This is a genomic window from Phyllobacterium lublinensis (assembly GCF_020164435.1).
Classification (GTDB): Bacteria; Pseudomonadota; Alphaproteobacteria; order Rhizobiales; family Rhizobiaceae; genus Phyllobacterium; species Phyllobacterium lublinensis.
Map to the genome: position 1 here is coordinate 503,646 of NZ_JAIUDQ010000001.1, position 94,738 is coordinate 598,383.

80 protein-coding genes, 1 tRNA gene and 1 pseudogene (1 of these 82 running past the window's edge) are annotated in these 94,738 nt (G+C 56.9%); 29 read left to right on the forward strand and 53 right to left on the reverse strand.

Translation table 11 applies throughout. The features are described 5' to 3' along the window. Together K9U38_RS02590 and K9U38_RS02595 are read right to left on the reverse strand one after the other, a co-directional pair. On the reverse strand, positions 1 to 149 hold the beginning of the coding sequence (locus tag K9U38_RS02590; protein WP_224492869.1) for a DUF3833 family protein. The gene continues 340 nt to the left of window position 1, outside the view; only the first 149 of its 489 coding nucleotides appear in the window; the start codon lies at positions 147 to 149; the stop codon falls past the left edge of the window. Positions 150 to 235: 86 nt separating this feature from the next. Continuing rightward, a pseudogene (locus K9U38_RS02595) lies at positions 236 to 647 on the reverse strand (fasciclin domain-containing protein). Positions 648 to 1,802: 1,155 nt separating this feature from the next. On the opposite strand from K9U38_RS02595, the gene K9U38_RS02600 reads away from it, so the two are divergent. After that, positions 1,803 to 2,354, forward strand: coding sequence for a VOC family protein (locus K9U38_RS02600; RefSeq protein ID WP_224492758.1), 552 nt, complete (start codon positions 1,803 to 1,805; stop codon positions 2,352 to 2,354). Between the two features lie 476 nt (positions 2,355 to 2,830). On the opposite strand, the gene K9U38_RS02605 is transcribed toward K9U38_RS02600, so the two are convergent. The 7 genes from K9U38_RS02605 to K9U38_RS02635 form a co-directional block, all read right to left on the reverse strand. Next, complete coding sequence (locus tag K9U38_RS02605) at positions 2,831 to 3,661, reverse strand: response regulator transcription factor (RefSeq protein WP_224492759.1); 831 nt, start codon at positions 3,659 to 3,661, stop codon at positions 2,831 to 2,833. A gap of 211 nt (positions 3,662 to 3,872) precedes the next feature. Continuing rightward, positions 3,873 to 5,162 carry an epoxide hydrolase family protein gene (locus K9U38_RS02610; RefSeq protein ID WP_224492760.1) on the reverse strand — a complete coding sequence of 430 codons (1,290 nt, stop codon included), beginning with the start codon at positions 5,160 to 5,162 and terminating at the stop codon, positions 3,873 to 3,875. A 548-nt stretch (positions 5,163 to 5,710) separates the two neighbouring features. After that, on the reverse strand, positions 5,711 to 6,331 hold the full coding sequence (locus tag K9U38_RS02615; RefSeq protein WP_224492761.1) for a cysteine hydrolase family protein: 621 nt from the start codon (positions 6,329 to 6,331) through the stop codon (positions 5,711 to 5,713). 40 nt (positions 6,332 to 6,371) lie between these two features. After that, on the reverse strand, positions 6,372 to 6,896 hold the full coding sequence (locus K9U38_RS02620; RefSeq protein WP_224492762.1) for a hypothetical protein: 525 nt from the start codon (positions 6,894 to 6,896) through the stop codon (positions 6,372 to 6,374). A gap of 174 nt (positions 6,897 to 7,070) precedes the next feature. Further along, positions 7,071 to 8,075, reverse strand: a complete 1,005-nt coding sequence (locus K9U38_RS02625) for an enoyl-CoA hydratase/isomerase family protein (protein WP_224492763.1) — start codon at positions 8,073 to 8,075, stop codon at positions 7,071 to 7,073. 49 nt (positions 8,076 to 8,124) lie between these two features. Then, entirely contained in the window at positions 8,125 to 8,595 is a 471-nt protein-coding gene (locus tag K9U38_RS02630; protein ID WP_224492764.1) for a RidA family protein, read from the reverse strand. Next, entirely contained in the window at positions 8,589 to 9,314 is a 726-nt protein-coding gene (locus tag K9U38_RS02635; protein ID WP_224492765.1) for an SDR family NAD(P)-dependent oxidoreductase, read from the reverse strand. The genes K9U38_RS02630 and K9U38_RS02635 overlap by 7 nt, the downstream gene beginning before the upstream one ends. Before the next feature lie 568 nt (positions 9,315 to 9,882). On the opposite strand from K9U38_RS02635, the gene K9U38_RS02640 reads away from it, so the two are divergent. From K9U38_RS02640 to K9U38_RS02650, 3 genes are all read left to right on the forward strand, one after another. Beyond that, a complete protein-coding gene (locus K9U38_RS02640; protein ID WP_224492766.1) occupies positions 9,883 to 11,121 on the forward strand; it encodes a YbfB/YjiJ family MFS transporter in 1,239 nt (412 codons plus the stop codon). A gap of 159 nt (positions 11,122 to 11,280) precedes the next feature. Further along, positions 11,281 to 11,955, forward strand: a complete 675-nt coding sequence (locus K9U38_RS02645; RefSeq protein ID WP_224492767.1) for a type 1 glutamine amidotransferase domain-containing protein — start codon at positions 11,281 to 11,283, stop codon at positions 11,953 to 11,955. Between the two features lie 72 nt (positions 11,956 to 12,027). Next, complete coding sequence (locus K9U38_RS02650; protein ID WP_224492768.1) at positions 12,028 to 12,498, forward strand: YybH family protein; 471 nt, start codon at positions 12,028 to 12,030, stop codon at positions 12,496 to 12,498. Between the two features lie 154 nt (positions 12,499 to 12,652). Here K9U38_RS02650 and K9U38_RS02655 read toward each other — a convergent pair whose 3' ends face one another. Then, entirely contained in the window at positions 12,653 to 13,681 is a 1,029-nt protein-coding gene (locus K9U38_RS02655) for an alpha/beta fold hydrolase (protein ID WP_224492769.1), read from the reverse strand. 427 nt (positions 13,682 to 14,108) lie between these two features. On the opposite strand from K9U38_RS02655, the gene K9U38_RS02660 reads away from it, so the two are divergent. Beyond that, the gene (locus K9U38_RS02660; protein WP_224492770.1) at positions 14,109 to 16,952 is read left to right on the forward strand and encodes an ATP-binding protein; all 2,844 of its coding nucleotides are present in this window, start codon (positions 14,109 to 14,111) and stop codon (positions 16,950 to 16,952) included. 392 nt (positions 16,953 to 17,344) lie between these two features. Here K9U38_RS02660 and K9U38_RS02665 read toward each other — a convergent pair whose 3' ends face one another. The 4 genes from K9U38_RS02665 to K9U38_RS02680 all read right to left on the reverse strand — a co-directional run bounded on the left by K9U38_RS02665 (position 17,345) and on the right by K9U38_RS02680 (position 21,155). Beyond that, on the reverse strand, positions 17,345 to 17,644 hold the full coding sequence (locus K9U38_RS02665; RefSeq protein WP_224492771.1) for a putative quinol monooxygenase: 300 nt from the start codon (positions 17,642 to 17,644) through the stop codon (positions 17,345 to 17,347). Positions 17,645 to 17,752: 108 nt separating this feature from the next. Further along, positions 17,753 to 18,553: a type 1 glutamine amidotransferase domain-containing protein gene (locus K9U38_RS02670; protein WP_224492772.1), complete on the reverse strand. Its 801-nt coding sequence runs from the start codon at positions 18,551 to 18,553 to the stop codon at positions 17,753 to 17,755. Between the two features lie 174 nt (positions 18,554 to 18,727). Then, on the reverse strand, positions 18,728 to 19,525 hold the full coding sequence (locus K9U38_RS02675) for an alpha/beta fold hydrolase (protein ID WP_224492773.1): 798 nt from the start codon (positions 19,523 to 19,525) through the stop codon (positions 18,728 to 18,730). Positions 19,526 to 19,610: 85 nt separating this feature from the next. Further along, positions 19,611 to 21,155: an ATP-binding protein gene (locus K9U38_RS02680; protein ID WP_224492774.1), complete on the reverse strand. Its 1,545-nt coding sequence runs from the start codon at positions 21,153 to 21,155 to the stop codon at positions 19,611 to 19,613. A 322-nt stretch (positions 21,156 to 21,477) separates the two neighbouring features. Between K9U38_RS02680 and K9U38_RS02685 the strand changes: the two genes are divergently transcribed. Together K9U38_RS02685 and K9U38_RS02690 are read left to right on the forward strand one after the other, a co-directional pair. Further along, positions 21,478 to 22,584 (forward strand): NADH:flavin oxidoreductase/NADH oxidase, encoded by a 1,107-nt coding sequence (locus tag K9U38_RS02685; RefSeq protein WP_224492775.1) that lies wholly within the window; start codon positions 21,478 to 21,480, stop codon positions 22,582 to 22,584. A 142-nt stretch (positions 22,585 to 22,726) separates the two neighbouring features. Continuing rightward, positions 22,727 to 25,570 carry an ATP-binding protein gene (locus K9U38_RS02690; RefSeq protein WP_224492776.1) on the forward strand — a complete coding sequence of 948 codons (2,844 nt, stop codon included), beginning with the start codon at positions 22,727 to 22,729 and terminating at the stop codon, positions 25,568 to 25,570. A gap of 31 nt (positions 25,571 to 25,601) precedes the next feature. Here the strand turns inward: K9U38_RS02690 and K9U38_RS02695 are convergent, their stop codons facing one another. Further along, complete coding sequence (locus tag K9U38_RS02695; RefSeq protein WP_224492777.1) at positions 25,602 to 27,302, reverse strand: FAD-dependent oxidoreductase; 1,701 nt, start codon at positions 27,300 to 27,302, stop codon at positions 25,602 to 25,604. A 369-nt stretch (positions 27,303 to 27,671) separates the two neighbouring features. Here K9U38_RS02695 and K9U38_RS02700 point away from each other — a divergent pair, with 369 nt between their 5' ends. From K9U38_RS02700 to K9U38_RS02715, 4 genes are all read left to right on the forward strand, one after another. After that, the gene (locus K9U38_RS02700; protein WP_224492778.1) at positions 27,672 to 28,121 is read left to right on the forward strand and encodes a GlcG/HbpS family heme-binding protein; all 450 of its coding nucleotides are present in this window, start codon (positions 27,672 to 27,674) and stop codon (positions 28,119 to 28,121) included. Between the two features lie 16 nt (positions 28,122 to 28,137). Next, on the forward strand, positions 28,138 to 28,878 hold the full coding sequence (locus tag K9U38_RS02705; RefSeq protein ID WP_224492779.1) for an SDR family oxidoreductase: 741 nt from the start codon (positions 28,138 to 28,140) through the stop codon (positions 28,876 to 28,878). A 129-nt stretch (positions 28,879 to 29,007) separates the two neighbouring features. Beyond that, positions 29,008 to 30,378 carry an NAD-dependent succinate-semialdehyde dehydrogenase gene (locus tag K9U38_RS02710; protein WP_224492780.1) on the forward strand — a complete coding sequence of 457 codons (1,371 nt, stop codon included), beginning with the start codon at positions 29,008 to 29,010 and terminating at the stop codon, positions 30,376 to 30,378. Between the two features lie 306 nt (positions 30,379 to 30,684). Further along, positions 30,685 to 31,569: an alpha/beta fold hydrolase gene (locus tag K9U38_RS02715; protein ID WP_224492781.1), complete on the forward strand. Its 885-nt coding sequence runs from the start codon at positions 30,685 to 30,687 to the stop codon at positions 31,567 to 31,569. A 132-nt stretch (positions 31,570 to 31,701) separates the two neighbouring features. Here the strand turns inward: K9U38_RS02715 and nhaA are convergent, their stop codons facing one another. Next, the gene (gene nhaA / locus K9U38_RS02720; RefSeq protein ID WP_224492782.1) at positions 31,702 to 33,567 is read right to left on the reverse strand and encodes a Na+/H+ antiporter NhaA; all 1,866 of its coding nucleotides are present in this window, start codon (positions 33,565 to 33,567) and stop codon (positions 31,702 to 31,704) included. A 665-nt stretch (positions 33,568 to 34,232) separates the two neighbouring features. Here nhaA and K9U38_RS02725 point away from each other — a divergent pair. After that, positions 34,233 to 36,083 (forward strand): heavy metal translocating P-type ATPase, encoded by a 1,851-nt coding sequence (locus K9U38_RS02725; RefSeq protein WP_224492783.1) that lies wholly within the window; start codon positions 34,233 to 34,235, stop codon positions 36,081 to 36,083. Between the two features lie 1,034 nt (positions 36,084 to 37,117). Here K9U38_RS02725 and K9U38_RS02730 read toward each other — a convergent pair. From K9U38_RS02730 to K9U38_RS02745, 4 genes are all read right to left on the reverse strand, one after another. Then, positions 37,118 to 38,158 (reverse strand): histidine kinase dimerization/phosphoacceptor domain -containing protein, encoded by a 1,041-nt coding sequence (locus K9U38_RS02730; protein ID WP_224492784.1) that lies wholly within the window; start codon positions 38,156 to 38,158, stop codon positions 37,118 to 37,120. Next, on the reverse strand, positions 38,155 to 38,592 hold the full coding sequence (locus K9U38_RS02735) for a response regulator (protein WP_370631807.1): 438 nt from the start codon (positions 38,590 to 38,592) through the stop codon (positions 38,155 to 38,157). Before K9U38_RS02735 ends, K9U38_RS02730 begins: the two co-directional genes overlap by 4 nt. Continuing rightward, a complete protein-coding gene (locus K9U38_RS02740; RefSeq protein WP_224492786.1) occupies positions 38,589 to 40,046 on the reverse strand; it encodes a sensor histidine kinase in 1,458 nt (485 codons plus the stop codon). The genes K9U38_RS02735 and K9U38_RS02740 overlap by 4 nt, the downstream gene beginning before the upstream one ends. 630 nt (positions 40,047 to 40,676) lie before the next feature. After that, positions 40,677 to 41,603, reverse strand: coding sequence for an adenylate/guanylate cyclase domain-containing protein (locus K9U38_RS02745; protein ID WP_224492787.1), 927 nt, complete (start codon positions 41,601 to 41,603; stop codon positions 40,677 to 40,679). Positions 41,604 to 41,869: 266 nt separating this feature from the next. Between K9U38_RS02745 and K9U38_RS02750 the strand changes: the two genes are divergently transcribed. Then, a complete protein-coding gene (locus K9U38_RS02750) occupies positions 41,870 to 42,313 on the forward strand; it encodes an SRPBCC family protein (RefSeq protein WP_224492788.1) in 444 nt (147 codons plus the stop codon). A gap of 110 nt (positions 42,314 to 42,423) precedes the next feature. Here the strand turns inward: K9U38_RS02750 and K9U38_RS02755 are convergent, their stop codons facing one another. The 4 genes from K9U38_RS02755 to K9U38_RS02770 all read right to left on the reverse strand — a co-directional run bounded on the left by K9U38_RS02755 (position 42,424) and on the right by K9U38_RS02770 (position 45,097). Next, on the reverse strand, positions 42,424 to 42,918 hold the full coding sequence (locus tag K9U38_RS02755) for a YciE/YciF ferroxidase family protein (protein WP_224492789.1): 495 nt from the start codon (positions 42,916 to 42,918) through the stop codon (positions 42,424 to 42,426). Positions 42,919 to 43,039: 121 nt separating this feature from the next. Further along, the gene (locus K9U38_RS02760) at positions 43,040 to 43,636 is read right to left on the reverse strand and encodes a general stress protein (RefSeq protein WP_224492790.1); all 597 of its coding nucleotides are present in this window, start codon (positions 43,634 to 43,636) and stop codon (positions 43,040 to 43,042) included. A 27-nt stretch (positions 43,637 to 43,663) separates the two neighbouring features. Then, positions 43,664 to 43,984, reverse strand: a complete 321-nt coding sequence (locus K9U38_RS02765; protein ID WP_224492791.1) for a PepSY domain-containing protein — start codon at positions 43,982 to 43,984, stop codon at positions 43,664 to 43,666. Positions 43,985 to 44,377: 393 nt separating this feature from the next. Then, positions 44,378 to 45,097 (reverse strand): Crp/Fnr family transcriptional regulator, encoded by a 720-nt coding sequence (locus K9U38_RS02770; protein WP_224492792.1) that lies wholly within the window; start codon positions 45,095 to 45,097, stop codon positions 44,378 to 44,380. A gap of 73 nt (positions 45,098 to 45,170) precedes the next feature. Here K9U38_RS02770 and K9U38_RS02775 point away from each other — a divergent pair, with 73 nt between their 5' ends. Beyond that, positions 45,171 to 45,452 (forward strand): DUF6894 family protein, encoded by a 282-nt coding sequence (locus tag K9U38_RS02775; RefSeq protein ID WP_224492793.1) that lies wholly within the window; start codon positions 45,171 to 45,173, stop codon positions 45,450 to 45,452. Between the two features lie 63 nt (positions 45,453 to 45,515). On the opposite strand, the gene K9U38_RS02780 is transcribed toward K9U38_RS02775, so the two are convergent. The 5 genes from K9U38_RS02780 to K9U38_RS02800 form a co-directional block, all read right to left on the reverse strand. Further along, positions 45,516 to 45,698: a hypothetical protein gene (locus K9U38_RS02780; protein ID WP_224492794.1), complete on the reverse strand. Its 183-nt coding sequence runs from the start codon at positions 45,696 to 45,698 to the stop codon at positions 45,516 to 45,518. A 320-nt stretch (positions 45,699 to 46,018) separates the two neighbouring features. Further along, the gene (locus tag K9U38_RS22105) at positions 46,019 to 46,270 is read right to left on the reverse strand and encodes a TackOD1 domain-containing metal-binding protein (RefSeq protein ID WP_224492795.1); all 252 of its coding nucleotides are present in this window, start codon (positions 46,268 to 46,270) and stop codon (positions 46,019 to 46,021) included. Between the two features lie 13 nt (positions 46,271 to 46,283). Further along, entirely contained in the window at positions 46,284 to 47,339 is a 1,056-nt protein-coding gene (locus K9U38_RS02790; protein ID WP_224492796.1) for an HlyD family secretion protein, read from the reverse strand. Then, entirely contained in the window at positions 47,336 to 48,592 is a 1,257-nt protein-coding gene (locus K9U38_RS02795; RefSeq protein ID WP_224492797.1) for a glycosyltransferase family 2 protein, read from the reverse strand. The genes K9U38_RS02790 and K9U38_RS02795 overlap by 4 nt, the downstream gene beginning before the upstream one ends. A 1,056-nt stretch (positions 48,593 to 49,648) precedes the next feature. Further along, positions 49,649 to 49,828 (reverse strand): hypothetical protein, encoded by a 180-nt coding sequence (locus K9U38_RS02800; protein ID WP_224492798.1) that lies wholly within the window; start codon positions 49,826 to 49,828, stop codon positions 49,649 to 49,651. Between the two features lie 175 nt (positions 49,829 to 50,003). On the opposite strand from K9U38_RS02800, the gene K9U38_RS02805 reads away from it, so the two are divergent. After that, positions 50,004 to 50,216 (forward strand): hypothetical protein, encoded by a 213-nt coding sequence (locus K9U38_RS02805; RefSeq protein ID WP_224492799.1) that lies wholly within the window; start codon positions 50,004 to 50,006, stop codon positions 50,214 to 50,216. A 503-nt stretch (positions 50,217 to 50,719) separates the two neighbouring features. Here the strand turns inward: K9U38_RS02805 and K9U38_RS02810 are convergent. The 9 genes from K9U38_RS02810 to K9U38_RS02850 form a co-directional block, all read right to left on the reverse strand. Then, positions 50,720 to 51,658 (reverse strand): precorrin-2 dehydrogenase/sirohydrochlorin ferrochelatase family protein, encoded by a 939-nt coding sequence (locus K9U38_RS02810; protein WP_224492800.1) that lies wholly within the window; start codon positions 51,656 to 51,658, stop codon positions 50,720 to 50,722. Further along, positions 51,630 to 54,401: a nitrate reductase gene (locus K9U38_RS02815; RefSeq protein WP_224492801.1), complete on the reverse strand. Its 2,772-nt coding sequence runs from the start codon at positions 54,399 to 54,401 to the stop codon at positions 51,630 to 51,632. Before K9U38_RS02815 ends, K9U38_RS02810 begins: the two co-directional genes overlap by 29 nt. 1 nt (position 54,402) lies before the next feature. Continuing rightward, entirely contained in the window at positions 54,403 to 54,735 is a 333-nt protein-coding gene (nirD, locus tag K9U38_RS02820; RefSeq protein WP_224492802.1) for a nitrite reductase small subunit NirD, read from the reverse strand. A 6-nt stretch (positions 54,736 to 54,741) separates the two neighbouring features. Beyond that, on the reverse strand, positions 54,742 to 57,195 hold the full coding sequence (gene nirB, locus K9U38_RS02825) for a nitrite reductase large subunit NirB (RefSeq protein ID WP_224492803.1): 2,454 nt from the start codon (positions 57,193 to 57,195) through the stop codon (positions 54,742 to 54,744). 23 nt (positions 57,196 to 57,218) lie between these two features. After that, positions 57,219 to 58,466, reverse strand: coding sequence for an MFS transporter (locus tag K9U38_RS02830; RefSeq protein WP_224492804.1), 1,248 nt, complete (start codon positions 58,464 to 58,466; stop codon positions 57,219 to 57,221). A gap of 353 nt (positions 58,467 to 58,819) precedes the next feature. Then, positions 58,820 to 60,109 carry a CmpA/NrtA family ABC transporter substrate-binding protein gene (locus K9U38_RS02835; RefSeq protein WP_224492805.1) on the reverse strand — a complete coding sequence of 430 codons (1,290 nt, stop codon included), beginning with the start codon at positions 60,107 to 60,109 and terminating at the stop codon, positions 58,820 to 58,822. Between the two features lie 12 nt (positions 60,110 to 60,121). Further along, positions 60,122 to 60,709, reverse strand: coding sequence for an ANTAR domain-containing response regulator (locus tag K9U38_RS02840; protein ID WP_224492806.1), 588 nt, complete (start codon positions 60,707 to 60,709; stop codon positions 60,122 to 60,124). 96 nt (positions 60,710 to 60,805) lie between these two features. Further along, positions 60,806 to 61,189, reverse strand: coding sequence for a YciI family protein (locus tag K9U38_RS02845; RefSeq protein ID WP_224492807.1), 384 nt, complete (start codon positions 61,187 to 61,189; stop codon positions 60,806 to 60,808). Between the two features lie 91 nt (positions 61,190 to 61,280). Further along, positions 61,281 to 61,718 carry an SRPBCC family protein gene (locus K9U38_RS02850; RefSeq protein WP_224492808.1) on the reverse strand — a complete coding sequence of 146 codons (438 nt, stop codon included), beginning with the start codon at positions 61,716 to 61,718 and terminating at the stop codon, positions 61,281 to 61,283. 171 nt (positions 61,719 to 61,889) lie between these two features. Here K9U38_RS02850 and K9U38_RS02855 point away from each other — a divergent pair, with 171 nt between their 5' ends. Then, a complete protein-coding gene (locus K9U38_RS02855) occupies positions 61,890 to 62,966 on the forward strand; it encodes an adenylate/guanylate cyclase domain-containing protein (protein WP_224492809.1) in 1,077 nt (358 codons plus the stop codon). 30 nt (positions 62,967 to 62,996) lie between these two features. On the opposite strand, the gene K9U38_RS02860 is transcribed toward K9U38_RS02855, so the two are convergent. Beyond that, positions 62,997 to 63,977, reverse strand: coding sequence for an NADPH:quinone reductase (locus K9U38_RS02860; protein WP_224492810.1), 981 nt, complete (start codon positions 63,975 to 63,977; stop codon positions 62,997 to 62,999). 456 nt (positions 63,978 to 64,433) lie between these two features. Between K9U38_RS02860 and K9U38_RS02865 the strand changes: the two genes are divergently transcribed. Next, positions 64,434 to 65,096: a TerC family protein gene (locus K9U38_RS02865; protein WP_224492811.1), complete on the forward strand. Its 663-nt coding sequence runs from the start codon at positions 64,434 to 64,436 to the stop codon at positions 65,094 to 65,096. Between the two features lie 79 nt (positions 65,097 to 65,175). Here K9U38_RS02865 and K9U38_RS02870 read toward each other — a convergent pair whose 3' ends face one another. The 3 genes from K9U38_RS02870 to K9U38_RS02880 all read right to left on the reverse strand — a co-directional run bounded on the left by K9U38_RS02870 (position 65,176) and on the right by K9U38_RS02880 (position 70,321). Then, positions 65,176 to 65,823, reverse strand: a complete 648-nt coding sequence (locus K9U38_RS02870; protein WP_224492812.1) for a TIGR02594 family protein — start codon at positions 65,821 to 65,823, stop codon at positions 65,176 to 65,178. Positions 65,824 to 65,987: 164 nt separating this feature from the next. Then, the gene (locus tag K9U38_RS02875) at positions 65,988 to 69,158 is read right to left on the reverse strand and encodes an efflux RND transporter permease subunit (RefSeq protein WP_224492813.1); all 3,171 of its coding nucleotides are present in this window, start codon (positions 69,156 to 69,158) and stop codon (positions 65,988 to 65,990) included. Next, on the reverse strand, positions 69,155 to 70,321 hold the full coding sequence (locus tag K9U38_RS02880; protein WP_224492814.1) for an efflux RND transporter periplasmic adaptor subunit: 1,167 nt from the start codon (positions 70,319 to 70,321) through the stop codon (positions 69,155 to 69,157). Before K9U38_RS02880 ends, K9U38_RS02875 begins: the two co-directional genes overlap by 4 nt. A 603-nt stretch (positions 70,322 to 70,924) precedes the next feature. On the opposite strand from K9U38_RS02880, the gene tig reads away from it, so the two are divergent. Continuing rightward, positions 70,925 to 72,346, forward strand: coding sequence for a trigger factor (tig, locus tag K9U38_RS02885; RefSeq protein WP_224492815.1), 1,422 nt, complete (start codon positions 70,925 to 70,927; stop codon positions 72,344 to 72,346). An 84-nt stretch (positions 72,347 to 72,430) separates the two neighbouring features. Here tig and K9U38_RS02890 read toward each other — a convergent pair whose 3' ends face one another. The 5 genes from K9U38_RS02890 to sfsA form a co-directional block, all read right to left on the reverse strand. Beyond that, positions 72,431 to 73,150 carry a 3-keto-5-aminohexanoate cleavage protein gene (locus K9U38_RS02890; RefSeq protein ID WP_224492816.1) on the reverse strand — a complete coding sequence of 240 codons (720 nt, stop codon included), beginning with the start codon at positions 73,148 to 73,150 and terminating at the stop codon, positions 72,431 to 72,433. 115 nt (positions 73,151 to 73,265) lie between these two features. Continuing rightward, the gene (locus K9U38_RS02895) at positions 73,266 to 74,099 is read right to left on the reverse strand and encodes an AraC family transcriptional regulator (protein ID WP_224492817.1); all 834 of its coding nucleotides are present in this window, start codon (positions 74,097 to 74,099) and stop codon (positions 73,266 to 73,268) included. 74 nt (positions 74,100 to 74,173) lie between these two features. Beyond that, on the reverse strand, positions 74,174 to 74,977 hold the full coding sequence (radC, locus tag K9U38_RS02900) for a RadC family protein (RefSeq protein ID WP_224492818.1): 804 nt from the start codon (positions 74,975 to 74,977) through the stop codon (positions 74,174 to 74,176). Between the two features lie 13 nt (positions 74,978 to 74,990). Beyond that, positions 74,991 to 75,821: a type I methionyl aminopeptidase gene (gene map, locus K9U38_RS02905; RefSeq protein WP_224492819.1), complete on the reverse strand. Its 831-nt coding sequence runs from the start codon at positions 75,819 to 75,821 to the stop codon at positions 74,991 to 74,993. A gap of 18 nt (positions 75,822 to 75,839) precedes the next feature. Then, the gene (sfsA, locus tag K9U38_RS02910) at positions 75,840 to 76,541 is read right to left on the reverse strand and encodes a DNA/RNA nuclease SfsA (RefSeq protein ID WP_224492820.1); all 702 of its coding nucleotides are present in this window, start codon (positions 76,539 to 76,541) and stop codon (positions 75,840 to 75,842) included. 309 nt (positions 76,542 to 76,850) lie between these two features. On the opposite strand from sfsA, the gene K9U38_RS02915 reads away from it, so the two are divergent. Continuing rightward, a complete protein-coding gene (locus tag K9U38_RS02915) occupies positions 76,851 to 77,030 on the forward strand; it encodes a hypothetical protein (RefSeq protein ID WP_224492821.1) in 180 nt (59 codons plus the stop codon). A gap of 119 nt (positions 77,031 to 77,149) precedes the next feature. Here the strand turns inward: K9U38_RS02915 and K9U38_RS02920 are convergent. The 3 genes from K9U38_RS02920 to K9U38_RS02930 all read right to left on the reverse strand — a co-directional run bounded on the left by K9U38_RS02920 (position 77,150) and on the right by K9U38_RS02930 (position 80,746). After that, a tRNA-Glu gene (locus K9U38_RS02920) sits at positions 77,150 to 77,224 on the reverse strand. Between the two features lie 145 nt (positions 77,225 to 77,369). Beyond that, positions 77,370 to 78,674 (reverse strand): YcbK family protein, encoded by a 1,305-nt coding sequence (locus K9U38_RS02925; RefSeq protein ID WP_224492822.1) that lies wholly within the window; start codon positions 78,672 to 78,674, stop codon positions 77,370 to 77,372. A 251-nt stretch (positions 78,675 to 78,925) separates the two neighbouring features. Beyond that, positions 78,926 to 80,746: a PHA/PHB synthase family protein gene (locus K9U38_RS02930; protein WP_224492823.1), complete on the reverse strand. Its 1,821-nt coding sequence runs from the start codon at positions 80,744 to 80,746 to the stop codon at positions 78,926 to 78,928. A 115-nt stretch (positions 80,747 to 80,861) separates the two neighbouring features. Between K9U38_RS02930 and K9U38_RS02935 the strand changes: the two genes are divergently transcribed. The 3 genes from K9U38_RS02935 to K9U38_RS02945 all read left to right on the forward strand — a co-directional run bounded on the left by K9U38_RS02935 (position 80,862) and on the right by K9U38_RS02945 (position 84,327). Further along, on the forward strand, positions 80,862 to 81,206 hold the full coding sequence (locus tag K9U38_RS02935) for a hypothetical protein (RefSeq protein ID WP_224492824.1): 345 nt from the start codon (positions 80,862 to 80,864) through the stop codon (positions 81,204 to 81,206). A 189-nt stretch (positions 81,207 to 81,395) separates the two neighbouring features. Continuing rightward, positions 81,396 to 83,384, forward strand: a complete 1,989-nt coding sequence (thrS, locus tag K9U38_RS02940) for a threonine--tRNA ligase (protein ID WP_224492825.1) — start codon at positions 81,396 to 81,398, stop codon at positions 83,382 to 83,384. 91 nt (positions 83,385 to 83,475) lie between these two features. Next, complete coding sequence (locus K9U38_RS02945) at positions 83,476 to 84,327, forward strand: lysophospholipid acyltransferase family protein (RefSeq protein WP_224492826.1); 852 nt, start codon at positions 83,476 to 83,478, stop codon at positions 84,325 to 84,327. Positions 84,328 to 84,345: 18 nt separating this feature from the next. Here the strand turns inward: K9U38_RS02945 and K9U38_RS02950 are convergent, their stop codons facing one another. Beyond that, positions 84,346 to 85,344, reverse strand: a complete 999-nt coding sequence (locus tag K9U38_RS02950) for an RgsD C-terminal domain-containing protein (protein ID WP_224492870.1) — start codon at positions 85,342 to 85,344, stop codon at positions 84,346 to 84,348. Between the two features lie 165 nt (positions 85,345 to 85,509). On the opposite strand from K9U38_RS02950, the gene K9U38_RS02955 reads away from it, so the two are divergent. Together K9U38_RS02955 and K9U38_RS02960 are read left to right on the forward strand one after the other, a co-directional pair. Beyond that, the gene (locus K9U38_RS02955) at positions 85,510 to 86,103 is read left to right on the forward strand and encodes a nitroreductase family protein (protein ID WP_224492827.1); all 594 of its coding nucleotides are present in this window, start codon (positions 85,510 to 85,512) and stop codon (positions 86,101 to 86,103) included. A 4-nt stretch (positions 86,104 to 86,107) separates the two neighbouring features. After that, positions 86,108 to 86,728, forward strand: a complete 621-nt coding sequence (locus K9U38_RS02960; RefSeq protein ID WP_224492828.1) for a flavin reductase family protein — start codon at positions 86,108 to 86,110, stop codon at positions 86,726 to 86,728. Here the strand turns inward: K9U38_RS02960 and K9U38_RS02965 are convergent, their stop codons facing one another. Next, positions 86,729 to 87,601, reverse strand: a complete 873-nt coding sequence (locus tag K9U38_RS02965) for an HpcH/HpaI aldolase/citrate lyase family protein (protein WP_224492829.1) — start codon at positions 87,599 to 87,601, stop codon at positions 86,729 to 86,731. Continuing rightward, positions 87,601 to 88,056: a MaoC family dehydratase gene (locus tag K9U38_RS02970; RefSeq protein ID WP_224492830.1), complete on the reverse strand. Its 456-nt coding sequence runs from the start codon at positions 88,054 to 88,056 to the stop codon at positions 87,601 to 87,603. Before K9U38_RS02970 ends, K9U38_RS02965 begins: the two co-directional genes overlap by 1 nt. Before the next feature lie 165 nt (positions 88,057 to 88,221). On the opposite strand from K9U38_RS02970, the gene K9U38_RS02975 reads away from it, so the two are divergent. From K9U38_RS02975 to lpdA, 5 genes are all read left to right on the forward strand, one after another. Next, a complete protein-coding gene (locus K9U38_RS02975) occupies positions 88,222 to 89,370 on the forward strand; it encodes a DUF2336 domain-containing protein (protein ID WP_224492831.1) in 1,149 nt (382 codons plus the stop codon). A gap of 294 nt (positions 89,371 to 89,664) precedes the next feature. Next, positions 89,665 to 90,912, forward strand: a complete 1,248-nt coding sequence (locus tag K9U38_RS02980) for a 3-methyl-2-oxobutanoate dehydrogenase (2-methylpropanoyl-transferring) subunit alpha (RefSeq protein ID WP_224492832.1) — start codon at positions 89,665 to 89,667, stop codon at positions 90,910 to 90,912. 2 nt (positions 90,913 to 90,914) lie between these two features. Further along, positions 90,915 to 91,928: an alpha-ketoacid dehydrogenase subunit beta gene (locus tag K9U38_RS02985; protein WP_224492833.1), complete on the forward strand. Its 1,014-nt coding sequence runs from the start codon at positions 90,915 to 90,917 to the stop codon at positions 91,926 to 91,928. A 16-nt stretch (positions 91,929 to 91,944) separates the two neighbouring features. After that, entirely contained in the window at positions 91,945 to 93,246 is a 1,302-nt protein-coding gene (locus K9U38_RS02990) for a dihydrolipoamide acetyltransferase family protein (RefSeq protein WP_224492834.1), read from the forward strand. A 20-nt stretch (positions 93,247 to 93,266) separates the two neighbouring features. Then, positions 93,267 to 94,664 carry a dihydrolipoyl dehydrogenase gene (lpdA, locus tag K9U38_RS02995; RefSeq protein WP_224492835.1) on the forward strand — a complete coding sequence of 466 codons (1,398 nt, stop codon included), beginning with the start codon at positions 93,267 to 93,269 and terminating at the stop codon, positions 94,662 to 94,664. Positions 94,665 to 94,738: the final 74 nt, after the last annotated feature.

The following is a 94,738-nucleotide window of genomic DNA, read 5'->3' on the forward strand; positions in this document are numbered from 1 at the left end:
ACCGTAAAGCTTTTTCGAACGCCGTTTATTGCGCTGAACTTTCCTTGCGCACGGGTAGTTCCCACGAAATATTTCTCTAAGACAAGGTCTTTCGCCGAGCTTGTCGCTGGAACGGCAAAACCTGCAATCAACACGGCTATAGCTATCATCAGGCGCAATGGCTTATCTTCCGTCCTTGTTGTCGAGGGCCACGATAGTCCAATGCCATGACGCGCGCCCCCGGGAATCCTTGAGTTTACAATTTCGGCAAAAGCACTTTATTGATGACGTGAATAACTCCGTTTGATTGATTGACGTCCGCAATTGTCTGCGTCTGCAGCAACGACGTGACAGGTCAATATTTGGGCCGGCTTCTCCTTGTTTTCGGGCTTAAGCAATACTTCCACGGTGCCATCGGGCAACGCCTTAAAGGCATCGTTCGTTGGTGCGAAGACTGTAAATGGGCCTTTCCCTTGTAGTGTGTCTACCAAACCGGCTGCCTTGGCCGCGGCCACAAGGGTTGTGTGGTCTTTCGAATTAACGGCGTTTTCGGCGATGGTTTTGTCCTCAAACATTGCAGAGCCACCAACTTTAGGGTTGTCCGCAAGTGCGGACCCCGAAATGAGGAATGTGGCGACGGCGAGAAGTCGGAACAGCTTTATAGACATCGGTTTCTCGCTACGGTTCCATTCAATTCATTCCGATTTTCCGGAACAATATCGGTACGTGAGAAATTGATGTCTGGATTTGCTTCACAACGAACTTTCAAATCTGTTGATCCTGTCCGAGCGCGCCTCCTGCTGCTTCAAGCAGACAGCCAGAAGAATCCATAATCACGTTCTCTCGTATCAGGATACAACTAACGGTTGGGTACCGTTCCGCTAGAGCAGCCACAATTGAACATCAGATCACATGATTTCTTACAGTGAGACATTAATCTGTTGATCCGATCCAATTCTAACGTCGTAGAACGACGAGAGTATTCTGACAAACAGTGCCCGCGCTGCTGCATCAGTACCGAGTGGGTTCGGCGTCGAACATTCGACAACCGCTGTTCAGATCAACTAACTTGATCAATTTGATTGAAAGTCTCGGCAGCAGAATGCTAACACGACGGTCAGTTATCTCGAGAAGGGAGAACTGAAATGAGGCAAATCAGTTTATTTGGGTTGAATATTTGACGTGCCGAGAATGCGAGAAGACGAGGTTCTTCGTTGCGAGTGATCTTGCCACCGTGAACGGCCATGGTCGTACGTTCAGAAGCCTGAAATTCCGCTGCCGGGAATGTGATGTCGTCGACTGTGAAGTGGTACCGTTTGAAGACGACCGTGACCGGGTTCACAAGAAGCGGACCGTCTGGCGACCGATACAGATGTAGCCATAGTGATGTCTCTCGATACCCTCGGCGCATTGATCGTTACTGATCATATTCTGCGCGCCTGCTGTCTTTTGCGCCCACATCGCGGTCACTGCGCTGACGACGTCCGCATCCTGCAAGCGGCCATCGTTAGTTCCCTCGCTTGAAGGCCACGCTACTGCTTATTTCCATCGCGAGGCGGTGTCCTTGATAAACGTCCATGCTTGGCGGTGGCGTGGGTGATCCAACGATCGAGCTTGGGCGAGAGTGCTCTTTCGAGCGAGTGCGCCACATGTCCTTGGCCAGCATCTACCTAAATCATGCCAGAAATCAAGTCGGTCAGAATTGACGCTCATCGTACCGGTCCTTAGCGATAGCGCCGTCATGCCATAGACACCTAAGTGCACTATCAAGATCGACGCTCTTGAATGAGTATTGTCTCTCAACAACGATGAGGAGACTTTTTATGGCCCACGCAGAACAAGTACGCGGCGACGTTGAACTTCCGACTGCTGCGAGAATAGATATGAAGCTCGAAGTAGTAGTCATTCCGGTTTCTGACCCTGATAGGGCCAAGCTATTCTATAGCAGCCTAGGTTGGCGCCTCGACATCGATTTCAAAGGCGACAACTATCGCGTTATCCAATTCACACCACCTGGCTCCGAATGTTCGGTCATAATCGGTAGAAACATAAGTGCGGCGAATCCCGGTTCAGCGCAAGGGCTCCACCTGGTCGTCTCGGACATCGTGGCTGCGCGCAGCGACCTGATAAGCCGCGGCATTGAGGTCAGCGAACCATTCCACGATATCGGGGGCATATTTCATCATTCTGACGGAACGGGAATAAAAGACGGACCTAACCCCGACAGAAAGAGTTACGCGTCATACGTTTCATTCAGTGATCCGGACGGAAACGGCTGGGTACTGCAAGAAATCACGGCGCGCCTTCCCGGGCTACCTGATGATACCGGGTTTACCGCGCAGCTGCACGAAGCGGTATGGGGTGGAAATACCTAACCGCTTCAGCCCTAACGCGTCACAAGCGGGCGTTCAGAAGAATGCGGACAATTTCCTTCGGAAACTGCTTTCCACGGCACCCGACGACTCTTTGGGCGTCATTTGGGTGTGCATGTAGCCGGCAGTTTGAACAAAATCCTGGTTCATCGTGGAGATTGGCGTCTGACATGAATGCGCTCCATGAACCGACCAAAAACCCGGGACGTGGGGCGCCCCTATGCTCGACCCGAGCAACTGCGTGGCCGAGCTTTCCTTGATCCCGCCTGCTGGATTTATCGAAATTCCGGCAAGCCTGTCGAGAGTTGCGGCAAACTGTCCTCAAGAGTCAAGAATATCACTCGTCCTCAAGATATCGTCTTCCGGGATCTGCGCGCGGTGTTCGCACACGCAGTCTTGAAGCCGTAAGGGAGGGGGAGCAAGAGGTTCTTCCGAGGATATCCGCGTCGGTTCCGCCGATCGGTTGCTGCAGCGATGATTTAAAAGGCAAGGAGTCCTCCCCCCAAGTGTTGTTGGCCTTGTTGCAGCACTCGCACCATGCTCTTGGTTTCGAAGAAGGGAAGTTTGCTTGAGACGCGAGGCGTTGGCAGTAGTGGCGGACGCTCATGGCTTTCCGTCTTCACCCCGATGTTGGGTTGTTCTACGATTTGGGCAACTTGATCCGTGATGCGGGTCAACTCAGGCAAGGATGTTGCCTCCATCTTTTGTAACATTCTGGCACGATGAGCCTTCACGGTGATCTCACTTATTCCTAAATCCCAACCAATTTGCTTGTTCAAGCGGCCTGCGGCAACCATCCACATCACTTGGCGCTCGCGCCCTGTGAGGGTGTTATACCGCGCCTTAAGTGCTGACAGCCGCCGGTTCTCATCATTCCACTTACGGTCGCAGGCCAGCGCGGTCTCTACGGATTGATGGAGTTCCTCGTCGGAGCAAGGCCTGCCAAGGAAGTCGATTGCACCATTTTTCATTGCCGCCACCGACATCGATATATTTCCGAACTCGGCCACAAAAATGATGGGAATGAACACATTTGCCGCCGAAAGACGCCGCTGGAAATCGAGGCAATCGCGACCGGGACCTGTGCCCAGGATCAGGCAGAGAATCCCGATCGGCCTGCCGTGAAGGAGATGCTCCGGCATCTCCCCTGTGACGGTCATCCCGATGCCAGATGCTTCGAGGAGCTTTCCCAGGGGCGCCCAGTCAGCGGACACGTCGTCCACAACGATGACCGAAGCACGGTCTGTTCGGGCGGGTGCGGTTCTATTTGAGTGTCCGGTAATTATTTGGCGAATGTGAGCACTTTCCATGTCGTCCTCCTGTTCGGCAGAAAGAGATGCGCACACTGCGCTGTAGTCGTTGCTATTGTCTCCTTCGGCAATGACAGTGTCGCTATGTGGTAATGAAAAGTCCTTGGGTTAATTCTGAAGATTCCTGAATCAGGTTTCCTTAACAAGCAGTGCGGCGGTCTGAAAACTTCCAGACCGCCGCACACACCCAGACGCGTTATAGCGAAACCAATTACCCTGTTCGTACTGATCGGAATGCCGTTCGTAATTCTTCACAGAATACGGTTGTTTGCTCCCACGCGGCAAAGTGCCCGCCCTTCGTGAGTTTGTTGTAGTGGATTAGGTTTGGATATGCCCGCTTTGTCCACGTCAGGGGAGCCGCATAGATCTCGTCGGGAAAGACACTGACCGCGACAGGAATTTTGACGTTTTTTACTGCAAAAAATGACAACTTGTTCTCCCAGTACAGCCGGGCAGACGATACTGCCGTATTCGTGAGCCAGTAGAGGGTTACGTTGTCAAGAATGTCGTCGCGTGTGAGGCCTTCCGCCGTGCCGTCAAAGACGCGTGCGATTAGATCGTAGCTGCGAATGTCATGGTCAATCATCCAGGCCGCGAGACCGACAGGCGAATCCGCTATACCAATGAGCGTTTGCGGTCGGTTCGCCATCTCGATCGCGTAACCGAGGCCGTGCTTGTAGAACTCGGCGAGCTGGTCATAAGCGTGTTCCTCCTCTTCCGAAAGGCCTGCAGGTTTTGTGCCGCCTGGCTGAAGCGCGTCCGCAATTTCATCTGGAACGGTTGCGGGCATGTTGACGTGGATGCCCAGAAGTTCCGGAGGGGCGATCAAGGCCATCTGTTCTGACACGGCGTCTCCCCAATCACCGCCTTGGGCGACATACTTCGTGTACCCAATGCGCTTCATCAGCTCTATCCAGGCAAGCGCGATACGAACCGGATCCCAACCTTTCTCTGTAGGTTTTCCGGAGAAGCCATGACCAGGCATTGAGGGTATTACGACGTCAAAGGCGTCTGATGCCGAACCGCCATGAGCGGTTGGATTCGTCAGCGGTTCGATGATTTTCATCTGTTCGATGATTGACCCCGGCCAACCGTGCGTCACGATGATCGGCAAGGCCCCACTATGCTTCGACCGGACGTGAATGAAGTGGATGTCGACGCCATCAATTTCAGTCGTGAACTGGGGTAGGGCGTTAAGTTTGGCTTCGACCGTTCTCCAATTGTATTCCTTCAGCCAATATGTTGCGAGTTTTTGGATGGTCGCGGACTGAACGCCCTGAGTGTTATCATCAACAAGTTCCGGCTCCGGAAAGCGCGTCAGCTTGATCCGTTGACGAAGGTGATGGAGCTCTGCATCGGTGGCCTTGAATTTAAACGGGCGAATGTCTGTGGCCGCGGGCTTCGCGTTGGCAAGCTGGATCGGCATCATGCTAAGCGCGCATGCGGCGGTGGCTGACGTCAGTAGGGTGCGGCGGGTGAGGGTCTCGGATACTTTTGACATTGCGCTCTCCTTCGTGTGGAAATGATGTACTGAACCATGCCACCAATGAGAGCCGCCCCACTATTGGACCAAGGTGTCGCCAATACCATTGGATCGGTCGTCGATATTGCCAAACGCCGATTCCACTGAGCGGAAATTCGAACGGGGAGGCGAGCCTGAATCATCGTGCATGCAGACATACGATAGCCTCTGCCGCTCGACGCCAAAGGCCGGCAAACGGGGCTGCGAACTGGATGCGTAATCTGATCATCTTTGATCCCTGGTCAGGTCAGAGCCGACCACGTAATAGGATACGACGAAAGCCAACCATGAAATGGCAGGACGTAAGAGCAATGGGTTTTGGAAGGTGAGGTTTCCGAAGCGGAAGCCGATCTTTGACCAGCAAATCCGGCAGGAACATCCATATACCTCAAACAGATATTGAGATTATCGCACGCCGTAAGCTGGATCGTTGTTAGTCAACTTCAATAGTTTCGCGTTTCGACCTACTTTTCGGGCGACCTTCGAGAAATTCACCGAAGGTCGCTGTTGTGGCCCCACGCATCGCGCTACGAGAGCGCCTCGACAATGTCCTTCGTTGTCACGATCGCGCTGGCGTAATTTGGCATGTTGATCTCGAGCGCCGCGTGCATCATCTCTTCAGAATAGTCCGCAACAGCGTCCTTGACGACCGTGACGTCATAGCCCAGCTCCGCTGCGAAACGGACTGTTGCTTCGATGCACGTGTGGGCGACCAATCCGATAACAATGAGCTTGTGAACACCGTGCTTTTTCAACTCCATATCTAGATCGGTGTTCGCAAATCCACTGGAGCACCAATGCTCGGCAGCGACGATTTCTCCGGGCGCTGGCACAAACTCGGCACGGAACTCGCCGCCCCAGGTCCCATATTCAAAACTTCTCCGGTTCCATGCCGCGCGCTGAATGGGCGCAACGTACTTCCAGCTTTCATAATCACCCGGACGGTACCTGTGATGCATCGCAAAGAATATCCGAAGCTTTGCTTCCCGCGCAGCATTCAACACCCGTTGCATGTTGGGAACGCAATAATTTGCTTCTGCCACTGCCTTGATGCGGGGCCAGATTTTCCCACCCTCGGAAATGAAATCGTTGTAGGGATCGACCACTACCAGCCCTGTAATATCCGGTTCATAAGACGAACGTGTCATAGAAATTCTCCTTTACGTTAGGCAGTCGCCGCTTTGAGTTTCAATTCCGGTTCGCGGCGCGCTCGATGCTGGCTGCGAAAAGAGGCGTCTCGCCCTGGTTGTGCGCAATGGATGCCGGTTGGCGCTGCGAACGGAAAAGATCAAATGGGATGCCCTGCTGGGCGAGGAACGCCATCATCTCCTCTGTAGCGTAGGACCTTACCCGGTTGGTGAATTCGCAACGATCCTTGTCGATCTGCTTGACGCTCAGTTCCCAAGTCACATGAATTGTAGTCCGGCCTGTCGGAGTGAATACGTCAGAATCTGAATCGAGAACCAAGTGATGCCTGTCGCCGAGGGTCTCGATGTAGTGCTGGACCATCAAGCTCCCGCCAATAGTTTCAACGTTGATCGACATGCGTTTGCCATCGGGCGATGTCGTGAACCCAGCGGCAATATGTGCGGGCGAGCACCCCTGATACTCTTTTTCAGGGAGAGAAAAACACCATTCCGGAATATCGATATTCTCGATCCGCGCGTTGATTATCGTGGAAAAGCTTGAGTCTACGATCTGGTTCTCATGCATGTCGTTTCTCCTCTGTATTGCTGGATGACGTGGGCAGCAGTCGTTAGCGAGCTGCTAATGATTTCAAATAAAACCAGGAACCGATGAGAACTGGGTCATCGACCTCCTTTGCAAGATGGGTGTTCAGGACGTTGCCGAGCCGCAGCCCATGATTTTGGGCTGAGGGCTGTCTGCCTATTCTTCCGCTAGCGTTCCGGTGAAATGACCCAACCTGCCTTCTATGTCGGGGTTGGTCTGCAAGCCCATTTCGATGAGCTTTCCGATATTCGCTTGGGCAACTGGGCGCTGCACGGACGTGATGAAGGCGTTCCATCCAGCGCCGATCTCGGTGTCAGACGGCAGACTTGCGAAATCGACGAGCCGCTTCGTGTCGGCGATCGCTTGGCGATCGAATCCGGAAATCCTTTTTGCGAGAGCGTCGACGAAGGTATCGAGCTCGTCGTCTGGGAAAGCGCGATTGACGTAGCCGTACCGTTCGGCCAATTCGCCGTCCACATCGTCCGATCCAAGCAGTACTTCAAGCGCCCGGCCACGGCCCATCAGTCGGGGAAGCCGTGCCATCGGGCCGCCGCCAGGAACGAATCCCGCCCCGACTTCCCACTGCGACAGGATCGCCTTTTCCCGGCTCGCGAACCTCATGTCGCTTGCCAGCGCCAATTCGCTTCCTACGCCGGTGGCGCGGCCACGGATCAAGGAAATCGACACGACTGGCGCTTTGCTCAGACGGACAAGCATGTCCGGCAGCGGATGGAGACCGGTCTGCCCAGATGGGAGGCTGGTAGAATCAGACAGTGGCGGCGTGAAGTTGTAGTGGGTCAGAAAGAAGCCCGGTACCGCGCTGTCGAATACCACGATCCTCAGATCAGGATCGGCCTCGATGGCCGATATGACCTTTTCCATCTGGGGAATCGTTTCTGGTCCAAAAATGTTAAAAGGAGGATTGTCAAATGTGACGCGCCAATAAGCAGGCGTCCGCTTGTCCACCCTGATTTCTGTCCGCTCCTCCGTTTGGGCGCTGGAATGCGCTGGCTTGTCGGCGGCGATCGGCGCTGTGCCCTGACCAGCAAGAGCGATTGCAGGAATCATCAAAATTACTGCAGTGCTGAGGAACGTTGAAGCGCCGGCCGGAAGGCCAAGGTGCAAGCAGGAACGGGATTTGTTATCTGGCTTCGTTTTCATAACTGTCTCCAATCTAGGTTGAACGCTAAAGTTGAAAGCGAACGGGTTGCTAGGGCTCGATCTCGAATATGAGTTCGATTTCAACGGGCAACCCCAATGGTATGCTGGCAACGCCCAGGACTATGCGCGGGGGAACTTTCCCTGCTCCGAACACATCAAGAAGGAGTTCAGAGGCTCCATCGGCGACTTTGGGGTGTTCGCGAAAGCCGGCGGGCGTGGCAATGTAGACCCCGAGCTTTGCGATGCTGCGTATCTGATTTAAGGACCCCAGAAACTCCTGTGCCGCGGCCAGCCCGCCGAGGCTGGCGGAACGTGCTGCGTCGTACCCGTCCTGGATTGAAAGTTCCTCGCCCAGTCGCCCGCTGTACTTTGGATCGTCGCGGTCAACGGGAAGCATACCACTCAGGAACAGCAGCGAGCCACAGCGTGTCGCCTCAACGTATGCGCCGAGCGGAATCGGTGGAGAAGGGAGTACTACGCCGAGTTCCTTCAGCCTGCGATCCGCATCGCTCCCTACCATTTGCCTAGATGTGCGCCATTGTCGACATGCAGCACCTCCCCGGTAACGCTTGCGGACTCCGTCAGATAAACCACACCATCAACAATCTCCTTTATGCTGGAAATCGCGCCCATGGGTGACAAGGATTTGAGGTAGTCTTTTGGATCTTCGGCATGCATGGGAGTGTCGACTATCCCGGGTGCTACCGCGTTTACCCGAATGTTGTCCTTGGCAAACTCCATTGCCAAGCTCCTCGTGATAGCGTCCAAGCCACCCTTTGTTATCATTGCCAACGAGGCGTTCACGCCGGCGATAGGGTGATCAGTTAATGAAGTCGTTATGCTTACGACGCTTCCGCCTGTTTTCTGTCGGAGCATCTGTCGGATCGCACTCTTTGTGAAATGGATGAATCCCTCGATATTGGTCGAGGATAGCTGACGAAAATCGTCGATCGTGAAATCGAGGAACGGCTTGGTTTGAAACAGACCAGCGTTGTTTACGAGAGCGTCGATCGATCCGAATTGCTTGATTGCAACGCCCGCCGCCCGCTCCGCCGTCGCGGGATCGCCAACGTCTCCCTCGACCAGTTCCAGCCGCGCTGAACGATCGAGCTCGGTGGTGTTGGATATACGGCGCGACGTTGCAACGACGTTGTAATTCCTCTGCAGAAATGCGTTAACGAGTCCGGCGCCAATCCCTTGAGATGCGCCCGTGATCAATATGGTTTTAGTGTTGTTCATCGTCTGCATCCTTTTCGTCGAACGGACGCAATCATTCGCTGCCAGCCGACAAAAGGTCGTGGCCAACGGAAATCGTGCCATCGAGTTCGAATTTGCGTTAGGTCTCGACGGTGACGCAGTGCATGTCGCCGTCTCGGAGCGTGCCGACCTTCTCTCGAAACTCAGACGTTGGCTATTGTACCAAGGTGTTGTCCGGTACCATCGGATTGGTTGCGGCTAGGTCGACGGGCTGAATACTAAAGTGCAATAGTCTTGCTCAGGGGAAGTTCGTAAGCTGTCCGGGTTCTCAGAACTGTTTCGGTAGCATGATCCCATAATTCAGTCCTCGCTGCCGTCTCGGCAGCGACGAAAATCCTCAATGCCTCATCGCGCGCCGCCATAAGCGGTCTCTGATCATCTTGCCGCGTGGCGATAGACAGTGTGCCGGCATTCGGTCGTTCACAGGGTCAATGCAAACCCTTATCTGGCCAGACAGTGCAGGACGGCGCGCTCCTTGTCCTCGGCGATCAGCCAACGGACCGGTCAGCAAACTCCGTATCCCCCACCCAAGAAACTTGAGGTACCAGCCATGTCAGAACATACTCGAAACTATGTTGCCGTAACATTCGCCGGTTCGGTCTCGCTCGCGATTGCGATGGGTGTTGGTAGATTTGCCTTCACCCCCATTCTGCCAATTATGCTTCACGACGGAGTTTTGGATTTGCATCTGGCGAGCGAATTGGCGACGGCAAACTATGTTGGCTATCTGGTCGGTGCCCTCGCTGCCATGATTATCCCCAAGAAGTGGGATCACGCGGCGATTATCCACGCAACGCTGATCTCGACCGTACTGCTCACAGCCGCGATGGCGGTGCCAATTCAGTCAGCATGGGTCTCCCTACGATTCCTGGCTGGTGTGGTCTCTGCAATCGGTTTTGTCTTCACTTCGGGATGGTGCCTTGCCGAGCTCTCGCATAGTCCCTCTTCGATTGGTAGCGCGATTTACACGGGCCCCGGCGCCGGAATCGCGCTGACCGGACTGGCGGCGGGCATCATGACGACCATGGGTTTTTCAGCCAATGCTGCCTGGCTCATCTTCGCAGTCATGTCGGCAATGTTGAGCATCTTGGTGTGGAGCATTTTTCAGAAACAGAAAAGTTCTCCCGATGTCTTCGCGGTGGGAACGAGCGCCAGTAAGATCGGAAAGGTGTCCAGATCCGAAGTCCCGCTTTTCGCGCTGGCTTATGGCCTTGCAGGGTTTGGATACATCATCACTGCCACTTATCTGCCCGTCATTGCCAAGAACACCTTCCCCAATTCGGCGTTGCAGACCATATTCTGGCCAGCGTTCGGCTTTGCTGCCGTTGCGGGATCTCTGCTTGCCGCACGCGTTGGGAAAGCCGTGGATGTCCGATTATATCTGATTGGCGCATACGTCGTGCAGGCAGTTGGAGTCGCCCTTTCTGTAGTGTGGCATTCTGCAGTAGGCCTGACGATCAGCAGTGTCCTTGTCGGTCTGCCATTTACTGCGATCAGCTACTTCGCCATGAATGAGGTTCGGAGAATTCGGTCGCATCATCACGCTCGTTACATGGGGCTTCTGACAGCGGTCTTTGCCGTCGGTCAGATTCTTGGTCCTCCCTCGGTCGGCTTGATTTTGAGGCATGTTGATAGCGTGGAAGCCGGGTTCGAACTGGCGCTTGGTATCGCGAGCATGACGCTTGTCATCGGGGCTGCAATTTACGTCTTCATGATCCTGAGTTGGCCGCTCACCAAAAAGGCGGATCCCAGAATACACGGTCTGAACCGTGCGCGAACGCAAGCTTAACTCCAATGGTATCGGCGATACCATGGAACAATAGAATCTTGGCGTAGGACGGGTCATTCTAACTGGATCAATGCAAAATTGGCGGCGTGGCGGAGTGTCAAGCTTCGCGAAGCACAAACTTCCGCTCTGCCGGTCAATCAAACTTAGAAGGAAAGAACAATGACGAAGATCCTGATGGTGCTGACCTCTCATGATCAGCTCGGAGATACCGGCAAGAAAACAGGCTTTTGGTTGGAGGAGTTCGCCGCTCCTTATTACGTCTTCAAGGATGCGGGAGCGCAGGTAACAGTAGCATCCCCACTCGGCGGACAGGCGCCGATTGATCCCAAGAGCGACGAACCAAGCAACCAGACCCCGCCCATGACGCGGTTCAAGTCCGATAAAGACGCTCAGTCGGTCTTGGCGAACACAATCACGCTCTCCACCGTCAACGCCTCGGACTTCGATACCGTCTTCTATTCCGGAGGACATGGTCCAATGTGGGATCTCGTCGAAGACAGGAAGTCGATCTCGCTGATTGAGGACTTTTACACCTCCGGCAAGCCCGTCGCTGCCGTATGCCATGCCCCCGGAGTCTTTCGCCATGTGAAATATCAAGGCGAGCCTCTCGTGAAGGGCAAGCGCGTTACGGGCTTTGCCAATACGGAGGAGGAGGCAGTCCATCTAACCTCGGTGGTTCCCTTCCTCGTCGAGGATGAACTTAAGCGCCTCGGCGGAAGATACGAGAAGGTAGCCGATTGGGGGAGCTTCTCGATTACCGACGGGCGACTTATTACCGGTCAGAATCCCGCATCATCGACGGCCGCCGCCCAAGCCCTGCTCGAACTTATCTGAACGGAAAATCCGCCGTCGGGCGATCCGGTGGCCCAGGCTGCCGGATCAAAACACTTCTAGAAGGGGTCTTCGATGCTGGAAAATAGGAATGAAATCAATGGTTCAGAAACCAAAGCCGGCGACGGCAGCGCGCAAGACGCGCTGATCGAGTTCTATCACGCTTTTAATGCTGGCGACCTGGCTGCCCTTCAACTGAATTGGATGCCAGGCGACGCCCCAAGCATGGACAATCCGATCGGTGGCATCCGCCGGGGCTGGACTTCCATAAGCGAGGGCTACCTCAAGCTATTCGGCGGACGGGCGACGGTGCAGGTGAGCTTTCACGATTTTAGCAGTCAGGGCGCGGCTGACTGGCATCTCTTTGTAGGGCGCGAGCGCGGCATCTGTGCGACTCCCACCGAACGATTGGATTTGGCTTTCCGTACGACGAGATGGTTCATCCGGACAGATGGGATATGGCACCAACTCCACCATCATGGATCCATAGAGGACCCCAAACTCCTCACCGACTACCAGCGGCTTATCTTCGGCGATCACCGGTAGGGTTGAGAGTTCTTCAAATTCTTTCCGCGCAGCAGCCTCCTGCCGCCAACTTGCTGCAGCACAAATTACGCGGCGATTTGGACCTGCGCGACTTGGAGGCCGCAGGACATATCAAGACCAGCCGTTTGCCACGGCTAGGCCGATTCAGTTCCCGCTATACCCAGGAGTCGGCATCGATGACCGCCTGCGCAAACGCCGCCGGAGCCTCTTGCGGAAGGTTGTGGCCAATACCGCCAGATATCAGGCGGTGTTGATACTTGGCCTTGAATTTTTGGGCATATGTCTTGGGATCCGGGTGAGGAGCGCCGTTAGCGTCGCCCTCCAACGTAATCGCGGGAACTTGGATGTCCGGTGCCATCGCGAGTTTCGCCTCGTGCTCGTCGAATCGTGGCTCACCCGTCGCAAGTCCAAGTCGCCACCGATAATTGTGAACGACGATCTCCACGTGATCCGGATTGGAGAATGCTGCTGCGGTTCGTTCGAAGGTCGCGTCATCGAATTCCCAGCGTGGAGAAGCCAGCTTCCAAATGAGTCTCGCAAATTCGCTGGTATATTTCTCATATCCGTCCCGGCCCCGGTCAGTCGCGAAGTAGTATTGATACCACCACTGAAGCTCGGCCGACGGCGGCAATGGCACCTTTCCTGCGCTCTGGCTGCCGACGAGGTAACCGCTTACAGATACAAGCGATCTACACCTTTCAGGCCAGAGGGCGGCCACAATGCCAGCGGTTCGAGCACCCCAGTCAAAGCCTGCAAGCGTGGCCGTCTTGATCTTGAGCGCATTCATCAGTTCGATGGTGTCGTTTGCGAGCGCCGCCTGCTGTCCGTTGCGCTTGGTCTTGCTGGACAGGAAGGTCGTACCTCCGTAGCCCCGAAGGTAGGGCACGATGACTCTAAGACCCTTTTCGGCAAGGATTGGCGCGACGTCGGCGAAACTGTTTATGTCGTACGGCCAACCATGGAGCAGCAGCACTGGCGATCCGTCGGCGGGTCCCATCTCGACATAGGTAACACTGAGGTCGCCAGCATCTATGTGTTTGATGTCGCCGAGGTGGGCGGTTGTGGGCATTGCCGCCGCGCGAACTCTGGTCGATTGCCCGACCAAAGTGGTAGCTGCTGTTAGACCGAGGGCGATGCTGCCAAAGGAGCGGCGGGTCAAGTTTGCGAAATCTATTTCGGACATTGCAAAGTTCTCCAACTGATTGCTTGAACCGGCCCGTCAGCAAATACTGACGTATGTACGAGCTCCATCAATCACCAGAAAAGTTCAGGGTGTCTATTATGCTGAGGTGTCGATTTGCGCTTGATTCTGCACAATTTTTCAAGCGCCGGTCTGTACCTGTCGGCATGAACTGGCCGGCGTGTCTCACAGACGGGTCTGGGGCACATCATTGCCTCGACGAGGGTGAGTAGAAGTCGCTCCCGCGAGGGATCCTATAATGCTTGGCGCTGGCAACGCGCGAAGATCGTTTGACAACCCGGACGCAAGCCGAGTGGTATTTGTTTCCAGGTCGCTTGGGACAAATGGCAGATCATTTCCGCGTGCGCCCTTGCCACGTGGGGCTTCTTAATTAATAATACTATTCTCGAAGGTGAAACTCCTATTTGCGATGCAGCAGAATGAACCACTTGTGTTTGAGACAGGCGGATGGGAGATCGATCTCGCGCAGCGGGAATTGCGTGCGCACGGGTTAGCGGTACCGATCGGGGGACGCGCCTTCGAAATCATAGAGATTCTGGTGCAGTCGGCGGGGAACCTGGTAACCAAGGATGACCTCATGAGGCGCGTTTGGCCGGGGCTAAGCGTCGAGGACAATACGGTTCAGGTTCACATCTCTGCAATTCGTAAGGCGCTTGGCCCCGACCGTGATATGCTCAAGACAGATTCCGGTCGCGGCTATCGGCTGCTCGGCGACTGGGAAATACGACAGGCAAGCAATCGGCCGAGCGTAAACCTGCGCACTGGCGTAGCAAACAATCCATTCCTCACCAATGTTCCTGTCGCGGCGTCGGCTCTCATTGGTCGCGAGGGGGCCGTGCAACACCTGCGCGACTTGTTATCTGCCTACCGAGTGGTGACGTTGACCGGGCCGGGCGGGATCGGAAAAACCGTACTTGCATCCGAGGTTGCCCGCAGAATTTTCCCGATATTTGGTGGCGATGTACTTTTCATAGAGCTTGTCTCTTTGTCGGACCCCGACCTGGTACCTCCCACCATCGCATCTGTGTTCAACTTTCAGCTGCGCGGTGACGTGTTCTCGGCAGAGTGGGTAGCTCGATCGATAGGAAACAAGAAAACACTCCTCGTACTTGACAATTGCGAACACGTGATCGATGCGGCAGCCAGGATGGCGGATACCCTGGTACGCCTGTGTCCAAATACGACGCTGCTTGCCACCAGTCGGGAGCTGTTGAGCATCGAGGGGGAATGCGTCTATCGTGTTCCGGCGCTTGCCGTACCAGCGCACCAAGTGGAGGAGACGAATGATCTCCTTGATCACAGCGCCATACAGCTGTTCATCACCCGAACGCGGTCGCTTCGTGCGGATTTCATATCAGAGGACGAGAAGCTGCCCGTCATCGCCGCGATTTGTCGGCGGCTAGACGGCATTCCGCTTGCAATTGAGTTAGCTGCTGCCAGAGCGGCAAGTCTCGGTGTGCAACAGGTCGCCGAACGCTTGGACGATCTGTTTTCGTTTCTTACCGGCGGAAGACGTACGGCTCTGCCGCGGCACCAAACGTTGCGTGCAACACTGGACTGGAGCTACGAGCTGTTGCCGCCCGCGGAACAGGACCTGCTGTGCCAGCTAGCGGTCTTCCCAGCCGGGTTCACGCTCGAGGCCGCCGCCGCTGTTGTAGGCGACACCGACTCCAGCATCGCACTCGGTATTTCTAGTTTGGTATCGAAGTCTCTTGTAACGCTCGATGGATCAGAGAACGCTCGGCGATGGCGGTTGCTTGAGACGGTGCGGGTATATTCGCTCGAAAAATTGACCCAAAGTGGCAAGCATGATCAGGTAATGCGCCGCCTAGCGGAGTTCTCCCTCACGCAGTTTGCCCCATTCTTGATCGAGAGCGAACATCGCGCCGCGATTGACAATCTGAACTATTACCGCCGCGAAGTTGACAATCTTCGTGCTGCCCTGAACTGGGCCTTCTCTGCGGATGGTGACGCTGCTCTCGGGGTCAGGCTTGCCGCCACCACAAGTGATTTTTGGGTAGCTGCCTCATTGGTCGTGGAGGCACGGTATTGGGCCGGCAAAGCTCTGGAACAGATCGGTGACGCGACAGATACCCGGTTCGAAATGGTGTTGCGATGTAGCCTTGGTTTTGCGCTTATCTATGCTGAGGGAATGAGTTCTCACACACGCGAGATTCTGATACGAGCGCTTGATCTTGCGCGAAGGCTTGGGGATTTCGACTATCAGCAGCGTGCAACATGCGGTCTCTGGCTCTTTTCTGCCCGCTCCATGGCACTAAGTGATGCGCTGGCTTTTGCCCGCGAATATGAGGAGGTCGCTCGTTTTCGGGACCTCCAATCCCAGGCGACGGCCGCCTGGCTCGTTGGAGTACCACAAACCTATTTGGCGGCTCACGCCCAGGCCGATGAACGACTTCGTTGGGCTATCGACAACTACCCCACCGACCGTCGGAATCAAGACATGGTGCGGGTTGGGGGCGACCTGCGTACATCGGCCATGGGACATAACACGGTGAACCTGATATCGCAGGGCCACTTGGATGTCGCATTGCGAGTTTCAAGAGAGGCGATTGAGGAGGCGCGTCTTACGGACCAACCTACGGTGCTCTGTGTAGCCCTCGCGTGGGCATCTTGCTTCGTTGCGCTTAGTCTCGATGAGTTGGAAATGGGGAATGACTATGGCGAGGAGCTTGTTGATCTTGCCTCCAAACACGCGTTGCGACCATTTCGTGCGGCCGGCCTTTGTGTGAGAGGCAGTCTCGCAACAAGGCGAGGTGAGGCCGATATAGGTTTCCCGCTGCTTCGTTCTGGCCTCGCCGATATGCAGGGAGCAATGTACTTGCTGTTCTATCCGTTTTTCCGGGTAGAGCTTGCGGCGGCATTGTGCTCGATTGGCCGTCATGATGACGCACTCAGTGAAATTGACGATACGCTGCGGTTCGCAGTCGGGAGTGAATATCGCTGGTTCGTGCCGGAAATCTTGAGGATCAAGGGCGAATTGCTCTGTCGCAGCGATTTCGGCGAACCAGCCTTGATTGAAGACTTGTTTCGTCAGTCCATGCGACAGGCGCGGGCACAAAAAGCAGTTTATTGGGAACTATCCGCTGCAACGAGCTTGGCAAAGTGTTTACAAGACCAACAGAAAGATACTGAGGCCTATGAGGTACTTTCGCCCGTGTATCGACGATTTGCCGAAGGCTTGTCTGCATCAAGGGTAAGACAGGCCAAAACTATATTGGATCAAGTGAGTTAGCTAGAACGTTGGAGTCGGGACTGGATACTTCAATTGGGGACCGAGTTCTGACATAAGCCAGAGCTTGGTGCAACAAACAGGACACGTGGTATGAACCACTGTAGATCTGGTTGCCAAAAATCGCATCATTTCGCATGTGGAACTGCCGGAATCGTATTTAGTGGTATTTGGTTCGGTTCCACTCAAGACCTTTGATAGCTTGTCCGTGTCGGGCCCATTGCGGAAATTTGCAAGAAATGCGTTCAACGACGGCTTCGCGCCCTGATTTTGGCCGTAGAGCTGAGCTTGGCCGTTGCCCGAAAGCAGACGTCGCCAGCGACAGGGCCGGACGGCTTTATTGCGATTTCTGCGTGTCTGCCTGGCCGTTTGTATGGCCTTCAGGCCGGATCGCGCTATACGACTTCTACGGCCTCCAGGATCCACGCTGTTCGCTCGGCGAGTTCGGGAATCTTGGCCAGATAGGACTGATAGTGGGGCGTCATGCGGTGTGCCTCGACTGCGGCGGCGTCGACATAGAGTTCGTCGAGCACGTATCGCTCGCCATGTGCTAGGTCCCGCCAAACATCCCAGCGCAGATTGCCGGGTTCGGCTCTGCAAAGCGGTGCCATGCCAACAAGCAATGCTCGTAGCTCGGCAGCCTTGCTTAGGTGGGCTGTGAGGATCGCAGTGATCTTCGTCGGCGACTGCGTCATTCTAGGGCTCCTGATGGAATACACGACGGGTATACGTGGACGAGAGTGGCGAAGTGCAAGGTCGGTATCGAAGTCGCATCAGCATCTTCAACACCACATTTCATCAGATCACGTAGAGGCCATCACACCGTTAAGGGCCTCGATCAGCTTTGCTCCAAGGGGGTGATCTGATCGCGGGTTCTGGCCTGTGATAAGTTCGCGGTCCACGATCACATGGGGGGAGAAGTCGATCGGGTTAGTCCTGACGTCGCCCCCCGCCACGGTTAGTGCGTCGGGCATATTGAAATATAGCTTTCCGTGAAGGATCTGCTCTTCGATTGGTTTCTCCTCGCTCGCGGAGAATACTGTCATCTCGTAACCTGCATATTGCCAATCCTTGGCAAATTCAGATGCTTTGGACAAGTTGCCGGCAATCAAGGCAGCCCGATATTCTCTTGCGCGCGGCAGTGCTGCCAGCGAGGCGATCGGACCATGGCAAAGGAAGGCCGTCGGCTTTCCGCGCGAATGAAAGTGGTGCAGGATCTCCCCGAGATCGCCGTCCTGCATAAGATCGACCACCGGGGCCTGACCACCCGGTACAAAGACGCCAGCATAGCAATCGAGACCATCGTCGATTACCGATCTCAATGTCCTTACGTCGTTCATAGCCCGATCGTTGTCGAAAAAGGCGCGGCCGCGTCTATGAGCCGCTTCGTCGCCGTCGAAATGCTGCGCCACATCAGACACGGGGTCGATGTGCGGCTTGGTGCCATTGGGTGTGGCCAATACGATCTCGTATCCCGCGTCGACAAGAGCCAAAATTGGCACCACAGTTTCGTTGAGATACTGGCCTGTCGGACCGGTTGTTCCGCCCTGAATCTCAATCCGGGTGGCATTTGACCCGACGACAAGAACTTTACCCTTGCTCATAGCATCCTCCTCATTCGATTGGTTACAGATCGGTGGGGCCCGGCGAGCGATGATGTTGGTGGCAGGCCAACGGTGGAGTTGACCAAGGTCCGAAAGTTCATGGGGCCCTGTTGACGGTTGATCCGGGACTATTGGTCATTTCAGGCCGACAGGGACGTGCTCGCCCTTCCCAGTCTATTGGGCGGCCTTCACAATGAGTTCCGCAACCTCTTTGGGGTGGGAAAGCATGGCGACGTGACCGGATGACACTTCAACCATCTCTGCGTTTGTGGTTTTCACCTGATCCCTTTGCAGCTGCGGTGCGATGATCTGATCCTCCGTCGCTACAACCATGAAGGACGGTTTGTCACGCCAGGCGGGGTGGCCAACGGGTGTGGTAGTACCACGCACATGAAACCGCCCTTGGACTACCGCAACGAGCCGTTGTTCGTCCGGCGATAGTCCGGCTGCGAAGTACCTTGAAATACCGTCATGGCTTATCTTTAGATACCCATCTTCGTCCTTGACGTAAGTCGTCCGGCTTTCCTGATCGGGATACTTGGAGGCGACGTCCACCAGAGATTGGCCGGCATCCGGAGCGTAGGCGGCCACGTAAACCAGAGATTTGACCTTTGGATCGCCACCAGCCTCCGTGATGACGACGCCACCCCACGAATGACCGACGAGCACCACGGGTCCTTCGGCATCGCGGATTGCGCGCGTGGTGAAAGCCACGTCGCTTTCCAGGGACTCCAATGGATTCTGGACGGCGATCACTTTCAGTCCGGCATCGTGCAGTAGGGGGATGACTTTTTGCCAAGACGATCCGTCGGCAAAAGCACCGTGAACAAGGACGACGGTCTTTGCCTGGTGATCCGATGCGATTGCCGAAGAGGATGTGCTTGCGAACGCCATCAGGACACAGAATATAAGGCCAAGGTTTCGGTACATGCGATCTTCCTCCGATGAAACTGCCATATCAGGAATACTCATTCGACCACGCCTCAGACGCACGTTAATTATGGTTAAATCCCGCGATTGTGGTGTGGCACCTGTTGGGCAGCCGCATGGTCCACGCTCAAGACGCCTGGATCTGCATCGCCTGTTTGATCTCCGAAGCGAAAACTGTGTTCGTCCCGCACCGTTGAGGTGGGTGGGCATGGTGCAGAAGCTGCCGCTGCTCGATAGGTTCGCGCTCCCCGGAGCCAAGGAGTTTGAACGCAGCATACGACCTGGCGATGCCTGCCAGCTTGAGTAGCGCGGGTCCCTCTCCGGGGTGAATTGAAAGAAGAGACTTGTCGATAAGATTGCCGATCGATTCGATGATATCCGCGTGCTCTAGGTCATCGTATTCCATCATCGCTATGGCAGAATCCAGCGAGAACTCACCCGAGAATACCGATAGCCCCCTGAACACTCGTTGGTCCGTGTCGGATAGAAGAGCGTAACTCCAGTCCATCATCGCTTCGGCCGTTTGGTGGCGCGGGGCAGCGTATCGGCTACCTTTCCATCGCAAGGCGAGTTGGTTGTCCAACATTTCCACGACCCGATCGAGGCCGTATGGTCCCATACGGCTCGCCACCAGTTCGATCGCAAGCGGATTACCGTCCAATCTCCTGCAGATGGCCGCTATTGTCGCTGCCTGCTCATCGACAAAAGGCTCGAGATGACCGCTATCAACCGCACGCTCTACAAAAAGCTGGATCGCGGGCCAAAGTAACGCCTGCGCTGCAGTCAAACGCCCTGTATGCGGAGGAACGCCGAGGGGTTGGAGCAGGAATACGGCTTCGCCGGGCAAGCGGAACGCTTCTCGACTCGTGGCGAGAATATGCACCCGGCCGGTCTGTCCAAGCAGTGAAACGACAACATCAGCCGCAGCGTCGATGACATGCTCGCAATTGTCGAGGATCACGAGGGCGCGACGTGACGACAGGCGGCCGATGACATCCTCAATAACATCACTTTCTGAAGAGGGGGTATCGAGGGCCGAGGCGATCGCCTCTAGTACAGCCGCTTCATCGTCGACCGTGCTGAGATCGACAAAACGCACATCTTCAAACATGCGCAGGGCGTGGGCCACCAAAATTGCAAGGGTCGTCTTACCGACCCCACCCGCGCCCACAATGGTAATGAAACGGCGTTCAGCCACCATCTGCGAAAGCTTCTCAATATTTTCGTCTCGGCCGATAGGGTGGCTCAAGCGAGGTGGAAAAGCCTTCGCGATGCAGGGTCCTGTGCAGGATGACTGAACGTCGCTCAAGGGTACAGGCCAAGCCTGTATCGACTGCGAGGCCTCTTCCCATGTAACAGGTGCGACGAAGCTGTAGCCGCGTCCCGCCAAGCTAACGATATAGCGATCGCCGTTTTCGCCACAACCGATTTCGCGCCTCAGGTGTGTCATCTGCACTCTGATGTTGGAGGCTTCGACATTGAGGCCGGGCCATGCGAACGCCATGAGTTCCGCGTGGGAAAGGACCCTTCCGTGGTTTTGGACAAGAGCGACCAGCATGTCGAAGGCGCGGCTGCCTATTGAAAGCAATTCGTCGCCTCGTAACAGAACCCTTGCCGCCGGGTTCAACCGGTATGGCCCAAAGTCGAAAAAGCCTCTTGCGTGATATCCCATTTCGGTTGCCCTCACCAGAGCGGTGGATTCACAAATGTTCCATCTGATACTACAGGACCTCAGTCTCCATGGAGGTAAAATCAGGTAAATTATGGGGATGGGTTCGTTTGCCTCGGAATGAGCCCTGCGCTGGCGGCAACATTTCACAGGCTTTGACCATATTTTACGCGCTACGAATGCACTTCCGGCGTAAGTATCAATCTTGTTCCTGAACTTGTTCGTTTGGTGCCCGGCGAGAGCGGCGGTGACGCTATGCCTGTGACGGAGTTGGTATTGGGCGCAGGCCGTTCGTGATGCGAGCCAAGGACGTGGGGTGAAGCTAATGTCAACAGCAGCTCTCTTCCAGCCCATCAGAATAAGGGGCTTGAATCTCCTCAATCGCATCGTGATCGCCCCGATGTGCCAGTATTCTGCCGAAGAAGGTTGCATGAACGAATGGCATCTGATTCACCTTGGCAAACTAGCATTATCCGGTGCCGCTTTGCTTACGATCGAGGCAACTGCAGTTGTGCCCGAAGGCCGTATAACCTACGCCGACCTCGGCTTGTGGAGCGAGCGATCTTATGCAGCGATGGGGCTAATTCTCGAGAGCATCCGTCGGTGGACGAATATACCGATCGGAATACAGCTCAGCCATGCGGGTCGGAAAGCGTCGACTGAAGTTCCCTGGAAAGGCGGAGGTCAGATTTCGCCAACCGAAGCTCTGGGTTGGCAAACTTTTGCACCATCGCGACTTCGGTACCGCAAGGGAATGCTCAATCCAGTCGCCCTGGATAGGGAGGGATTGAAAAATGTTCGCGATGCATTCGCAGCCGCGGCAAGACGAGCCGCCAAGCTTGGCTTGGACCTGGTGCAGGTCCATGCTGCTCACGGGTACCTCCTGCATCAATTCCTCTCGCCCCTGACCAATTGCCGCGGTGATGATTACGGCGGCTCCTTGGCAAATCGAATGCGTTTTCCTCTCGAAGTATTTGATGCCGTCCGCTCAGAGGTTCCTACCGAGGTGCCCGTCTCGATCAGGGTTTCCGCTACTGATTGGGTCGATGGAGGTTGGAACTTGGAGCAAACGCTTCATTTCGTGGTGGAATTGCAGAGGCGTGGTTGCGACGCCGTACATGTATCCAGCGGCGGCTTACATCCTGGCCAAAGTATCCCGATTGGGCCGGGCTATCAGGTCCCGTTTGCTCGCGCGGTCAGGAAAGAGGTCAAGATGCCCGTCGTCGCAGTTGGACTTATCACAGGTTTCGAACAGGCCGAGGCTATCGTCGGAACGGGTGATGCTGACATGGTGGCTCTCGCACGGACGATCCTGTTCGATCCGAACTGGCCTTGGCATGCCGCCGCACAGCTTGGTGGCAAGGTGCACGTGCCGAGGCAATACCTCCAATCGCAATCCAGTCGGTTCAGAAACATATTCGAAAACGAGTGACTCGCGCCAAGTCGGCGTCAACACCAAGCACCGAGGTACTGTCGACGGTATTTGTTGTCGGCAATTGCCGTGACATAATAATTTGGAACGCGGATATTTCATCCAAACGTGGCGCCTATGACCAGCGCGCGAAGAGGGAGACATGGCTTCGACGGAACCGGATAATGTGGTCGCATTTGGTCCCTTTCTTCTTCATAGCGAGCATCGCAGGTTGTTTTGCGGCGCGGAAGAGGTTCGGCTTGGCGGTCGCGCAATGGAGATGCTCGTGATATTGGCCCAGAAGAAGGGCGACGTAGTCCACAAGGAGGAGCTATACAACGCGGCGTGGCCCGGCATTTTCGTTCACGAAGCCAATCTGAAAGTGACGATAGCTTCGCTCAGGCGGGCACTGAGGGAATATTCTCCGGCAGAGGACTATATCAGGACGTTTGTGGGCCGCGGCTACTGGCTAAGCGATCAGGTGACTGCCGGGGATATGCCAAGCATTGCGGATCTGCCCGTTGTTGCAAATACACAGTTCCCCGAATTGGGGACAGTTGTCGGGCGGGATGACGACATCGCAGAGTTGCGAAGGAAAATTGCCACCAATCGCCTGACAACGATCGCTGGACCCGGCGGCATCGGAAAGACCACCGTTGCAGTTGCTACCGGGCAACTGCTCGAAGACGAGGAGGGAGGCCGTGTCACATTCATCGATCTCTCTAGGGCGGCCGGCGAGGAATTTGTCATCCCTTCTATCGCCGCGGCCCTCGGCATCAGTTCAGCTAACCAGGACCGCCTTGAGGCGATCTCGTCAATCCTCGCTCGAAGGAAGACGCTGCTTCTGCTGGACACGTGCGAGCATGTGCTCAACGCGGTCGCGCATCTATGCGATGTCATCCTCGCGAACACCAGGGACATCAGGATCCTGGCAACGAGCCGCCAGGTTCTTCGCGCGAAACGAGAAGAGGTTTTCTGGCTTGCTCCTTTGCAGGTTCCACCATCCGGCCAAACCCATACTGCGCAACAAGTCCTTCGTTACACCGCGCCCCAACTTCTCATCGAACGAGCGTCCGAGAAGGGCGAATACACCATGGGCGATGGAGACGCGTCTGCGGTCGCCGAGATATGCAGGCGCCTCGATGGATCACCCCTCGCCATCGAGCTTGTTTCGTCCCGGCTGATAAGCCGACATGCTTGGGATGTCCTCGAAGAGCTTGGCGATCGATTTGCAACACTGGTTGGACATGGCCATGAAGGACCGCTTCGCCAACAGACGATGCTTGCTACGTTGGAGTGGAGCTACGCGCTCCTTACGACGAGCGAGGCAGCGGTCTTGCGTGCAATCTCAATGTTCATGGGCACGTTCGATATGGACGCAGTTGTCAGCGTTGTTGCCCACCATGGTTTGGATACGGCGGTCGTTTTTGATGCCGTCGCCGGGCTGCGTGCCAAGTCGATGCTGAGCGTCGAGCATGTAGCGGGGGGGATGCGATACCGCCTTCTTGATAGTACTCGAGCGTTCGCTGGCGGTCTTCTGGAAGCATCCGGGGAACTGGCCGCTGTGTCCGCGGCCTATGCCGGCCTTGTGTTCGACATCCTCACTCGTGCGAACGCGGACCAAGCAAGACTTTCAGCGCGGCAATGGCACACCGCCTATGCGAGTCTAGCGGATGATTTGCGGAAGGCCGTCAACTGGACGCTCTATCTGCACTGGGATGTATTGGTCGGTATGCGACTGGTGGCATCCGGTCTGCCGCTGTGGCACGAGTTGTCGTTGAGCGAAGAGGCACGCAAAAACTGCGAGCAGGCGCTCGCCGAATTCGATCGCATCGACTGCACTGATCGAGCCCTGAAGCTCAATTTGATCGTAGGGCTCGCGGCAGTGAGCAGCTACATCTCCGCCGATGCGGAGAAAGCCATCGAGACCTTTGAAACAGCAATTCGTCTTTCGCGTGAGATCGGTGATACCAATGCCGAATGCCGAGCTTTGGGCGCTCTGGCGCGATATCGGCTTCTGCCTGGCAATCAGACCGAGGTCCGGAAGATTCTAAAGGATTTGAAGCGTGTCGCAACGCGCTCGAACAATCGCCCGGCTCAGTGGGAGCACGAGTTTCTTCGCAATGAATTAGACATCATTCACTGCCAGTATCCACCTGCAATAGCCAGGATGGAGAAGCTGCGTCAGGAGTTACGAAGCGTTTCCGAAGGTTCCGTTTCGCGGTTCGATCTGGATCCTCGGATCAGATCGGAAACGGCAATAAGCGCACTCATGTGGCTTTGCTCTCGCAGACCCGGAACAGGCTTGAGGGGCGCCCAAGTTACCGCGCCAGAGGCGTTGGAGGCTCACCATGGATGGACACTCATCTATTCTTATACGCACGGAATACTTTTCGTTCTGAGCGAATGCCAGGAATGGGCTCTGGCCAAGTACTGCGCCGAGCAATTGGAGGACACGATCTATCGCCACGGCATGCCAGCATGGCTTCCGCTGGCAAAGTGCTACGCCGAAGGAATAGACGTGCTGTCCGGCGCCCGCCGGGATCCGGAGGGCCTGATGTCGGCATTTGACGGCCTTCGTAATGGGCTGCCGCAGCTCGGTCGTCACGTCTACTATGCATTTCTGATACGGGCTCTTTATGCAATTGGACGCGTGGACGAGGGCGTACGAATTCTCGACTATCTGTTCGAGATTGGACCGCAGCGTTCGATGGTGCCCGAGTTGCTGCGTCTCAGGGCTGTCAAGGAACGATCTGTCGGGCGCGACGGAGAAGCAATGTCCACCTTGCATCACTCGCTGCAGGCCGCGGAAGAGAACGGCGCCTGGGCGTGGCGGCTCCGTTGTGCAACGGATCTTGCCGCCTTGCTGCGCGACAAGTCGCGGATCGACGAGGCCAAGAGCGTGCTTGTGCCTGTCTATGGCCAGTTCATAGATGGATTTGAGACTCCCGACTTGCAAAAAGCTCGCAACCTCCTGACGGAACTGCAGAATTTTGAACGTGTTTGAGCCCATTCCGAACGGGCCACTACTTCTCACATCATGCCGGTCGGCCTGCGGTGTTGGACATCGGCGGGTTGTTCGCCAACCAGCCATGGATTGAGTGGACGACGACTGATCCCTCGCCGACACTCGATGCGACACGCTTTACAGATTGGGCACGAACGTCCCCGACCGCGAATACTCCCGGGACGCTGGTCGCATAGGGCGAACTGGTCGGAGCATTATTGCGGTCGTGGCCGGTGAGGATGAATCCCCGATCATCGAGTTCAACGCAACCGTCGAGCCAGTCCGTGTTCGGAACAGCCCCGATCATCAGAAAGAGGTTCGAAATCGTATACCCGAACACTTCCTTCCCGCGTTGCCATCGGACGGATGAAAGGTAGCTTTCGCCAGAAAGGGAGGTGATTTCGCTGCGAGTATGCAGGGTAATCCGCGAGGACTGACTGATGCGGCCGACAAGATAGTCCGACATGGTAGCCGAAAGTCCGTCACCTCGGACTAGCAGATGTACGTGACGGGCTCGTGAGGACAGGAAAATCGCCGCTTGCCCAGCTGAGTTGCCGCCCCCCACTATCGCCACTTCGGTGCCTTCGCAAAGCTGCGCCTCGATCGACGTTGCCGCGTAGTGGATTCCTTTCCCTTCGAAGCGCGGAGCCTCGGGTATCTCCAATTTTCGGTACCGCGCGCCAGTCGCAACCACGACCGATCGCCCGAGCACCACGCCTCCGCCTTCCAAGTGCATCTGGAATGGATAGCAAGTGCACACGAGACGCAACGCTGCATCGGCGACAGCGAAGCGCGCGCCGAATCTTTGAGCCTGTATTTGAGCTCGCCGGGCAAGATCCTGTCCGGAGATGCCCATAGGAAATCCCAGGTAGTTCTCGATCCGCGAACTCGTGCTTGCCTGGCCGCCCGGTCCAACTGCTTCTATGACCAGCGTATCCAGGCCCTCGGATGCCGCGTAGACCGCGGCGGCGAGACCGGAAGGCCCCGCACCAACGACGACCACATCGTATACATGCGAAGGATCAAGCCGCTCCGTTATGCCGAGAGCCTCGGCGAGGTCATGGTTAGTCGGTCGGGTGAGAACACTGACGCCGTTGAGAACAACGATCGGCAGGCTGTCGGCGTCGGCATGGAAGGACTCCATGGCGGCTCGTGCGTCATCGTCGACGTCGGTGTCGAGGCAGCGATAGGGATAGCCGTTCCTCTCGAGAAAGGTTTGGATGCGGACCGTATCTCCGGCGCGGCAACTTCCCACGACTACAGTGCCACCTTCGGCATGTTCGAGAAGCCTGGCGCGCCTGAGAATGAATGAGCGCAGGATGATCTCTCCGATATCCGGCTCGGCGCTGACCAATTTCAACAACGAGGAGCGGGAAAGTCGGATGACGGACGTGGTAACTGTGGCTCTCCCACAAACCAGGACTGCCCGACCACTCAGATGATGGAGTTCTCCGGTGAACTGATTTTCACGGTGCGTAGCAATAAGCGCATGCCCGCCTTGCCCGTCGCTTTCGAACACGTCGACTGCCCCGTTCAGAATGACGAAGAAGTCTACCTCTCGATCGCCGACCTCGTACAGATACGTACCGCCTTCGAAACGAGCCTTCTGTCCGAACCGGCCAATGCGTGCCACCATATCGGAGGTAAGTCGGGGAAACGCCTCGCCAGGGATTTCACCCAGTTCAACGGAAATCGGGCTGCTGAGAGTCCTGAAGTCGCCTCTGTCGGCCATTGGAATAACCTCGATGCCGTCTCACGCTGCGGGTACGTGGTTGGGAAAGCCTAGCCGTGCTCACTTGGCGTCGCCTGTTAAACAGCGGTTATCATCGCGAATTTCCGGGAAAGATGGAACGTCTCCGGTGGTGCACGGTGGCGGCTTGAAGAAATGGCATGATGATGAGGAGCCCTACTGGGGCGATTGGGTGCAATAACATGCCAGATTTCGCGGACATTGACCGCATTTAGCACTCATCGCCCGGACGAGGTGCTAGCCTTTATCCCATTCAACCGAGGGCCAGCCACGTCCGGCGCTCCTGCCCTTCTCCGTGGTACGGAAGGATCGCTTGGCCGATGCGCCGCCATCGAGTTTTGAGGAGCGGATATGACCAGGCTTATCGCTACACTTACTCTGGATGACGCCAAACTGATGTTGTCAGCGGCGGAAGCAAAGGCGCTTGAATTTGACATCGCCTACAACATCGCCGTGGTCGATGCAGGAGGACACTTGATCGCCTTCGTCCGGCAGGACGACGCGCTGATCGGCAGCATCGATCTGGCCATCAAGAAGGCCGTCACGGCGCGCCTCTTCGACAAAAAGACGGACTACCTGGCAACGTTGGCTCAGCCCGGCGAGCCACTCTTCGGCATCGACCAGAGCAATGACGGTAACGTCATCATCTTCGGGGGCGGGCTTCCCGTCGCCCGAGAGGGGCGGTTGATCGGTGCAGTAGGGGCAAGCGCCGGATCGGTGGAGCAGGACATAGCAGTTGCTGAGGCCGCCGTATCCGCAATCGACTTGGAGCTCTCACACACGTGCACATTGACCTTTTAGCTAAGGAGCAAGGAACATGACGAGCAATATTGAAGGAAAAGTCGTTCTGATCACCGGCGGTGGCACGGGGCTGGGCGCGGAGACCGCCCAAATGCTGGCCTCAAAGGGGGCAAAGATTGCGATCGCGGCGCGACGGCGCGGGAAACTCGACGAAGTTGCATCCAGCATTTCCTCCTCCGGCGGCAAGGCAAAAGGCTACGAACTCGATGTGGCCAACAAGGACCAGTTCAAGTCGGTCGTGGAGGCAGTGGCATTCGATTTCGGAAAGCTTGATGTCCTGATCAACAATGCGGGGCTAATGCCTATCCGTCCGATGGTGGAAGTGAACACGGACGAATGGGACGCCATGATCGACGTCAATCTCAGGGGCACCCTATACGGAATCGCCGCGGTCCTGCCGATGTTCATCAAACAGGAATCCGGCCACATCATCAACATCAGCTCCGTCGCGGGCGTGAAGGTATTCGCGCCGGGTGGCACGGTCTATTCCGGTACCAAGTTCGCCGTCAGGGCGATCTCCGAGGGGCTGCGCCAGGAGATCGGGAGCAAGATCAGGGTCACGTCGATAGAGCCCGGCGCCGTCGAAAGCGATCTCAAGCACACGACCAGCGGCACGTCGCAGGGCGCGGTTATGGAATTCTACAAGTCGGCCATCCCCGCAAGTTCGGTTGCCAGGGCAATCACCTTCGCGATCGAGCAACCCGCTGACGTGGACATCAACGAGATCGTGCTGCGTCCGACAGCGCAGGAGTTCTGATCGAGGGTCAAATTCGCGACTACGGGAACCTCAACCCGTCGCTATCCCAAGCTGGATCGTGGCTACACGAACATGCCCAACTTCCCAAGATCGGCCGTTTCCGGCCCTGATACGAAAGGAGAATATAAGATGGCTTATCAGAGCGTAAACCCGGCAACGGGCAAAGTCCTCAAAACCTTCGAAAGCCACAGCGACGAAGAGATCGAAAAGGCACTCGCCCTGGCGCATTCCCTCTACAAGTCGCCTTGGTGCAAGGGCGACAGGGGACCTCGACTGAAGGTTCTGGGCCAGTTTGCCAAGCTGGCGAATGAGCGTCAGGAGGAGTTGGCACGAATACTGACCCTGGAAATGGGAAAACGGATCAATGAAGCGCGCACCGAGGTGCGGATCACCGCGGACATCGCCAAGTATTACGCCGAGAACGCCGAGACCCTTCTCGCTCGTGAGAAGGTGCTGACACCGAAGGGCGACGCTTGGTTGGAGTATCATCCGATCGGTGTCGTCGTCGCCGTCGAGCCCTGGAATTTTCCCTTCTACCAATTGATACGCGTGGCCGGCCCGAATCTGGCGATCGGCAATCCCGTACTCGCGAAACACGCGAGCATGGTTCCGCAGGCCGCTGTCGCGTTCGAAGAACTGCTTACCGAGGCGGGCGCGCCGGAAGGCGCATGGACCAATATCTTCGCCACGGGCGATCAGATTTCGAAACTCATAGCCGACGATCGGGTTCAAGGCGTGGCTCTCACCGGTTCCGAGGGCGCTGGCAGCATCGTGGCGGCCAATGCAGGCAAGAACCTCAAGAAGTCCGTTATGGAACTCGGTGGGAGCGACGTCTTCGTCGTTCTCGACGACGCCGACGTGGACAAGGCCGTCGCCGCCGGAGTCGAGGCCAGGCTCCGCGGTTGCGGTCAGGTCTGTAATGGTGCGAAACGCTTTCTCATCCACGAGAAGGTCGCCGACGAATTCGTCAACAAGCTCGCGGAGAAGTTCATGAGCACCAAGATCGGCGACCCAATGGATGAGACCGTCGGTCTCGGGCCGATGTCTTCGATAGGCGCACGCGACGATATTGCCGGGCAGGTCGAGCGCGCCGTCAAGGCGGGGGCCCGGGTCCTGGTCGGCGGGGCCGTAGTGGAGGGGCCAGGTGCGTATTACAAGCCAACGATCCTTACCCATGTGACAAGGGACAATCCGGCGTATTTCGAGGAGTTCTTCGGTCCCGTCGCTCAGGTGCACGTGATCAAGAGCGATGACGAGGTGGTCGGGATCGCGAACGACTCGAACTTCGGGCTTTCCGGGGCGATCTTCACGGCGGATGTGGAGCGCGCCAAATCCCTTGCTTCCCAGGTCGAGACTGGGTCCGTCTGGATCAATACGTCCTCCTTTACCGGACCGGAACTTCCATTTGGCGGGGTCAAGAAATCCGGTTATGGTCGCGAACTCGCGGGCGCGGGCATCAAGGAACTGGTGAACCAGAAGATGGTGCTCGTTGCTCACTGATCGGCATCTGCGGCTTGGCGTATCACGTAGAGGTACCGAAAACACGATGGGCCGCAGCCGAGCGGCCCATTTGGTCTACGGAGCTCAGGTTGACCAGAGTACGGGGAAAACGCTGTCGCCGCTTTCGACCGTGCCGCCTGTTCCAGCCGTCGAATTAGCATCAATTAACAAGCCTGTCGCGCGGGGATGGACTTAGATGGATGTGGCCTGCAAGTTACTCATGTCTGAGAAACACATCTCCGTCGCAGTTCTCGGAACCCCAAGAGGCATATTCTGAGCGGGCGGTCAAAACCGAAGGAGTACATCATGGCCCGCATGCGATATCGGACTATGCAGACCGCAGCGGCGGAAATCTTCTACCGTGAGACCGTGCCCAGGGTAGTGAAGGGGCAGCTGCCCATAGTGCTCTTGCATGGATTTCCTTCCTCTTCGCACCAGTACAGCGGGCTGATGCAGCGGCTGGGGACGGAATTCCACATGGTCGCTCCCGATTACCCTGGCTTCGGCCAGACCCGCGACCTGTCGCCTCCCGGCAGCTTTGTGTACAGCTTCGAAAGTATCTCACGTACCATCGAGGAATTTATCGATAAGCTCGGGCTCGAACGGTTTGTCCTCTATGTCTTCGACTTCGGCGCCCCGGTCGGGTTCAGGATCGCTGCCCGCAGACCGGACTTGATTGCGGGTATCATCGTGCAGAATGCAAACGCCTACGAGGCGGGCCTGTCGGATGCCGCAAGACATCTTGTCTCCATCCAGAAACATGACGAGGTCGGGGTCAAGGAACTCGAGGGGTTGCTGACACTCGAGGGAACCAAGTTCCAGTATTTCACCGGTGTCGCGGACCCGGAGGCCATTTCTCCTGATGGCTATACTATGGATCAGTGCTATCTAGACATGCCCGGTCGAAAGGCGCACCTGATCGATCTTTTGCTGGACTACAAGTCCAACGTCGACGCCTACCCAGGATGGCAGGAGTGGTTGCGGCGGGCATTGCCGCCTGCCCAAATCCTCTGGGGACGTAAGGATCCGTTATTCCTGGAAGCCGGTGCCCGTGCTTATCTGGTCGACCTGCCACATGCGGAGTTCCACCTCTTTGACACGGGGCATTTCGCGCTTGAGGAGTGTCTCGATACGATTGCCCCCCTCGTGGCAGGCTTTGTGAACCGTGTGTCCATGTCTGTAGCCGCGTGATCTCCAGCGCCTTGCCTTCGTTACGAACCACGATCTCCGTCCGGAGATACTGGAGAATTACGGGCAGCTCGCCAAGAGAAAGTCCTTTCCTTTCTCGCGGTCTTGGAGAGTAAGTGCGCAACGACGTGGTCGCTATGGCCTTATCCCAGATGGTGCGAGTTCTGTAGAGCGACTGGTTGAACGCTTTCCGGCTGTCAGAAGCAACAGCGCTCCAACCACCGCGGAGAGCATGGACGCCAAGAAGACCGCGATCTTCGCGGCAGCGAAATCCGTTGTCTCCGCGAACGCTTGCCCGGCGATAAAAAGGGACATCGTGAATCCTATCCCCGCGAGCGCGGCCGCGCCGAGCAATTGCTGCCAGGAATATGCTTCCGGCTTCGCTGTAATTCCCAATCGAACGGCGATCGCGCAGGCCGCCATAATTCCAAGAGGCTTGCCGACAAACAGGCCGGTGACGATTGCCAGCATTAGTGGCCCACGATCTGCCAAAACCGCAGGGGCGATCTCGACACCTGCGTTTGCGACTGCGAAGAGCGGCAGGATGAGATAGCTCGAACGTGTTCCCGCGTACCGAAGCAACCGGTCCGCTGGAGATTCCAGTCGATCATGTATGGCGTCAAGCGCTCTTAGTGCAGGAAGAGAAGGACCGTGCCTCAGAATATCACCACGCTGGGCCTCGGCCGCGATGATCGTGTCAGCCTGGACTATGAGCGCCCTAAGGTTCGCTGTTGGTCGGGTTGGGATCAGAAGTGCCAGTACGATACCGGCGAGTGACGCGTGGAGGCCGCTGGCATAGACGCATGCCCACAGTGCCACACCCAAGAGCAGGTACATAGACACTCGATACACATGGGCTCGATTGAAGAACCAAAGAAGGAATCCAAGCGCCACCGAGGCCGCGGCGTAGAGCAAGTTAAGTTCGTCTGAATAGAAAAGGGCCACGATCGCGATCGAACCGATATCGTCCACAATGGCCGCGGCAGTCAGGAATATTCTCAGCTCGACTGGAACCCGACGTCCCATCATGGCGATGATCGCAACCGCGAACGCGGTATCCGTCGCCATTGGGATGCCCCAGCCGTGCACCCAGGGCCCACTCGGTATAAGCACCCAGTATATCACCGCTGGAATGAGCATGCCGCCGATCGCCGCGACAATCGGCAAGACTGCCGTGGCAGTGGTCGCCAGGCGTCCGACGGTCATCTCGCGCTTGATCTCGAGCCCGACTACGAGGAAGAAAACCGTCAGAAGGCCATCGTTGATCCAGTGACGCAGCGACATCCCGAACGATTCGGTTCCGATGACAAATCCCACATTCTCATGCATCAGCCTTTCGAATGCGTCGCCCGCGGGCGAGTTGCTGAGGAGGATTGCCACTATCGTGGCGAGCAACAACAGGACTCCTGCCGACGGCCCCCAGGCCGCAAAGTCCAAAGCGGCAGCATGCATGCGGTGACCGAGACGCCCAAGCATCGCGTCCGTCAACGAGCTTTCATCCCAGGGGCCGTCGTAGCGGCGGTCGTTGATGAAGAAGGTTGGTGTGAAGCGAACTCCGCTGGCTTGAGCGCTTCGGATATCGGCATCGATTCTTTTCTTCGCCCTGTCCGTCAAAACATCGGCCTGCTGTGGATCCTTGTCCTTCAGTCCAATTTCGCTCGTGACAACGATGATGTCTTCCTCAGTCAGTTGAGCAGACCGGGTCATCAGCCTCATATGGACTTTCCAGAATTCCTCGTTGCTATGGGTGCTCTCGGCCAGTTCTGCAGCTCTGCGCGCAATCTCGCTGCCCGGTATCGGCAGGTGGCGGAAGACGTAGCGAAGGCGATCGCCAAATTGTCCGCGAACGCGGGCAATCTCTTCATTTGCGGCCCTGCAATGGGGGCAGACATAACTGCCATACTCGACAAGGGTAACTTCGGCAGTGGGATTGCCGAGAATATGATCCGATCGCCCGTCGACGGGGCGATCAAGCTTGCCCGCTGGCTCCAAGTGGGTCATGACCTGGTCCACCTCATCTCAAGTTTGCCCCTAATCGTCCTCAATCTCGTTCGATCGGCTGCCAATCGCGTTTTGTCGCTACAGCGCACTTTAGTGCTGCCTGGCATTGGGTGTTGTTAAATGAGGTTAAGTTGAGGAAAAGTGTGCTGCCGTCATCTTAGGCGGCCCCGGGATGGAAACATCGAGCTGCTGGCTCAATGCGCGCCCAAACGCAGACGCTGGAACTTCAACCCAGTTATGTCCGCTTTGGCTGCCCTCGAGCCTGAGCGCGGACAGACCGCTGACGGCCCCATAGCGGTCACTCAACCGACCCGGTGCAGATATCGTCTCTGGACGCGCATTGCCGCCATCGGCTTTCACTCGATCACAGGCCTCGACGATCCTTTCCGATGATGTCAGGTTAACTTGACATGAAGGGCGAGAGGCTGCCGTACACATACCTTGCTGAGTCAACTTTCCTATTGCGATCGCTCAAATCGAGATCGCTCGCAACGTGAATGGGGCAATAGCGCTGACGGTCAAAGGATACCTTGGAGCGTGCCGAGATAGTCTGTAGGTTCGGATTGGACGCCCTGTTTCGTCCGCGATGATGGAGTGCTACTGCGACGACTGTTCGGAAAGGCGGTGCCGAGCTGTGCAATCGCAACGAGGGAATTGAAAGCAAGATGAAGGGGGAAGGCGCTGACAGGTTCAAGATTGCCGTTCTGATTATTAATCTGTCCTGCCTCTCGGTGGGGATCGGGCTGAGGGTCACCGGCAGGATTGATCTCGCAGAAAGGGTCTGGGTTGCGGGTGTCATTTTTGTCCTCGCTGCCCTCCTCGTCGAGATTGCCCGAAGCCTGCGGAGGGGCGAGGTGGGCCTCGACATTGTGGCAGCACTATCGATGTCGGCGGCGCTCGTCTTTGGCGAGACACTCGCGGCGGCCGTCGTTGCGCTGATGTATTCCAGCGGTACCTTCCTGGAAAGCTATGCTGAGGGCCGCGCCCGGCGTGAAATGCAAGACCTTCTTTCGCGTGTCCCGCGTACTGCGACCCGGTACCGCAACGGCGGCACTCTGGAGGAAGTCCCGCTCGAGGAAATAGCAGTTCATGATCTGCTATTCATTCGGCAGGGCGATGTCGCGCCCGTGGATGGAACGGTCGAGAGTGCGGGCGCGGTGCTGGATCAGTCCGCCCTAACAGGTGAACCCATGCCTGTGAGGCTGAAACGAGGCCAGGAGGTGATGAGTGGTTCAACCAATGCGGGCGAAGCCTTCGACCTGCGTGCCAGTCGCCGTGCTGCGGAAAGCACCTACGCTGGGATTGTCCGTCTGGTGGAGGAGGCACAGCGGTCAAAGGCACCGATGTCGCGATTGGCGGACCGCTACTCGGTCCTGTTCCTCGTGGTCACCGTTGCACTTGCGACGACGGCGTGGTGGCTGACAGACGACCCGATCCGGGCGGTGGCCGTGCTGGTCGTGGCCACACCGTGTCCGCTCATCCTGGCGGTGCCGGTCGCACTCGTTGCCGGGCTGTCGCGCGCGGCGCATTTCGGTGTGCTGATCAAAGGCGCGAAATCCCTTGAGGCGCTCGCACGGGCCGAGACGCTGATCCTCGACAAGACCGGCACACTAACGGACGGACGCCCACAGATTGTGACGATCGATACCTATGCAGACTTGTCCTCAGGCGAGGTGCTTCAGCTCGCTGCGGCAGCCGATCAGGCGTCAACACACCCTATGGCTCAAACCATAGTTACCGCTGCACGCGGGCGAGGCATGGTCCTGCCCGTACCGACCGACATTGAAGAAGTTCCAGGGGACGGTGTTTCAACGCGGGTGAATGGCCATTCGGTCGTCGTCGGCGGGACAAGTTTCGTGATGCGCCGGATTGGAGCATCCAAGGATTCCTATCGAGTTCCGGAACCGGGTTCGGTGCTCGTCGCCGTTGCTGTGGACGGCCGCCTCGCGGGACATCTGGTCTTGGCCGACGCATTGCGTTCCGGGACAGCCGATTTCCTTGCCAGAATTCGCCGCCAGGGCATCGGCCGCATTCTGCTTGCCACGGGCGATCGTTATGCCGTTGCTCGGGCGGTGACCGATGGACTTGGTCTCGATGCGATCCGAGCCGAGCTGACGCCAGACCAGAAGGTGCTTCTGGTGCTTACAGAACGCAAGAACGGACTGGTGATGATGGTGGGAGATGGCGTAAACGACGCTCCAGCACTGGCTGCCGCCGATATTGGCGTAGCGATGGGAGCCCGGGGCGCGGCCGCTTCTGCCGAGGCGGCAGATGTTGTTCTCCTGGTAGATGATCTGGGCCGGCTCGTCTCGGGGATGGAGGTTGCGAGCCGATCTCGTCGGATCGCACTTGAAAGCGTCATTGCGGGAATAGGCCTTTCAATGGCCGGTATGATTGCGGCAGCCTTCGGCTACCTTGCGCCAGTAGAAGGCGCACTTCTGCAGGAGGCGATCGATGTTGCAGTCATCCTCAATGCACTACGTGCGCTGCGGATATCACCACCCACAATTCCCTAAGCCGTCATGCGCTTACCGAATTCGGTTCTCCGGCCGAAATTTACGGTGCTTCTCGATGAGCGGGCTCTCCCATCTGAAATCCATATGGTGCACCGCATCGGCTGGCTGCGGACCACAGTTCTTGGTAAAAATAACGGGATCGGCGTGGCCGCGGCTGGGTCCGGGGCGCAGTGGTGGCCCGTCTCGCCGGATAGGTGGCTGGTGCGATGTATGGCAGCGAGAGAGTATGTTTGGGTGAGTTCCCAAGCTGACGCCGAGGAGACCGACATAGCTCGCGAACCCGTTTCAGGCAAAGCACGAGCCGGAACTAGATGAGCCTGCGCTGTGCGTGGCCATCCGACTCTCCGCGCGAAATACGCCTGACCTACTCGGAATCTCCGAGACGGTCGGGGCCATTCCATTTCTGGTCGCCAGGGTCTCGGCCGGTAACCGGGGTCCGAATGCATGAGCGAAACGCAACTACACCCGGCGCCCCGCTCCTACGACCTGCTTCTCAATTAATTGACAGCCATTGATCCAGCGCAAGTTCGCAGCATGGTTTTCCGCCTAAAGTTGACTATGGCGGCGTTGCCGCCTCAATACCGCGAGATATGGGCTATCACCGCCAGTGACCGGATCTCGGGAATCCTTGCCGTGATGCAGCTAGGACGCTGGATGCGCAGGATCACTATTCCTAACTAGTCGCCGATAACGAAAGCCTTTCAGCAGTTCTACGAGAATTTTTCTAATTGTTACACTGATCTGCCGCTAAGTGTGACACCGCATCTAAAGTCTATGGAATAAAATGTAATGAAAACAGTACTTTCGAATCAAATGAAGCCCCCGGCAGGATCCCTCCATCCGCACCACATTTCTATAGAAATTAGTGTTTTTTCAATAGTTTGGAAGGCGGGCGTTTTCGCGATCCACCTTACATCCACCCTGCAGCATTCGTTGTCAAAAGTGGTGAACGCACCTTCGCAGATTTCTTTGAAACCAGAGACTGCTGCTGGGGTACGCCTGCCGTTGGACACGCATCGAGGACGTAGCGGTTGTTATCGTGGCCAACGCACGACAGTATATGTTCCAGATGATTTGCCCTCGCGGACATGCGAAACATTGGCGTCAAGATTTGCCGCCATGGCCCGAACGAGTCGTGATCCAAGGCCTGTACCCTTTGGTCCGTCTGCCAGGTCGTAGCCCACGCCATCGTCCTCGACCGCGAGTACGGCCTCGTCAACACTTAGCGGTGCCAGGTCGATTTTGACAATTCCTCTCCCGGAGGGATAGGCATACTTCAATGCATTTGTGACAAGCTCGGTCAATATCACGCCGAGGGCCACAGCCTTGTCAGCCGTCGTAACCAGCGGAGCGATCGCGATCTGCATCGAAACCTGAGAGAAGGCACTGTTGGAGTTCTTCAACTCCGCGATCAACGAACCCAGATAGGTCTCAAGTTCGACCTGCTCCACATTCTCTGATGTATAGAGGCTTCGATGCACCCCGGCGATTGCCATGATCCGGCTTTGCGTTTCTCTGAGCGCAGTTTTGGTCTCCTCGCTGTCGGAGATTTGCATCTGCATTTGAATCATGGCCGATACCATGGAAAGGCTGTTGGCAATTCGGTGATTCATTTCTGCCAGCAGCAATTCAGCGCGCTCCTTGGCCAAGAGCACTTGACGGTCGGCTTCCGCTTTTTCCTCACGCAGCTTCGCAGTTTCCAGCGCCTGATTGAGTGCACTGACGAGTAGCGGAAAAAAGTCGTCCGTCGCCGACTTCATTACATAGTCGGAAGCACCACCCTTCAGAGCCTTGATGGCAATTTCGGCGTCGCTTGACCCGGTAACATAGAGTATCGGTATGTTGCCCGCCTTACCATGGATGGCTTTCAAAAAGTCGTGCCCGGTCTGGCCCTGGAAGTAATGGTCAAGTACGACGGCATTGAAATCCCCACTCGCAAAGAGTTCAAGCCCTGCGGCGATCGATGCAGCATGAACCACCTGGATCTGGCTGCGCGCCAGGACTCGCACCACCAGGCGCGCCAGTACCGGATCGTCATCGACGTAAAGGATGCGAACGGGCAGGGTGGTATTCATGGAAGTTGGATGACGGAGAAGAAGAGGCCCAGGTTGCGAATGGCGGTCGCAAAACCATCGTAGTCAACAGGCTTGGTAATATAGACGTTGGCGCCAAGGTCGTAGCACTTCTGAATTTCTCGCTCATCATCGGTGGTAGTCAAAACAATGACAGGCAAGCGTCGGGTGAGCTCATTGGCTTTGATCTGCTCCAGAATGTGTATCCCAGACATATCCGGCAGATTGAGGTCAAGGAGGACGAGCATGCAGCGATCGTTGCTCCCTGTCCCAGATCGATCGGGTCCGAGGATGTAATCAAGGGCCGTGTTGCCGTATGTGAAAGGCACGATTTCGTTGTTAACGCCGGCCCGTCGGATGTTTTTCTCGATAAGACGAGCGTGTCCCTCGTCGTCTTCTATCATCACGATCGTGACTTCGCGGCCATTGGCTCTCACAGGTCCGTCCTCCATGTCACGTTATTACCAAGATTAGTGGGCAGCGTCACACTGAACGTACTGCCATGTCCAAGCTCGGACTTTACAGTAATATCTCCACCCAAATTTCGTATTAACGACCGTGTATAGGCGAGACCAATGCCTTCGCCCGGTTGATCCTGATCGCCAGCCCTCCGGAACAGCTCGAATACCCTTTCCCGGTCATGGTCGGCAATTCCCCGGCCATTGTCTATGACGTCAATTCGTGCCCGCCCCGGACCGTCCGTGTGTGCCTCCACCTTGATGCGCAGTGGTCGCCCTGGCGCTCGGTACTTCACCGCATTGTCAAAAAGATTGCCAATGATCTGGTCAAGTGAAAAACGGTCGGTAGTAACAACTGGATAATGGCCTTTTATGTCGATACTCCCATCGAATTCTGCCAATTGGTGGTGAATGTTTGCCGCAGCGGTTTCTAAAACGTGCTTCAATTCAATATCTTCCGGCTGGAGCTTGCGTCGGCCATCACGCGAGATTTTTAGTATCGCGTTGATGAGCGCATCCATTTTTTTGGTTGAAGCGCGAATGAATGTTAAAGCTTCAGGCAAATCTTCTTCGACAGCGGCCCGGGCGGACAATATCTGTTCTTGCGACAAGGTCTTGGCGTCAGCCAAAACATAGGTCGAGATCATCTTGGCTGCTGAGTCAAGTTCACTCAGAAACCCCATGATATTGACAAGTGGTGCACGCAGGTCGTGGGTCACGATATAGGCAAAACGCTGTATTTCCTGGTTCGCCCGCATCAAATCCTCGGTGCGTTCGTCCACGCGTGCTTCGAGTCCCAAGTTCATTTTCAGGACCAGTTCCCTTGCTCGCGCAAGGTCACGAATGTATCGGAATATGATCCACGCCGCGCATCCGAGGGCGACGAAAATGGCAATAGCACCTGCTGAAGTAGTCCATTGGAGCTTGCTCGCTGCCGACAATTGGTCGGCCACAAGGCCAATAAGTCGCTTATCCGTCTGGTCAAGGAAATCCGCGAGGATGGACCGGATTTGGTCCATATTGTATCGGCCAACGTCCGTCCCCACCTGCGTAATTGCTTCTCTCAACCTGTCTGCCTTGGCAAGCTCGACAGTGTGCGTGAGCTCGAGCATCTTGGCGTCCATTGCCTCGTTCAAAGCGCCGAGTTTGGACGAATAGCTTGGGCGAGAAGCAGCGTTGGCTGTCAGATTGTTACGACGCTCGGGAAGGGCCTCGACAGCCTTGGTGAACGGCTCCAGATAAGCGGGATCATTTGTCAGCAGAAAACCACGTTGACCCGTCTCGGCGTCCTGCATGGTGCTGAGAACGGCAACGATCGAGCTTCGCAAACGGCGCAATTGCGCAGTCTCTTCCGAATACTCGCGGTTGGCTTGTACAAGCCAAAGCGACGACCCCACAATACCGAGCAGCAGAGCTACGGCAAAAGCGAACATCACGAGGGTTCGGCGTAGTAATGAATTTAGGGACGTCATTCATGATCCACAAATTGATCGAGCAATCATCTGTAACTATCAGGGATAGCAAAAGCCAGACTGCAGCCTCGCGTACTCAAGCGTTGGTTGCAGGTGGCACAGTACCCGACTGATAGGCTCGGCTGCTGTTGGTGAGTCGTGAGTCATCAAACTGCGGATCTTCGCGGGTAGCGCTTTAACGAATGTGGATCTACTGTTACCCGTCATCTTTCCCGGTCGCCGGAATAAATGCGACAGCATCGGTCGGACGGGTTATGCGCTCGCCTGCCATTTCGTTGGCCAGGACCGGAAACCAGAAAAACTGTCCTGTCCGCCCTGCCGTCACGTCTGGTTAACACGGCCGACGCTGTCGCAGGATAAAACGAGGTTTCGATCATACCGTTCCGTGTGAACGCTAGCCTTTCTGGTCTGGTTCACATCATCGTTCGCCAAGGATTGAGCTGGACCCTTTTGTAAGGAGTTCTGACTGCAATGGTGTGCTGCTCCCATGGTGCTGTCCTGGCTGTGCCGTCACGAATTGTCCTTACCGGTGCTGGGAGTGATGGAGAGGGATCACCGAGCCCGCCAAATCAGGCGTGTGATAACGTGGTGTCAGCTTGTCAACTGCTTCAGCCGAATTGCAGCAAGGCTTCCGAATTCGCCGTCCGGATATTTTTGAAGGTAAGCTTCGAACGGCGCTGAAATTTGGCTGTCTTTAATTGAATTCCAGAACTCCAATTCGACGGCCGAATCTTCCGGTGATACCGATTTGGTATTCAGCATTTTTGCCAACCGGGTGCGGGCGAGGGCCGTGAAGTCGCCGTCAGGGAACTGTGCCAGATACGCCTCATACTCGGCAGGATCATTGCTTTCCTGCACCGATTGCCAGAAGACGAGTTCCACATCTTTGGAATCATCGATCTGATCTCCGGTTGTCTCTGCCAGTTGAATGGTTTCCTTTGGCGGCGATATGTGGGGCGGGCCAGGGTCAGCGGATCCTTCAGGGTCAAAAATCACCCGAAAAATTCTGACGGGGCGAGCGATGTTCTTGACCGAGTGTTCGCCCAGATCCTCGAACTCGTAGCCCGTGCGGTCTCGCAAATGGTCGCGCACGCCCCGCGTAACACAGATACCACCGGGCTCGGCGAGGGCTTCGAGGCGCGAGGCGACGTTGACCCCATCACCAAAAATACCGCCATCCTTGACCATGACGTCTCCAACGTTGACGCCAATTCTCCATAGCATCCTGGCATCGGAGGAAAGGTCTTTGTTAGCCGCATTCAGAGATTGCTGGATGGAAATCGCGCAGTGCAGTGCATCGACGACGCTGGCGAATTCAGCCAGAACACTGTCGCCGGCAGTGCCGGAGATTTCTCCCCTAAGACCGGCAATGATCCCGTCAATGATCGCACGCTGTGACGATAGCGTGGCGAGCGTGCGTTCCTCATCCTCATGCATGAGACGGGAATAGCCTTCCACGTCGGCGGCGAAGATTGCGACCAGTTTGCGTTCCAGAGGCGGTGCTTCCATCGTACCCATGCGTAGACTCCTGCGACGAGTACAGCGTTCGCTGACCCGTGTCTTAAACGATTGTGAAATCGAGCAGTTCCAGCGCCGGCAATCTATTAGGTTGTCACCTTTCAGTCGCGCGGGACAAGATTTTTTCCGTCAACCGCTGCCAGATCACAGCTGTCCTCGCTTGCCCTGATCTGAAATATTTGTCGTATGCCTCGATCCGATGTCGGATTGGCAGTATTTCATTCGTCCTCAGGCCGTAATTGCGGCAATTCAGGAGGAACACGACCATGCCGAGTACCATACGATTGCATCGCGTTATGGCGACCACCCCCGAGAAGGTCTATCGGGCTTTCATCGAGGCCGACGCGCTCGCCAAGTGGCTTCCCCCCAACGGCTTTGCCTGCACGGTGCATCACTTGGAACCGGAGATCGGGGGCAAATTCAGAATGTCCTTCCGGAACTTTACGACGGGCAACAGTCACGCCTTCGGTGGTGAATTTATCGAACTCATTCCAGGCGAACGCGTACATTATGCGGATAAATTCGACGACCCCAACTTGCCCGGCGAGATGGAAGTAATCGTGACGCTTAATCAAGTGTCGGTCGGGACCGAGATCCAAATAACGCAAGCGGGTGTGCCAGACGCCATTCCAGCTGAGGCTTGTTATCTCGGCTGGCAGGAGTCGCTGAAAAACTTGGCAAGGCTTGTCGAACCGGAGATCAACGAGTAGCCATGGAATGAGCTAACGGCTTTCGCACATGGATCGCGTCGACCCACGCGATCCGTGTGATCAAAAAACCCGGCAGGAGCGGAGCGTCATTTGCGACGCTCCTGCTCGATTCAAGCCGCCATTGCGGCCGGATTTAGCGAGCCTTCCGCCAGTACCGTCAACGCCTCATCTGTTTTTGTTTCCTCCTGCAGCGTTGTGACAAGGAGTTTTTGCGCATCTTTCAAACCAAGTTCGCCGGCCCAGCGTGCCAAGGTGCCGTAGCGAGCCATCTCGTAATGCTCGACTGCTTGCGCTGCGGAGGCAAGTCCCGCATCGAGGGCCGTTTGGCCTTTGAACTCGTCGAGGATTTCTTCGCCTTCGGCAAGAAGACCTTCAATGGCTTCACAGGTCTTTCCACGGGCAGGCTTTCCCAGAATCTCAAATACTTGCTGGAGGCGTTCCACATGCACCTCGGTCTGGTCACGATGCTTTTCAAACGCAGCCTTCAGGTCGGGCGATTTCGCGCCCCGTGCCATTTTGGGAAGTGCCTTCAGAATTTGGCGTTCGGCATAGTAAATATCTTTGAGGGTGTCATGGAATAAGGTTTCCAGTGTTTTCTCGGGCATCGCTTTTCTCCTCTCGAATGGCACGTTTCGCTCGTGCCGATTGGAATCCTCAACAGCGCAGCGAATGCGGACCGCTTACACGACGCAAACTTCGTGCGTCGTGCAAGCGCAGTTGCTCCAGTTAAAGCTGACGATAATTCCGAACCCGGTCCCGCTCGCGAGCAAGTTCTTCCTCGGTCAAATCAGGATTGCCCTCGTCAAATCGTTCCCAGCCTTCTTCGCGATAAAACGCACGGCGGCTATCGACATCGACGGGCGCATTTTCATCGATAATTGCTCGCGCGACATCGACTTTGTCGTCCCCAACCCGAGCGGACACGAGGGTGCTGCCTCTTCGGACACCTTCCGCATAGACATGGGCAGTGTCTTCATCGACGCCGGCACTCGTCATCGAGCCGATAATTCCTCCGGCTGCTCCACCTGCTATTGCACCGGCCGCAGCGCCTGCTGCGGTCGCGACAAGCCAACCAGCGGCCACAACTGGACCCACGCCTGGAATGGCCAGCAGGCCCAATCCCGCTAGGAGACCGCCTGTCCCGCCTGCAACTGCCCCAATGCCTGCGCCTGCTGCTGCGCCTTCACCCGCATTGGATTCGTTGGCCTCCGTTCCACGCCGCACGATGCTGATGTCGCCGGAAGGTATTCCCGCATCCTCAAGTGCATTCACAGCTGTTCTTGCGTCGTCATAATCGTCATATAGCCCAGTGACTGTTGGCATTTCTTCCTCCGGTATTGCGTACTTTGTTTATTTGGCTGCTTCAGTGATGTTGCCCTGGAAGTCCAATTTGACTTCAAACGCCTTGCCCGATTTCATGGCAGAAGCGGTCCAGATGCCGTCCTCGCCTTTCGTCAGGCCGGTGACATCCGAATATCCCTTTTCCTCCATGCGCGCCTTGACCTGACCCTCAGTGAAACTGTTGGCGCCAGGGACAGGAGCTGCGGGATTTGTTGTATCAGGGGTGGCAACGGCGGGAGTTTGCGCGTCGGTCGCCGGCTTCGGCGTCTCTTGAGCATTTGCGATCGACATCATCGAAAGCGCTGCTAGTGCTATGATAGAACGGTTCATGTTGGTTCCTCATTTCGTGATCATGAGTTTGATCATCGGAGGAGGAAACCCCATTAGGCTCTTAATAGTTCCTGATTCGAAGGAAGCATCGGCCTAATATTTTTTATGCTGTTGTTGGAACAAAATAGCGAAAGCAGTACGCAAGGTTCCCAAAGAAACGAGGCCTGATCCGCAGCTCAGCAACGGAGCAGGCCGGTGTCGCGGCTCTTGCAAGGACCGCTCCCGAGCGAGGTAGCGGGATCAGCAAGAGGGCCAACGGTCTGCAGTTAGCGGGTTGAGCGTTTCGCCATCTACCAAGCCAGGCAGAATGCAGGGAGAGTAAATTAACCGATGTTTTTGGAGTCATCGGCACCGACCGCTTTTCATTGGAGCCAGGTAATCCACGGCTGATGATCAGCGTGCCTCGATCGATAGGTTAAGGTAGAGAGGGTTGAAGTCGGCATATTCTGCGAGGCGCTCCCAATCCAAAATATTCACTGCTTTACTGGCCCAAGTGAACAGATTTTCTTGCCGCAACATCTGCAGGCTTTTGTTCAAGTGCACAATTGAAATGCCCATAACATCTGCAAGCTCTGACTGGGTGAGGGGAAAATTGAAAGAGCCGCCACTGGTCTGGCCGACGACTTGCAGACGAACGTAGAGCTCACAAATCAGATGGGACAGATGGGTCTTCTTGGATCGCCGTCCCATCCCCACGATCCATTCCCGGTGGATGGCTCCATCAATCAGGGTTTGCAGCCACAGCAGTCGGGTCAGATGGGGAAACTTTTCGGTTATTAGATTGATATCCTTGTGGTCGAACAGAGCCACACGACAAGGTGTAAGCGCCACAATGCCGTGATCCATGATCTTCAAGGGAAAAGCGTGCAGGTCGACAAAATCCCCGGAAACTTGCAGTGACGTGATCTGCCTGCTTCCATCCTCAAGCACCTTGTAGCGGGCAGCAAAACCTTCCAGCAGTAGTGTGCTGTACGAAGGGCGGCTCCCTTCAGTTACAAGATCCTCGTCAACCGAAAAATGCTTCTGTTGGGTTATGAGAGACCGAAGCACTGACTTTTCATCTTCGGAAACAACGTCGTGACTCTCAAGTTTCAACAAAAGAGATTCAATCAACGAAACATCCTCCGAGCGACGCAAGTGAAATTTAATCGCATAGTTTCAGGAACCTAATCATTGAAATGGGCTTATGTTCCAGAAGAGGAAAGAATGCATGGGCCGATATTACTTTGATCTGGAAAATGGCGATGGGAAAACTCTCGATGAAGAAGGCGTGGAACTTGCCGACCATGCCGGAGCCATCAAAGAGGCATCGAGGATCGTAACCGATCTGGCTCGTGACGAATTGATGGAGATTGGTAAAGGAAAGATATGGCTCACGATCAGGAAATCTGATGGCAACATTCTGGCCGTGGCGAGCTTGGTCTTCGACACCAAGTATATAGATCATCAACCTGTCGGTGAAAGCTGAGCGGTACTAACTTAGACTGCATCCTTCCTCGTGCCCAAACGCGCAACGATGCCAGTACCGGCACTAATTTTTTTGGATCACGCCTTCAACGATCCGTTCCTGGAATACCGCTGCGGACGCGATCACATCGTCGTCGCGCATACCGTCATCAAACAACTTCATCACCCTGCGCGCCAGCCGGCTTTTGAAACGGTCGTTCGGCGGCCGCTCGAGCTTCGTGGAAGCTTTCAGCAGAGCGCGCTCCATGATTGCCCAATCTTCAGCTGTGTATATGAGATATGTACGTGGACGTCCCACTGCGGTTCTCCAAGTTAGGCGGGAGAAATCTTACTTCTCAAGCACCAGGGGCCGTTGACATGCCTGGCGACCGTCCCAGGTTATGCTTCCTGCGGAACCTGTCATTTAAATAAGTTAAGCAAAATGCACGGCCTGGCGGTCGAACCTACTTTGCATAAGTGTGATTTTTTTTGCCATCGACCATCAAGTCATCCATGACTGGCGCAAGGGACAATTCCCGCATTCGCCGGTTTTTTCTCCTGGCTCATTGGCCTGGGATTATGTGACCGTCATGCACCAGGGGGTAAGATCGTTTCCCTTCCGCACTGCTCACACAGGACGCAGATTCCCACTGCCTCCCAATCTTCCCCGCGGCCAAGCAATTGCCGCATGCATTTGGGGCAACACTTTTGTTCTGCGCGCACCGTGAAATCGTATTCCGGTCCCACATAGGCACAGATCATGTGGTGGACGACAACATGCCGTTCCAGCATGGTCGAGTTGCAGGCGAGGCAGCGGCCGGGAAAAGAAGGGTCATTCATCGTCGCTGCCGTGTCAGTTGAGATTGAACAGTCTCACGAGTCCCCAAGCTATGCGATCGGTGAACTCTGAATAGTACATGTGAACGTGCACGGTTGCATTCAGCGTTGGTGGCACCGCGCCGGGGTCAAACCGAATGCGACCAATTTGCCCGGCTGACGGCTCGCGCAAGATCGAACTTCGCCGCGACTCGAGTTGGTCGGAGATAGGAAGTATCTCGCTGATCGTGCCCGGTAACCGAGTGCGACCGTACACAACCAAAACCCTCTGGCCAGGGCGTGGGTCAATCAGCCTGAAGTTGGGGATGTACCAATCGACAAACGTATCTCCATCGAGAAATATCTCAGCAATGGACGAGCCAGCCACCACGGTCTCGCCTGCGTGACTTGTGCGGGGTGCAACAATGCCGCTCGCTGGCGATAAAATGCGCCCGTCATCGAATTCCCTTTTGACCGCATCAAACTGTCCGCGAATCTCCCGTCGAACTGCCTCAAGTCGTTCGAGTTGCGCTGTTGCCTCGTCGGCCTCGGCTTCTAGCGCTAGCAGGCTTTGCATCGCTATTGCGCGCTCCCGGTAAACGTCGGTTCGATAGATCAGGCCAAAATCCTCTCCGCTGTTTGCTTTCTCCAAACGTTGGAGCGTGTCACCAGCCATTTCTGAACGTGACCGGGCAGCCTCGACAGAATCCCGCGCGACACGCGCCTTGACGCGCAGTTCGACCTCGCTGCCGGTAATTTCGGCAAGTGCACGCAGAAGATCTGAGGAGGTTTGATCGACTTGGGGCGAACTTACCGTGGCGATCAGCGCACCCGTCTCGACCTTGGCGCCGGGCCGCACCTCCATACGCTTGATCTGGACCAGATATGGCGATGAGATGGCCGAGAGTTGGGCTGTTACCACGCCCGGTCCATTGAGCAAGACGAGCGGCGCGCCAAAACGGATAACGAAAAACCCGAGTATCCCGAACACAAGGGCGCCATAGATGAATCGGACGAGTCGTCCCGCGCCGGCACGGCGGCTTTCGACCGGATCGGGCACGTTGGTGTCGAGGCGTTGAATCTCACGGTTCATGGTGAATTCTCCGTCGGGTTGGCCAGCACTCTTCGGACGCGAGGAGGCACGTAGTCATCGTGACGCGAAGCTGAAAAAAGCAATTCCGAGGTGAAGGCCCAAAAGCGCACGCCTTTCATCAGAATCCCTTGATAGACTGGAAAAATTGGAGCGATCAGAACGCTAAAAAGTCTCGGCCTTTGATTGAAAAGTAAGCCGGTGAGGGCAAGATTGAACAAACTCACTATCATGAGGAGCAGGCTCACTCCGGCAAGAAACTTTAGTGTGTCCGGACCGAATATGAGGACGCAGTAAGCCAAATAGAATGGCAGGGAAAGCGTCGGAACGACATCGAAAACAATAAAATCCAGCCGTTGAAGTGTATCGGAGAGCCCCTCGGACCGAAAGGGCCAGCACTCACGATACTGGATGAGACGAACCCTGAAGGCGTCACGGTCCCACCGAAGTCGCTGCCGGGCCAAGGCGATGAATGACTCAGGGACCATAGTCGATGCCCATGCATCTGGCACGAATCCGACCCGATATCCGAACCGCCGCAATCGCAACGTAATTTCAAGATCCTCCCCCGGTCCGACATCAAGGCCACCGCGATAAGAGAAGATGTCGCGTCGATAAAGCGAGCACGCGCCCGAGCAACAGGAGATAGCACCGATCTGGGCGAGAAAGGATTTGCCGGCACTTATTGACATGAGGTATTCGAGCGCCTGCAACTCAGTCCAGATTGTCGCGCTCTCGTTCCTCACACCGATGTTGCAGCTTGCTGCGGCAAGGTGTGGATCGCTGAACGCCGCCGACATGCGTTCGAGGGCGGTGCGCGAAAATACGGTATCCGGATCAACGGTCAGGATCAGATCCCCACGAGCAAAGCGTGCAGCGAGGTTTATGCCGGGACTTCGACCGCAGCGACTGGGATTGTGGATGACAAGATCAACCAACCCCTCGGCAAGCGCTTGCTCTGCAATGGCCGGTGTTTGATCCAGGGAGCCGTCGTTGATGACGATGATTTCATAGGGCGGAACTGACTGATTGCAGAGCGAAGCGATGGTCTGGCGAAGACCACCTGCACCATTGAACGCGGGAATTGCGACACTGATGCGCAAGTCGGGCTTGGCTGCGTGTGGCCGTCTCCTGCCGATTATCAGAACGGCAAGAGAGACAAGCGAAAACGTGTAGCGGGGTAACTCAAAAATGAGGACAGAGAAAGCCAAGAGCACCCAATCGGAGTGCCACAACAGGAGAAGGATCCCGTCCACGGTTCGCGCCTGTTTCTCTTGGTCAAGATGTTGCTGACATCGGATTCACCGTAATCAGGTAACAAGCAAATGGCAGCAATCTTGGGAAGTACGTTACGGTAAATATGAATTCAAGTTCTTCACGTTACGACGGAGTAAACGCATACTGCGCATGAGCGTGGAAATAGTAATCGCAATAATTTCGATAGGCGCCGACCGAAACTCGCGATCTGTGTTTCATGGCTCATTCCTTACGGATGATCTGGCCGTCGTGCATTTCGAAAATGCCAGTGGTGCCGCCTTGAGCGATGAAATCGGCCTCGAGTTCGCGCCATGCAGGAACTGCAATGGATCGGCGTATTGGCGTTCACATTCTACGTAAGGGTCAAATAGATCGTGTGGCAGCGGGGCATCCCAAACGGTTGTTGATACGTTGCGCGGTACTGGACACATACTCCCCCCTTCAGCATGGCGGGAGTCCGTAGCATCCCTCAACCGGTATATGCCGTTCATCTCCCTGCGACAGAACAATTTTAAACGACCCTGCGTTTCGTCAATCAGGTAATTATTCGAAAGGTTCGCAGGTTCTGAAATAAACGACTTTAGAAAAGCTACGACCAGCGAAACGATGGCTCCGACAAAGCCCAAAACAGCGCCAAGCAGGGGTATGATTGTCTCGAGGAGGAAATCACGACAGCGAGAGTATATTTCGCTCGCCCCGAAAGGTTCAGACGCATAATGTCGATAGTCCCACCTGACAGGACTGTCGCCAAACAAAAACGCTCCAACGCTCACCAGCGTTAGAAACAGACAGACGCCGAATAGGGCGCGTTCGCGTTCCATGAGATTTCTCCCGGCCGCGACATTAACATAAGTCAAACTCGGAGAGTACTGATTGCAGGCGAAATGAGAAACAAAATCCAGTGAAATCAAGCTTGGCCATGAGGCTTATGTTCGCTAAAACTTTTCCAACGCCGAAGGCTTTCCACGTCGTGCAACCTCATAGTGCTGGCATAGCCCGGGCCGCGCCTTCGCCATGCAGACCTGTGCCGGCAGCCGCATGGGTCATCGCTCATTCTACTCCCATTCAAGAATGGTTTCGATTTCCGCGATCCTGGCTTTGATGGCTTTGACCGCCTCTAAGTTGCTGGGCGTCCTTCTAATGAAGAAATAGCTGCTTTCGATCACGGCAAGATCATCTCGCAAATTTGATAATTCTATCCGAAGCTCTGTGGTGCCCGGTTCGTCTGTTCCCATTTCTGGCTCCTCTGCTATGAGGAGGACCAACGTATTTTACCCACAACGGTTCCAGCTTGGTCCGTCGCGTCACCCAGCTTTACAAACTGCTCGTATCGTTAGACGCCCTGTTGCGTTGGTGCGAATGGAACTTAATTCGCCCTCTTTCATTTCCTGACATTGAGGGGAAAGTTTTATGGCGAAAAACCGGAGTGCGATCGCAGGCAAATCGTTGCGCAAGCTGATTTGCGACCCGCTTTTCCGTGCCGCGATGGCGACCCGACTTCCTGCGCGCGAGACTGCGGATTTCGACGACCTCTTAAGCCGGTTGGAGGAAGCGGAAACTCAATACAAGCGACGGACTGGTCCCGGCGGTATGGCAGGAATGTTCAAACCCGACAAAAGCTAATGAGGACACGATCATGCTTTGCGAAGAATTTGACCATCCTTCATCTCGAACACTCCGTCATGGCCGCCTTGTCCAATGAAATCGCGACTAAGCTCTCCCCAGTGTCCGAGGAATTGTCCGCAGCTGCTGCAATGGATCGCGGTTGTACTGCGAACATCGTCGGGGACATCTAGATAAATCGTACCGCAGGCTTTGCAGTCCAACTTGTGATTCAAGCGTTCCATTCTCGTCCCCAAGCTCCATTTTTCGCCGTTCGTCAGCTATCTTTTCTTCAATTTGCGCAGTTCTGTTTCCCTGGAAAGCAGCACATTTTGATGCACCACCAAAGCAATATTATCTGCTACCCGGATGATTGCTGCCAGAACTTCGTGGAACTGAACTCCGTCTCGCCATCATACCTCTCCGACAACGCGAGCGACAGGGGCTTCCTCTGCTTCGGGTTGCGGCGATTGTATCAGGTTTTAATCGGGTAGGGGGCGTTGCAGTTTCTTCCGCCGGCGCAGTTACGGGGTAAAGCTATCACGCGCCCCGCTTAGCACCACGACATGCTTGCCCTTATTATGAAAGGTCCGGGACATGCGATCTCTAAGGCCGTTGGAGACACAGAGCCTTTTTGCCTCACGCCGGCCAAGTTCCAAGATCGCCGGAGCAACACCCGGGTCGAACAGAATCACGTCGGCCATCTGCATGGCCCGGACAGATTTGAGCGTCAGCATTTCGGGATCGTCTGATTCGACATGGATGAGTGACCGCGTGACCGTCAATTCTGCATCCGCAATTTCATGGGCTGAGCCAAGGAGCGACTGTTCACTCGGCACTTCCGCGGAAGCAAAGACGCGATCGACGAAGCCTTCCCAGAAGCGGCGGCGCTGCGGTCCCGGTTTCAAAAGCTCGCCCACGCGGCCGCGCACAGATTTGGCCAGGTGCGCCCATTGTGCAAGCGAGGCAGGGAGCAGGGCTTCAAGGCGTCGGCGGATGGCTTGGCCCAGTATGGGTGCGGCTCCGTCCGTCGAAATACCGATTACAACGGGTGAGCGATTTACGATGGAACCAAACTGGAACTGGCAAAAGCCGGGTCGGTCGATAATATTGCATGGCACGCCGGCTTTGATGGCCGCTTCAAGGAAATCGCGCGCCTCATCGTCCGTTGGCACGTCAGCAACCGCAATCGTCGCACCATCGAAGCTCCCGTTATTCCAGGCGCTGCGATGCTGAATCAGGCTCATGCTGCCGATCACCGCCGCCATCTCTTCACTCAATGTCCGGGCGTACACGTGGACTTCGGCACCCGCTGCGGCAAGCAACTCGGCTTTCCACGCTGCCGGTGCACTGCCTCCGGCAACCAATGCGCGCTTGCCCGAAAGATTGAAGAACACCGGCAACACGGCGAGGCTGCCGATACTTGATGCGGGACTACTCTGCAGCTTCGACAATATTTGCATCAATGATCCCCCTGATTTCGGCACGGCATGAACCGCAGTTTGTTCCAGCCTTCAACGCTTCTCCTACCGCTTGCACGGTCTGGCAGCCGCGACGGGCGGCGGCCGCAATTTCATTCTTCCCGACTGAGAAACACGAGCAGACGATTGCGCCCTTGTCGGGCATATCCCTGCCTGGCCTGCCGGCCAGCAGTTGATAGCGCTTACGGGCGTCGGCAAACTGGCCCATCAATTGCTCACAGGCCCAACTGCGTGAAACCGTGACCGGCTCGCGCGCCGCATAGAGCGCGCCGATCAGCGTTCCTTCAGCGAAGGCTGCCATGCGATGCTGGCCATGGCGGTGATCGTGATAGGCGAGCAGGGGCAGGTCAGAATCAATGCCGAACAAGTGTCGGGCATAGTCAGCCCAGTCCTCCGGGACCTCGATGCCGGCCAGCTCAAGCCGGAATCCGCCCCTTGTTTTCGCGAGAGCCCAATAATCGCCCTCTAGAGCGTTTCCGCTTTTCTTCGAATCGCGAAAGCGCTCTATCTCTTTGTTTTTATGCAATTCCGGACGGAAAACCGTTGCACACTTTTCCTGGAATTGCTCCAGCATCGGCTTTTCCCGCAGCATGGCGAAGCCATACCAGCGAGCCTGAAACGGCGTGACGTCTACCTGCGCCATTTTGAGCGCTGGTTGACCGGAGAAAGGGTCGACATTAGCCGTCACCAGGCAATCCACGCGCGCCTTGCCGGAAAATTGCCCTGTCCAGTGCATGGGCACGAAGACGTTGCCCCGCGCCTGCCGATCCGTGAGCAGCGCCCGTACGATGATCGCGCCGTGGTCGTTTTTCAAACTCACGAGACGCGCATCTTCTATACCAAGTGCTTCAGCATCGAGCGGATGGATTTCGACAAAGGGCTCGGCAAAGTGTGCGGACAGGCGCGCGCTCTTTCCTGTACGCGTCATCGTATGCCAGTGATCGCGGATGCGCCCAGTGTTCAGTGTAAACTGAAATCGTGGGTCGGATGCTTCACCATTGGCGGGATGCACAGGAATGAAGCGCGCACGCTGGTCCGGTGTGAAGAAGTTGCCATCGGCAAAAAAGCGGGTCTCCGCCACGGCTTCTCCAGGCTTTTGCGGCCACTGGAAAGGCTGAAGCGCATCATAATCATTGTCAGTGATTGCAGCGTGTGCGCTGATGTCGAAGTCGCGGCTGCCATGGTTTGCGTAGCCCGACAGCGCCGCATGTTCGGCAAATATTTGTGACGGGCTTTCATAGGCAAAGTGCTCCGAAAATCCCATGCGCCTGGCTACTTGCGTGATGATCCACCAGTCGGGCTTTGCGTCGCCCGGCATTGGCAGGAATGGCCGCTGCCTGCTGATGCGACGCTCGGAATTGGTCACTGTGCCGTTCTTTTCGCCCCATGCGGCGGCCGGGAACAGGACATGACCATGGCAAGTCGTATCGGTTCTTGCATTCATGTCGGAAATCACGACGAACGGGCAGGCCGTCAGGGCCTCGACAACCATGTCCGCCTCCGGCATGGACGTGGCCGGATTTGTCGCCATGATCCACAGCGCCTTGACCGTTCCATCGCGGACGGCCCTGAAAAGATCGACCGCCTTCAGTCCCGCTTGGTGGGCGATTGACGGCGACATCCAGAAGTCCTGTACCAAAGCGCGGTGCGCTTCGTCTTCGACGTGCATATGGGCCGCAAGCATGTTTGCCAGTCCGCCCACCTCGCGCCCGCCCATGGCGTTGGGCTGGCCGGTGACGGAAAACGGGCCCATGCCAGGGCGCCCGATACGACCTGTCGCGAGATGGCAGTTGATGATTGCGTTGACCTTGTCCGTACCGCCAACCGACTGGTTCACGCCCTGGCTGTAGACCGTCACCACGCGCTCTGTCGTGGTAAATAGGGTGAAAAATGCTCGTAACTGCGCGGGAGAAATGCCGGTCCGCGCGGAAATACTGCGCAGGTCATGGCTCGACGCAATGGCCAGTGCCGCGTCCAAGCCGGATGTATGTCGATCGACATATGCGTGATCCACTGCGCCCTGGGCGGCAAGAAACCCGAGCAGGCCGACAAACAGCGCGGCGTCGCCGTCCGGGTTGATTGCGAGGTGCATGTCCGCAATGTCGGCCGTCATCGTGCGGCGCGGGTCTATGAGAACAATGCGCATTTGCGGACGTCTGGCCTTGGCCGCAGCAATCCGCTGGTAGAGGACCGGGTGACACCAGGCCAGATTGGAGCCGGTCAGGATGATGAGATCCGCCAGTTCCAGATCCTCATAGGTACCTGGAACCGTATCCGAGCCAAAAGCCCGGCGATGCCCGGCCACTGACGACGACATGCACAGGCGGGAATTGGTATCGATGTTGGCCGAGCCGATAAAGCCCTTCATCAGCTTGTTGGCGACATAATAGTCTTCCGTCAAAAGCTGGCCGGACACGTAGAAGGCAACGCTGTCGGGACCGTGCTGCCTGATCGTATCCGAAAAGCGGGCGGCAACAAGTTCAAGCGATGCGTCCCAGCTGGCCGGCTTTCCATCGATCTGCGGCGCGAGCAATCTTCCTTCCAGATCGATGGTCTCGCCAAGAGCGGAGCCCTTCGAGCAAAGACGCCCGAAGTTGGCGGGGTGATGGGGGTCACCCTTGATGCCAATGGCTCCGCTCTCCTCCCTTGTGGCGAGAACGCCGCAACCCACGCCGCAGTAGGGGCAGGTTGTACGAACAGTTGTTTGGGCGACGATATTCTCCATTCTATTCTGCCGCGACAGCGACTAGTTCGAGCGCGGCAAATATCCTGTCGCCATCAAGCCTCAGGGCAACAGTTTTCACGCTCCCTTCGTCAGCTCCAAGTGCCTTGCCCGTCTCCAGGGAAATCACCCAATTGTGCAAGGGGCAGGTGACTGATGCGCCATGCACGATGCCTTGGCTAAGCGGTCCTCCCTTGTGGGGGCAATGATCCTCAATGGCGAAGATCTGATCTTCCATGGTTCGAAAGACCGCAATCTTGCCTTGCGGGGTTCGCACGCACCGTGCGCCGCGGCGGGGAATATCGTTGATGGAACCAATTTCAACCCAGTCGTTCATGACCAATCACTCCGCAGCCTGTGCATAGCCAATGGTCGCCATCGGCTGGAACTCGTGTTTGTCCACACCGGACACCCGCTCCGACCAGGGATCGACTTGGGCAAACTTCTGGCTGAAAACGAACCGGTCGAAATATCCCTTCCGCTTTTGCGCATCCCCCATGATCTGGCGGCGAATTTCATCGAGGCCGACGCGCTTCGCCCACTTGTAGATGCGTTCAAGATAGCGGCCCTGTTCCCGGTACATCTGCGCCAGTGCCACAACGTGCTCCAGCGCTTCGTCCTCTGTCTTTACCAGCCCAAGAACTTCGGTGCCCTTGATGTCGAGGCCGGCAGCCCCGGCAAAATGGATCTCGTAGCCGGAGTCCACACAGATGATGCCGATGTCCTTGCATGTAGCTTCAGCGCAATTGCGCGGACAGCCAGATACCGCCATCTTGAGCTTGGCCGGTGTCCAGGAACCCCACATGAATTTCTCGATTCGAATGCCGAGACCGGTGGAATCCTGCGTGCCGAACCGGCACCAATCGGTACCGACGCAGGTTTTTACCGTGCGCAGGCCCTTGGCGTAGGCCTGACCCGACACGAATCCGGCCTTGCCGAGGTCGGCCCAAACGGCGGGCAGATCCTCCTTCTTGATCCCCAGCATATCGATACGCTGGCCGCCAGTCACCTTCACTGCGGGAATGTCGAACTTGTCGACCACGTCGGCGATCGCACGCAATTCCTTGGAACTTGTCACGCCGCCCCACATGCGCGGGACGACCGAGTAGGTACCATCCTTCTGGATGTTGGCGTGTACCCGTTCGTTGATGAAACGCGACTGGTAGTCGTCCGCATATTCATCCGGCCAGTCCGCGACTAGATAGTAGTTGAGCGCCGGGCGGCATTTGGCGCAGCCGCAGGATGTCTTCCACTCGAGTTCCTGCATGACTGCCGGAATCGACTTCAGATTTTTCGCAACGATCAGGCGGCGCACATCGTCGTGGCCGAGGTCCGTGCAACTACACATCGGTGTCACGGCCGAGGGATTGTAGGAATCGCCCAACGTCAGCGACAGGAGCTGTTCAACAAGCCCCGTACAGCTTCCGCAGGAGGCCGAGGCTTTCGTGTGGGCCCGCACATCGTCCAGCGATGTCAGGCTCTTGCCCGTGATTGCTCCCGTTATCTTCCCCTTACAAATGCCGTTGCAGCCGCAGATTTCCGCGTCATCTGGCAAGGCTGCAACGGCCGCCATAGGGTCCAGCGGGGACCCTCCCTGATAGGATTGGCCGAAGATCAGGGTGTCACGCATCTCCGATATGTCGGTGCGCTTCTTGGTAAGGTCATGGAACCAGGCTCCATCGGAGGTTTCGCCGTAGAGCACGGTGCCGATGATGCGGTCGTCCTTAAGCACGAGACGCTTGTAGACTCCAGCCGCGGCATCCCGCAGCACGATCTCCTGCCGGTCGTCGCCTTCGGCAAGATCGCCAACCGAAAACACGTTGATGCCGGTGACCTTCAGTTTGGTCGGTGTTTCGCTATGAACGAAAGCCGCCTCGTTGTTGCCTGCAAGTTGTGCTGCAACGACCCGCGCCATCTCATAGAGCGGAGCGACGAGGCCATAGCATTGACCGCCTACCTCCGCGCATTCACCAATGGCGAAAATATCCGGATCCGAGGTGCGCATGCCTGCGTCAGTCAGGATACCGCGATTGCAGTCAAGACCGGCTTCCTTGGCAAGCCAGCTGTTTGGCCGGATGCCAACGGCCATCACCACCAGATCGGCGGGGAGGGTTGTTCCATCGGCGAGCAACACACCCTCAACTTTCTTCTCGCCGATGATCTCCTTGGTGCTGGCCTTGGTCATCACGCGTATGCCGCGCTGCTCGACGGCCTTTTCCAGAAGATAGCCGGCCGCGGGATCAAGCTGTCTTTCCATCAGGGTTGGCATGACATGCAGAACGGTCACATCCATATCGCGGGATTTGAGGCCGGCGGCTGCTTCGAGACCAAGCAATCCACCGCCGATGACGATGGCTCGGGCCCGCGACTGAGCGGCGAGCAGCATGGCCCTCACATCATCGAGATCGCGATAGCTCAGAACACCCGGTAGATTATTGCCCGGTACTGGCAGCATGAAGGGGGAGGAGCCCGTTGCAATCAGCAGCTTGTCGTAGGTTTCAGTGGTTCCGGCGTCGGACGTCACCGTCTTCGCCTGACGGTCGATGTTGATCACCTTGTGGCCCTTGTACAGCATGATCCCATGCTTGATGTACCAGCCATCGCCGTGAATGATGATTTCCTCGTATTCCTTTTCGCCGGACAGTACCGGCGACAGCATGATCCGGTCATAATTGACACGCGGTTCGGCGTTGAAGATCGTTACGTCGTAGGCGTGGGGCGCCTGCTCGAACAGATGTTCCAATGCGCGGCCGGGAGCCATGCCATTGCCGATGATGATAAGCTTCTGTTTCTTCATGGATCGGATTCCGGTTTCAATAATCATGCGAAGGCAGGCCGCCGCTGCATTTGCCGGATGGAGAGATGCATCCAGATGAGCGAGACGACGACAACAAGGAAGAGCAGCATGAAGCAGCTGGGCCAAAGACCGGTGAGGTCCTTGAGAAGGCCGAACGCTATGGGAAGGAAAAAGCCGCCAAGTCCGCCCACCATGCCGACGACGCCTCCTACTGCACCGATATTGTCGGGGTAATACGCGGGAATATGCTTGTAGACGGCGGCCTTGCCGAGGCTCATGAAAAAGCCGAGCACAAAAAGCACAATCACAAAAACGGTCGATGAAATGGCAAGCGTGCCAGACTGAGGTCCCACAGCCGGCGGCATTGAGAGAACGAGCGTCGCCGCGCTGGCCACGGCCAGCGTCATATACATTACTTTGCGAGCGCCAATCCTATCGGACAAGACACCGCCATAGGCCCGGAAAATGCTGCCGGGGATGGAATAGGCAGCGGCGAGCATGCCTGCTGATTCAAGGCTGAAGCCATAAACGCCGACAAGATAGCGTGGCAGCCAAAGCGCCAGGGCGACAAATCCGCCGAAGGAGAAAAAATAGTAGAGCGAAAAGCGCCAGACCTGGAGATCTTTCAGCGGCGCGAATTCGAGAAGGATGCTTTTGGGCTTGTCCTTGCGCAAACGACGTTCGCGGAAAGCGGGATCGTCCGTCGTCGTGAACCAGAAGACCAGCCCCGTAAGAGCCAGCACAGCGGCCCATATTTCCGCAACCGCCTGCCAGCCATAGGCGACAAGGACAAAAGGTGCGAGAAACTTGGTGACGGCAGCGCCGACATTCCCTGCGCCGAAAATGCCGAGTGCCGTTCCCTGTTTTTCCTTGGGAAAGAACGGTGACACATAGGCAACGCCGACAGCAAACGATCCGCCGGCAAGGCCGAGGCAAAATCCGGCCAGCAGCATTTGCGGGTAGGTCGATGCATAGGCAAGCAGGAATGTCGCGAGTGCTGCCCCAAGCATTGTCAGTGTGTAAACCACCCGTCCGCCATAGCGCGTGGTCCAAACGCCGAGCAGGATGCGGCTAAGGGACCCTGACAGAATGGGCATGCCGGCGAGCAGGCCAAACTCCGCTTCGTTGAGACCGAGCTGCTGCTTTATCCGAATCCCTATGATGGCGAAAATAGTCCAGACGGCAAAACAGACGGTGAATGCGGCCGTAGAAACCCACAGGGCGTGCCGCGCCTCCTGTGCCGGTGTTCCGGTGGATGAACCATCCTTCATCATGCTTCCCCTCAAACGCTGTGGCCATGCGGCCGGTTGAGCCATAAAAAAACGCCGCTGGATGGAGTGCATTCCTGGCCATGCCTGCGGAATGAACTCGCCCGAGCGACGTCTGTGTCTTTGAAAGCACCCTATGCCGGTGCCTGCGGTTCCTGTCGTCATTGACGGAACAAAAATATCAATGCAATCCGCGTGCCAGTTTGGTAAATAAAGTGCAACAGATTGTTTTTTAATGTCTATTTTTACTTTTGGCGTTTTTTGCCAGCAATGTTATCTGGCCAGCGAAGCGAGAGGTTTGTGCAGTTGCACCGCGGCGGTGCAAAATTATTGTGCAGAGCACAAAATCGCGTCACCTATACAACGGTCTGCTCGGGGGCTTTCGGCACCTGTGTCGGGATATCGAACTCTGCAAGATAGGCGGAGATGTCCAGCGGATTGAACACCGTTCCGTCGATGAATCCGTCATCCGTTGCGCCTCCTTCAACGCGTGAATCGTTTGAAGGAATATCCAATCGCGAGCCTAGGGCCTTGCGGTACAGATCCGGACGGAATGCCGCGGCAGCCTGCCGGCTGGTCCGGGGATCGTAGGTCGCTTGTCCCCACCGCACCATCTGGCTGAAGATCCACTGCGCCTGACTGATCCAGGGAAAGTTGGCGGCGCCACGATGAAAGGAAAAATACTCCGGTACTGTTCGTTCCGCGCCGTCAGGATCGGTGGTGAATTTGCCAAGCAGGACCCGATGAAGGATGCCAGCCGAAGCGTCAATATAGCGTGGCGCGGCAAGAACCTGCGCCAGTTCACGCCTGTTTTCGTGGCCGTCGCACCATTCCGCGGCCCGATCAAGCGCAACAATCAGCCGGGACAGGGTTTCAGGGTTTTGTTCCGCCCATTCCGGTCTCGTTCCGACGATCTTTTCCGGACTGGATGGCCAGATGTCTTCCTTGACCGCAACGATCCGGCCGACTTCGCGTTCCACGGCAAGCATGTTCCAGGGGGCGCCGACACAGAACCCGTCAATAACGCCTGCTGACAATGCATCGGACGTCATGGGAGGCGGCACGACGATGAGTTTCACGTCATGATCCGGGTGAATGCCGCCGGCTGCGAGCCAATAGCGCAGTTCGTAATTGTGCGACGAGTATGGATAGGTGATGCCGAGGATCGGCAAATCCTCGCCTTTGGAGCGCATGTCGTCGATTACCAGCTTGAGCGCCCTGGCATTGGTCAGGGCGTCCTCCCGGCCGTCAAGCTCCGCCTTGGCCTGCATGCGCCGATAGAGCTGCACCGAAAGCGTGATCGCATTGCCGCCGCGCCCAAGGGAGAACGGTGCGATTACCGGTGACGGGTTGGACCCGAGGCCAAGCGCAGAGGCCACAGGCATGGGCGCAAGCATGTGCGCGATGTCGAACTGGCGGAATGCCAGCCGGTCACGAATATTGGCCCAGGAGACGTCCTTGACCAGATCTAGCTGTATGCCTTCCCGTGCGGCAAAGCCAAATTCGGATGCGGCAATGAGCACGGATGCGTCGACGAGCGGGATGAAACCTGCGCGTACGAGCCGCGTACGTTCACTCCGGATCGCCGCTGGCGCGGCAATGCCGTTGCCTTGGCTTCTCTCAATTCCGGTACGAATGAAACTCATTGCCACGCCTTTCTAACCGCCTAGAATTGACGCAGCCATGACGACGCTCTGCGCAATATCAGCAAGCTTTTTCTTTTCGTTCATCGCGGTCTGCCGCAACAGTGCGTAGGCCTCGTCTTCCGACAACTTGCGGGATTTCATGAGTATGCCCTTGGCGCGCTCAATGATTTTTCGTTCCTCGAGGGCACTTTTAGCGTCGGCCAGTTCCTGTTGCAGCCGGCTGAAAGCCTTGAAACGGCTCACAGCCATATCAAGGATGGGCTTCACCCTTTCCTTCTTCAGGCCGTCGACCACATAGGCGGACACGCCGGCCTCCACCGCAGCTTCGATCGAAGAACTGTCCGAACGATCGACGAACATGGCGATGGGCTTGCGGACGGAGCGCGTCAACTGGAACAGGTGCTCCAGCATGTCGCGGTTGGGCGTCTCGATATCGATGACGATGACATCGGGACTGATCACTTCGATCTGGCGCGCGAGCCCGACAATGTCGTGGATTACCACCACCCGATCATGGCCTGCCTCCCGCAACCCTTCCTCGATAATCGAGGCACGAATGCGGTTTTCATCAAAGATCATGATGGATAGGGCAGTCTTCATGCCTTAATTTTGCGCATGCATGATTATTGTGCAATGCTACATTCAGCCACACGTCATCCAAATATGCCCCTGCTCAACCCAGAGATGTGAGGAGGCTCAGCTTTCGTCCGTGGCTGTCAGGGACGCCCCGGGGCGATAGAGCAGTATCGGCCGGATTTCATACACTGCAGTGGGATTGGCACGGCGCAGATCGCGCGCGACTGCAATGGCTGCATCAAGCGTCGGGCAATCCACCACATAGAAGCCGAGCAACTGCTCCTTCGTCTCCGCAAAGGGGCCATCGATGACCATACCGGCATCCTTGCCTCGCAAGGTCACGGCACGCCCTGTTGGACCAAGTCGTGCAGCCGGGCCCAAACGTTTTTCCCGAACGAGGCGATCATTGACCTCCAGAAGTTCGGCCATCAATGCCGCATCTTCCTCCTTGGTCCATGACTCGACCACTTCCTCCTCGTGATAGGCCAAGATGGCGTAGAACATGCATCCTCCTCGTTGTTGCAATCAATTGCCTTTAATGGACGCCAGCCTTTCATGCAGTCAGATCATACTGGCATGCGCGCGGCCCGCCCGGTCAATCTCCGACGGGTGTGTCGGGCCCCGGATCGCCGCCGGCCGCTGCCACGACCAGCCTGCGCAGATAGTGGTTCCAGCCCTTTTCGTGGCTCGCACGCTCTTGCTCGTTGGGCAGCCCACTATGGGTAAAGCGAACAAGTGTGCCGCCATCTATCTCGACAAGGTCAATCTCGACCAGGGTTGATCCTGGTGGTACTTCGTCGTGGTCTTCCCAGCCGAAACTATAGGCAAGGCGGTGAACCGGAATCACTTCCGTGAACTGGCCGCGGGCCGTGTGCGTGTCATCCATGCTGAGAAGATAAATGCCGCCAGGATGCGGCTCGACCTGTGCCCTTGTACCCATCCACCGCAGAATTTTGTCTGGGTCGGTGAGAAAGGCGAAAACAGTTGCCTGCGGGGCGGCGATCTCGATCTCACTGCGAAGTGTCTCGGTCATCGGCGATACCCTCCGGTTGGGAACGCAATCCAATGTTCAGGATCGGTACAATGTAAGCAAATCGAGATTTCACGCAACCATGGAAGCCTCGGGACGCGAGCGAGTAAATTGACGCAATCGCAACGGGATATTTGGACTTTGCGCTGCGATGGTATCGCTGCATAGTGGGATATGCGACTGCCCTCTGCTCTTTCCTTCCTGGTCGACAAGACGATCGACGTGCCTGACGGCAACGCCTTCCTGACCGCCCTTGCAGCGCAGCTTGTTGCCGATGGTATGCCGTTGGCGGGCGGTGCACTTACACAAGCGGCACCCCATCCGGTCATTGGCCGGCGCGCGTGGTTGTGGCGCGCCGATACGGGAAGGGTAATAGAGGCGCTGGGGCTGGCCGGCCACGGCGATGCAGAGCATGCGGATGTTGGCCGAGACTGGCTGTCCGGTCTTGGTACCGGTGTTGTGCAGGAATATTTCGTCGATGGCGCGCCTGACGGCACGGTGCTTGGTTGGGCTGCGACCCGGGCATTCAGCGAGGCCGAACTGGAGTTGCTGGGTGAGGTTTCACGTTTCGCAGCGGCGCCGCTTGCCTTGCTGGCTTCGCGCTCGACCTTGGCCGCGTTGCTGGCGGCCTATCTCGGGCGGCGCAGCGCGGCGCAGGTACTGGCCGGTCGTCTACGCAGAGAGCCCGGCGAAACGATAGAAGCCGCGCTGCTATATGCCGATCTTCGCGGATTCACGGAATTGTCGGAATCGACCGAGCCGAAGGAGGTCATCCTCGCACTTGACGCCTGGTTCGATCGGATCGCCGGAGCGGTTCACGCCTTCGGCGGCGAAGTCCTGAAATTCATTGGCGATGGGGTGCTGGCGATCTTCCCCATCGGTGAGCAGCGCGACGCTGCAGCTGCATGTGACGCGGCGCTGCGCGCTGTCGCCGCTGCACGCGCCGGGATGGATCATCTTCAGCATATCCGTGCTGCGCAAGGCCTCCCGCAACTGGCATTTGGTACGGCACTGCATCTTGGCGAGATGCTTTGGGGCAATATCGGTACTGCCGACCGGCTGGATTTCACGGCAATCGGGCCGGCTGTCAACTTCGTGAGCCGACTGGAAGGTCTATGCCGACCGCTGGGTCGGACAGTGTTGCTCTCGGGTGCATTCGCGGCTGAAACGAAGCAGCCGCTGGTCCCCCTCGGCGAGCGCGGGCTGCGGGGCATTGCCAAGCCATGCTTGGTATTTGCGCTGCCATCGTGAAGCGCTGCATGGGACTTCCACAGCGACCTTTCAATCAACCAAGTCGAGCACCACGTTGCCGACAAGCTGTCCAGCCTCAACGGCTTCATGGGCAGCCACGATCTCCGCCAAAGGAAAACGCGCCCCGATCGTATGGTCTAGCGCGCCGGTCCTCAGCATCGTATCGAGATCGGCGATCGCTGCGGCGCGATCATCCGGTTGGAGCTCGTACACGAGAAAGAATTGCAGGGTAAGACTTCTGAACAGCAGATCTCCGAAGGGTACAGCATTGTCACCGGGTACGTTCGATCCATAGCAGACATATTTGCCATGAGCGCCGAGAATTCCGGCCGAAAGCAGACGTGCCGTGGTCGAGAAATCCATGTCGATTACGGCGTTGACGCCATTCCCATTCGTCAACTCCAGCACACGGGCGGCCACGTCGGCTTTCTTGTAATCGATGATGTCAGTTGCTCCGGCACTTCGCGCGTGGCCGGCTTTTTCGGCCGATGCGGTACCGATCACCCTGGCGCCTCGTGCCGCGGCCATCTGCGTCACGTAATGGCCGACAGCAGACGCCGCGCCGGTTACAAGCACGGATTTGCCCTTTATCGGAGCGAGCAGATTGACGGCGTGCATCGCCGTCAGGCCGGGAATGCCAAGGCAGGCGCCAACAGCAAAATCGACGCCGTCAGGAAGACCGACAGCCTGTTCAGAAGGTAGCGCAATAAATTCGGCGGCCGTGCCCATGGCGCGCTTCCACTGGCCGTTCCAAAGCCAGACACGCTCACCGATGCGGCTTTCGGGCACACCTTCACCCACCGCCTCGATTATGCCGGCTCCATCACTATGCGGAACAACCCTTGGGCCGGGCACAGGCCGCCCACGCCGTGACTTTACATCCGAAGGATTGATACCCGAGAAGTGAACCCGAACAAGTACCTCGCCGGGAGCGGGCCGCGGCGTGGGTAGTTCGCCTACAACCAGGACATCCCGCGCAGTTCCATTGCGCTCGTACCAAGCGGCTTTCATGATTGTACTCCAGCTCCTCGACATGCGCCGGCCGGCGGATCCGCGACGACCAGTTTGCTGACGCTGCATCGTATCATCGGCATCGGACGCAGGGAACGGCTTTGACACTGAGCGAGGCCACGTTTGATCGACCATCGCAGGTACAAGGAATGCGCCGTGGAATGAGCAATTTCGTATGTTTGATACGCATAAACTGATCAAGTTGATCCTTGAGTTTGAATCTCCATTGGCATACTAATGCCGCATCAGGCCGGGCCCCTCTGGCAGTTCTTCTGAGCTGTGATGTCGGACTGAATGTTCAACCGGATGGCCTGGCCTCGTGGAATTCAATCGACCGTAATCTCCTCGCGTTTTTGATCTGCCCTTGGCTCAGAAAGAGCCGGTCGCGGATATCAATGTCGTGAATTCGGTCGTTTCGCGAACCCTGGCATCCTGTGATGGAAAATCGGGTACGACATGAGCGAACTCTTTACTGCCGAAGCACTCTCCGCCTTGCTCCAGGTCATCATGATGGATCTGGTTCTGGCGGGTGACAACGCAATCGTCATCGGTCTGGCGGCAGCCGGACTGCCGCGTGAACAACGAAACAAGGCCATTTTCATTGGTATTATTGCGGCGACAGTGCTCCGCATTATCTTTGCCGCCGCCACAAGCGTCATTTTGCAAATCATCGGCCTGTTGCTCGCCGGCGGCATTCTCCTGCTGTGGGTCTGCTGGAAAATGTGGCGCGAACTGCGCACGAGCCACGCCGAAGAAGTCGAGGCCAATGAGGCGCTGGAAGGAACCGGGGCCAATGGCGACGCAGCGATTACGGGAATTCCGCCGCGCAAAACGCTGGCACAGGCAACCTGGCAAATCATTGTCGCGGACGTATCGATGTCGCTCGACAATGTGCTGGCCGTGGCAGGCGCGGCACGCGATCATCTGGAAGTGCTGGTGTTCGGACTGGTCCTGTCGATCGCGCTCATGGGGCTGGCCGCGAGCTTCATTGCCCGCTTGCTCCAACGCCACCGGTGGATCGCCTATGTCGGTCTTGCGATTATTCTCTATGTGGCGCTGGAGATGATCTACCGCGGGTCAGCCGAACTCGTTGCATATGCGAGTACCCATTCCCTTTAGGGATTGGAGACTGGAACCATACGAGCCGTCGAGACATGTCTCGACGGCATTCGCTATTGTGTTGCCCGACGTTCTGCAGTCAGCCCCGGCGAACGGACAGTATCGCGCTGTAGGGATAGGGCGTGGCGATGGAAAGGCGATTGCTCTGATTGCCTCCGAGTACCCGTGGCCTCGAACCTGAGGTGTCGACCAAAAAACCGACGTGACCCTGCCATGGCTCTGTACCGCGCTTGAACACGATGATGTCGCCAGCCTTCCAATCGGCTCTCGGTACGCTTCTGCCCCAGCGCTGCCAGGATCGTGACGCTTTGCTGTCCGTGCCTTGTTTGCCTGATCGTTCGACACAGAAGTTGACGAATGATGAGCACCACGCGACCTCATCGGGTGCCGCACCACCAACTGTCGTTGAATGGTACAGGGTGATTCTCCGGTTGTTGTGACTTTCGCCGGGAATCTCGGCGACATCCATCAGAAGCTCGTCTTTCGCTATTTGATAGGCTGTCATGCTTCTGGCGACATTGTCGCGAATGAGAACGGAGCCAAATACGATCTCCTTGCGCAAACTGTAAGGGACATCCACCGGAATTCCGGGCTCGATTTCGGTGACATCGTCCAGATGTGGATTAAGAGCAATCAACTCCTCCTTGGACATCTGGGCTGCTTCTGTAAGAGTCTCCCAGTTGTCATCCACGCTCGTATATATCGTGCCTGTCTGATAGTTGGCCATCTTACCCTCCGCTAACGCCGTTGCCCCGGCGAGCGGTGAGTGTAGGATTCGTGCAGGACGCAGCAATACGCCAGTGTGGGCTAGCCCATCGGGGTTACACGTGCGGTCGGCTTTGCAAGAAAAGGGGTGCTGTGCGGCGCTTTGATGGCGCCGCACAGCAGGTGTCAATGAGCCGCTGACGGCGCCTCTACTACCGGCTTGCTTTTCCTGCGAAACGCACGCAATGCCACATAGAAAACCGGCGTCAGGAACAGCCCGAAGAAGGTGACGCCCAGCATCCCGGAGAACACAGCCGTACCGAGTGACTGGCGCATTTCTGCCCCGGGGCCCGTCGCGATCATCAGCGGTACGACACCGAAGATAAAGGCAAAGGCAGTCATCAGGATCGGACGCAGGCGCAGGCGGCTGGCCTCGATGGCGGCCTCTACCGGTGTTGCGCCTTCCTCCTCGTGTTGCCGGGCAAACTCTACGATCAAGATCGCGTTCTTGGCGGCAAGGCCGATAAGGACGACCAGTCCTATCTGCGTGAGGATATTGTTGTCCATGCCCCGCAGGCTCACACCTATGAGAGCTGCGAGTACAGCCAGCGGCACGATCAGGATAATGGCTAGCGGCAGGATCCAGCTTTCATACTGCGCCGAGAGTGCTAGGAAGACGAAGATGACCGACAATCCGAAGATGAAGATGGCGGTGTTGCCTGTGCTGCGTTCCTGGAAAGCCAGTTCCGTCCAGTTGAAGGTTGTGCCGGCCGGCAGAGTCTGGGCCGCCAATGCTTCCATCTTGTCGAGCGCGTCGCCTGTGGAAACGCCGGGAGCTGGATTACCCTGCAGCGGGACCGATACGTACATATTGTAACGTTGCACCAGCGAGGGGCCGGTCGTATCCCTGATGTCAACCAGCGTGCCGAGTGGCACCAAAGCACCCGTCGACGAGCGCACCTTCAGATCAAGAATGTCGGCACGTTCCATGCGATATTCCTGATCAGCTTGCGCACGCACTTGATAAACGCGCCCGAAAGCATTGAAATCGTTGACATATGAGGTGCCAAGGTTGATCGACAGCGTCTCAAAGATGTTGGGTATCGGAACGTTGAGCGCCCGCGCCTTGTCGCGGTCAATTTCGAGGAAGTATTGCGGGCTCGAGGCGGAGAATGTCGTGAAGACGCCGGTCAGGCCGGGGGTCTGATTGGCCTGTCCCATCATTTGATAGGCAAGGGCGAGAACACGGCGCATGTCGGAACTGTCGCGATCGAGCAGCTGCACCTTGAAACCGCCGGAATTGCCGACACCACGAATGGAAGGTGGCGGTACCGCAATGATGAACGCTTCCTGGATGCTCTGGAGGCTGCCAAACAGCTGGCCGATGATGGAGTCGGCGGTCTGGCCGTGCTTGAGCCTCTCTTCGAAAGATTCAAATGGCGCAAAGACGACGCCTGAATTCGAGGCATTGGTGAAGGTGGCGCCGCTGAAGCCAGCGAAGGCAACGGCATTGCTGACACCTGGGACTTTCCTGACGATCTCCGACGCGCGCTTGATAACGGCGTCGGTTCTCTCCAGAGACGCGCCATCAGGCAACTGCACGACGACGATGGCATAGCCCTGGTCCATGGTGGGGATAAAGCCGCGTGGCACAGTGGTCGCCATGTACCAGGTTGCACCAAGTAGGCCCACAAAAACGACAAGGCTGGCAATAAGCGCAGTCGTCGAACTGACAAGACCCCGGATGATCCGCGAATATCCGTGAGCCATCTTGTCGAACCCGGTATTGAACCCGTTTGCAAGCGTCCGTCCAAATCGGGTCAAGGGATTGCGCGGTTCCGCATCGTGCTCGTGAGGACGCAGCACGATGGCAGCCAATGCCGGTGAAAGCGTCAATGAATTGAGCGCGGATATTGCCGTCGCGACTGCAATCGTCACGGCAAACTGTAGATAGAACTGTCCGGTAATGCCCGGAATGAAAGCCGTTGGTACGAAGACGGCAATGAGCACCAGCGAAATGGCGATGACGGCTGTACCGACCTCGTCCATGGTGACATGGGATGCTTCCTTGGGCGTCATGCCGCGCGCCAGATTACGCTCGACGTTTTCGACCACGACAATGGCGTCGTCGACGACAATACCAATGGCAAGCACCAGCCCGAACAGCGTCAGCATGTTCAGCGAGAACCCAAACGCCAGGAGGAATGCCAGTGTACCGATGAGCGAGACGGGGATGGCGACGATGGGGATGATGGCTGTCCGCCACGATTGCAGGAAGATCAGCACGACAAGTGCGACGAGGATCACGGCTTCGATGATGGTCTTGTACACCTCGTTGATCGATTCCGAGATGAATTCCGTTGGATTATAGACGATGTCGTACTTCAGTCCGTCCGGGAAATCCTTGGCCAGATCGTTCATCGTCGACTTGATGATGTCAGCTGTTTCCAGGGCATTCGTGCCCGGCCGGTTGAAAATGCCGAGTGCGACTGCAGGACTGCCGCCAAGATAACTGTTGGTGACATAGTCCTTCGCGCCGAGCTCGACACGCGCGACATCCTGCAACTGTACAAGCCGGCCGCTTTCCGTAGCCTTGACGATGACATAACGGAACTGCCTCGCATCGCTGAACCGGCCTTGAGTCGTCACTGTATATTGGAAGGCGTTCGTTCCGGAGGATGGTGGTCCGCCAATGGAACCGCCTGATACCTGCACGTTCTGCTCCTGCAGGGCCTGGACGACGTCACTCGCCGTCATGCCATAGGCCGCAAGCTTTTGCGGGTCCAGCCAGATGCGCAGGGAGAATTCACGCTCGCCGAAGATCGTCAGATCGCCAACGCCGTCCAGCCGCAACAGCACATCGCGAATGCGCGACCGGGCGTAGTTCGAGACATAGAGCTGATCGTAGCGGTTGTCCGGCGACAGAAGATGAATCACCATCATCAGGTCCGGTGAGCTCTTCGTCGTCGTGATGCCAAGCCGCCGCACTTCTTCTGGCAGGCGTGGTTCGGCTATGGATACCCGGTTCTGGACGAGGACCTGTGCCTTGTCGAGATCGGTACCGAGCTTGAACGTGATCGTGAGGGCCATGGAGCCGTCGGCAGTCGAATAGGACGACATGTAGAGCATGTCTTCGACGCCATTGACTTCCTGTTCGATGGGCGTGGCCACCACATTGGCAATGGTTTCGGCATCGGCTCCCGGATAGGAGGTGCGTACTACAATCGTAGGTGGAGCAATCTCGGGGTACTGCGCAACTGGAAGTTGCGTGTATGCGATTCCTCCAACGATGAGCAGGACAATGGAGAGAACGGAAGCGAAGATAGGCCGGTCGACGAAGAAGTGCGCGAACCTCATTGGCTGGCTCCTGCCAGGGCAGGCGCTTCCTGCGGTAGAACGATCAGTTCCGGCTTGACCTTCACGCCGGGACGAATCCGCATCAATCCATTGACGACAATGGTCTCATCGCCCGTCATGCCCTCGCGTATCACGCGATAACCGAAGAGTTTCGGCCCAAGTCTCACTGGCTTTGGCGTAACGGTACCGTCCTCGGTGACGACAAACACAACGCGTTCATTCTGATCCGAGCCGATTGCATCGTCAGGTATCAGAATCCCCTTGTACTTGTTGGAGGCGGCCACTTCGACACGGCCAAACAGTCCCGGCTGCAGGATGAGATCGGGATTATCGAAACGGGCGCGCACGCGCATCGTTCCGGTTGCCGCGTCAAGACGGTTTTCAGCGAAGTCGAGCTTGCCCTTGACCGGAGGTTCGTTGGAGTCGGTCAGCCTGACGGTAACTTCCAGCCCGCCCCCGCCTTCCTGCAGGATCTGGCCGTTTTCGCGGGCCGTGCGTGCATAGTTCAGCAGGTTGCGCTCATCCACATCGAAGTAAAAATCGATCGGATCGAGCTGGACGATCGTGGTGAGGATTGTATCGTTTGCATTGACCAGATTGCCGACCGAAATGAGCCTGCGGTCAATGCGGCCGTCCTGCGGTGCAGTGATATCCGTATACATCAGGTTCAGCTTGGCGCCATCGACACTCGCCTGGGCGCCGGTGACGCTGGCCTGTCCGGCCAGAAACGCGCGGCGCTGGTCATCGAGGGTGGATACGGACAATGTGCCGCTGCCGGTCAACGATTCCGTGCGCTTGAACTGGGCCTCGGCATAGTTCAGCGTCGTCTTGGCGACCTCCAGTGCAGATTGGGCTTGCTGAAGCGCGGTCACGTAGGGCCGCTGGTCGATCGTGAAAAGAGGGTCGCCCTTCTTCACCAGAGCGCCGTCCTTGAAGTGCACCTGATCGAGATAGCCATCGATGCGGGACCGAACGGCCACTTCATTGACAGCTTCGAACCGTCCAATGAACTCGTCGGCGTCGATGACGTCGCGCACGACCGGTTTTGCCACCGACACTGGGGGCGGGGGTGGCGCGGCGGCTTCCTGAGATTGTGCTGCAGTTGCCGAAAGGAAAGCGGCGATCACGCCGAGCCGCGCGGTTGAAAGGAGTGTTCGTGACAAGGCAGGCCTCCATGACAGTCAGACTCTTGATGTGTCACGCGAGATAAAGTGTCAGGGCAATCAACTGGTTGGAGCAGTTGGAGCAACATTTCCGCGGACGATCAAGTCGGGTAACGCAGTCAAAACGCAGTCAATAAACAAAAGCTCGATATGTTGCCGTGGATGCTTTGACAAGACCCGCACATTGCGCATTCACAACAGTTTGCGGTCTATTAATACGGTCTCTCAAAGCCCACGTCTGCACACTTGCACAGTTCGATTTCGTTGTCATCTCGCAATTGCGAGAGGAGAAGCACCAGGGATTTGCTATTTCGAGGGCCAATATGGCTGTCCCATTGATTTTTGCGCTCAAGGCAAGTAAAGGGAGCGACCAGTCGGTAAGGGTGCAATTTCTTCCGCAACTTTGTGCCATGTTTTGTGATACAATCCATGCTGCAGTTTGAGAGTTGAGTTAGAAATAAAGCAATAAAAACAATACGGATGGCAGGAGGTAAACGACTTCATCCGTACCGGAAAGCCACGATGGCATAAAGTTTTTCTCCCGCAATTTGGCAGCCAAGCCGGAAACGGCGGGATAAATGTTAAAAAAGTGAAGGTTTGGACATGCAGGTTACTGAAACGCTCAATGAAGGGCTGAAGCGCGAGATCAAGGTCGTTGTTCCGGCCAAGGATCTGGAAGCAAAGCTTTCCGAACGCCTCCAGGGCGCTAGCGCCAAGGCACGTATCAACGGCTTCCGCCCAGGCAAGGTGCCCATGAGCCACCTGCGCAAAATGTACGGCAAGTCGTTCATGGCTGAAGTCGTCAACGAAATCCTGAGTGATTCCTCGCGTTCCATCCTTGCTGATCGCAATGAAAAGTCGGCGACGCAGCCGGAAGTCGTCATGACCGAGGACGAGAAGGAAGCCGAAAAGGTACTGAGCGGCCAGGCCGATTTCGAATTCTCGCTGAACTACGAAGTTCTGCCGGCTATCGAGATCAAGGACACGTCGAAGATCAACGTTGTTCGTGAAGTTGTCGACGTCACCGACGAGGAAGTCGAGGAACAGGTCAAGCGCGTTGCAAGCTCCGCCCAGTCGTTTGAAACGAAGAAGGGCAAGGCTGAAAACGGCGATCGCGTCACGATGGATTACCTCGGCAAGGTCGACGGCGTTCCATTCGATGGCGGTGCCGACAGCGACGCAACGCTGGTTCTCGGTTCGGGACAGTTCATTCCTGGCTTCGAAGATCAGCTGATCGGCGTCAAGGCCGGTGACGAAAAGCAGATCAATGTAACTTTCCCGGCAGAGTATGGCGCGGCTCACCTTGCTGGCAAGGATGCAACCTTCGACATTACCGTCAAGGAAGTTGCCAAGCCCGGCGAACTCGAAATCAACGACGAGACGGCCAAGAAGCTCGGCATCGAAAGCGCCGACCGTCTGCGGCAGGTCATCCGCGAGCAGATCGAAAGCCAGTACGGCACATTTACCCGCCAGAAGGTCAAGCGTCAGATTCTCGATGCTCTGGACGGCGAGTACAAGTTCGAATCGCCGGAGCGCCTGATCAACGCCGAGTTCAACAACATCTGGGCACAGATCGGCAATGATCTGCAGGAAGCCGGCAAGACCTTCGAAGACGAAGACACGACGGAAGAAGAGGCCCGCGAAGAATATCGCAAGCTGGCCGAACGCCGCGTTCGTCTCGGTCTCGTTCTTTCGGAAATCGGCAACAAGGCCGGTATCGAAGTAACCGAGGAAGAACTGCAGCGCGCAGTTTACGATCAGGTTCGCCGCTATCCGGGCCAGGAACAGCAGATCTATGAATTCTTCCGCAAGACGCCGGAAGCCGTCAACAATTTGCGCGCTCCAATCTTTGAGGAGAAGGTCGTCGACCACCTCCTTTCGAGCATCAATGTCACTGACAAGAAGGTGACAAAGGAAGAGCTGATGGCGGACGACGAGGCTGATGCCAAGTCCGAAACCAAGAAGCCTGCCAAGAAGGCTGCGCCGAAGAAGGCCGCCAAGAAGAAGACCGACGACGAGGCATAGGCCTTCGCACGAAGTTGAAAAAAGGCTGCTGCAAAGCGGCCTTTTTTTGTGCCAGCTCTTATGCGCTGCCAACCCATGCTGGGGCTAATAGGCCCGCGCCAATCGAACCGCCGCACGTACGATATCGGTGTTATCCGCCGCCATCTTCCCCGAGGGCAGCAGATTGCCGTCTTCCAGTCCGATGCGGCTGTCGTAGCTGCGCGCCATCGCCTCCCTGAACATTGGCCATGCACTCGCTCCATCGCCATGCAGCAAGACAGGAAGTTTGATCCGGCCGCGCTCGAGCACGGCTATGATGCCAAGTGCAGCTGCAAACCCTTCAGCAATATCCTGTTCGTTGATCTCGATCAGGACGCGAAGGCATTTTTTGGTATTGGGCAGGCTCACGAAACGCTCGGCATCGCTGATGGACCAGATACCGGCCTCAACGCCAATACCCAGTCCAAGGGCCAGTGAAATGACCTCGACGGCATCTTCCTCGACCAGGTTGACCGACACGTAATCGGGCAGGACCTGCCACTGTTCCATAGGCTTCTGGCGTGCCCTGCCGCCTGGCGGAATGCGCCAATGGGTGGAAAGGCCCACGGGTACACCGGGAACGTTGCTGCGGATCGCAAGCAGTGCCTTGGCGACATCGTCCGGCTCCAGGCTTTCCTGACCATCTGCACTGCGCGGATGGATGTGCAACTCGCTAGCGCCGGCTGCGACCGATCTGCGGGCGTCGCTCGCAATCTCTGCCGCCGTGAAGGGTACCATTGGGTGGAAGTCGCGTGTTCGTCCGCCGTTCAAACAGGCTTGCAACATGGTTCGCACTCCGATCGCTCCTGAAGCGGCAATCATAGCGGATTTGTTGCTGACAGCGATATGTCATGATCAAGACCGAAGGAGCGGCAATTCGGGCCGCTCCTTCTGCCGCTGATCATGCCTTGATGGGAATCCAGACCTCCAGGCCGCCATAGCCGGTTCGCGGGTCGAATTCCGGACCATAGCGCTCGAAATTCGGTGCATCAGCGACCTCATGCCCCGATTCGGGCAGGTACTTGCCCCATATGGTCATCATCGTGCTGCGGATGGTCGAGATATGATCCTTGTGCGTGAAGACCAGATATTTCTGGCCCGGGATGCGCACCCGGCTGAACTCCCCGGGAAGGTCGGAAAAGTCGGTAACCTCGACCCCGGCAATGTAATCGAAATTGTTTTCGTCGTCGCTGTTGCAGCACACGCCATAACAGACATCGCCAACCTGACCCGATATGTGGCCGACATGAGGGTTGAAGCGTTGCCATTGCGATGGGATTGCCTTGCTGGTCTCGCAATTGTATCGCGCACCGATTCCAGCAACGAGCATCGCTTTGCCGTCGACGATGCGCGGCGCTTCAATATCCATAATAAACGATTCGTCCATTTTGAGTGGCTCCACCAATGGGATGTTTTCGACATGGCCCTGTGCACGCAGTTGTTCGGGGGTCAGTCCGAACTGGTCGCGAAAGGCCCGGGTGAATGCTTCATGGGAGTTGTATCCGGCGGTAAGAGCAACACAGAGTATATCGGGCGCACCGCTGCACAGAGTCTTCGCCGCTTCCGTCAGACGGCGGCCCCGTAAGTAACCGCTAACCGAACGACCAGTGAAAACAGCGAATGCGCGTGACATGTAGAAGCGCGACAGTCCGGCCGAGGCCGCGATGTCGTCCAATGTAATGCCTTCGGCAAAATGCCCTTCGATAAACCAGATCGCTTTTTCAACCGGATTCATACCAATCTCCCTTCAAGCACGGCACCGATTAAAAAGGCTTTGGGGCGGCGGCATTTGATTGTTCTTGCTGTCGCTCAAAAAAGTTTGAGACCCTTGAGACTGGCATGGCCATTCTTCCCGATGATGATGTGGTCGTGCACGACAATGCCCATCTGGGCGCCGATGCTCGCAATGGTCTTGGTCATCTCGATATCTGCCTTGGAAGGCGTCGGATCGCCGGATGGATGATTGTGCATCAGGATTATGGCGCTGGCCGACAGTTGCAGTGCCCGCGCTATGACTTCGCGCGGATAGACTGGCGTATGGTCCACTGTCCCTATTTGCTGGACTTCATCGGCTATCAGCGCATTCTTTTTGTCAAGGAAGAGGATTCTGAACTGTTCGCGTGGTTCATGCGCCATGGCCGCAATGCAATAGTCCATGACCTTGCTCCAGGAACTCAGCATTGTCTTTTCGCGGATATCGCTGCGGATCATTCGCTGGGTAAGCGCAAAGACGAATTTGAGATCGAATGCCGTGACCCGCCCGCAGCCCTTGACCTCCATCAAAAGGTGCTCGGGCGCCCCGAGCACTTCTGCAATTGAGCCAAAACGGGCGAGAAGCGCCTTGGCGAGGGGTTTGGTGTCGCCCTGCCTGATTGACCGGTAGAGCAGCATCTCGAGCATTTCGTAGTCGGCGAGCCCCTGGTGACCCACGTTCTGGAACCGCTCCTTCATGCGTTCACGATGACCAAGGTAATGCGGCGGTTCACCCTCGGGCTCGGATTTCGGTTGGGCGTTGCGCGGAGCATCGCCAGGCTCAACGGCTGGTTGTTTGGTGGAGAGTTTTGTGGAGGTCTCGTTGAGGAAGAAAGTCTTTTCTGGCTTTTCTTCACTCATCGAGCCCGCTTTCCTATCCGAGTTTCAAACCTGGCGCGAACAGGCCGGCCGGTGAGAGAGTGAAAACTTCACAGCCATCATTCGTGACCCCGACGGTATGCTCGTACTGTGCCGTCAGCGAGCGGTCTCGCGTGACGGCGGTCCAGCCGTCAGCGAGAACTTTCACGTGCGGGCGGCCGAGATTGATCATCGGCTCGATCGTGAAAATCATTCCTTCGCGCAGTTCGACGCCTTCATTGAGTGTACCGTAGTGCAGGATGTTCGGCGCATCATGGAACAGCTGGCCGACGCCGTGGCCACAGAAGTCGCGGACGACGGAGCAGCGCTCCGACTCGGCATAGGACTGGATGGCGGCGCCTATCGCACCCGTGCGGGCACCCGGACGAACTGCGGCTATGCCACGCATCAGGCATTCGTGGGTGACTTCCATCAATCGTTCCGCTGCGCGCTTGATGTCGCCTACAGGGTACATGCGACTTGAATCGCCGTGCCAACCATCGAGAATATAGGTTACGTCGACATTGACGATGTCGCCGTCACGAAGCGGCTTGTCATCGGGAATGCCGTGGCAGACCACGTGGTTGATCGAGGTGCAGCTCGATTTGGTATAGCCGCGATAGTTCAATGTCGCGGGCAGGGCGCCGTTATCGGCTCCGAACTCGTAGACAAAACGATCGATTGCATTGGTGGTCACGCCTGGCGCGACGATCGATGCTAGCGCATCCAGACAGCGGGCCGTGAGCTGGCACGCCTTACGCATGGCCTCGAACCCCTCAGGGCCGTGAAGCCTGATCTGGCCGGTGTTTTTAAGTGGCGCGCTATGCGCGTCGAGATAAGTGACCATTTCAAAGTCCGCTTGGCATCAATCTATGATCGGCATCGTGCTGACTGCAGCGATGCCATTGGGTGTGATGTGGCATTTTACGGCGTAAGCTTCAACCCCGCGCCGTGTGGCCCGTTCAAACGCAGCGGCATAAGCTGGATCCAGATCGCCGCAGATTTTCAAACAGTCGCAATCTGCGCGCTGGATAACATAGAGCATAACGCTACGATGCCCACTTTCGACCATGTTGCCCAACTCGTCCAGATGTTTTGTACCGCGCGCCGTGGGAGAATCGGGAAATTCAGCGAGGCCCGACTGCCGCGAGAAATGCACGTTCTTCACCTCGACATAGGCGCTGGGGCGGTCGGGAGCGTGCAAGAGGATGTCTATGCGCGAATTGACGCCATATTTCTGCTCCCGTTTCAGTTCGGCGTAGCCACTCAACGGGGGGAGCAGGCCTGACACAATGGCCTCTTCTGCAATGCGATTGGGAAGACCGGTGTTGATACCAACCATGGTGCCTTGCGCCTCCACCATCTGCAGTGTGTGTGGATATTTGCGCTTCGCGCCATCGGACAATGACAGCCAGACCCTGATCCCAGGGTCGGTCAACCCCAGCATTGAGCCAGTATTGGGAACAGAACTGACGATGGGGCTGCCATCGTCAAGGATCACGTCCGCCAGGAAGCGTTTGTAGCGCTGTACCAAACGACCGGTGACGAGGGGGGCTGTGAAGATCATGGATCGTATTTAGCGAGTGCCTCGTTCCAGAACAATCGATGGATCGTTTGCGTCGCATAAAAAGAACCTGCCTTAGAAGGCAGGTCAATTTGCTCTGGGGTGGGAGAATCGGGCCCGGGTGGAGGTTGAACCGAACCCTGCTGCCGCAGACGAAAGTCGCAGCAGTAATTTATGATAGGTCAGCTCATGATTCTGGTCGCATAACTTTGTCTAACAAGCAGTGACAAAGCTTGAAAACACTGGGCTGTCTTATTGCGGAAGTCTGTCACATTCTATGCGCAGGGACGAAACTCATCAGGAGGATACATGATGAAACTCAAGTTTTTCGTACCGTTTGTTGCAGTCGCTGCATTTGGCTTGGCAGCTTGCGACAACAAGCCAGCAGAGGGTACGGCCACGCCGCCAGCCACGACAGCCGAGCCTACGACACCTGCACCCGCCCCGGCTACACCTTCTCCGGATCCGGCAAAACCGGCGCCAGCCAACTAGGCGAATCAAGGCGAAATACATGCGGCCGGCTCGCCCAGAGCTGGCCGTCTTCGTTGGCCGGTCACACGATCTCGCGTGAACATCGCACCACAAAGCTCTGATTATTCAGGAAGAAAACCTGGTACGCCCAAGGGGAATCGAACCCCTGTTTGCGCCGTGAAAGGGCGCCGTCCTAACCGCTAGACGATGGGCGCCGCTCGGTTAAGCGGCTTATAGTGAAACAGTTTTTGCGCCGCAAGCCCATAAAGCATTCTTTTTTTGAAAAAGTGAAATTTGTTGGATTCGCAACCGGACGTATTGGGCCGTCTGTCACGGGTGTCCGCCATGATGTTGGATCGATCAGGCCCGTCCGCGCGAGCAGCGCCAGTTCCAGTCACGGCGAGGACCAATGTCCACGTGAACTGATTCGGTGTGGCAATAGGTACCAACACCTCCACGGCCCTGCATCGAGCGGGCAAAACTGGCCAGTTCCCACTTGGAGATCCCGGGAATCTGAATATCGGCCGCGGCACAGGACATGTGCAGGGAGGCCTTTGCGCCATTGACCAGGCGGTTGTAGGGCGGGCTCCGATAACCTGACGTGACGATCACCGACTTGCCATAGCGGCGTTCAAGGGTCTTCAGGATGCCAACAAGCTGGGGCTTGAGACAAGCCACCTGAACGCTTTCGCGCTGCACCTTGAGGCCATTCGGCGCGAGACGGGCAAGACCGGCCGCAGATGCAAGAATCACTGGCGCCGCCGCGGCCTCGACATCATCGTCGTCGTACAGACTGTCGCGTTGCATGATCTGGATGCCGGCATTGGGCCGGACGCCAGGCAATGACGACAGGTGCTCGGTCTTGCCGGCAAAAGAATCGGCCGATGGAAGCGCCGACGCCGTCTGAACAGCGGCCTCAGAGGCCCGCAACCTCGGCTGGGATTTTGGCTCGATGACTGCAACCTGACGGTTAGCCGCCGATCTTCCCTGATTGTTGGAGAAAAGCCGGAGCAGCGCTCCATTGTTCTTGCCGGCTGGCTTGTTCACAGCGGCGACAGGCTGTTGGCTTGATGCGACCTCGGCGGCCTTCGCGTCAGCAGTTTTATCCTTGTCGGCCTTTTGGGCGGCAGGCTGCTGCGTCTCCTGCGCGTGTGCCGGCTGTTCGGCAGGTTCGGCTTTCGCGGAACCTCCGAACAATGACGTTCTTGCCGGTGCTGCGGCTGCAGTTGCGGCGCTGGCTACCTGTTGCGATTCGGCGGGCTTTGCTGCGCCGCTGAATCCGAAAAGTGAGGTTTTGACCTGAGACTTGTCTTCGACAGTGGTTGCGGGCTGCTGGTTTGCAGCCGTTGTTGCTCCTGCGGCCTTAGGGTCGGCCGGTTTGGCAGCGGCGTCGTTGATTGCCTGGAGCGCATTCGTTTCTGTGCTCCCGGCCAGTGCAAGTGCCTGGGTGGAAACGCTCTGATGTCCGCCAGATGGCAGCGAAGCATCCGCAGTCTGTTTTGCGTTGCCTGCGGGTTCGTTTTCAGCGGCGGCATTCAGGGCAGAGGTGACGCTGGGGGTTGGTCCAGTCGATGTGCAGGAGGTTGCAGCCATTGCGGCGATGGCAATGACACACGCTACCGTGCTCGCCCGTAGGGCTGAAACTGACGCTGGCAGTATGTTCAACGATTCCCCCGTCTCGTCTTTCCCGGTCCCCAAGATGTTCAGTCCGGTGCGCTTTTGTAAGAGCAGAAAAGCTCGCGAAGTTCTATTGAAGTGCAAATAACACTGGCACAGAGACGCCAGAGTTAATGAACTTTTGTCGGCTGCACAAGCCTTGAAGTATACCTAGAATGAGGCAAAAACGTGATTGGCCACTTTCTTGCCATTGTCATTAAATCTTCTTTGTAACTTTCAGCGAACTTTGACGTGTATTTTCACACACGTACGCGCACGTAAGTTCCCGGTGCATCGGCCAGCGTCTCGATGTTGTTTTCACCGGGCTTGCGTGCCAGAACCCGTGTCTTATCCTGCGATTCAATCCACTTTTGCCAATGATGCCACCAGGATCCCGGATGTTCGCTCGTCTTGGCCAGCCAGGCGTCAAATGCGCCAACAGGCTTGCCACCGGTCCAATACTGGTACTTGTTCTTTGCCGGCGGATTGACCACGCCTGCAATGTGGCCAGACCCTGCGAGCACATAGGTAACTTCGCCGCCGAAATACTGGCAGCCGGTGAAAACCGAGAGGGCTGGCGCGATGTGATCTTCCTTGGCGGCAAGGTTATAGATCGGTATCTTTACATCAGCGAGCGACAGGTTCTCGCCCGCAAGCTTCATAGCCCCACGCACGAGATTGTTGTCCAGATAGCAATTGCGCAGGTAGTAGGAGTGGTTGGCAGCGCTCATGCGCGTTGCATCCGCATTCCAGTACAGGAGGTCGAATGGAACAGGGTCGCGGCCGCGCATGTAGTTGTTGATGACGTACGGCCAGATGAGATCGCCGGAGCGCAGCATGTTGAAGGCGGTCGCCATGCGCGTACCGTCAAGGTAACCCTCGGCTGACATGGCATTTTCGAGTGCCCGAATCTGATCCTCGTCAACGAAGACCTTCAGATCGCCGGCATGGGTAAAATCCACCTGCGTCGTGAAAAGCGTCGCGCTCTTGATGCGGTCTTCGCCTTCCCGGGCAAACAACGCCAGCGCAGCGCTCAAAAGGGTTCCGCCGACGCAATAGCCGATGGTGTTCACGGCCTTTTCGCCGGTCGCTCTCTCGATCGTGTCCAGACCGAATCGCAAGCCCTCATTGATGTAGGCTGACCAGTCTTTCGTCGCGTGCCGCTGGTCGGGGTTTACCCACGAGATGACGAAGACCGTGTGGCCCTGGTCTATGGCCCATTTGATGAAGGATTTTTCCGGGTTGAGGTCGAGAATATAGTATTTGTTGATCCATGGCGGGCAGATCAGGAGAGGGCGCTTCAGCACCTGCTTTGTCGTGGGCTCGTACTGGAGTATTTCAGCGACATCGCTGCGTGCTATCACCTTGCCGGGCGTCGTTGCCACATTCTCGCCCAGCGCAAACTTCGTCAGGTCGGATTGGCGCAGGCGTAAATCCCCGCCGCCGGCAACGATGTCCTCCGCAAGCATTTTCATGCCCCGGACCAGGTTTTCGCCGTTGCTCGCGACAGTTTCCTTGTAGAGTTCCGGATTGGTCAGCAGAAAGTTGCTCGGCGAGGCCGCGGTCGTGATCTGCTTCACATAGAAGGCCGCCTTGTGCCGCGTGTGTTCGTCAAGCCCTTCCGTGTTCTCGACCAGTTCGCCAGCCCAGCGCGCTGTCACGAGATAAGCCTGCTTGAGAAAGTCAAAGAAGGCGTTCTTGCCCCAATCCTCATCGGTGAAGCGCTTGTCGCCCTGTTCTGGCTTTGCCACGTCGTCGACCTCTTCACCGCCCATGCGGCGTATGGAATTGGACCAGATGGCCATGTAGCTGGAAAAAAGCTTCGTCTGCGCTTCGAGCGCACGCCCCGGCTCGGACAGCCAGTATTCCGACACTTTGGTGAGCGTCTTCACCACGTCGGTGACGGGATCAGCAAGCGTGTCTCGCTTGAGGCCCTTCTCCCGGGGTTCCACCCAGGCGGATGCGGCCTTGCCGGCCTGCTCGATCATATGGGCAACGTTGCGTGCAAAGGCCTCCGGGTCTTTGACCACATAATTATCAAGGTTTGGCGTCTTACCGCTCTTGCTGCCTTGATTGTCCATATAATAGCGTCCTCCCGATCAGCATTATTGACATGATATCATAGGTTGGTGCTATCCCTCTAACGTGCAATTGTTATCGCCTTTATGAAATCGTTTTCCGCAGTCAGGACACACAATGAATTTTCCGGTCATTACCATCATGCGCTCGTGGGTTGCTGCTGCTTTAATGGCTAGCCTGACTGCTTGTTCCAACACGACTACGGCTCCAATGTCGAATTCGCCATTGACCGGGCCGGTCAATACGGGGACCTATCCACATTTCACGCCCGATCCCAAGGGTGAGACCGCCCAGTTCACGCCCGAACAGAAGCAGGCACTTATCGACCGGACCAATGCTGCGAAAGCCGGTCAGGCCGGTCCTTCATCGGACCCGGCGGTGGCTGCTCGCCGCCAGGCGGAGATGCAGTTGCTCAAGCAACAGCAGGAAGAGGACCTTAAAACAATCGAGCACAGGCAATAGCACCTACCGAGAGGCTCCTGCACACATGACTGGAAGCGCGGCCAACCTTATCGGAAGGCTGTTGCGAAGCTTTTCTGGCCAAGTACTTTACGCCGGGCAAATCTGCATTTAGAAGTCCGTCCCGCCGGAACAGGTCCGGTTGTTAAACACCACCCGCAATCGTTGGCGGGACTGGATAGGAGAAAATTGATGTCGCAAGCAGTTGCAAAAACTGTCTCCATGCAATTTCCCGATGGCTCGAAGCGCGAATATGACGCCGCAATGACCGGTGCGGAACTTGCCGAATCGATTTCCAAATCACTCGCAAAGAAAGCCGTCGCCTACGCTGTCGATGGCGTGGTGCGTGATTTGTCAGACCCATTGCATGCGTCGGGTACAATCGAGATCCTGACGCGTGAAGATCCCCGGGCGCTGGAACTGATCCGTCACGATTGTGCGCACGTCCTTGCCGAAGCGGTCCAGGAACTTTTTCCCGGAACGCAGGTCACCATCGGCCCGGTTATCGAGAACGGCTTCTACTACGACTTCGCCAAGAACGAGCCCTTCACGCCTGACGACCTTCCGGTGATCGAGAAGAAGATGCGCGAAATCATTGCGCGCAATAAGCCTTTCACCAAGGAAATCTGGTCGCGTGAAAAGGCGCGCAAGACCTTTGCCGAGAAGGGCGAGACCTATAAGGTGGAACTCGTCGATGCCATCCCGGAAGGTCAGGATCTCAAGATCTACCGGCAGGGCGATTGGTATGATCTTTGCCGCGGTCCGCACATGGCCTCGACGGGCCAGATCGGCAGTTCCTTCAAGTTGATGAAGGTTGCCGGAGCCTATTGGCGCGGTGACAGCAACAATCCGATGCTTAGCCGCATCTATGGCACGGCATTCACCAATGATGCGGACCTGCAGTCCTACCTGCACATGCTCGAGGAAGCGGAAAAGCGCGACCATCGTCGCCTTGGCCGGGAAATGGACCTGTTCCATTTCCAGGAAGAGGGGCCCGGTGTTGTTTTCTGGCATCCGAAGGGATGGCGGATGTTCCAGAGCCTGGTGAGCTATATGCGGCGCCGGCTGGACAGCCATGGCTACAGTGAAGTCAATGCACCGCAGGTTCTCGACAAGTCGTTGTGGGAGACATCGGGTCACTGGGGCTGGTACCGCGACAACATGTTCAAGGTTACCGTTGCCGGCGACGAGACCGACGATGAGCGGGTCTTCGCGTTGAAGCCGATGAATTGCCCAGGTCACGTACAGATATTCAAGCACGGCTTGAAATCTTACCGCGATCTGCCTGTAAAACTTGCGGAATTCGGCAATGTCCACCGCTATGAGCCTTCGGGCGCATTGCATGGACTGATGCGCGTTCGCGGCTTTACGCAGGATGATGCCCACGTATTCTGCACGGATGAGCAGATGGAGGCAGAGTGCCTGCGCATAAACGATCTGATCCTGACGACCTATGCCGATTTCGGTTTTGAAGGCATCACGGTCAAGCTGTCGACGCGGCCGGACAAGCGCGTCGGATCGGACGAGCTTTGGGATCGCGCCGAAGAAGTCATGGGCAAGGTGCTCCGGACGATCGAGGCGCAATCCGGCGGCAAGATCAAGACGGCGATCAATCCGGGCGAGGGTGCGTTCTACGGTCCCAAGTTCGAGTATGTGTTGCGCGATGCCATTGGTCGCGATTGGCAGTGCGGTACGACACAGGTCGACTTCAATCTGCCGGAGCGATTCGGGGCCTTCTACATCGACTCCACGTCGGAGAAGAAACAGCCGGTCATGATTCACCGCGCAATTTGCGGATCCATGGAGCGGTTCCTCGGCATCCTGATCGAAAACTACGCAGGACACATGCCGCTCTGGTTCGCGCCGATCCAGGTTGTCGTGGCCACGATCACGTCTGAGGCCGATGAATATGGCAAGCAAGTCGCGAAAGAGTTGAAGGCTGCCGGCCTTCAGGTCACCACCGACTTCCGCAACGAGAAGATCAACTACAAGGTCCGCGAGCATTCGTTGCAGAAGGTACCGGTCATCCTGGTTTGCGGCATGCGCGAGGCGGAGGAGCGTTCGGTCAACATGCGGCGCCTGGGGTCACAGAGCCAGACATCGCTTTCGCTGGACGATGCAATCCGTCAGCTTGCTGAGGAAGCAACGGCACCGGATCTCATCCGCTTGGCGGCGGAATAGGCCCCACACCCATGACAGCGTGATGGTTTCATCACGCTGTCACATGGATGCGAGAGAATTCAAAGATACTTAGCCTTAACCGGGGTTGCGCGTGCAGTTTCCAGAACTTTCATATGCCAATGACTCGCAGACCCGACTGACCCAATGGCTTATCCGTTCCATCGAAGGACTGTCGGGGCGCAACTACTATGCCGGGCTCTACAACACCTGGCGCAATGAAATTGTGCCTGCGGGCATTGATGTATTCCGCCGGATGATGGATCTGATCAATGTCCGCCTCGACATTGCGGATCAATGGCCCCCCCAACAGCTGCCCGACACGCCTTTGGTCATCGTTGCGAATCATCCCTTTGGCATTGGCGACGGCATTGCCGCACTGGCATTGGCTGAACAACTTCGCCGCCCGTTCCGCGTTCTCATCAACAACGATCTCCTTAAGGTGCCGGAGATCCGGCCCTATGCGCTGCCGGTCTGTTTTGACGAGACGAAGGAAGCGATGGCCATGAACATGGCAACGCGTCACGAGGCGGTGCGGTTGCTGAAGGAAGGTGTGACGATCGTGGTTTTTCCTGCCGGGGGTGTAGCCACCGCGCGCCGGGGCTTTGGCCGCGCGGAGGATCTGCCATGGAAAATTTTTCCGGCAAAGCTGGTACAGCAGGCGAAAGCCTCGGTCATTCCGGTGTATTTCGGCGGACAGAATGGCCGTTTCTTCCATCTTGCCAGCAAGGTTTCGATGACGCTGCGCATCTCCTTGCTGATCCGCGAGTTCCGCCGGCTGTCGGGGAAGGCAATTGAAGTGCACATCGGTCGCGTGATCGGCTGGGAGGAACTCAAGTCCTTTGATGACCGCAAACGCCTTCTCGAACACCTCTACGATGCGGTGTTCTCGCTCGCACCAAAAGCCCGCCAAGCGACTGCTATAGCAAGCAGACCTGTTGTTTAGTAGAGAACGCGGAGGGCCCTAATCGAGCGGTTCTTCGCCGCCTGCCGGTTGATCGGCAACGGCGGCCGTGCTCGCTCCATCCTTTGCCAGCACTTCGACATCCTGGTTCTGCCCGGCAACAACCTTGAAGTCGCGCTGGTAAATGCGGTCCTTGTTCTTGGCAATGATCACGTACTCACCCTCGGCCAGAACAATGGAGGCGAACGCCCCGACACTTTCACGCACAATGTCGCCTGAGGTGGTAAGCACCGACCAGGCCGTATCGGCCATGGCTTCGCCGCCTGCTTCGCGCACGAGTTTGAGTGTCAGCTGAGCAGCCCTGTGTTCGACATTGGCCTCGGTGAGTTTTCCGGCCTCGACGCGGATATCGGCGCGGATGACGGCATTCGCGGTGCCATAATTGGAAACGATCTGATAGGTACCCGTGTTGAGTCGAACAACGCTGTCGGGCTTCACATCCGGAATGATCAGGGCGCGCTCACCGTTGGAGTCCTCGTGATCCTCATAAATCGAGAATCGCAGTTGGTCGGGCGGAATGCGACCGCCGCCCGAAAGGACAGCGTTGAGCTTAACGCCACCGGCATCAAGGATCATCGTTTCACTGCGCTTGGCACGGGTCATTGTGATGCGCTTGGTCGCGCCGGCACGTCCGAAAGCCACATGCACGAGGTAGCTGCCCGGGGCCAGATTGAATGAAGTGGTGCCACCCTTCGCCGTCGCCAACAATGCCAGCTTGCCATCGTCACCTGCTTCGGGAGAAAAGACCCGCCAGACGAGGCCGCGTCCGACCGGATCACTCTCCTCGGAGAGTTTGGCCGAGAGCATCAGTTCGGGCTCGCTGATGATCGGATTGTTGGCTCGCGCCTTGGGATTGGCATATTCATTGAGATTAGGAATGCTGGGCAGCTCGACAGCGGGTGCCTGAGGCAAATCCGGCGCCAGTGCTTGCGCTCCTGCACGAGGCGCCGCGGCCATGAGACAGGCCAGCACGATAGCTCCAAGCGCTCGCTTGCCCATCACAGCCTTGCTGCCCGCATTAATATATTGATATGCACCCATGCGACGGTTTGATCCGAAGCCGATGGCAATTTCAAGGCTTTTTCTCAATGGCGCACCTTTACTTGGCGGACGAAACCACCACATTGTCCGCGCATCGTTATAACAGGATCACAGCTTCATTCCATGGATACGTCTGTTCCCCCTTCCGTCATCGAATTCTTGTCCACACGCAGTTCCACGCCGATTTCTGCAATTGGTCTTCCGGCGCCGTCGGATCGCGAAATCGAGACGATGGTGCGGATAGCGTCGCGCGTGCCCGATCACGGACGGCTGACGCCCTGGCGCTTCATCCTCTACCGGGGAGAGGCGCGCGAGCAGGTTGGCAGATATCTCGTCGACCTGGCAGAAGAAAGGGAAGGTCCACTGACGGATCAGCGCCGTGAGCAGGAGCTGAAGCGGTTTGCGCGCGCTCCACTCGTGATTGGCGTGGTCTTTTCTCCGGTGGAGCACCACATTCCGGAGTGGGAACAGTTCCTTTCGTCGGGTGCGGCGGCAATGAATCTGGTCCTTGCCGCCAATGCGCTTGGATATGCCACAAACTGGATCAGCAACTGGTACGCCTCCGATGAAAAGGGACGTGGGCTTCTCGGGCTGGCGCCGCAGGAACGTGTTACAGGTTTCGTCCACATTGGCACCTGTGCGCAGAAGGTGCCGGAGCGTCCACGTCCTGACATCAAGGATATTCTCTCGGATTATTCAGGTCCCTGGAAGGGCTGAACGAATGTTTTACAGGTACGAGGACGGTCACGGTTTGCCGCATGACCCGCTAAAGGCAATCGTGGCGCCGCGCCCGATCGGGTGGATTTCAGCCCGTTCGAAGCACGGTCAAGTCAATCTCGCGCCGTATTCGTTCTTCAATATGATCAGCACGAGGCCATGCCTCCTGATGTTTTCATCGGAAGGCCATAAGGACAGTGTGGCGTTCATCGAGGAGACAGGTGAGTTCGCCACGAACCTGGTCAGCGCGGATCTTGCCGTGCAAATGAACAAGACATCGGTCAATGCTCCGCGCGGAATAAGCGAGTTCGAGTATTCGGGATTGACTGAGGCCGATTGTACTCTCATTGGCGCGCCCCGCGTCGCCGAGGCCTATGCGACACTTGAATGTGTCCTGACAGACATCCAGAATCCAAAGGATCGCAATGGCAATCCGGTCAGCGCCTTCATGGTCATCGGTGAAGTGATCGGCGTTCACATCAATGAGGCGATCCTCACGAACGGCCTTGTCGATATCAGCAAGGCGCAACCGGTTTCGCGCCTGGGCTATATGGATTTTGCCTCGGTTTCCGAAACCTTCCGGATGTTTCGCCCCAAATGGGATCAGGGTCCAGAGAGACCCTGATCAGCCCGTTGATCTGGCGCGGTTCAAAAGCAGTTGGGCCCGCCGCAGATGCGGACGATCAAACATCTGCCCGTCGATACCGATGACTCCGGCGGACGGATTCTCCGCAAATGCTTCGACGATCCTTGTGGCGTGGGCAAGTGCCGCCGCGGACGGCGTGAAGGTGCGATTGATTATCGGGATCTGGGCCGGATGGATGGCAAGCTTGCCGGTGAAGCCATCTCGCTCCGCTTGTTCACATTCGCGCAGCAGGCCCTCCTCATCGCGGTAGTTGATGTAGACCGTGTCGATCGCTGCAACTTCGGCCGCCGATGCGCCAAGTATGGTTACGGCACGTGCCAGTCGAAACACGTCCGTATACCGGCCCGTGTCATCGCGGGGCGTGCGAGCACCGATGGCGGCGGACAAATCTTCCGCGCCCCAACTCAGACCAATCAGTCGTTCCGAGGCAGCCAGGTAACTCGCTGCCGACAGCGTGCCGATGGCCGTTTCGGTGATAATGGCGAGGATCTGGGTCGATCCTTCGGCAATTCCCGCACGGGCCTCGTGCACGTTGAGCTTGACTGAGAGTCGAGTTACGTCCTTGCCGCTATTGGATTTGGGCAGAAGAATACCGTGCGGCGTTGCAGGCATGACTGCTGCGAGGTCATCATCTGCAAACCCGCTCGCCAGATCATTTATGCGAACGAAGAGGCGCGGCGAGGGGCAATGGCGATTAGCGGCCAGGAAATCTGCCGCGATCTTGCGAGCTGTTTCCTTGTGATCTGCGCTGACCGAATCCTCGAGATCGATCAGCAGGACATCAGCCTCGCTTGACAGGCCCTTTTCCAGTTTCTTTTCCGAATCGCCTGGGACAAACAACAGCGAACGCATCAGGCCGCACCCTTTGATTTCATCATGGCTTGCCGCGTGCATTGGGCGACCAGCACCCCGAACTGATTGAATGCCCGGTGTTCAAATTCGACAATGCCCCGGTCGGGCTTGGACTTTGACCGCCTCACGGAAATAACTTGTGTTTCGACGCGAACCGTATCGCCATGAAACAGCGGCGCGGGGAATTTCACATCCGTCATGCCGAGGTTGGCGATCGTCGTGCCAATCGTCGTGTCATTTACCGAAATGCCGATCATCAATCCCAGCGTAAACAGTGAATTGACCAATGGTTTGCCCCATTCGGTCTTGCTGGCAAAGTCAAAATCGATGTGCAGCGGCTGGGGGTTCAACGTCATGACTGAGAACAGCATATTGTCGCTCTCAGTGACTGTCTTGCGCAGCGGGTGCTGGAATACGTGCCCGATCTCAAAGTCTTCCAGATGTAGCCCGGCCATGTGGGTATCGTCTCCTCGATGTTTTTGCGGCAGACTAGGACGGCTTGCTTCGTACCGCAACAACGGACCGCTCTGTCAGAACATGGTTAACCGGTATGGTGAACGGATCGTAAACCTTTTCACATTAAACTGGCGCACAAGTAGAAATGCGGGGGCGAACCAAGAATGTCGATTCAGCACTATCTGAAGATGATCGATAATGCGTCTGTTGCGCAGCGCTGCCATGCAGCGTCGGCATTGGCCCACATATATCTGCAAACCGAAATGGACACCGACGAGCGGTCCTCTACGGAGTCGGTATTGACGCTTCTTCTCGATGATCCTTCGCCCAAGGTGCGCCTGGCTCTGGCCGAGGCATTTTCGACGAGCGCCCATGCGCCGGCGCACATCGTTGCAAGCCTGGCACGCGATCAGATCGAGATTGCCACCTATATGCTGGGACGATCGACGTTGCTGAGCGATACAGATCTGATCGATTGTATCTCGGGTGGCAGTTGCGAGGCGCAGAAGATTATTGCGGGGAGGCCGAAAGTATCGTTCGCCGTGAGCGCCGCCATTGTCGAAATCGGTGAAACCGCGGCCGTATTGGAGCTGTTGGCCAACACCCAGGCACAGATCGCCGACATCAGTTTTCGCAGGCTGATCGAGCGACTCGGTCATGTTGCTGAAGTCCGAGCTCTTCTCGCCGAAAACGAGCGCCTGCCGGCGGATTGCCGCCATGCCTTGGCGATCCGCATCGCGGACGCTCTATGTCAGATGGATATGGTGATGGCCCTGATGGGCGAGCGGCGGGCAAAAACAGTGACGCAGGAGGCATGCGTGCGGGCGTCGATCAGTCTCGTAGCTGCGACTCCGTTCGAGGAATACCCGGCGCTCATCGAACATTTGCAACTTCGTGGCGATCTCACAACGGCGTTTGTGATCAGGATCGTGGCATCGGGAAAGATCGATTTCTTCGCAGCGGTCCTTGTTGCGCTCTCCGGTTATAACCTAGGGCGCATTCGTGGTCTGCTGATTGACGGGCGTGCTGCGGGGCTCAATGCGCTGTTCGGCGCGGCGGGTCTGCCGGACAGCACATACCGGTCACTTGGCGTTGCGCTTCACGCCTGGCGCGGTGTTGCCAGCGGCAAGCTTTCGATTGGAGCGCGTGAGGTCATCCTCCGGATGATCGAGCAGATTGCGCCTCATGATCGTGCAACAGGATCAGTTCCGCCTGCCGCCAATGATGACATGGTTTCACTTCTCAAGCGGCTCTATCTGGATGCGATTCGGGAAAATGCGCGGGAACAGGCGTCGGCAATTGCCGCTGCCTGACAGTCGCGAAGCGCCGTACATCCTCGTTTGATTACAAAATCAGTTCCGTGGTTGAATGATTAAATCGGCGCGTCGCGCCTGAACTGATGCATTATTGCTTTTTAGACCAAGACAGCGGATTGTATCTGTGTGTCTCTTCTGATGGAACTTCCAGTTATTTCAAACGGTTGTGCGAAGTATTTCAGACCGGCGCCGTCGCGTGTCGAGCATTTCAAAGAATAAGACAGTATTACTGACCTAATAATTTCATGCTAGAGTGTCGAACACGATATGTATGGTTGGGAGGTCTACAACATGTCCGATGGTCCCCTTGGTGAATTTGGTCCTCTTAGTCTGCATGTTCCCGAACCGGCAGTGCGGCACGGCGGCGAGCCGGATTTCTCCAATGTGAATATTCCCGAGGCTGGCTCCGTCCGGCGTCCCGAGGTCGACGTCAATCCCGAGGACATCAGGGATCTGGCCTTTTCGATCATTCGCGTACTGAGCCGCGATGGAGAAGCGGTCGGGCCATGGGCGGGTTTGCTGACCGATGATCAACTGATCGAGGGCTTGCGGCATATGATGACGCTGCGGACTTTCGATGCCCGTATGCAGATCGCACAGCGGCAGGGCAAGACGTCCTTCTACATGCAGCACTTGGGCGAGGAAGCAGTAAGCTGCGCCTTTCGCAAGGCGCTTGCCCCGGGCGACATGAATTTTCCGACCTATCGTCAGGCTGGCCTGTTGATCGCGGGGGACTACCCCATGGTCGAGATGATGTGCCAGATCTATTCCAACGAGCGCGACCCGTTAAAGGGCCGGCAGCTGCCGATCATGTATTCGTCCAAGGAGCATGGCTTCTTTACGATATCGGGCAACCTTGCCACCCAGTATATCCAGGCGGTAGGCTGGGCGATGGCATCCGCCATCAAGAATGACACAAGAATCGCTGCGGGCTGGATTGGTGACGGATCGACGGCGGAATCGGACTTCCACGCTTCCCTGGTTTTCGCCTCGACCTACAAGGCCCCCGTTGTCCTCAATATCGTCAACAACCAATGGGCGATTTCGACCTTTCAGGGAATAGCCCGGGGCGGGTCAGGAACATTTGCTGCGCGCGGGCTAGGCTTCGGCATTCCGGCACTGCGCGTCGATGGCAACGACTATCTCGCCGTCTATGCTGTCGCGCAATGGGCGATCGAGCGGGCTCGTCGCAATCTCGGACCGACATTGATCGAATACGTGACCTATCGGGTGGGTGCGCATTCGACGTCCGACGATCCATCTGCCTACCGTCCGAAGACCGAATCCGACGCCTGGCCGTTGGGTGATCCCATTATGCGCCTGAAGAATCATCTGATCGGGCAGGGAGCCTGGTCGGACGAGCGTCACAAGCAGACCGAAGCTGAAATCCTCGACACGGTCATTGCGGCACAGAAGGAGGCCGAGAGCTTCGGCACCTTGCATGCAGGTGGCAAGCCGTCGGCCCGCGATATGTTCGAGGGGGTATACGAAGAGATGCCGCCGCACCTGCGCCGCCAGCGCCAGCAGGCAGGAGTGTAATCATGCCGCGCAAGACAATGATCGAAGCCATCCGCGACGCGATGGATACCATGATGGAACGCGATGACAATGTCGTCGTTTTCGGGGAGGATGTGGGCTTCTTCGGCGGCGTTTTTCGCTGCACGCAGGGCTTGCAGGCGAAGTATGGCAAGACACGTTGCTTCGACGCACCCATCAGTGAGGCCGGTATTGTTGGTGCTGCGATAGGCATGGCCGCCTATGGCTTGAGGCCGTGCATCGAAATCCAGTTCGCCGATTATGTCTATCCGGCCTACGACCAGATCGTTTCGGAGGCGGCGCGCCTGCGCTACCGGTCCAATGGCGGATTTACCTGCCCGATCGTCGTGCGCATGCCGGCGGGTGGCGGCATTTTTGGCGGGCAGACCCACAGTCAGAGCCCCGAAGCGCTCTTTACGCACGTATCGGGATTAAAGGTTGTCGTCCCGTCAAACCCTTACGACGCCAAGGGGCTGCTGATATCGGCCATCGAAGACCCTGATCCCGTGATCTTCCTGGAGCCCAAGCGCCTCTACAACGGTCCTTTCGATGGTCATCACGAACGGCCGGTTACGCCCTGGTCCAAGCATGATCTCGGCGAGGTGCCGGACGGGCACTACACCGTGCCGCTTGGCAAGGCGATCAAGCGCCGCGAGGGTTCGCAACTGACGATCCTCGCTTATGGCACGATGGTCTACGTGGCTGAGGCGGCAGCGGAAGAACACGGAATCGATGCCGAAATCATCGACCTGCGGACGCTTCTGCCACTCGATCTCGAATCTATTGTCGAGTCCGTCAACAAGACAGGGCGCTGCGTCATCGTTCATGAGGCTACGATGACCTCAGGATTCGGCGCCGAACTTGCCGCGCTGGTACAGCAACATTGTTTCTACAAGCTGGAAGCGCCGGTTGCCCGTGTGACCGGCTGGGATACGCCCTATCCGCATGCGCAGGAGTGGGATTATTTCCCCGGACCGGTGCGCGTCGGTCGTGCCCTTGTCGAAACGCTGGAAGGTTGAGAGATAGGAGCAGACGATGGGTGAATATGTCATCAAGCTGCCGGATGTCGGTGAAGGTGTTGCGGAAGCCGAACTTGTCGAATGGAATGTCAAGATCGGCGATCTGGTGCGGGAGGACATGGTTCTCGCCGCCGTCATGACCGATAAGGCGACGGTCGAGATTCCGTCCCCGGTCGATGGCGAGATCATCTGGCTCGGCGGTGAAATCGGACAGGTGCTTGCCATCGGCTCGCCGCTCGTGCGCCTGAAGGTTGAAGGCGATGGGCACGCTTCCGAAGCGCAGCCGACCAAGCCGGCGACAGCGGAGGCACCCACGGCGCCCAAGGTCGAGACGAAGGCCGAGGCCCCGAAAGCACAGGAAGAAAAGCCGAGGCCCAGGCCGGTGGCTGCCGATACTGCGCCGATTGCTTCGCGCGCCTTCGGCGGAGGCGCGCCGCGCGGCGAGGGTGAGAAGCCATTGGCGTCGCCAGCGGTTCGGCTGCGGGCACGCGAGGCAGGGGTCGACCTTCGCCAAGTCGCGGGCACGGGGCCGGCCGGGCGCATCACCCATGAGGATCTCGAGGCCTTCTTTGCGCGCGGCGCGCAGAAACCGGGGATTGCAGCTCTTGCACCCGACACCTCGGTCAAGGAGGTCAAGGTCGTTGGGCTTCGCCGCAAGATCGCCGAGAAGATGGCAATCGCGAAATCGCATATCCCGCATATCACCTATGTTGAGGAGATCGATGTCACGGCGCTGGAGGAACTGCGCGGAACGTTGAACGCCAAGAAGCGCCCCGACCAGCCGAAGCTGACGATTTTGCCATTCCTCATGCGTGCTATGGTAAAGGCGATCGCTGATCAGCCCCACCTGAATGCACTCTACGATGACGATGCCAACATCATTCGCCAGCATGGCGGTGTACACATCGGCATTGCGGCACAGACACCAAACGGTCTGGTCGTTCCGGTTGTGAAGCACGCCGAAGCCCGGACGCTTTGGGATTGTGCCGCGGAGGTCAACCTGCTTGCGGATGCTGCCAAGACAGGTTCGGCCACGCGCGAACAACTCAGTGGTTCGACGATTACCATCACATCTCTCGGCAGCATGGGCGGTGTGGTGACCACGCCTGTCATCAACTACCCGGAAGTGGCGATTATCGGCGTCAACAAGATCATGGTGCGTCCGGTCTGGGACGGAACAAATTTCATCCCGCGCAAGATGATGAACCTGTCGTCAAGTTTCGACCACCGGGTGATCGACGGCTGGGATGCGGCAGTCTTTATCCAGCGGATCAAGACGTTGCTTGAAACACCGGCACTGATTTTTGTTGATGCGTGAGAATTGGGAGGGCTGATCCGATGAAAGATATTTCCTGTAAGTTGCTGGTCATCGGTGCCGGTCCCGGCGGTTATGTCTGCGCCATTCGTGCAGGCCAGCTGAATGTAGATACCGTCATCGTCGAGGCGGCCAAGGTTGGCGGGACATGCTTGCTGGTGGGCTGCATTCCATCCAAGGCGCTGATCCATGCGGCGGACGAATTCGCCAAAGTTGCGCATTTCGCGGCGCGGCAGACACCGCTCGGGATTTCCGTCGAACAACACGCCATCGATTTCTCCAAAACCATTGCCTGGAAGGATGGCATCGTCAGCCGTCTCAACAATGGCGTGGCCGGCCTGTTGAAGAAGGCTAACGTCAAGATCGTCACGGGCCGGGCGAAGTTCCGCGATGGCAAGACGGTCGAGGTGGAGACACTGACTGGTCAGCAGATCATCCGCGCTGAAAATGTCGTGATCGCCACCGGGTCGGCACCAGTCGAAATTCCGGCGCTGCCTTTCGGCGGCAACGTAATTTCCTCTACGGAAGCGCTGGCACTGAACGAGGTTCCAGAGAATCTGGTGGTCGTGGGTGGCGGCTATATAGGCCTCGAGCTCGGCACGGCCTTTGCAAAACTTGGCTCGAAAGTGACCGTTGTCGAGGCGTTGCCGAGAATTCTTCCGCAATATGATGCGGAACTGACGCGGCCAGTGTCGCGGCACCTTTCCGAACTTGGCGTCATGGTGCTGACCAACGCGAAAGCCAAGGGTATGAGCGCCAAGGGCGACGCCCTGTTGATCGAGACGGCAGACGGCAAGGACGACAGGATTCCGGCCGACAAGGTGCTCGTGACTGTCGGTCGCAAGCCGGTAACAACGGGTTGGGGCCTCGAGGAGATAGATATCGACATGGACGGCCGGTTCGTACGCATTGACGACAAGTGCCGCACGTCCATGCGCGGCGTCTACGCCATTGGCGACGTGACGGGGGAACCGATGCTGGCGCACCGCGCCATGGCACAGGGCGAAATGGTGGCGGAGATCATCGCCGGTGAGAACCGCAGCTGGGACAAGCGCGCCATCGCTGCCGTATGCTTTACGGATCCCGAGATTGTCTCGGTGGGCCTGTCGCCAGACGAGGCGAAGGAAGCGGGCCACGAGGTCAAGATTGGCCTGTTTCCGTTCGCCGCCAACGGCCGCGCAATGACGCAGGAAGGCGAGGAGGGATTTGTCCGGGTCGTCGCCGCTGCTGGCAATCACCTGATCCTTGGCATCCAGGCCGTCGGGCATGGGGTGTCGGAGCTCTCGGCATCGTTCGCGCTTGCACTCGAAATGGGCGCGCGGCTTGAGGATATCGCCGGAACTATCCATGCGCATCCGACGCAGAGCGAAGGCTTCCAGGAGGCCGCGCTGAAGGCATTGGGTCACGCGTTGCATATTTAGGCTGCTCAACCGAGTTGATTCAATATTGTCAAAGAACCGGGTGCGTTCTCCCCTTGCCACGCCCGCTTTCGCGC

What these genes read in the sequence shown, in the direction of transcription:
- map (WP_224492819.1), bottom strand. Translation starts at nt 75,821, where the DNA reads ATGGTCACTTATCTCGACGCGCATAGCGCGCCACTTAAAAACACCGGC.
- K9U38_RS02810 (WP_224492800.1), bottom strand. Translation starts at nt 51,658, where the DNA reads ATGCAAATATTGTCGAAGCTGCAGAGTAGTCCCGCATCAAGTATCGGC.
- K9U38_RS02955 (WP_224492827.1), top strand. Translation starts at nt 85,510, where the DNA reads ATGGATACGTCTGTTCCCCCTTCCGTCATCGAATTCTTGTCCACACGC.
- K9U38_RS02875 (WP_224492813.1), bottom strand. Translation starts at nt 69,158, where the DNA reads ATGAGGTTCGCGCACTTCTTCGTCGACCGGCCTATCTTCGCTTCCGTT.
- K9U38_RS02870 (WP_224492812.1), bottom strand. Translation starts at nt 65,823, where the DNA reads ATGGCCAACTATCAGACAGGCACGATATATACGAGCGTGGATGACAAC.
- K9U38_RS02615 (WP_224492761.1), bottom strand. Translation starts at nt 6,331, where the DNA reads ATGACACGTTCGTCTTATGAACCGGATATTACAGGGCTGGTAGTGGTC.
- K9U38_RS02915 (WP_224492821.1), top strand. Translation starts at nt 76,851, where the DNA reads ATGAAACTCAAGTTTTTCGTACCGTTTGTTGCAGTCGCTGCATTTGGC.
- K9U38_RS02740 (WP_224492786.1), bottom strand. Translation starts at nt 40,046, where the DNA reads ATGTTCGCTTTTGCCGTAGCTCTGCTGCTCGGTATTGTGGGGTCGTCG.
- nirD (WP_224492802.1), bottom strand. Translation starts at nt 54,735, where the DNA reads ATGAACGACTGGGTTGAAATTGGTTCCATCAACGATATTCCCCGCCGC.
- tig (WP_224492815.1), top strand. Translation starts at nt 70,925, where the DNA reads ATGCAGGTTACTGAAACGCTCAATGAAGGGCTGAAGCGCGAGATCAAG.
- K9U38_RS02855 (WP_224492809.1), top strand. Translation starts at nt 61,890, where the DNA reads ATGCGACTGCCCTCTGCTCTTTCCTTCCTGGTCGACAAGACGATCGAC.
- K9U38_RS02610 (WP_224492760.1), bottom strand. Translation starts at nt 5,162, where the DNA reads ATGTCAAAAGTATCCGAGACCCTCACCCGCCGCACCCTACTGACGTCA.
- K9U38_RS02635 (WP_224492765.1), bottom strand. Translation starts at nt 9,314, where the DNA reads ATGAACAACACTAAAACCATATTGATCACGGGCGCATCTCAAGGGATT.
- K9U38_RS02890 (WP_224492816.1), bottom strand. Translation starts at nt 73,150, where the DNA reads ATGTTGCAAGCCTGTTTGAACGGCGGACGAACACGCGACTTCCACCCA.
- K9U38_RS02840 (WP_224492806.1), bottom strand. Translation starts at nt 60,709, where the DNA reads ATGAAGACTGCCCTATCCATCATGATCTTTGATGAAAACCGCATTCGT.
- K9U38_RS02780 (WP_224492794.1), bottom strand. Translation starts at nt 45,698, where the DNA reads ATGGAGCGCGCTCTGCTGAAAGCTTCCACGAAGCTCGAGCGGCCGCCG.
- K9U38_RS02845 (WP_224492807.1), bottom strand. Translation starts at nt 61,189, where the DNA reads ATGTTCTACGCCATCTTGGCCTATCACGAGGAGGAAGTGGTCGAGTCA.
- K9U38_RS02790 (WP_224492796.1), bottom strand. Translation starts at nt 47,339, where the DNA reads ATGAACCGTGAGATTCAACGCCTCGACACCAACGTGCCCGATCCGGTC.
- K9U38_RS02865 (WP_224492811.1), top strand. Translation starts at nt 64,434, where the DNA reads ATGAGCGAACTCTTTACTGCCGAAGCACTCTCCGCCTTGCTCCAGGTC.
- K9U38_RS02960 (WP_224492828.1), top strand. Translation starts at nt 86,108, where the DNA reads ATGTTTTACAGGTACGAGGACGGTCACGGTTTGCCGCATGACCCGCTA.
- K9U38_RS02630 (WP_224492764.1), bottom strand. Translation starts at nt 8,595, where the DNA reads ATGGTAGGGAGCGATGCGGATCGCAGGCTGAAGGAACTCGGCGTAGTA.
- K9U38_RS02715 (WP_224492781.1), top strand. Translation starts at nt 30,685, where the DNA reads ATGGCCCGCATGCGATATCGGACTATGCAGACCGCAGCGGCGGAAATC.
- K9U38_RS02725 (WP_224492783.1), top strand. Translation starts at nt 34,233, where the DNA reads ATGAAGGGGGAAGGCGCTGACAGGTTCAAGATTGCCGTTCTGATTATT.
- K9U38_RS02605 (WP_224492759.1), bottom strand. Translation starts at nt 3,661, where the DNA reads ATGGAAAGTGCTCACATTCGCCAAATAATTACCGGACACTCAAATAGA.
- K9U38_RS02765 (WP_224492791.1), bottom strand. Translation starts at nt 43,984, where the DNA reads ATGAACCGTTCTATCATAGCACTAGCAGCGCTTTCGATGATGTCGATC.
- thrS (WP_224492825.1), top strand. Translation starts at nt 81,396, where the DNA reads ATGTCGCAAGCAGTTGCAAAAACTGTCTCCATGCAATTTCCCGATGGC.
- K9U38_RS02980 (WP_224492832.1), top strand. Translation starts at nt 89,665, where the DNA reads ATGTCCGATGGTCCCCTTGGTGAATTTGGTCCTCTTAGTCTGCATGTT.
- nhaA (WP_224492782.1), bottom strand. Translation starts at nt 33,567, where the DNA reads ATGACCCACTTGGAGCCAGCGGGCAAGCTTGATCGCCCCGTCGACGGG.
- K9U38_RS02700 (WP_224492778.1), top strand. Translation starts at nt 27,672, where the DNA reads ATGACCAGGCTTATCGCTACACTTACTCTGGATGACGCCAAACTGATG.
- K9U38_RS02850 (WP_224492808.1), bottom strand. Translation starts at nt 61,718, where the DNA reads ATGACCGAGACACTTCGCAGTGAGATCGAGATCGCCGCCCCGCAGGCA.
- K9U38_RS02745 (WP_224492787.1), bottom strand. Translation starts at nt 41,603, where the DNA reads ATGGGTACGATGGAAGCACCGCCTCTGGAACGCAAACTGGTCGCAATC.
- K9U38_RS02680 (WP_224492774.1), bottom strand. Translation starts at nt 21,155, where the DNA reads ATGGGATATCACGCAAGAGGCTTTTTCGACTTTGGGCCATACCGGTTG.
- K9U38_RS02895 (WP_224492817.1), bottom strand. Translation starts at nt 74,099, where the DNA reads ATGAATCCGGTTGAAAAAGCGATCTGGTTTATCGAAGGGCATTTTGCC.
- K9U38_RS02815 (WP_224492801.1), bottom strand. Translation starts at nt 54,401, where the DNA reads ATGGAGAATATCGTCGCCCAAACAACTGTTCGTACAACCTGCCCCTAC.
- K9U38_RS02730 (WP_224492784.1), bottom strand. Translation starts at nt 38,158, where the DNA reads ATGAATACCACCCTGCCCGTTCGCATCCTTTACGTCGATGACGATCCG.
- K9U38_RS02975 (WP_224492831.1), top strand. Translation starts at nt 88,222, where the DNA reads ATGTCGATTCAGCACTATCTGAAGATGATCGATAATGCGTCTGTTGCG.
- K9U38_RS02645 (WP_224492767.1), top strand. Translation starts at nt 11,281, where the DNA reads ATGACGAAGATCCTGATGGTGCTGACCTCTCATGATCAGCTCGGAGAT.
- K9U38_RS02760 (WP_224492790.1), bottom strand. Translation starts at nt 43,636, where the DNA reads ATGCCAACAGTCACTGGGCTATATGACGATTATGACGACGCAAGAACA.
- K9U38_RS02800 (WP_224492798.1), bottom strand. Translation starts at nt 49,828, where the DNA reads ATGGGAACAGACGAACCGGGCACCACAGAGCTTCGGATAGAATTATCA.
- K9U38_RS02695 (WP_224492777.1), bottom strand. Translation starts at nt 27,302, where the DNA reads ATGGCCGACAGAGGCGACTTCAGGACTCTCAGCAGCCCGATTTCCGTT.
- K9U38_RS02655 (WP_224492769.1), bottom strand. Translation starts at nt 13,681, where the DNA reads ATGTCCGAAATAGATTTCGCAAACTTGACCCGCCGCTCCTTTGGCAGC.
- K9U38_RS02650 (WP_224492768.1), top strand. Translation starts at nt 12,028, where the DNA reads ATGCTGGAAAATAGGAATGAAATCAATGGTTCAGAAACCAAAGCCGGC.
- K9U38_RS02990 (WP_224492834.1), top strand. Translation starts at nt 91,945, where the DNA reads ATGGGTGAATATGTCATCAAGCTGCCGGATGTCGGTGAAGGTGTTGCG.
- K9U38_RS02600 (WP_224492758.1), top strand. Translation starts at nt 1,803, where the DNA reads ATGGCCCACGCAGAACAAGTACGCGGCGACGTTGAACTTCCGACTGCT.
- K9U38_RS02935 (WP_224492824.1), top strand. Translation starts at nt 80,862, where the DNA reads ATGAATTTTCCGGTCATTACCATCATGCGCTCGTGGGTTGCTGCTGCT.
- nirB (WP_224492803.1), bottom strand. Translation starts at nt 57,195, where the DNA reads ATGAAGAAACAGAAGCTTATCATCATCGGCAATGGCATGGCTCCCGGC.
- K9U38_RS02805 (WP_224492799.1), top strand. Translation starts at nt 50,004, where the DNA reads ATGGCGAAAAACCGGAGTGCGATCGCAGGCAAATCGTTGCGCAAGCTG.
- K9U38_RS02970 (WP_224492830.1), bottom strand. Translation starts at nt 88,056, where the DNA reads ATGGCCGGGCTACATCTGGAAGACTTTGAGATCGGGCACGTATTCCAG.
- K9U38_RS02660 (WP_224492770.1), top strand. Translation starts at nt 14,109, where the DNA reads ATGCAGCAGAATGAACCACTTGTGTTTGAGACAGGCGGATGGGAGATC.
- sfsA (WP_224492820.1), bottom strand. Translation starts at nt 76,541, where the DNA reads ATGATCTTCACAGCCCCCCTCGTCACCGGTCGTTTGGTACAGCGCTAC.
- K9U38_RS02640 (WP_224492766.1), top strand. Translation starts at nt 9,883, where the DNA reads ATGTCAGAACATACTCGAAACTATGTTGCCGTAACATTCGCCGGTTCG.
- K9U38_RS02705 (WP_224492779.1), top strand. Translation starts at nt 28,138, where the DNA reads ATGACGAGCAATATTGAAGGAAAAGTCGTTCTGATCACCGGCGGTGGC.
- K9U38_RS02620 (WP_224492762.1), bottom strand. Translation starts at nt 6,896, where the DNA reads ATGCATGAGAACCAGATCGTAGACTCAAGCTTTTCCACGATAATCAAC.
- K9U38_RS02710 (WP_224492780.1), top strand. Translation starts at nt 29,008, where the DNA reads ATGGCTTATCAGAGCGTAAACCCGGCAACGGGCAAAGTCCTCAAAACC.
- K9U38_RS02665 (WP_224492771.1), bottom strand. Translation starts at nt 17,644, where the DNA reads ATGACGCAGTCGCCGACGAAGATCACTGCGATCCTCACAGCCCACCTA.
- K9U38_RS02685 (WP_224492775.1), top strand. Translation starts at nt 21,478, where the DNA reads ATGTCAACAGCAGCTCTCTTCCAGCCCATCAGAATAAGGGGCTTGAAT.
- K9U38_RS02985 (WP_224492833.1), top strand. Translation starts at nt 90,915, where the DNA reads ATGCCGCGCAAGACAATGATCGAAGCCATCCGCGACGCGATGGATACC.
- K9U38_RS02775 (WP_224492793.1), top strand. Translation starts at nt 45,171, where the DNA reads ATGTTCCAGAAGAGGAAAGAATGCATGGGCCGATATTACTTTGATCTG.
- K9U38_RS02860 (WP_224492810.1), bottom strand. Translation starts at nt 63,977, where the DNA reads ATGAAAGCCGCTTGGTACGAGCGCAATGGAACTGCGCGGGATGTCCTG.
- K9U38_RS22105 (WP_224492795.1), bottom strand. Translation starts at nt 46,270, where the DNA reads ATGAATGACCCTTCTTTTCCCGGCCGCTGCCTCGCCTGCAACTCGACC.
- K9U38_RS02690 (WP_224492776.1), top strand. Translation starts at nt 22,727, where the DNA reads ATGGCTTCGACGGAACCGGATAATGTGGTCGCATTTGGTCCCTTTCTT.
- K9U38_RS02830 (WP_224492804.1), bottom strand. Translation starts at nt 58,466, where the DNA reads ATGAAGGATGGTTCATCCACCGGAACACCGGCACAGGAGGCGCGGCAC.
- K9U38_RS02950 (WP_224492870.1), bottom strand. Translation starts at nt 85,344, where the DNA reads ATGGGCAAGCGAGCGCTTGGAGCTATCGTGCTGGCCTGTCTCATGGCC.
- K9U38_RS02670 (WP_224492772.1), bottom strand. Translation starts at nt 18,553, where the DNA reads ATGAGCAAGGGTAAAGTTCTTGTCGTCGGGTCAAATGCCACCCGGATT.
- K9U38_RS02675 (WP_224492773.1), bottom strand. Translation starts at nt 19,525, where the DNA reads ATGAGTATTCCTGATATGGCAGTTTCATCGGAGGAAGATCGCATGTAC.
- K9U38_RS02755 (WP_224492789.1), bottom strand. Translation starts at nt 42,918, where the DNA reads ATGCCCGAGAAAACACTGGAAACCTTATTCCATGACACCCTCAAAGAT.
- lpdA (WP_224492835.1), top strand. Translation starts at nt 93,267, where the DNA reads ATGAAAGATATTTCCTGTAAGTTGCTGGTCATCGGTGCCGGTCCCGGC.
- K9U38_RS02750 (WP_224492788.1), top strand. Translation starts at nt 41,870, where the DNA reads ATGCCGAGTACCATACGATTGCATCGCGTTATGGCGACCACCCCCGAG.
- radC (WP_224492818.1), bottom strand. Translation starts at nt 74,977, where the DNA reads ATGAGTGAAGAAAAGCCAGAAAAGACTTTCTTCCTCAACGAGACCTCC.
- K9U38_RS02835 (WP_224492805.1), bottom strand. Translation starts at nt 60,109, where the DNA reads ATGAGTTTCATTCGTACCGGAATTGAGAGAAGCCAAGGCAACGGCATT.
- K9U38_RS02930 (WP_224492823.1), bottom strand. Translation starts at nt 80,746, where the DNA reads ATGGACAATCAAGGCAGCAAGAGCGGTAAGACGCCAAACCTTGATAAT.
- K9U38_RS02965 (WP_224492829.1), bottom strand. Translation starts at nt 87,601, where the DNA reads ATGCGTTCGCTGTTGTTTGTCCCAGGCGATTCGGAAAAGAAACTGGAA.
- K9U38_RS02625 (WP_224492763.1), bottom strand. Translation starts at nt 8,075, where the DNA reads ATGAAAACGAAGCCAGATAACAAATCCCGTTCCTGCTTGCACCTTGGC.